The organism is Nocardioides sp. LS1, assembly GCF_003865225.1.
Taxonomy (GTDB): domain Bacteria; phylum Actinomycetota; class Actinomycetes; order Propionibacteriales; family Nocardioidaceae; genus Nocardioides; species Nocardioides ginsengisegetis.
The window spans coordinates 1-112,794 of the sequence record NZ_BIFF01000001.1 but is presented as its reverse complement, the minus strand read 5'-3'; the positions used below and the strand labels follow the sequence as shown (position 1 = coordinate 112,794).

General features: G+C 67.7%; 106 protein-coding genes, 6 pseudogenes and 4 riboswitches (1 of these 116 only partly in view). Of the genes and pseudogenes, 50 read left to right on the top strand and 62 right to left on the bottom strand.

All coding sequences use genetic code 11. The features are described from left to right. Both EJF31_RS00540 and EJF31_RS00535 read left to right on the top strand, forming a co-directional pair. A protein-coding gene (locus tag EJF31_RS00540; protein ID WP_185736090.1) for a sugar ABC transporter ATP-binding protein crosses the window boundary here: on the top strand, positions 1 to 973 show its 3' portion. It extends 563 nt beyond the left edge of the window; only the last 973 of its 1,536 coding nucleotides appear in the window; the start codon falls outside the window, past its left edge; the stop codon is at positions 971 to 973. Further along, a complete protein-coding gene (locus EJF31_RS00535; protein ID WP_221767406.1) occupies positions 970 to 2,007 on the top strand; it encodes an ABC transporter permease in 1,038 nt (345 codons plus the stop codon). The genes EJF31_RS00540 and EJF31_RS00535 overlap by 4 nt, the downstream gene beginning before the upstream one ends. Positions 2,008 to 2,073: 66 nt before the next feature. Here the strand turns inward: EJF31_RS00535 and EJF31_RS22070 are convergent, their stop codons facing one another. From EJF31_RS22070 to kynU (EJF31_RS00495), 9 genes and pseudogenes are all read right to left on the bottom strand, one after another. Then, on the bottom strand, positions 2,074 to 3,195 hold the full coding sequence (locus EJF31_RS22070; RefSeq protein WP_221767405.1) for a site-specific integrase: 1,122 nt from the start codon (positions 3,193 to 3,195) through the stop codon (positions 2,074 to 2,076). A gap of 611 nt (positions 3,196 to 3,806) precedes the next feature. After that, complete coding sequence (locus EJF31_RS00525; RefSeq protein ID WP_125035161.1) at positions 3,807 to 6,116, bottom strand: FdhF/YdeP family oxidoreductase; 2,310 nt, start codon at positions 6,114 to 6,116, stop codon at positions 3,807 to 3,809. Between the two features lie 345 nt (positions 6,117 to 6,461). Next, a complete protein-coding gene (locus tag EJF31_RS00520; RefSeq protein WP_125035160.1) occupies positions 6,462 to 7,025 on the bottom strand; it encodes an NADPH-dependent FMN reductase in 564 nt (187 codons plus the stop codon). Between the two features lie 43 nt (positions 7,026 to 7,068). Next, entirely contained in the window at positions 7,069 to 7,830 is a 762-nt protein-coding gene (locus EJF31_RS22065) for an ABC transporter ATP-binding protein (protein ID WP_221767460.1), read from the bottom strand. Between the two features lie 48 nt (positions 7,831 to 7,878). Further along, positions 7,879 to 8,718 (bottom strand): annotated as a pseudogene (locus EJF31_RS22060) (ABC transporter ATP-binding protein); the annotation flags it as partial. Continuing rightward, a complete protein-coding gene (locus tag EJF31_RS22055) occupies positions 8,718 to 10,910 on the bottom strand; it encodes a branched-chain amino acid ABC transporter permease (RefSeq protein WP_221767404.1) in 2,193 nt (730 codons plus the stop codon). The pseudogene EJF31_RS22060 and the gene EJF31_RS22055, both read right to left, overlap by 1 nt. Next, positions 10,907 to 11,842 (bottom strand): branched-chain amino acid ABC transporter permease, encoded by a 936-nt coding sequence (locus EJF31_RS00505; protein ID WP_125035158.1) that lies wholly within the window; start codon positions 11,840 to 11,842, stop codon positions 10,907 to 10,909. The genes EJF31_RS22055 and EJF31_RS00505 overlap by 4 nt, the downstream gene beginning before the upstream one ends. 172 nt (positions 11,843 to 12,014) lie before the next feature. After that, positions 12,015 to 13,205 carry a branched-chain amino acid ABC transporter substrate-binding protein gene (locus tag EJF31_RS00500; RefSeq protein ID WP_125035157.1) on the bottom strand — a complete coding sequence of 397 codons (1,191 nt, stop codon included), beginning with the start codon at positions 13,203 to 13,205 and terminating at the stop codon, positions 12,015 to 12,017. Between the two features lie 77 nt (positions 13,206 to 13,282). Beyond that, positions 13,283 to 14,566: a kynureninase gene (gene kynU, locus EJF31_RS00495; RefSeq protein ID WP_260430562.1), complete on the bottom strand. Its 1,284-nt coding sequence runs from the start codon at positions 14,564 to 14,566 to the stop codon at positions 13,283 to 13,285. A gap of 65 nt (positions 14,567 to 14,631) precedes the next feature. Here kynU (EJF31_RS00495) and EJF31_RS00490 point away from each other — a divergent pair, with 65 nt between their 5' ends. The 10 genes from EJF31_RS00490 (at position 14,632) to EJF31_RS22235 (ending at position 22,901) form a co-directional block, all read left to right on the top strand. Beyond that, positions 14,632 to 15,699 carry a VOC family protein gene (locus EJF31_RS00490; protein WP_125035156.1) on the top strand — a complete coding sequence of 356 codons (1,068 nt, stop codon included), beginning with the start codon at positions 14,632 to 14,634 and terminating at the stop codon, positions 15,697 to 15,699. Positions 15,700 to 15,839: 140 nt separating this feature from the next. Then, complete coding sequence (locus EJF31_RS22050; protein WP_221767475.1) at positions 15,840 to 16,022, top strand: hypothetical protein; 183 nt, start codon at positions 15,840 to 15,842, stop codon at positions 16,020 to 16,022. After that, positions 15,953 to 16,759, top strand: coding sequence for an amidohydrolase family protein (locus EJF31_RS00485; RefSeq protein WP_221767403.1), 807 nt, complete (start codon positions 15,953 to 15,955; stop codon positions 16,757 to 16,759). The genes EJF31_RS22050 and EJF31_RS00485 overlap by 70 nt, the downstream gene beginning before the upstream one ends. After that, on the top strand, positions 16,756 to 17,901 hold the full coding sequence (locus EJF31_RS00480) for an iron-containing alcohol dehydrogenase (protein WP_125035155.1): 1,146 nt from the start codon (positions 16,756 to 16,758) through the stop codon (positions 17,899 to 17,901). The genes EJF31_RS00485 and EJF31_RS00480 overlap by 4 nt, the downstream gene beginning before the upstream one ends. Positions 17,902 to 18,089: 188 nt before the next feature. Continuing rightward, positions 18,090 to 18,527, top strand: a complete 438-nt coding sequence (locus EJF31_RS00475) for a MarR family winged helix-turn-helix transcriptional regulator (protein ID WP_125035154.1) — start codon at positions 18,090 to 18,092, stop codon at positions 18,525 to 18,527. Between the two features lie 442 nt (positions 18,528 to 18,969). Next, entirely contained in the window at positions 18,970 to 19,707 is a 738-nt protein-coding gene (locus EJF31_RS00470) for an SDR family oxidoreductase (RefSeq protein WP_125035153.1), read from the top strand. Between the two features lie 37 nt (positions 19,708 to 19,744). Beyond that, complete coding sequence (locus tag EJF31_RS00465; RefSeq protein WP_125035152.1) at positions 19,745 to 20,644, top strand: SDR family NAD(P)-dependent oxidoreductase; 900 nt, start codon at positions 19,745 to 19,747, stop codon at positions 20,642 to 20,644. A 92-nt stretch (positions 20,645 to 20,736) separates the two neighbouring features. Beyond that, a complete protein-coding gene (locus EJF31_RS00460; RefSeq protein WP_125035151.1) occupies positions 20,737 to 21,453 on the top strand; it encodes a TetR/AcrR family transcriptional regulator in 717 nt (238 codons plus the stop codon). Next, complete coding sequence (locus EJF31_RS00455) at positions 21,450 to 21,785, top strand: nuclear transport factor 2 family protein (RefSeq protein ID WP_125035150.1); 336 nt, start codon at positions 21,450 to 21,452, stop codon at positions 21,783 to 21,785. Before EJF31_RS00460 ends, EJF31_RS00455 begins: the two co-directional genes overlap by 4 nt. Before the next feature lie 294 nt (positions 21,786 to 22,079). Further along, positions 22,080 to 22,901 (top strand): SDR family NAD(P)-dependent oxidoreductase, encoded by an 822-nt coding sequence (locus EJF31_RS22235; protein ID WP_125035149.1) that lies wholly within the window; start codon positions 22,080 to 22,082, stop codon positions 22,899 to 22,901. A 112-nt stretch (positions 22,902 to 23,013) separates the two neighbouring features. Here EJF31_RS22235 and EJF31_RS22500 read toward each other — a convergent pair. From EJF31_RS22500 to EJF31_RS00405, 9 genes and pseudogenes are all read right to left on the bottom strand, one after another. Then, positions 23,014 to 23,721 (bottom strand): annotated as a pseudogene (locus EJF31_RS22500) (SDR family NAD(P)-dependent oxidoreductase); the annotation flags it as partial. 107 nt (positions 23,722 to 23,828) lie between these two features. Then, positions 23,829 to 24,815 carry an amidohydrolase family protein gene (locus EJF31_RS00440; RefSeq protein ID WP_125035147.1) on the bottom strand — a complete coding sequence of 329 codons (987 nt, stop codon included), beginning with the start codon at positions 24,813 to 24,815 and terminating at the stop codon, positions 23,829 to 23,831. Between the two features lie 11 nt (positions 24,816 to 24,826). Then, positions 24,827 to 25,351, bottom strand: coding sequence for a 3-hydroxyanthranilate 3,4-dioxygenase (locus EJF31_RS00435; RefSeq protein WP_125035146.1), 525 nt, complete (start codon positions 25,349 to 25,351; stop codon positions 24,827 to 24,829). Next, positions 25,348 to 25,782, bottom strand: a complete 435-nt coding sequence (locus EJF31_RS00430; RefSeq protein ID WP_125035145.1) for a RidA family protein — start codon at positions 25,780 to 25,782, stop codon at positions 25,348 to 25,350. Before EJF31_RS00430 ends, EJF31_RS00435 begins: the two co-directional genes overlap by 4 nt. Beyond that, positions 25,775 to 26,572, bottom strand: coding sequence for a 2-keto-4-pentenoate hydratase (locus tag EJF31_RS00425; protein ID WP_125035144.1), 798 nt, complete (start codon positions 26,570 to 26,572; stop codon positions 25,775 to 25,777). Before EJF31_RS00425 ends, EJF31_RS00430 begins: the two co-directional genes overlap by 8 nt. Then, complete coding sequence (gene dmpG, locus EJF31_RS00420; protein ID WP_125035143.1) at positions 26,569 to 27,579, bottom strand: 4-hydroxy-2-oxovalerate aldolase; 1,011 nt, start codon at positions 27,577 to 27,579, stop codon at positions 26,569 to 26,571. Before dmpG (EJF31_RS00420) ends, EJF31_RS00425 begins: the two co-directional genes overlap by 4 nt. Further along, entirely contained in the window at positions 27,576 to 28,496 is a 921-nt protein-coding gene (locus EJF31_RS00415; RefSeq protein WP_125035142.1) for an acetaldehyde dehydrogenase (acetylating), read from the bottom strand. Before EJF31_RS00415 ends, dmpG (EJF31_RS00420) begins: the two co-directional genes overlap by 4 nt. Continuing rightward, complete coding sequence (locus EJF31_RS00410; RefSeq protein ID WP_125035141.1) at positions 28,493 to 29,284, bottom strand: 2-keto-4-pentenoate hydratase; 792 nt, start codon at positions 29,282 to 29,284, stop codon at positions 28,493 to 28,495. The genes EJF31_RS00415 and EJF31_RS00410 overlap by 4 nt, the downstream gene beginning before the upstream one ends. Then, a complete protein-coding gene (locus tag EJF31_RS00405) occupies positions 29,281 to 30,747 on the bottom strand; it encodes a 2-hydroxymuconic semialdehyde dehydrogenase (protein ID WP_125035140.1) in 1,467 nt (488 codons plus the stop codon). The genes EJF31_RS00410 and EJF31_RS00405 overlap by 4 nt, the downstream gene beginning before the upstream one ends. 83 nt (positions 30,748 to 30,830) lie before the next feature. Between EJF31_RS00405 and EJF31_RS00400 the strand changes: the two genes are divergently transcribed. From EJF31_RS00400 to EJF31_RS00390, 3 genes are all read left to right on the top strand, one after another. Continuing rightward, positions 30,831 to 31,754 carry a LysR substrate-binding domain-containing protein gene (locus tag EJF31_RS00400; RefSeq protein ID WP_125035139.1) on the top strand — a complete coding sequence of 308 codons (924 nt, stop codon included), beginning with the start codon at positions 30,831 to 30,833 and terminating at the stop codon, positions 31,752 to 31,754. A gap of 294 nt (positions 31,755 to 32,048) precedes the next feature. Beyond that, a complete protein-coding gene (locus tag EJF31_RS00395) occupies positions 32,049 to 33,059 on the top strand; it encodes a carbamoyl-phosphate-synthetase (protein ID WP_260430560.1) in 1,011 nt (336 codons plus the stop codon). Continuing rightward, the gene (locus tag EJF31_RS00390) at positions 33,056 to 33,634 is read left to right on the top strand and encodes a hypothetical protein (RefSeq protein ID WP_125035138.1); all 579 of its coding nucleotides are present in this window, start codon (positions 33,056 to 33,058) and stop codon (positions 33,632 to 33,634) included. The genes EJF31_RS00395 and EJF31_RS00390 overlap by 4 nt, the downstream gene beginning before the upstream one ends. 11 nt (positions 33,635 to 33,645) lie before the next feature. Here EJF31_RS00390 and EJF31_RS22450 read toward each other — a convergent pair whose 3' ends face one another. From EJF31_RS22450 to ald (EJF31_RS00370), 4 genes are read right to left on the bottom strand one after another with little or no spacing between them, the layout of a single operon-like run. Beyond that, positions 33,646 to 34,014 carry a WhiB family transcriptional regulator gene (locus tag EJF31_RS22450; protein WP_307718959.1) on the bottom strand — a complete coding sequence of 123 codons (369 nt, stop codon included), beginning with the start codon at positions 34,012 to 34,014 and terminating at the stop codon, positions 33,646 to 33,648. After that, entirely contained in the window at positions 34,007 to 37,399 is a 3,393-nt protein-coding gene (locus EJF31_RS00380; protein ID WP_125035137.1) for a pyruvate carboxylase, read from the bottom strand. The genes EJF31_RS22450 and EJF31_RS00380 overlap by 8 nt, the downstream gene beginning before the upstream one ends. A 58-nt stretch (positions 37,400 to 37,457) precedes the next feature. Beyond that, entirely contained in the window at positions 37,458 to 38,357 is a 900-nt protein-coding gene (gene pdxS, locus EJF31_RS00375; RefSeq protein WP_260430612.1) for a pyridoxal 5'-phosphate synthase lyase subunit PdxS, read from the bottom strand. A gap of 26 nt (positions 38,358 to 38,383) precedes the next feature. After that, on the bottom strand, positions 38,384 to 39,502 hold the full coding sequence (ald, locus tag EJF31_RS00370) for an alanine dehydrogenase (RefSeq protein WP_125035135.1): 1,119 nt from the start codon (positions 39,500 to 39,502) through the stop codon (positions 38,384 to 38,386). A 130-nt stretch (positions 39,503 to 39,632) separates the two neighbouring features. Between ald (EJF31_RS00370) and EJF31_RS00365 the strand changes: the two genes are divergently transcribed. Further along, positions 39,633 to 40,088: an Lrp/AsnC family transcriptional regulator gene (locus EJF31_RS00365; protein ID WP_260430559.1), complete on the top strand. Its 456-nt coding sequence runs from the start codon at positions 39,633 to 39,635 to the stop codon at positions 40,086 to 40,088. Between the two features lie 123 nt (positions 40,089 to 40,211). Next, positions 40,212 to 40,631, top strand: coding sequence for a nitroreductase/quinone reductase family protein (locus EJF31_RS00360; protein ID WP_125035904.1), 420 nt, complete (start codon positions 40,212 to 40,214; stop codon positions 40,629 to 40,631). Positions 40,632 to 40,745: 114 nt separating this feature from the next. Here EJF31_RS00360 and EJF31_RS00355 read toward each other — a convergent pair whose 3' ends face one another. Both EJF31_RS00355 and EJF31_RS00350 read right to left on the bottom strand, forming a co-directional pair. Beyond that, on the bottom strand, positions 40,746 to 41,639 hold the full coding sequence (locus EJF31_RS00355; RefSeq protein ID WP_125035133.1) for a tryptophan 2,3-dioxygenase: 894 nt from the start codon (positions 41,637 to 41,639) through the stop codon (positions 40,746 to 40,748). After that, positions 41,623 to 42,492 (bottom strand): alpha/beta hydrolase, encoded by an 870-nt coding sequence (locus EJF31_RS00350; RefSeq protein ID WP_125035132.1) that lies wholly within the window; start codon positions 42,490 to 42,492, stop codon positions 41,623 to 41,625. Before EJF31_RS00350 ends, EJF31_RS00355 begins: the two co-directional genes overlap by 17 nt. 114 nt (positions 42,493 to 42,606) lie before the next feature. Here EJF31_RS00350 and EJF31_RS00345 point away from each other — a divergent pair, with 114 nt between their 5' ends. The 4 genes from EJF31_RS00345 (at position 42,607) to EJF31_RS00330 (ending at position 46,534) form a co-directional block, all read left to right on the top strand. Beyond that, positions 42,607 to 43,068, top strand: coding sequence for an Lrp/AsnC family transcriptional regulator (locus EJF31_RS00345; protein ID WP_125035131.1), 462 nt, complete (start codon positions 42,607 to 42,609; stop codon positions 43,066 to 43,068). Positions 43,069 to 43,222: 154 nt separating this feature from the next. Next, entirely contained in the window at positions 43,223 to 43,891 is a 669-nt protein-coding gene (locus EJF31_RS00340; protein WP_125035130.1) for a TetR/AcrR family transcriptional regulator, read from the top strand. Continuing rightward, on the top strand, positions 43,872 to 45,242 hold the full coding sequence (locus tag EJF31_RS00335; RefSeq protein WP_125035129.1) for an amidase: 1,371 nt from the start codon (positions 43,872 to 43,874) through the stop codon (positions 45,240 to 45,242). Before EJF31_RS00340 ends, EJF31_RS00335 begins: the two co-directional genes overlap by 20 nt. A 23-nt stretch (positions 45,243 to 45,265) precedes the next feature. After that, the gene (locus tag EJF31_RS00330; protein WP_221767399.1) at positions 45,266 to 46,534 is read left to right on the top strand and encodes a multidrug effflux MFS transporter; all 1,269 of its coding nucleotides are present in this window, start codon (positions 45,266 to 45,268) and stop codon (positions 46,532 to 46,534) included. 63 nt (positions 46,535 to 46,597) lie between these two features. Here EJF31_RS00330 and EJF31_RS00325 read toward each other — a convergent pair whose 3' ends face one another. The 10 genes and pseudogenes from EJF31_RS00325 to kynU (EJF31_RS00290) form a co-directional block, all read right to left on the bottom strand. Beyond that, positions 46,598 to 47,227 (bottom strand): 3-oxoacid CoA-transferase subunit B, encoded by a 630-nt coding sequence (locus tag EJF31_RS00325; RefSeq protein ID WP_125035128.1) that lies wholly within the window; start codon positions 47,225 to 47,227, stop codon positions 46,598 to 46,600. Position 47,228: 1 nt separating this feature from the next. Beyond that, on the bottom strand, positions 47,229 to 47,786 hold the full coding sequence (locus EJF31_RS00320) for a CoA transferase subunit A (protein WP_260430611.1): 558 nt from the start codon (positions 47,784 to 47,786) through the stop codon (positions 47,229 to 47,231). Next, the gene (locus EJF31_RS22230; RefSeq protein ID WP_260430624.1) at positions 47,735 to 48,274 is read right to left on the bottom strand and encodes a hypothetical protein; all 540 of its coding nucleotides are present in this window, start codon (positions 48,272 to 48,274) and stop codon (positions 47,735 to 47,737) included. The genes EJF31_RS00320 and EJF31_RS22230 overlap by 52 nt, the downstream gene beginning before the upstream one ends. 391 nt (positions 48,275 to 48,665) lie before the next feature. Continuing rightward, positions 48,666 to 49,202 (bottom strand): NADPH-dependent FMN reductase, encoded by a 537-nt coding sequence (locus EJF31_RS00315; protein ID WP_260430558.1) that lies wholly within the window; start codon positions 49,200 to 49,202, stop codon positions 48,666 to 48,668. A gap of 66 nt (positions 49,203 to 49,268) precedes the next feature. Next, positions 49,269 to 50,015: an ABC transporter ATP-binding protein gene (locus EJF31_RS22040; RefSeq protein WP_221767459.1), complete on the bottom strand. Its 747-nt coding sequence runs from the start codon at positions 50,013 to 50,015 to the stop codon at positions 49,269 to 49,271. A 60-nt stretch (positions 50,016 to 50,075) separates the two neighbouring features. Further along, positions 50,076 to 50,936 (bottom strand): annotated as a pseudogene (locus tag EJF31_RS22035) (ABC transporter ATP-binding protein); the annotation flags it as partial. Beyond that, positions 50,936 to 53,128 (bottom strand): branched-chain amino acid ABC transporter permease, encoded by a 2,193-nt coding sequence (locus EJF31_RS22030; protein ID WP_221767398.1) that lies wholly within the window; start codon positions 53,126 to 53,128, stop codon positions 50,936 to 50,938. The pseudogene EJF31_RS22035 and the gene EJF31_RS22030, both read right to left, overlap by 1 nt. Next, positions 53,125 to 54,060 (bottom strand): branched-chain amino acid ABC transporter permease, encoded by a 936-nt coding sequence (locus EJF31_RS00300; protein ID WP_125035125.1) that lies wholly within the window; start codon positions 54,058 to 54,060, stop codon positions 53,125 to 53,127. Before EJF31_RS00300 ends, EJF31_RS22030 begins: the two co-directional genes overlap by 4 nt. 98 nt (positions 54,061 to 54,158) lie before the next feature. Next, positions 54,159 to 55,352: a branched-chain amino acid ABC transporter substrate-binding protein gene (locus tag EJF31_RS00295; RefSeq protein ID WP_185736089.1), complete on the bottom strand. Its 1,194-nt coding sequence runs from the start codon at positions 55,350 to 55,352 to the stop codon at positions 54,159 to 54,161. Between the two features lie 61 nt (positions 55,353 to 55,413). Further along, a complete protein-coding gene (kynU, locus tag EJF31_RS00290; RefSeq protein WP_260430557.1) occupies positions 55,414 to 56,697 on the bottom strand; it encodes a kynureninase in 1,284 nt (427 codons plus the stop codon). 185 nt (positions 56,698 to 56,882) lie between these two features. Between kynU (EJF31_RS00290) and EJF31_RS00285 the strand changes: the two genes are divergently transcribed. The 4 genes from EJF31_RS00285 to EJF31_RS00270 are packed head-to-tail and all read left to right on the top strand — an operon-like array spanning position 56,883 to position 60,867. Beyond that, positions 56,883 to 57,833 (top strand): VOC family protein, encoded by a 951-nt coding sequence (locus tag EJF31_RS00285; protein ID WP_185736088.1) that lies wholly within the window; start codon positions 56,883 to 56,885, stop codon positions 57,831 to 57,833. A gap of 57 nt (positions 57,834 to 57,890) precedes the next feature. Further along, positions 57,891 to 58,889, top strand: coding sequence for an amidohydrolase family protein (locus EJF31_RS00280; protein ID WP_125035121.1), 999 nt, complete (start codon positions 57,891 to 57,893; stop codon positions 58,887 to 58,889). Between the two features lie 44 nt (positions 58,890 to 58,933). Continuing rightward, complete coding sequence (locus EJF31_RS00275; RefSeq protein WP_185736087.1) at positions 58,934 to 60,031, top strand: iron-containing alcohol dehydrogenase; 1,098 nt, start codon at positions 58,934 to 58,936, stop codon at positions 60,029 to 60,031. Beyond that, a complete protein-coding gene (locus EJF31_RS00270) occupies positions 60,028 to 60,867 on the top strand; it encodes an SDR family NAD(P)-dependent oxidoreductase (RefSeq protein ID WP_221767397.1) in 840 nt (279 codons plus the stop codon). The genes EJF31_RS00275 and EJF31_RS00270 overlap by 4 nt, the downstream gene beginning before the upstream one ends. On the opposite strand, the gene EJF31_RS00265 is transcribed toward EJF31_RS00270, so the two are convergent. From EJF31_RS00265 to EJF31_RS00230, 8 genes are read right to left on the bottom strand one after another with little or no spacing between them, the layout of a single operon-like run. Further along, on the bottom strand, positions 60,823 to 61,881 hold the full coding sequence (locus EJF31_RS00265; protein ID WP_125035119.1) for an amidohydrolase family protein: 1,059 nt from the start codon (positions 61,879 to 61,881) through the stop codon (positions 60,823 to 60,825). The two genes, EJF31_RS00270 and EJF31_RS00265, sit on opposite strands and share 45 nt — an antisense overlap. 14 nt (positions 61,882 to 61,895) lie before the next feature. After that, positions 61,896 to 62,420, bottom strand: coding sequence for a 3-hydroxyanthranilate 3,4-dioxygenase (locus EJF31_RS00260; protein ID WP_125035118.1), 525 nt, complete (start codon positions 62,418 to 62,420; stop codon positions 61,896 to 61,898). Beyond that, the gene (locus EJF31_RS00255; RefSeq protein WP_125035117.1) at positions 62,417 to 62,851 is read right to left on the bottom strand and encodes a RidA family protein; all 435 of its coding nucleotides are present in this window, start codon (positions 62,849 to 62,851) and stop codon (positions 62,417 to 62,419) included. Before EJF31_RS00255 ends, EJF31_RS00260 begins: the two co-directional genes overlap by 4 nt. Further along, entirely contained in the window at positions 62,844 to 63,635 is a 792-nt protein-coding gene (locus tag EJF31_RS00250; RefSeq protein ID WP_125035116.1) for a 2-keto-4-pentenoate hydratase, read from the bottom strand. Before EJF31_RS00250 ends, EJF31_RS00255 begins: the two co-directional genes overlap by 8 nt. Then, positions 63,632 to 64,642, bottom strand: coding sequence for a 4-hydroxy-2-oxovalerate aldolase (gene dmpG, locus EJF31_RS00245; RefSeq protein WP_125035115.1), 1,011 nt, complete (start codon positions 64,640 to 64,642; stop codon positions 63,632 to 63,634). Before dmpG (EJF31_RS00245) ends, EJF31_RS00250 begins: the two co-directional genes overlap by 4 nt. Beyond that, complete coding sequence (locus EJF31_RS00240; protein ID WP_125035114.1) at positions 64,639 to 65,559, bottom strand: acetaldehyde dehydrogenase (acetylating); 921 nt, start codon at positions 65,557 to 65,559, stop codon at positions 64,639 to 64,641. Before EJF31_RS00240 ends, dmpG (EJF31_RS00245) begins: the two co-directional genes overlap by 4 nt. Then, positions 65,556 to 66,314, bottom strand: coding sequence for a 2-keto-4-pentenoate hydratase (locus tag EJF31_RS00235; protein WP_260430556.1), 759 nt, complete (start codon positions 66,312 to 66,314; stop codon positions 65,556 to 65,558). The genes EJF31_RS00240 and EJF31_RS00235 overlap by 4 nt, the downstream gene beginning before the upstream one ends. A 29-nt stretch (positions 66,315 to 66,343) precedes the next feature. After that, on the bottom strand, positions 66,344 to 67,810 hold the full coding sequence (locus EJF31_RS00230) for a 2-hydroxymuconic semialdehyde dehydrogenase (protein ID WP_125035112.1): 1,467 nt from the start codon (positions 67,808 to 67,810) through the stop codon (positions 66,344 to 66,346). Positions 67,811 to 67,892: 82 nt separating this feature from the next. On the opposite strand from EJF31_RS00230, the gene EJF31_RS00225 reads away from it, so the two are divergent. Next, positions 67,893 to 68,816: a LysR substrate-binding domain-containing protein gene (locus EJF31_RS00225; RefSeq protein WP_125035111.1), complete on the top strand. Its 924-nt coding sequence runs from the start codon at positions 67,893 to 67,895 to the stop codon at positions 68,814 to 68,816. A 66-nt stretch (positions 68,817 to 68,882) separates the two neighbouring features. Here EJF31_RS00225 and ald (EJF31_RS00220) read toward each other — a convergent pair whose 3' ends face one another. Further along, complete coding sequence (gene ald, locus EJF31_RS00220) at positions 68,883 to 70,001, bottom strand: alanine dehydrogenase (protein ID WP_125035110.1); 1,119 nt, start codon at positions 69,999 to 70,001, stop codon at positions 68,883 to 68,885. A gap of 133 nt (positions 70,002 to 70,134) precedes the next feature. On the opposite strand from ald (EJF31_RS00220), the gene EJF31_RS00215 reads away from it, so the two are divergent. From EJF31_RS00215 to EJF31_RS00205, 3 genes are all read left to right on the top strand, one after another. Next, a complete protein-coding gene (locus EJF31_RS00215; protein ID WP_125035109.1) occupies positions 70,135 to 70,587 on the top strand; it encodes an Lrp/AsnC family transcriptional regulator in 453 nt (150 codons plus the stop codon). A 65-nt stretch (positions 70,588 to 70,652) separates the two neighbouring features. Next, positions 70,653 to 71,093: a nitroreductase/quinone reductase family protein gene (locus tag EJF31_RS00210; RefSeq protein ID WP_221767396.1), complete on the top strand. Its 441-nt coding sequence runs from the start codon at positions 70,653 to 70,655 to the stop codon at positions 71,091 to 71,093. Then, positions 71,090 to 71,506: a nitroreductase family deazaflavin-dependent oxidoreductase gene (locus tag EJF31_RS00205; protein ID WP_125035108.1), complete on the top strand. Its 417-nt coding sequence runs from the start codon at positions 71,090 to 71,092 to the stop codon at positions 71,504 to 71,506. Before EJF31_RS00210 ends, EJF31_RS00205 begins: the two co-directional genes overlap by 4 nt. 99 nt (positions 71,507 to 71,605) lie before the next feature. On the opposite strand, the gene EJF31_RS00200 is transcribed toward EJF31_RS00205, so the two are convergent. Together EJF31_RS00200 and EJF31_RS00195 are read right to left on the bottom strand one after the other, a co-directional pair. Continuing rightward, positions 71,606 to 72,499, bottom strand: coding sequence for a tryptophan 2,3-dioxygenase (locus EJF31_RS00200; protein ID WP_125035107.1), 894 nt, complete (start codon positions 72,497 to 72,499; stop codon positions 71,606 to 71,608). Further along, positions 72,483 to 73,352: an alpha/beta hydrolase gene (locus EJF31_RS00195; protein ID WP_221767395.1), complete on the bottom strand. Its 870-nt coding sequence runs from the start codon at positions 73,350 to 73,352 to the stop codon at positions 72,483 to 72,485. The genes EJF31_RS00200 and EJF31_RS00195 overlap by 17 nt, the downstream gene beginning before the upstream one ends. A 113-nt stretch (positions 73,353 to 73,465) precedes the next feature. On the opposite strand from EJF31_RS00195, the gene EJF31_RS00190 reads away from it, so the two are divergent. The 3 genes from EJF31_RS00190 to EJF31_RS00180 all read left to right on the top strand — a co-directional run bounded on the left by EJF31_RS00190 (position 73,466) and on the right by EJF31_RS00180 (position 76,071). Then, entirely contained in the window at positions 73,466 to 73,921 is a 456-nt protein-coding gene (locus EJF31_RS00190) for an Lrp/AsnC family transcriptional regulator (protein ID WP_125035106.1), read from the top strand. A gap of 127 nt (positions 73,922 to 74,048) precedes the next feature. Further along, the gene (locus tag EJF31_RS00185) at positions 74,049 to 74,714 is read left to right on the top strand and encodes a TetR/AcrR family transcriptional regulator (protein ID WP_125035105.1); all 666 of its coding nucleotides are present in this window, start codon (positions 74,049 to 74,051) and stop codon (positions 74,712 to 74,714) included. Beyond that, entirely contained in the window at positions 74,695 to 76,071 is a 1,377-nt protein-coding gene (locus EJF31_RS00180; protein ID WP_125035104.1) for an amidase, read from the top strand. The genes EJF31_RS00185 and EJF31_RS00180 overlap by 20 nt, the downstream gene beginning before the upstream one ends. A gap of 5 nt (positions 76,072 to 76,076) precedes the next feature. On the opposite strand, the gene EJF31_RS00175 is transcribed toward EJF31_RS00180, so the two are convergent. The 3 genes from EJF31_RS00175 to EJF31_RS00165 are packed head-to-tail and all read right to left on the bottom strand — an operon-like array spanning position 76,077 to position 78,722. After that, the gene (locus EJF31_RS00175) at positions 76,077 to 76,706 is read right to left on the bottom strand and encodes a 3-oxoacid CoA-transferase subunit B (protein WP_125035103.1); all 630 of its coding nucleotides are present in this window, start codon (positions 76,704 to 76,706) and stop codon (positions 76,077 to 76,079) included. Position 76,707: 1 nt separating this feature from the next. After that, a complete protein-coding gene (locus EJF31_RS00170; protein WP_125035102.1) occupies positions 76,708 to 77,523 on the bottom strand; it encodes a CoA transferase subunit A in 816 nt (271 codons plus the stop codon). Next, complete coding sequence (locus EJF31_RS00165; protein WP_125035101.1) at positions 77,520 to 78,722, bottom strand: acetyl-CoA C-acetyltransferase; 1,203 nt, start codon at positions 78,720 to 78,722, stop codon at positions 77,520 to 77,522. Before EJF31_RS00165 ends, EJF31_RS00170 begins: the two co-directional genes overlap by 4 nt. Here EJF31_RS00165 and EJF31_RS00160 point away from each other — a divergent pair. Both EJF31_RS00160 and EJF31_RS22225 read left to right on the top strand, forming a co-directional pair. Further along, positions 78,606 to 79,793, top strand: coding sequence for a LysR substrate-binding domain-containing protein (locus EJF31_RS00160; RefSeq protein ID WP_260430555.1), 1,188 nt, complete (start codon positions 78,606 to 78,608; stop codon positions 79,791 to 79,793). The two genes, EJF31_RS00165 and EJF31_RS00160, sit on opposite strands and share 117 nt — an antisense overlap. A gap of 15 nt (positions 79,794 to 79,808) precedes the next feature. After that, entirely contained in the window at positions 79,809 to 82,127 is a 2,319-nt protein-coding gene (locus EJF31_RS22225; RefSeq protein WP_125035100.1) for a LuxR C-terminal-related transcriptional regulator, read from the top strand. 176 nt (positions 82,128 to 82,303) lie between these two features. Here EJF31_RS22225 and EJF31_RS00150 read toward each other — a convergent pair whose 3' ends face one another. Together EJF31_RS00150 and EJF31_RS00145 are read right to left on the bottom strand one after the other, a co-directional pair. Further along, a complete protein-coding gene (locus EJF31_RS00150; protein WP_125035099.1) occupies positions 82,304 to 83,254 on the bottom strand; it encodes an IS3 family transposase in 951 nt (316 codons plus the stop codon). Continuing rightward, positions 83,251 to 83,541 (bottom strand): transposase, encoded by a 291-nt coding sequence (locus tag EJF31_RS00145; protein ID WP_125035098.1) that lies wholly within the window; start codon positions 83,539 to 83,541, stop codon positions 83,251 to 83,253. The genes EJF31_RS00150 and EJF31_RS00145 overlap by 4 nt, the downstream gene beginning before the upstream one ends. Between EJF31_RS00145 and EJF31_RS22220 the strand changes: the two are divergent. The 4 genes and pseudogenes from EJF31_RS22220 to EJF31_RS00125 all read left to right on the top strand — a co-directional run. After that, positions 83,423 to 84,061 (top strand): annotated as a pseudogene (locus EJF31_RS22220) (IS3 family transposase); the annotation flags it as partial. The gene EJF31_RS00145 and the pseudogene EJF31_RS22220 sit on opposite strands and share 119 nt — an antisense overlap. A 17-nt stretch (positions 84,062 to 84,078) precedes the next feature. Next, a pseudogene (locus tag EJF31_RS00135) lies at positions 84,079 to 85,165 on the top strand (IS30 family transposase). Next, a complete protein-coding gene (locus EJF31_RS00130; RefSeq protein WP_185736085.1) occupies positions 85,146 to 85,472 on the top strand; it encodes an integrase core domain-containing protein in 327 nt (108 codons plus the stop codon). The pseudogene EJF31_RS00135 and the gene EJF31_RS00130 overlap by 20 nt, the downstream one beginning before the upstream one ends. A gap of 40 nt (positions 85,473 to 85,512) precedes the next feature. Further along, entirely contained in the window at positions 85,513 to 86,106 is a 594-nt protein-coding gene (locus EJF31_RS00125) for an integrase core domain-containing protein (protein WP_260430609.1), read from the top strand. Between the two features lie 395 nt (positions 86,107 to 86,501). On the opposite strand, the gene EJF31_RS22020 is transcribed toward EJF31_RS00125, so the two are convergent. The 4 genes from EJF31_RS22020 to EJF31_RS00105 all read right to left on the bottom strand — a co-directional run bounded on the left by EJF31_RS22020 (position 86,502) and on the right by EJF31_RS00105 (position 89,454). Continuing rightward, positions 86,502 to 87,365 (bottom strand): DUF2510 domain-containing protein, encoded by an 864-nt coding sequence (locus tag EJF31_RS22020; protein ID WP_221767393.1) that lies wholly within the window; start codon positions 87,363 to 87,365, stop codon positions 86,502 to 86,504. 411 nt (positions 87,366 to 87,776) lie between these two features. Next, positions 87,777 to 88,328: a PIN domain-containing protein gene (locus EJF31_RS00115; protein WP_125035095.1), complete on the bottom strand. Its 552-nt coding sequence runs from the start codon at positions 88,326 to 88,328 to the stop codon at positions 87,777 to 87,779. Between the two features lies 1 nt (position 88,329). Then, positions 88,330 to 88,785 (bottom strand): helix-turn-helix domain-containing protein, encoded by a 456-nt coding sequence (locus EJF31_RS00110; protein ID WP_125035094.1) that lies wholly within the window; start codon positions 88,783 to 88,785, stop codon positions 88,330 to 88,332. A 111-nt stretch (positions 88,786 to 88,896) separates the two neighbouring features. Next, positions 88,897 to 89,454: a site-specific integrase gene (locus EJF31_RS00105; RefSeq protein WP_260430554.1), complete on the bottom strand. Its 558-nt coding sequence runs from the start codon at positions 89,452 to 89,454 to the stop codon at positions 88,897 to 88,899. Positions 89,455 to 89,670: 216 nt separating this feature from the next. Beyond that, positions 89,671 to 89,806: riboswitch (cobalamin riboswitch) on the top strand. 75 nt (positions 89,807 to 89,881) lie between these two features. Between EJF31_RS00105 and EJF31_RS00100 the strand changes: the two genes are divergently transcribed. Genes EJF31_RS00100 through EJF31_RS00090 form a run of 3 tightly spaced genes read left to right on the top strand, consistent with a single transcriptional unit; the run spans position 89,882 to position 92,963 of the window. Beyond that, entirely contained in the window at positions 89,882 to 90,763 is an 882-nt protein-coding gene (locus EJF31_RS00100; RefSeq protein ID WP_125035093.1) for a nitrite reductase, read from the top strand. Then, positions 90,760 to 91,425: a precorrin-8X methylmutase gene (locus EJF31_RS00095; RefSeq protein ID WP_125035092.1), complete on the top strand. Its 666-nt coding sequence runs from the start codon at positions 90,760 to 90,762 to the stop codon at positions 91,423 to 91,425. Before EJF31_RS00100 ends, EJF31_RS00095 begins: the two co-directional genes overlap by 4 nt. Continuing rightward, positions 91,422 to 92,963, top strand: coding sequence for a precorrin-2 C(20)-methyltransferase (locus EJF31_RS00090; protein ID WP_125035091.1), 1,542 nt, complete (start codon positions 91,422 to 91,424; stop codon positions 92,961 to 92,963). The genes EJF31_RS00095 and EJF31_RS00090 overlap by 4 nt, the downstream gene beginning before the upstream one ends. Here the strand turns inward: EJF31_RS00090 and cobM are convergent. After that, positions 92,960 to 93,703, bottom strand: coding sequence for a precorrin-4 C(11)-methyltransferase (cobM, locus tag EJF31_RS00085; RefSeq protein ID WP_125035090.1), 744 nt, complete (start codon positions 93,701 to 93,703; stop codon positions 92,960 to 92,962). The genes EJF31_RS00090 and cobM overlap by 4 nt on opposite strands. Then, complete coding sequence (cbiE, locus tag EJF31_RS00080) at positions 93,700 to 94,929, bottom strand: precorrin-6y C5,15-methyltransferase (decarboxylating) subunit CbiE (protein ID WP_185736084.1); 1,230 nt, start codon at positions 94,927 to 94,929, stop codon at positions 93,700 to 93,702. The genes cobM and cbiE overlap by 4 nt, the downstream gene beginning before the upstream one ends. 16 nt (positions 94,930 to 94,945) lie before the next feature. Next, a riboswitch (cobalamin riboswitch) is annotated at positions 94,946 to 95,092 on the top strand. A 22-nt stretch (positions 95,093 to 95,114) separates the two neighbouring features. On the opposite strand from cbiE, the gene EJF31_RS00075 reads away from it, so the two are divergent. From EJF31_RS00075 to EJF31_RS00040, 8 genes and pseudogenes are all read left to right on the top strand, one after another. Then, the gene (locus EJF31_RS00075) at positions 95,115 to 97,097 is read left to right on the top strand and encodes a VWA domain-containing protein (protein WP_125035088.1); all 1,983 of its coding nucleotides are present in this window, start codon (positions 95,115 to 95,117) and stop codon (positions 97,095 to 97,097) included. Next, positions 97,094 to 97,720, top strand: coding sequence for a 5,6-dimethylbenzimidazole synthase (gene bluB / locus EJF31_RS00070; protein WP_125035087.1), 627 nt, complete (start codon positions 97,094 to 97,096; stop codon positions 97,718 to 97,720). The genes EJF31_RS00075 and bluB overlap by 4 nt, the downstream gene beginning before the upstream one ends. 2 nt (positions 97,721 to 97,722) lie before the next feature. Further along, positions 97,723 to 98,337, top strand: coding sequence for a cob(I)yrinic acid a,c-diamide adenosyltransferase (gene cobO, locus EJF31_RS00065; RefSeq protein WP_125035086.1), 615 nt, complete (start codon positions 97,723 to 97,725; stop codon positions 98,335 to 98,337). 18 nt (positions 98,338 to 98,355) lie between these two features. Then, a pseudogene (locus EJF31_RS22495) lies at positions 98,356 to 100,693 on the top strand (cobyrinate a,c-diamide synthase). Positions 100,694 to 100,707: 14 nt separating this feature from the next. Then, positions 100,708 to 100,784: riboswitch (cobalamin riboswitch) on the top strand. Between the two features lie 57 nt (positions 100,785 to 100,841). Next, positions 100,842 to 101,057 carry a CbtB-domain containing protein gene (locus tag EJF31_RS00055; protein ID WP_125035085.1) on the top strand — a complete coding sequence of 72 codons (216 nt, stop codon included), beginning with the start codon at positions 100,842 to 100,844 and terminating at the stop codon, positions 101,055 to 101,057. An 8-nt stretch (positions 101,058 to 101,065) separates the two neighbouring features. Continuing rightward, positions 101,066 to 101,818 carry a CbtA family protein gene (locus tag EJF31_RS00050; RefSeq protein WP_125035084.1) on the top strand — a complete coding sequence of 251 codons (753 nt, stop codon included), beginning with the start codon at positions 101,066 to 101,068 and terminating at the stop codon, positions 101,816 to 101,818. Then, the gene (gene cobT, locus EJF31_RS00045; RefSeq protein WP_260430551.1) at positions 101,815 to 102,855 is read left to right on the top strand and encodes a nicotinate-nucleotide--dimethylbenzimidazole phosphoribosyltransferase; all 1,041 of its coding nucleotides are present in this window, start codon (positions 101,815 to 101,817) and stop codon (positions 102,853 to 102,855) included. Before EJF31_RS00050 ends, cobT begins: the two co-directional genes overlap by 4 nt. Positions 102,856 to 102,859: 4 nt before the next feature. Then, the gene (locus EJF31_RS00040; RefSeq protein WP_125035083.1) at positions 102,860 to 103,603 is read left to right on the top strand and encodes an adenosylcobinamide-GDP ribazoletransferase; all 744 of its coding nucleotides are present in this window, start codon (positions 102,860 to 102,862) and stop codon (positions 103,601 to 103,603) included. A gap of 5 nt (positions 103,604 to 103,608) precedes the next feature. On the opposite strand, the gene cobU is transcribed toward EJF31_RS00040, so the two are convergent. Further along, complete coding sequence (gene cobU, locus EJF31_RS00035) at positions 103,609 to 104,133, bottom strand: bifunctional adenosylcobinamide kinase/adenosylcobinamide-phosphate guanylyltransferase (protein ID WP_125035082.1); 525 nt, start codon at positions 104,131 to 104,133, stop codon at positions 103,609 to 103,611. Between the two features lie 11 nt (positions 104,134 to 104,144). On the opposite strand from cobU, the gene EJF31_RS00030 reads away from it, so the two are divergent. After that, positions 104,145 to 105,077, top strand: coding sequence for a cobalamin biosynthesis protein (locus EJF31_RS00030; protein ID WP_125035081.1), 933 nt, complete (start codon positions 104,145 to 104,147; stop codon positions 105,075 to 105,077). On the opposite strand, the gene EJF31_RS00025 is transcribed toward EJF31_RS00030, so the two are convergent. From EJF31_RS00025 to EJF31_RS00005, 5 genes are all read right to left on the bottom strand, one after another. Then, positions 105,034 to 105,771: a cobalt-precorrin-6A reductase gene (locus EJF31_RS00025; protein ID WP_125035080.1), complete on the bottom strand. Its 738-nt coding sequence runs from the start codon at positions 105,769 to 105,771 to the stop codon at positions 105,034 to 105,036. The genes EJF31_RS00030 and EJF31_RS00025 overlap by 44 nt on opposite strands. Further along, positions 105,768 to 107,198, bottom strand: coding sequence for a cobyric acid synthase (locus EJF31_RS00020; protein ID WP_125035079.1), 1,431 nt, complete (start codon positions 107,196 to 107,198; stop codon positions 105,768 to 105,770). Before EJF31_RS00020 ends, EJF31_RS00025 begins: the two co-directional genes overlap by 4 nt. Then, positions 107,195 to 107,914: a precorrin-6A synthase (deacetylating) gene (gene cobF / locus EJF31_RS00015; protein ID WP_125035078.1), complete on the bottom strand. Its 720-nt coding sequence runs from the start codon at positions 107,912 to 107,914 to the stop codon at positions 107,195 to 107,197. Before cobF ends, EJF31_RS00020 begins: the two co-directional genes overlap by 4 nt. Continuing rightward, entirely contained in the window at positions 107,911 to 111,513 is a 3,603-nt protein-coding gene (cobN, locus tag EJF31_RS00010; RefSeq protein WP_125035077.1) for a cobaltochelatase subunit CobN, read from the bottom strand. Before cobN ends, cobF begins: the two co-directional genes overlap by 4 nt. A 33-nt stretch (positions 111,514 to 111,546) precedes the next feature. After that, positions 111,547 to 111,686: riboswitch (cobalamin riboswitch) on the bottom strand. Next, positions 111,663 to 112,370, bottom strand: coding sequence for a ferredoxin (locus EJF31_RS00005; RefSeq protein ID WP_260430550.1), 708 nt, complete (start codon positions 112,368 to 112,370; stop codon positions 111,663 to 111,665). Its footprint overlaps the riboswitch before it by 24 nt. Positions 112,371 to 112,794: the final 424 nt, after the last annotated feature.

Below are 112,794 nucleotides of genomic sequence, written 5' to 3'. Positions count from 1 at the left end.
GGTGCGCCTGCTCCTCGACGCCGTACGCCGGCACGCCGACCAAGGGCAGACGGTCCTGCTGGTCACGCACCGGCTCGAGGAGGTCTTCTCGGTCGCCGACAACGCGATCCTGCTGCGCAACGGCCAGCTCGTCGCCGAGGTCGCTCCTCGCTCCATCACCCGCGCCGACCTTGTCGAGCTGATCGTGGGACGGGCCGTCGACGAGATCGCCCCCGACACCTCGGCCGAGCGCGGCCCGATCGTGCTCGAAGCCCAGAGCCTGTGTGCCGGTCCCGTGGGCCCGGTCGACCTGACGTTGCACGCCGGCGAGGTGGTCGGCGTCGCCGGGCTGGTGGGTTCGGGGCGGTCGAGCCTGCTGAAGTCACTGTTCGGCGTGCTCCCGATCGAATCCGGATCGGTGCGGCTCCACGGCACGGCCCTGCGGCTGGGCACTCCGCGCGACGCCATGCGTGCAGGCATCGCCTTCGTCCCGGAAAACCGTGCCGAGGACGCTGCCTTCCAAGAGCTGAGCGTCAACGACAACATGTCCGTCGCGGTCCTGCTCGACTACTGGCGCGGCGGCCGGCTGCGCGCGGGCGTGCAACGCCGCGACGCGCGGGACCTGCTCTCGCGGTTCCTGATCAAGGCACAGTCCGTCGACGAATCGCTCTCCGCACTGTCCGGAGGCAACCAGCAGAAGGTGATCGTCTCGCGATGGCTCCGGCGCGCACCCCAGGTGGTGCTGCTCGATGAGCCGACCCAAGGTGTCGACGTCGGCGCCCGTCACGAGATCTACCTGCTGATCCGTGAGGCCGTCGAGGCGGGAGCAGTGGCGCTCGTGGCCTCGTCCGACAGCGAGGAGCTCGCGGCGATCTGCGATCGGGTCCTCGTCCTGCGGGGCGGACGGATCGTCGGAGAGCTGTCCCGCGATGAGCTCACCAGCAGCCGCGTCGAGCGCCTCGCCCATGGTCAAGAAAAGGAAGTGACGCTATGAGTTCCGTGTCCGGAAGCAACATGACGATCGACGAGCCGGTCCGACCGGAAGCGGCCGCGGTGGACCAGGCCCGACGGCCCCGTCGCAGCATCCGCTCGTTCCTGGAGGCCTACGCCTTCGTCGTGCTGCTGGTCGGGGCGTTCGTGTTCTTCAGCCTCTGGTCGCGAACTTCTGCGACGTTCCCGACGAGCGCGAACCTGCAGGTGCTGTTGGGCTCCAACACCGTCGTCGCCATCACCGCACTGGGGGCGCTGATTCCCTTGGTCTGCAACGAGTGGGACCTGTCCATCGGCGGGTCCGCGGCGTTGAGCTCGGTCTTCTGTGCCCAGTTCATGACCAACGGGATGAATCCCCTGCTGGCGCTCGCGATCGGCATCGCCATCGGCATCTGTGTCGGCCTCGTGAACGCCGTGCTCGTCACCCGCATGGGAGTCAACGCGGTCATCACGACTTTGGGCATCTCGATCATCATCACCGGCCTGATCAGCCTGAAGACCGGTGGCGTGACCCTCGGCGGCAACGTCCCGCAGAGTGTGACGAACTTCGGCACCGAGACCTGGCTCGGCATCCCCCGGACGGTCTACGCCCTGGCGGTGGTGGCGCTCGTCGTCTACTACCTCGTCGATCACACCCCGTACGGCCGCTACCTGTACGCACTCGGCTCCAACCGCTCCGCCGCCCGCCTCGCCGGCATCCGGATCAAGCTGGTCGTCGGCGCAACGTTCGTCATCGCCGGCGCCCTCTGCGGGGGCGCGGGCGTCCTCCAGGTCGCCCGCTCGGGAGGCGCCAACCCGCATCTGGCAGACGCTCTTCTCCTGCCGGCGCTTGCAGCGGCGTTCCTGAGCGCGGCTGCCATCCGGCCGGGCAAGTACAACGTGTGGGGCGTCCTGGTCGCGGTCTACTTCCTGGCCGTCCTCAACAGCGGGCTGAACCTCGCCGGCGTCCAGGACTACGTCTCCAACTTCGTCAACGGTGGCGCCCTCATCATCGGCGTCGGGCTCGCAGCCCGGCTGGGTGACCGGCGGGAGCCCTGACCTTCCGGCTATCCGAGCAGGCGGGCAACCAGGTCCTTCGCATCGATGTGGTCCCCACGTCACCCTTCAGACCGCCGAGATGGCGCGGCGGAGGAGCCTCGACGGGGCGCCGCTCGAAGGTGTCGATCTTCCCTCTCTCCCTCCCCCACCTTCGGGCCGTGGCCAGGGTTTCCCGGGTCGAGGCGTCGCGCCCCGGTGGCGGCGCGTTCGGAGGCGCCGGCCGCAGGTGTAGCGGATGAGCATCTCGACCCGGGTCCAGCCGGACACAGCCATCAGGCCGGACTCGGAGCCGCCGGCGGCGAGCCACCGGTGGGCGGCGGTGTGGCGGAGCCGGTGCGGCCGGAACCCGTCGATTCCGGCCCGGTCGGCGCTTCGGCGCAGCGATCGGTAGAGGGCGTCGGTCCCGAGCTCGCAGCCGCGTTCCCCGAGCCAGAGGTCGTCCCGGTCGGCGTGCGGCTGGGTGTGGCGGACGGCGAGGTAGGTTCGGATCGCGGCGGTGGTGGCGGGGCCGATCGGGATGATGCGCCCGCGGCCGCCCTTGCCACGCCGGATGGTGACCAGGCCGGCGGCGAGGTCGAGGTCGGGGGCGGTCAGGGCAATGACCTCGCCGAGCCGGACCCCGGTTTCGACCATCAGCCGGATGATCGCCTCGTCCCGGACGTGCCGCAGTGGCCTCGGGGTGTCGGGAGTGTCGGGCCCACCTGGACCGTCGGGCCCACCTGGACCGTCGGGTCCGTCGGGTCCGTCGGGTCCGTCGGGTCCGTCGGGTCCGTCGGGTCCGTCGGGTCCGTCGGGTCCGTCGGGCCGGCAGGTCTGGAGCAGGGCCCGGATCTGGGCGAGGGTGAGGGGGTCGACGACCGGCTGGTCCAGCTTGGGTGCGGTCATGCCCCGGAACGGGGTGTCGTCGAGGTGCCCGACGGCGGTGAGCCAGGCGGCGTAGCGGCGCAGGGCCTGTTGGCGGATCCGTGCGGTGCTGGGTGACCGACCGGCCTCGAGCATGTCGGTGATCCAGGTTTGCAGGGTGGTGCGCCGCAGCGGAGGAAGGTCGTGGGTCTCGGCCAAGGTGAGGTAGCGGCCGACGGCGTCGAGGTAGAGGGCGATCGTGGCGGGGCTCTTGCGCTCGGCGGCCAGCGCGAGGTGCCACTCCGCTATCAGGGAGCGGGCAGCCGGTGTGGTGAGGTCAGTCATGGCGCCGACCGACCAGCGCGCGGTCAGTGGCACGCGCTCAGCAGCAGGCACTCAGCAAGCGGGGGCGGGCGCTCCGCCTGGTCCGGATAGCTCGGCGGTTTTTGGACACGGGATCAAGTCTCAAATGCTTTCAGGCCCGGAATCCGTGGATTCCGGGCCTGAACTTTGTAGCGGGGGCAGGATTTGAACCTGCGACCTCTGGACAAACTCAGGGCCTTGCCCTTGCTACCGAACGTTGCGGGAAACAGCCGAATCGCTTGTGTTATATCGGCGTTCGCTGTCTCGAACACCTCCGACTTTAACCGATCGCTTCCTGCCCATGCCGGTTGAACCCGGAGGGTTCGTGGAGGGTTGCTGAATCCGAAGCCGGGTCGCCATCCGCGCCTGGATCCGCCCCGCGTTGCATGAACGCGACGATCCGCCCGGCCCGAGCTGGCCATCGCAGCCACCAAGACCTCGCCAGAGCCAGGGCCTGTCGCCTGTCTTGTGACGCTCACAATCCTTGGGCCAGAAATCGGACGCGGCCAGCTACCTGGGCAGCTACGGCGTCTTCCGGGATAGGAACCGGATCCTTCGTTCCAAACAGATAACAAGTTTAGCAAGGTTCATAGTCATACAGCCTCGGTTGCCGCCGTTCTTGGTCGCGCAAGAACAGGTCGAGACTCGAGCCTGACAACGACCGATTTGGAGGTCGGGGTGTTGCTCTCCTCTGCGGTCGAGTCGAGCGGGACGAGAACGTTCGCCTCCGGGAAGTACGTAGCCGCACAACCGCGGGGGGTTGGGTACTCGACGATCCGGAATGCCTCCGCTCGACGTTCGCCGTCGACCCACACGCTGACGATGTCGATCACGTCGCCGTCACGTAGGCCAGAGTCGCGCAGGTCATCAACGTTCACGAACACGACTCGGCGCCCACCCTTGATGCCTCGGTATCGGTCGCTCAGCCCGTACACGGTGGTGTTGAACTGATCGTGTGAGCGGACGGTTTGTAGCAGCAGGTGCCCTGGCGGGGCGCTGACGGCCGAGGGCGGGTTCACTGTGAATCTCGCCTTGCCGGTCGCGGTCGCGAACTGGCGTGCGTCGCGCGGTCCGTTTGGAAGCGCGAAACCCCCAGCCTGCTTGATGCGGGTTTCGAACTTCGCAAATCCTGGAATGACGCGCTCGATGCTGCTGCGAATGAGGGTGTAGTCCGCACCCATTTGTGCCCAGCCGATGTCGGTGCCGAACAACGCATCCGCGAGCCCGGCCACGATGGAGGTTTCGCTTCGGAGCGCTGGGGAGCCGGGCAACAGGCGACCGCGCGAAGCGTGCACCATCCCCATCGAGTCCTCAACCGTGATGACCTGTTCGCCCGCTGTGGTGATGTCGCGTTCGGTTCGGCCCAGGCACGGCAGAATGAGCGCCTCGCGACCATGGTGCAGGTGAGACCGGTTGAGTTTGGTGGCGACGTGCACCGTCAGTGCGCAGTTCTCCATGGCGGCAGCCGTCACGTCAGTATCTGGTGAGGCGGACACGAAGTTCCCGCCCAGCGCCATGAAGACGTCGATGCGGCCATCACGCATCGCCCGAATGGTGTCGACGGTGTCGAGTCCGTGGTCGCGCGGAGGGTCGAAGCGGAACTCGCTTTGTAGCGCGTCGAGGAACTCATCGGGCATTTTTTCCCAGACACCCATGGTCCTGTCGCCCTGCACGTTGCTGTGTCCCCGCACTGGGCAGGCACCTGCTCCGGGCCGGCCGACGTTGCCGCGCAGCAGGAGAAAGTTGACGACCTCGCGGATCGTGGTTACTGCGTTCCGATGCTGGGTCAGGCCCATTGCCCAGCAGACGATGACGCTGTCGGCGCCGATGACGTCGTCAGCGAGTTGCTCGATGTCGCCCTTGGCGATGCCACTCAGTTCCTCTACGACGTCCCACTCAAGCGATCTAGTCGCGTCGACGAAGTCGCTGAATCCGTCGGTGTGTTCATTGATGAAGGCCGTGTCGAGGATGCCGGGGTGTTCGGCGTCGCGTTCGAGGAGCGCCTTGTTGATGCCCGCGAACAGGGCCAGGTCGCCGTTGACGCGGACAAGGATGAGCCGATCGGCAAGTTGCGTGCCCCTGCCGACGATGCCGCGCGGTCTCTGAGGGTTCTTGAACCGGATGAGGCCGGCTTCGGGCAACGGATTGATTCCGATGATTCGGGCGCCGCGCCGTTTCGCCTGCTCAAGTGCGCTGAGCATTCGGGGATGGTTCGTGCCTGGGTTCTGGCCGACGACGATGATGAGATCGGAGTGGTCGGAGAGGTCCTCGAGAGTGACGGTGCCCTTGCCGATTCCGAGGGTTTCGTTGAGGGCCGCGCCACTGGATTCGTGACACATGTTCGAGCAGTCGGGCAGGTTATTCGTTCCGAGCCGGCGGGCGAGCAACTGGTAGAGGAACGCGGCCTCGTTCGACGCACGGCCGCTGGTGTAGAAGGCAGCTCGATTGGGGTCCGGCATCGCCTTCAGCTGTTCAGCGGTCAGCGCGAAGGCTGCCTCCCAACTGACCGGGACGTAGTGTTCGGCGCCTGGTGCCAGATACATGGGCTCAGTGAGTCGGCCCTGCTTCTCAAGCCAGTGGTCGGTCTGCGTTCGCAGCTGAGCGATGGAGTAGGTAGCGAAGAAGTGTCTTCCGACCCGCTTGCGGGTCGCTTCCCACGCCGCGGCCTTCGCGCCGTTCTCGCAGAACTCGGCTCGATGTCCGTGCTTTGGGTCGGGCCAGGCGCAGCTCGGGCAGTCGAATCCGCCGGGCTGGTTGATGGACAGAAGTACCTTCGCGGTCCGGACGCCGCCCATTTGCCCGAGCGCGTGTTCCATGGAGTGCTGGATGCCGGGCAGACCGACCGCGAAGGTCTTCGGTGCACCGACCTTGATGTCGGGTTCAGGCAGCTCGTGGTCGCTCATCTATTTCCCATCCGACGTAGGCGTTGGACACCGTACGAATTGGGTGAGGCCCCGCGTCGTCGTCAGACGCGGGGCCTGTGTGTCGCAGCCGTTTAGCCACTGAACCCGTGACGATTTGTGGCCACCTCGGCTCGGACACACCCACTTGCGCGCCGCGGATATGGACGTAGTCCGGACGCGCGTTTGCATTACTTGCCCCTCACGGCCGTCCGGCGAACTTTCCGCGGAGGGCGTGCACGGTCATGTAGTGACGCACAACGTCGCCAGAGCGAACGTCGCAAACGGGGCAGGGAGAGCCGAGGACCTGGCGCACTATCCATCGCAACACCAGACTCCTCAGCTTCCTCATCGACCTTCGTCGACCTTCGCGGCCAGCGACTGCAGGAGGCGACGCACCAGGTCCTGGGTTCCCTCGTCAACCAACTTGTCGCCGTCGAAACGCTCGTGCGCGTTGAACACGATGACCTCGGGCTTCACGACCGGCTTGGAGTCGGTCCATACGAAGACCTGGCGAAGCGCGAGCTGTGCTCGAACCGACCCGAATGCGGTCGGCGCGGCACCCATCACCGCGATCGGCTTGCCAGCGAGAAGCTGGCCGCCGTCGCCAGTGCTGAGCCAATCGATCGCGTTCTTCAAGACACCGGGAATGGAGTAGTTGTACTCGGGCGTCGCGATCAGCAGCGCGTCAGCGTCTCGCACCTGGGCGCGGAAGTTCTCCACGGCCTGCGGGGCGTTCTCGCCGTCGTTGTCGCTGTTGTACGGCGGAATGTGGGCGAGGTCCTCGTAGACGTCGATGTTCATGCCAAGCGGCGCCAGGGCGCCGGAGGCGTGCAGCAGGCGCGTATTGAACGACTCCTGCCGAAGGCTGCCCGAGATGCCGAGCACGTTCGTGCTTGCCTGCTCACTCATTGTGGTCATCCATTCTTTGAACTGAACTGTACGGCTCAGTACATTACCTGATAGATTCGCCGAGGTAAACCTCCCGGATCCGGGAATCCTCAAGCAGTTCCCGGCCGGTGCCTTCCAAGGCGATGCACCCGGTCTCCAGGACGTAAGCGCGGTCGGCGATGGACAGGGCTTGGGCGGCGTTCTGCTCGACCAGAAGCACCGTCACGCCATCGGCATTGATCTGCTCAATGATCGAGAAGATGTCCTGGACGACCAGCGGAGCCAGGCCCATCGACGGCTCGTCGAGGAGGAGCAGTTCAGGTCGTCCCATGAGCGCCCGGCCCATCGCGAGCATCTGTTGCTCGCCGCCAGACAGAGTGCCGGCGAGCTGGTGCTGGCGTTCGGCCAGCCGCGGGAAGCGGTCGAAGACGTGGTCCATGTCGGCTGAACTGACATGGCTGAACCGGTAGGCACCCATCTGCAGGTTTTCCAGGACACTCATGCGTGGGAACACGTGCCGGCCCTCGGGGACGTGGCAGATGCCCTCCCCGATGAGTTCGTGTGCCGGACGCCCCGAGATCTGCTTTCCGCGGTAGGTGATGGTTCCTGCGGTCGGGCGCAGTAGGCCAGAGATGGTCTGCTGGGTAGTGGTCTTCCCGGCTCCGTTCGCGCCGAGGAACGCAACGATTTCGCCTTCGTTGACGTGGAAGGAGATGGACTTCAGAGCCGGGATGGCGCCGTACCGAACGTCAAGATCGACCACTTCAAGGGCTCTGACACTCGTCGGGGTGTCGGTGTCGGTCGCGTGCTCGACGTGAGCTGCGATCTTGCCGGTCACCTCCTCGAGCGCATCGTCGTCGCTTGATGCGGCTCCCAGGTAGGCGGCGATGACCTCGGGGTTGTTCTGGATCTCGGTCGGCTTGCCTTCGGCAATCTTCTTGCCGAAGTTGAGGACAACGATGCGGTCTGCAATGGACATGACCATCTGCATGTCGTGCTCGATAAGCAGAACGCTGACGTTTCGTTCCCGATTGATTCGCCGAATCAGGTCGGCAAGCTCGGCTTTCTCGTTCGGATTGGTGCCCGCTGCCGGCTCATCGAGGAGCAGGACCCCGGGGTTGGTGGCGAGGGCGCGTGCAATTTCGAGTCGCCGTTGTGCGCCGTATGACAGCGAGGTGGCGATGTCGTTCTCTCGTCCGGTGAGCCCGACTTCAGCCAGGAGAGAGCGAGCGACTGAGTCAGCTTCGAGCGCTTCGCGCTTCTGACGCGGTAGACGCAACATCGCGCCGATCGCACCGGACTTCTGGGTCGATTCGACGGCGACTTGCACGTTCTCCAGAACCGTGAGCGCTGGGAACAGGCGGATGTTCTGGAAAGTGCGGGCGATGCCTGCCCGGTTGAGCTTGTGAACCGGGTGCCCGATGACCGAAATCTCCTTGGCACCGGCCCGCGGGACTGCGGTGACCTTGCCCTCCTGGGGGCAGTAGACGCCGGTGAGCGAGTTGAACAGGCTGGTCTTGCCGGCGCCGTTCGGCCCGATGATGGAGAGGATTTCGCCACGGCGCATCTCGATGTTGACGTCGTCTAGGGAGACGAGTCCACCGAAGCGGAGGGTCAGTCCCTCGACGGAGAAGACCGGCCGGGCGTCGGCCTCAGGCGTGGTGTCCACAGACCGCGTGGCCCTTTCGTTCGTGTTCGTAGTCTGGGCAGGCATCACAGACCCTCGCTCTCTGCGACTGCTGCCGGCTCCAGGGTGGGACGGTCGTCCAGTCCCTTGAGCTCTGCTTTACGTCGGCGTTCGGGAATCAGACCCGAGGGACGGAAAATCATCATGAAGAGGAGGACTGCGCCGATCCACATCTGACGGTCGTCTGCCGGGACCTGGTCCTTGAGGAACTCTGGAAGCCAGGTGAGGAACGCGGCTCCGACCACGACGCCAGTCATCGATCCCATACCGCCGAAGACCACGTAGGCCAGGACCAGGATGGAGTTCAGGAGCAGGAAGTTGTCCGGGTTGAAGTACCCCACCTGGCTGGCGAAGAAGACGCCAGCGAGTCCCGAGGTGGAGGCTCCGATGGCGAACGCGAGCAGTTTGGCGCGGGTCGTGTCGACGCCGCAGGCCTTCGCCGCGACCTCGTCCTCACGAACAGCTGCCCAAGCACGGCCCAGGGAGGACCGCTCGAGGCGGACGAACAGGATGATGACGATGGCGAGGATGGCCAGGAGCAGGTACCAATACTCAAGGGGGTCGGTGCCCCACTTGAGGTCCACGATGCCGAGGTTGATCTCCGGGTGCGGGACCGGCTTTTCTGGGCCTCGAGTGCTGTTCGTGATGTTGCCGGGGTTGTTGATGGCGACGATCCGGATGATTTCACCGAAGCCAAGGGTGACGATGGCGAGGTAGTCGCCGCGGAGCCGAAGTGTCGGAGCGCCGAGGGCGACGCCGGCGATGATGCAGGCACCAATGGCTACAGGAATTGCCGCGAGGGGCGTCAGGTGGATTCCGAACGGCGGCTGGATTGGGAGGGAGCCCACCAGGAACGCAGTGGTGTAGCTGCCGATGGCGTAGAACGCGATGAATCCAAGGTCAAGCAATCCGGTCCATCCGACAACGACGTTCAAGCCGACGGCGAGGAGAACATAGACCCCAATCTGAGTCACCAGGACCTGCTGCCAGTACTCGGTGAACACTCGCGGTAGGACGATTGCGATGACCACACCGGTGAGGAGTGCCGGGGTCACCGAGATGCGGCCAAGAACAGTGGCCGATGCTGCTCGGCTGCCGGTCCCCCGGTTCGCGGATCGTGTGCCAACCCACGGGCTGGCTGTGGCCACTGCCATCAGCAGGAAGCCGAGAAGTGCGAACCAGGGCCCGGTGCCGAGGTTGTCCCACGCCGACTTGGCACCGTCGACCCCTCCGTTGGCGCCGACCTGGCCCATGGCGTGTGCAGTGATGAGCACAAAGACCCCACCAAGGACGTTCAGACCCGTGCCGGCGATACGCAGTACTGGGTTGGAACGGTAGATGCCCAGCGCGCCGACCAGAGCGGCGACGGCCAGGATGACGGCGAGGCCTCCGCGCTGCATGCTTGTTGCGACGACGTTGATCCCGGTGCCGTCGAACAGGTCGGCGCTGGCCCACAGGCCGACATTGAGCCGTCCAGGCGAGAACCAGGTTGCGAAACCGACAGCAGTCACGGCGAAGAACAGGCCACCAAAGGCGATAAACAGTCCGGGGTATTGACCCTGAAGGCTCTTGGCCCGGTCACGGATGGAGTCTCCAGCTTCGGTCCAGCCGGCGTAAGCGACGGAGATGGCGACGAAGACGTAGGCAAGTGCTGTCGCGTCCGCGCCGTAGGAGTGGTCGATTCGTGTGCCAGCTGAAACAAGGTCGGAGTGGGCGACGACAGCGAGCGCTGCGGCACCCACCGAGGCGAGGATTCCGATAGTCGCGACCACGCGCGACCGGGTAAGGACCGCGGCAAGGCCAACAGCCACGACCAAGAGCCACGCGACGATGTACATCCAGCTGAAGTAGGCATCAGCGAGCCCGGTCGTCGCAGCCTGAGATGCGGCTGCGAACTTGCCTTCACCGACAGGGTCGTACCAGTGCAGAAGGGTACGAGCGACCATGACGCCGGCCGCTGCTGCTGCGAAGAGGCCAGCGCCAGGCTTGGAGAGCCGCTCCTTGAGCTGGTCGGCGCGGGGCGCGAGAAAGAAGACCAGGACACCGAGGCCCAGGAAGATGAAGATGCGGGGCTCAAGTACTGCCTGCTTGAGTCCGTACCCGTAATCGTCAGGGGTTCCTTGCTGAGGCCCCCACATCATCGCGACGATGACCGAGCCGACCAGGCACATGAGGAGCCGGCGAGCGGACTCGCCTGTGAGACGGGCCTTGAGGTTCATGCGACCCTCCCAAGGCGCTCGCCGAGAATTCCGGTGGGTCGGAAGATGAGGACCGCGACGAGAACGCCGAAGGCGACGACGTCAGTCCACTGGATTCCGACACCGGGGAGCGGTGGGATGAGTGCCTCGACGAGGCCGAGAGTGATGCCACCAATCATCGCGCCGCGGATGTTGCCGATACCTCCGAGGACTGCCGCGGCGAACGCCTTGATACCGGGCTGGAAACCCATCATGTTCGAGAACGCGAAGGCCGTGCCGAAAAGGAACCCGGCAGCGCCGGCGAGGGCTCCGCCGATGATGAAGGTGCGCGAGATGGTGCGGTCGATATTGATGCCCAGCAGAGCAGCCATGGGGGCGTCCTCGGCCACTGCCCGGACGCTGCGGCCCAGCTTGGTTCGGCTCACCAGGGCGTCGAGTCCGACCATGAGGGTCAGGGCCGAACCGACGATGATGAGCTGGATGACACGCACGTCGGCGCCGGCAACTGTGAACACGACGTGGTTGATGTTGAAGTACTCGGGGAAGCTGTTGTTGGTGAGCCGGTTGAACAGCTTGCCTGCGAGTTGGGACAGGAAGAACGAGGCCCCGATTGCAGAGATGAGGAACGCGATTTTCGGTGCGCCTCGTCGTCGTAGTGGTCGGTACGCGACGCGTTCGAGCATGAAAGCGATACATGCACCCGTTAGAGCTCCGGCGAGGATTCCGACAAGGAACACCATCGTCGCGCCCGCGGTTGAACCAGCGTGCGGTGCGAGCGCGTTGACCGCAAGGAAGCTGCCGAACGCACCGGACATGAAAACTTCGCTGTGCGCGAAGTTGATGAGCTGAAGGACGCCGTAGACGAGCGTGTAGCCAATCGCGATGAGCGCATACATTGATCCGCGGGTGAGACCGAGGACCAAGTAGTCAGGAATTTGGTGGACGTAGTCCATGACGAGCCTTTCTGGGTGCGCCACCGCGAACTAGCCGTGAGGTGGGGCATCGGCCGAACGATGTGTCGGCGAGGTCAACTGGTTGCGCAGGGCACAGGACAGGGTGTGTTCGCCGCTCACCCGAAGGCGGCTGTGAGCCTGGGCGACGAACACACCCCATGTGTCTGACCTGTTAGTTCTGCTTCGTTACGTCGCCGAGGAACTTGAACGTCTTGTTCTCAGCTTCGTAGAGATTGACGACCGCGACGCTGGAGTCGATGTCGCCCTTGCTGTCGAACTTGATGTGCGAGGCGAGACCCTGGAAGTCGATGGCACTCAGGGCCTTGGCAACGCTCTCCCGAGTCAGCGGGCCGGCGGCGGCCGCGTTCTTGATGGCGGTCAGCAGCGCGCGGGTCGCGTCGTAGGACTCCGGCGTGAAGGTCGACGGGTCCTGGTTGTAGTCGGCGCGGTAGGCGTCGGTGAACTTCTGGGCGTTCGGGTCGCTCGCCGCGTCCGCACAACCACACAGGAAGTACCAGCCGTTGCCGGCGTCGCCAGCCTGGTCGAAGAAGATCGTCGACTTGCTGCCGTTTCCGGTGACCTTCAGACCGTCGTACCCGACTGCCTTGATGGCCTTGGCCAGGAGCGCGGTCTGGGCGTCGTAGCCGCCGTAGAACAGCGCCTGAGCACCGGAGGCCTTCACCTTCTGCGCGACAACACTGTAGTCGGTCGTCTTGGCGTCCACACCCTCACGGATTACCTTCACACCCTTGGACTCCAGCTCCTTCTGCACAGCGTCAGCGACGCCCTTGCCGTAGTCACCGAGGTCGTCGATGACAAACACGGTCTTGGCCTTCTTCGCCAGCCACTGGGCGCCGATGGTGCCCTCGACGTTGTCCGAGGGAACGCTGCGGTGGAAGGAGGAGAAGCCCTGGTCCTGAAGCTGCGCGTTCGTTGCCGACGGCGTGATGAAAGACAGTCCCGCGGACGAGTACTGTGCGCCGGCGGCCTTGACCGAACCGGAGAACGCCGGGCCGACGACACCGAGGACGTCCTGGTTCTGAATGAGAGTCGTCGCGGCAGCAGGTGCCTTGCTGGGGTCGCCCTGGTCGTCGCCCTTGACGATCTCAACCGAGAAGCCGAACTCCTTGGAAGCGTTGGCTTCCTTGACTGCCAGCTCGACGCCGTTGAACTCGTTCAGGCCGAGCTGCTGGTAGTCACCCGACAGCGGGCCCTGGAAGCCGATCTTGACGGAGGTAACCTTGGTCGGCGCTCCACCCCCGTTGAGCTTGTCAGTTCCGCCGCCGGAACTTCCACAGCCGGCGAGAGCCAGCGCGAGGAGCGCTGACCCGACGACTGCTTGGGTCTTGAACAGACGCGGCATGGTTACCTCCGAACAGTTGGTGTTTCTGTTGTTGTGTGGGTACTGCTTTCCGAGACGTCTAGTGGGTGGCCGACTGGTCAGCCTTCGCTGTTCAACACCTCATGGAGTGCGTGCGCGGCGCGCCAGCAGTCGTGGAAGGTGCAGTACAGAGGCGCGGGGGCGAACCGGATGACGTCGGGCTGACGTGCATCGGTGAAGACGCCGTACTCGTCGCGCATGCGCGTGGACACGTGCTCGGCGTCGGCCCCGATGATCTGCACCGACAGCTGCGCGCCGCGCTGCTCCGGGTCAGACGGCGTGATGACGCGCGCGGGTACGTCCGCAAGTGCGACCGCGAGGGCCTTCTCGAGGTATCCGGTCAGTCGGAGGCTCCGCTGCCGCAGGGCGGGCATGCCGACCTCGTCGAAAATCTTCAGGGACGTTTCGACCGGTGCCATCGCCATGATGGGCGGGTTCGACAGCTGCCAGGCGTCAGCGGTGTGCACGAGGTCTAGGACCGGCTTCATCTCGAATCGGGTGGCAGCGTTGGTGCTCCACCATCCCGAGAACTTCACGATGTTCTCGTCGGCAAGGTGCCGCTGGTGAACGAAGGCCCCTGCGATCGCGCCCGGTCCGGAGTTCAGGTACTTGTAGGAGCACCAAGCGGCCCAGTCGACGTCCCAGTCGTGCATCTTCAGTTCGACGTTGCCGACGGCGTGTGCGAGGTCCCAGCCGACGACGATTCCGGCGGCGCGACCGGCTGCGGTGATGGCGGGGATGTCCATCAGCTCGCCGGTGTAGTAGTTCACCGCGCCGAGCATGATGAGCGCGATGGTGTCGCCTTCGCGCTCGATGAGGTCAAGGACGTCCTGGGTTCGGACCACCGCTTCGCCCTCGCGCGGCTTTACTCGAAGGACGGCATCGTCGGGGTCGTAGCCGTGGAATTCTGCCTGGCTCCGGACGGCGTAGGAGTCCGACGGGAACGTGCCGTCCTCGATAAGGATGCGGAACCGGTCAGCGGTGGGCTTGTAAAAGCTGACCATCATCAGGTGAAGGTTGACCGTCAGCGTGTTCATGACGACGGTCTCTTCGGGCAGAGCGCCGACCAGGCGTGCGGCGGGGTCGCGCAGGCCCTCGTGGTAGCTGACCCACGGCTTGCGCGGCTTGGTGTGTCCGCCAACCCCGTAGGTGGCCCAGTCGTCGAGCTCGGCCTGCAGGTCGACGCGGGTCTGACGGGGCTGGAGTCCGAGCGAGTTGCCGGCGAGGTACGCGGCTTCGCCATCGCCACGCGGGGTCGGCGGGATCAGGAACTTCGACCGGTTGGACCCAAGGGGGTCGGTCTCGTCGAGGTTCAGCGCCTCTGCTTCGTTCAGGTCAAACAACTGCGGGCTCCTAGTTAGGCATTGCGTCTGTGGCCAATCACTGATGTGATGTGGGTCTCGCAAGAATGTACTATGCGGTACAGTTCAGTCAACACCAACCGCGCCATTCGAATCGAAAAGTTCGAAACAGGCTTCTGCCCCTAGGGACACCGGCCTCAGGCGCCCGCCAGGAAGGGGTGACGATGGCCTTTCACGGCTACCACCACATCACTACGACAGTCACGAACGGTCGCTCCGACGTGCAGTTCCACGTCGACCTGCTGGGCCTGCGCAACGTCAAGCGCACGGTCTTGCTCGACGGGAATCGGCCGTTCTATCACCTGTACTACGGCAACGAGTACGGCGAGCCTGGGACGCTTCTGACGTCCTTCGTGTTCGGCCCGGAGAAGCCCGAGGGCAAGAAGGGATCGGGCCAGATCAGCTCGATCTCGCTCTCGGTCCCGAAGGACAGCATCAACTTCTGGGTCGACCGGTTCGGCTCGCGCGGCGTCGCGTACGAGGAGTTCGACCGCCTCGGCGACCGGCGCGTTTGGTTCCAGCACCCGGACGGAATCGACTTCCAGCTCGTGGGCGTCGAGACCGACGATCGGCTCCCGTGGCACGGCTCCGATGTGCCGCCTGCTGCAGCAATCCGGGGCGTCCACAGCGTGACGGTCTGCACGCGCGAAACCGACGAGCTTCACTACTTCCTCGACGAGGGGATGGGCCTGGAGTCGCGCGACACCGACGGCTCGGTCAGCTCGTATGCGATGTCTGCTGGCCGTGCCGGGCAGCTGGTCGAGATCGACCACCAGCCCGACATCGAGCAGGGTTCGTGGGGCTACATGCGCAACACCGTCGACCACGTCGCGTTCGACATCAAGGAGTCGACCGCGCAGCTGGACTTCAAGGACCACTTGGAGGCCATGGGCTACATCGACGTCACCGAGCCGCGAGACCGGAACTACTTCTACTCGGTGTACTTCCGCACCCCCGCCGGCGCGATGTTCGAGGCGACTCGTAGCCACCCTGACGGGTTCGAGAAGGACGAGGGACTCGACAGTCTCGGCAGCTGCCTGCAGCTGCCGAAGTGGCTCGAAGAGCGTCAGCCCGAGCTCATCGCGGCGCTCGAAACTCTCGAGCCGCTCGACTAGTCAGACCACGCAACTCCCCCCGCCCAGCACAGATACACCTCACCAAGAAAGTCGAGCAGTTCATGGAGTCGTCAAACCGAATCGATGTCCATCACCACATCATCCCGGAGCCCTACCTGAAGGCTCTCAAGGATGCGGGCGTGGACGACCCCATCAAGGGCGTCGCATACCCGCAGTGGGACCTCGACACCGACTTGGAGGTGATGGACAGGAACGGAATCCAGGCATCGATCGTGTCCATCACCGCGCCGGGGTGGGTTTCACGAGCGGCCCGGACGCAGTCCGGGCCGCTCGGGCCACCAACGAGTACATGGCTGAGTTGATCGAGCGTCACCCTGGCCGGTACGGCGGCTTCGCCGTTCTTCCCCTGCCGGACGTCACAGCGGCGGTAGCAGAGATTCAGTACGCGGTCGGCACCCTGGGCCTGGACGGCATCGGCCTGTTCACTCACTACAACGGCACCTACCTCGGCGAGCCCGAGTTCGACGAGGTCATCGACTGCATCGCTGAGCTCGACACGGTGGCGTTCGTCCACCCGACCATTCCGCCGGCCTCGGACCAGCCGCTGTTCGGGCTTCCGCCGTCGTTGTACGAGTTCCCGTTCGAGACCACCCGGATGTTGGCGAGCTTGCTCTACCACGGCACGCTGGACCGTCGGCCGGAACTCAAGCTCATTGCGCCGCACGCGGGGGGCGCGGCGCCCTACCTGGCCAAGCGCCTCACCTACGCCGTCACCATCAACCCGACGCTTGCCGACCGCGAACCGGCCGACCTGCTCGGGTCGCTGCGGTCGATCTACTTCGACACGGCGATGTCAGCGAACCCGCACACACTCGCCGGTCTCGACTCCTTCGCCGACACTTCGCACATCCTGTTCGGCACGGACTACCCGTTCATGCCTGAGTCCACAACCGTTGAGACGGTCGACGGAGTCAACGAGTTCTTCACTGACGACAGCATTCGACGCCAGGTCGAGAGGGACAACGCCCTTGCCTTGTTCCCAGCCCTCGCCGAGCGGGTAGGCGCCGGGACCGAAGCTGCTGCGGCGGTGGACCGGTGAGCACGGCAGCAGACATCAGGGCCGACTTTCCTCCGGGCAAGCTTGTGAACCTTCCCATCGGCTCAGTGTCGTGGGGCAACGGCAGCCTCTCCACGGTCGGGGAACTCTTGGGCAGTTTCGGTGCCCGAAAGACCGCGTTGTTCACCACTCCGTTCCAAGCTGCAGACCCCGACTTGATGGCGTCGGTGATGACGGCCGTACCGACCATCGTCCTGACGCACAGCAATTTCAACCCGCACGCCCCCGAAGCTGACATCGCGGCAGCTGCGGCCGTCCTGATGGAAAACGACATCGACTCGGTCGTCTCCGTCGGCGGCGGCTCAGTCATCGACGCCGCAAAGGCTGCCCTCGGACGCGTCATTGACGCCGGTCACACCCGACCCCGGCACGTAGTTGTCCCCACAACGCTGTCGGGTTCTGAGCTGTCGCACACGTTCGGCGTCACCGAGACCCAAGGGACCTCGACGTTCAAGCGCAGCCACGCGCGCATCGACGTGAGCGCCGACGCCGTGGTCTACGACGAACGTGTTGTCGAGTCCACTCCAGGCGACCTGTGGCTCGCGTCCGGCGTCAAGGCGGTCGACCACGCAATCGAGGGGCTGCTCGGGACCGCCGCACTGCCGGTCGTCGACAGCCTCGCCTACTCCGGCATTCGGCGCATGGTCGAGTCGCTGTCCCAGAACGCCAAGGGCCGCGGCGCAGCACAGATCGCAGCCTGGGAGTGCTACTCCCACCCCCAAGCGATGTCCTATGGCCTCAGCCACCGCCTCGGACACATGCTCGGCGGCACCTTCGGAGTACCCCACAGCGTCACCTCAGCAATCACCCTCCCCGCAGTCCTCGGACGCATGACCGCCATGCAGCCACGTGAACTGGCATCCATCGCACAAGCGCTGGATCTCAACCAAGCAACCCCCACCCGCCGCACCGGCTCAATTTGCGACCCCGGAACAGCGTCGCTACTGCTCCGGGACTGGTGCGAAAGCCTCGGACTACCAACCCGCCTTCGCGACGTCGACTTCGCACAAAGCAACCTGGACGCACTGGCCGACATGACCGCCGCCGCCTACCCGTCCGAAACCGCAGTACTCGGAGTAGAAGCTGGCCGCCGGCTCAAGGAGCTGGTGCGCTCGATGTGGTGACCGCAAGCCCCTGAGGCGCACCCGGCGAAACTCCCCGCCAACTCCCACCGCACCTCAGTCGCAGCGCTCCGTCCACCAAGTCGACGCCACCCTCCACTCCAGGCGCGACCGACGGACACCACAGATGCCGCCATCCCCCACGGGGATGGCGGCATCATTATTACCCCATCATTCGCTATCGTCAGACGATGCCGACCACGCGCGCAAAGTCCACCGCGCTCGCCGACCTCGCCGACCTCCTCCTCAACGTCGCTCGGCTAGTCCGCACCCAAACTCCGACACCACCTGGCGTCGTCCCGCTGACCGAAACCGAACGCCAAGTCATGCGCGTCGTCGACCTCCACCCCAACAGCTCGCCCAGCGAAATAGCCGCCCGAGCCCACATGCAACGCACCAATGTCAGCGCCGCCCTCCGAGACCTAGAAAGCAAGGGGATGATCCGGCGTCACTCGACCTCCGGCCGTGGCGTTGCAGTCGAGTCGACCCAGCAAGCCATCGACGGCCTAGAGGCCCTTCGGCACGCGTGGGCGGAACTGCTCACCGATGCCGTCGACACCGACATCGAGACCGTGCGCGCCTTCAACGACCTCCTGCGCAGCATCGAGGACCACTTCCTAACCGCCTGACCCAGCAGACCGCGTTGCTCGCCGACGCCCGTCCGAACGCCGCCAAGCGGCCGAGACCGCAATGTCATCGGTCCTGAACCGGCGCATGTGCGGACCTCGTTGACCTGCGTTACAACGCTTGACCCGGGCGACTAGACCTCTTGCCAAGGCTGAATCCGACGTAGCCGTCATTCGACGCGCAACTCACCCGCGACCGACTAACGGACAACGTCGCCCGCGGCGAGCGCGCGCGACGAGGCCCAAAGCGGGCTCACGGGATAGGCCGGCCCACAGGCCGCACGGGCCGGTTGAGACAGCTGCCGACCCGATGCCACGGGTGTCACACAGGCCATCCCGCCTGGGTGCTATCGTCGATAACGCACTTTAGTTATCGCTACTTGCAGTATCGCACTGTTGGCTCTAATGTTATCAGCGTTAGTACCACTGATACCAAGGAGCAGTCATGAACAGCAGCATCAATCGAGTCGCCGTAGTCACTGGCGGCTCGCGGGGAATTGGACGCGCCGTCGCTGAGCGCCTCGCAGCAGACGGCCAGGCCGTCGCCATCCAGTACTCGACCAACGTTCGCGAAGCCGACGCCGCCGTCGAAGGCATCCAAGCTGCGGGCGGGCGGGCCATCGCGATCCAGGCCGACGTCGCCGACGAAGCAGCGGTAAAGACCGTGTTTGAAACCGTGGCAGCAGAATTCGGCGGAATCGATGTGGTCGTCAACGCGGCCGGCATCCTCATCCTCGACACCATCGAGAACTTCGACCTCAACGAACTTGACCGGATGCACCGCACCAACATCCGCGGCACGTTCGTCATCAACCAGGCAGCCGCCCGTAACGTCCGCGCTGGTGGCGCCATCATCAACCTCTCGACATCGGTCAAGAAGCTCGGCCTTCCCACCTACGCCGGCTATGCCGCGACCAAGGGAGCCGTGGACGCCATCAGCCCTGTGCTCGCGAAGGAGCTCCGCGGACGGGACATCACCGTCAACGCGGTCGCACCCGGACCGACCGCGACCGACCTGTTCCTGCAGGGCAAGGACGAAGCCACCATCGCGCAGATGGCGAAGATGAACCCTCTCGGACGCCTCGGCACCCCCTCCGACATCGCCGAAGTCATCTCCCTTCTCGCCGGAGCCGGCCGCTGGATCAACGGACAGACCATCTACGTCAACGGCGGCATGGTCTAAAAGACCTCCGCCCCCGAAACTAGAAACGGAGCAAACAATGGCAACCATCCTCGTTACCGGCGCGGGCACCGGCATGGGGCGACTCAGCGCCCGAAGCCTGGCCCTGGCCGGCCACACCGTGTACGGATCCATGCGAAACCCCGAAGGCCGCAACGCACCCAAGGCGAACGAGGCAGCGGCCTTTGCCGACGAACACAAGGTCGACCTGCGCGTCGTTGAACTCGACGTCCTCTCCGAACACTCCGCCCAGGCGGCGATCGAGGCCATCGTCAAGGACTGCGGTGGCATCGACGTCATCGTGCACAACGCCGCCCACCTCTACTACGGCGTTACCGAGGCGTTCACACCTGAGCAGGTCATCTCGGCGTTCAACACCAACACGGTCGGAGCGCTGCGAGTCAATCGGGCAGCCCTCCCCGTGATGCGCGCCGCCGGACAGGGCCTTCTCCTTTGGGTTGGGTCAGGCACCAGCCGCGTCGTGCCCCCGTTCCTCGCGCCGTACACCGCCGCCAAGGCAGCAATGGACTCGTTCGCCGAATCAATCTCTGTCGAGGTCGCCAGGTACGGCATCGAGACCAGCATCCTCATGCCGGGACCGTTCACCCAGGGCACCGACCACTTCCCGAACGCCGCGTTCGCCGAAGACGCCGGCGTCGGCGCTGCGTACGAGCTCATCGCTGAAGACCTTGCGAACACAGGCGCAGTCACTGAAGCGCTTTTCGCCCCCGGCGTCGTTCAGGACGTCCAAGCAGTCGCTGATGAAATCGTCCGAATCGTCGGACTGCCGCATGGCACTCGCCCGTACCGCAGTTCTGTCGACTTCTCCGATTTCGGTGACCTGCCCGTCACTGCGGTCGCCTCGGCGCAGCGCGAACGGCTCCTTACCCGCATGGGCCTGGGCGACGTCATCCACCCAGCGCCGTCACCCACGACATGAGCACGTCAACGCGTCCCCCGGCCCCCACGGCCGGGGGGCCGTCGGCTTCCGCCGCCTCAGGCACGAATAACCCGGGCGGCTATCGTCGGGGAGTGTCCACTCGAGATCTCATCCTCGCCAAAGCCGCTGAGCTCCTGGCAGCCTCCCCCAGTGGGGACATCTCGACGCGAGCAGTCTGCGAAGCCGTCGGCATCACCCAGCCCGCCCTGTACCGGCACTTCGCCGACAAGGACACTCTCCTCGCTGGCGTGGTCGACCACGTCTGGGACCAGTACCTGTCGATGAAACGGGCGGCACCTCAGTCAGACGACCCCCTCACCGACCTCTACATAGGGTGGGAGAGCCACACCGCGTTCGCACTGAACAACCCGCACGCGTACCGACTTCTGTTCGGAACCAGCCTCAGCACCACTCCCGAAGCAGGTGCTGAAGCTCTCCGCATCCTCGAGGAACATCTCGAGCGCCTCGCAGAGCAAGGACGCCTCCGGATTTCGGCAGCCGCTGCAGCGCGCCTAGTCATGGCCGCCAACACGGGAGTGGCACTCGCCCTCATCCTCCGGCCCGGAGACTTCCCCGACGTCGAAATCTCGAACTCGATGCGCGACGAGCTTTACCGCTCGCTTCTCGTGGATGCGCTGACCACCGGTTCGCCGCAAGCTGTCGCAGCAACAACGCTACGAGCCGGCCTGAGCAAGGAGTCGGACTTTTCTGTCGGTGAACGAGCGCTTCTCGATGAATGGCTCGGCCGCGTTGAACAACGTCACGCGACCGACGCCAGCACACCGACCGCCGAACAGGACACCCCATGACAGGTCCGACCGCCCCGGCCGCTATCCAAAGGTTCATCGACACGACGAACGACTCGGACACGGATGGCTTTCTCGATGTCTTCACCGACAACGCCGTCCTCATCGACTGGGGTCGCGTGTTCCAGGGTCGAGCAGCCATCGCTCAGTGGAACGAGACGGACAACATTGGAGTCCACACACACTTCGAGCTCAAAGCGCTTCTGGTCGAAGACGAACACGCCACCTACACCGCGACGCTCAAGGTAAGTGGAGACGGCTTCAACGGAACTGGACCGATGACGTTCAAACTCCGAGGCGACCAAATCGAGGCGCTCACCATCACCTCCGCCTAGAAACCGAAGCTTCTTCAACTCAAGCATCGTCGTCGGTCAAACTGTGGCCTACCTCGTGTCCTGCGACATCTCGGCATCGGTAGCACTTCGACACGGTCCGCCCACTCGGCACCGACCCATAGTCAGTCACCGTTACAAGGATGACCGCGCCACCACAGGTTCGGCAACGCAACGAGGTCGGGTCATGTGTCTCTGTCGTCGCCACTAGGCTCCCTTTCCGCACATCTGAACTCCTGAGTACAGTTCAGCGTAGGATCTCCCGCCGCCTTCGCCAAGCTCTCAGGAGTCAGAATCATGGTGTCACCAAGAACCGACCGCCAGGCCCTACTTGACCTGACTGCTCGACCGGTCGAGGACCTCATCTCGCTTGTAGGCCAAGTTGCGGTGGTCACAGGAGGGGCAGCAGGGATCGGCTCGGCGATCTGCAGACGCCTCCAGGAGGCAGGAGCGTCTGTTGTTGTCGCCGACCACGACGTCCCGTCGGCCGAGCGTGCAGCGGACAAGCTGGGGACAACTGGCGTTGCAGCACACGTGGACGTCCGAGACGGTGCGTCAATCGCGGACCTCGCCAAGAGCACCTTCGACAGCTTCGGGCGGCTGGACATCTGGGTGAACAACGCTGGCGCGTACCCAAGGCAGGCCCTCCTCGACATCACCGACGACGACTGGGACGCCGTCCACACCCTCAACCTCCGCAGCGCGTTCATCGGTTCTCGCGAAGCAGCGCGGCAGATGATTGTGGGCGAGCGTGGTGGCGTGATTGTCAACATGACGTCGACCGCGGCGTACAACACTGCCTCGGGCGGAAACTCTGCGCACTACGTGAGCTCGAAGCACGCCCTTGCCGGCCTAACCAAGAGCTTGGCCGTTGAACTCGGTGAACACGGCATCCGTACGGTTGCCGTTGCCCCGACCCTTACTTGGACGCCCGGTGTCGAAGCTGACTACGCTCGCGGCCTCGGAGCGGGTTTGGACCACTACGCGAGCCGCCTCCCCGCGGGGCGCCTCGCTCAACCTGACGACATCGCCCGCGTCGTTCTGTTCGCCACGTCAGGGCTTGCTGGGTTTGTCTCTGGAAGCACCATCGACGTCGATGGCGGCGATCTGGCGTTGTAACGCTCAGCGCCCCTCCGCGAGCTTCTGCATTGACGCGACCAGGTAAACATCTGCCAAGAGGCCCGCGTCGACGACAAAGTCCTGGCCGGTAACGCCGCTCGCTCGCTGCGTCCGACGCCAGGAAGCACGCCACTTCTGCAATCTCTTCGGGTCTCAACCCACGCCGAAGAGGCAACCTGTCGAAGGTGCCCAGGTTGAGCGCCTCGAGCACCGCTGGTGAACTAGCCGCGCCAGCCATGGTCATCGGTGTCAGTGTCCAGCCGGGGCTGACGCTGTTTACCCGAATGCCGTGCGCGCCGAGCTCCACCGCGGCGGTCTTCGTCAGCGAGATGACTCCTGCTTTCGAGACGTTGTAGGCGCCCTCAGCCCGTTCAGCCGCATGCGCGTCAACCGAAGCGATGTTGACCACCGAACCACGGGTGCCACGCTCGAGCATGAGACGGGTCACCTCACGATTGACCAGAAACGTGCCGGTCAGGTTCACGGCAAGGACTCGATCCCAGAGCCCGAGCTCGAGTTCGTGCATGAGCCCACCCCCGACGATTCCCGCCGCGTTCACGACGACGTCAATGGTCGGCCAGGCCTCCGCGAGTGACTCGACCGTCGCCACGACTGCAGTCTCGTCTGCGACGTCGCAAACAAAGGCCAAGGTTTCAGCTTTCGAGGCCGCGGCCACCCGACGGTGCGCCTCATCGAGGCCTTCTCCACGGCTCAGGAGCGCCACCGAAGCGCCCTGTCGACCGAGTTGGCACGCGATCTCCAAGCCAATGCCGGAGGCGGCTCCGGTGACGACTGCGTGCTTGCCTTCGAACGAATACATGCAGAGCTCCTCACGTTGACCGGGTCGTGGGACAGGAGCGGCCCGACCGCTCGCGAGCATCAACCGGGCGGCGCATATTGTCCAACAGCTTCGGCATCCTCTTTCGGCTACAGCGAAGAGCTCATACCTAGGAACCGGGTCGCGTTGGTCGTCAGAATCGCTTCGCGTTCTGCGGCAGTTAGAAAGTTGGAGCGAGCGACAACGTCACCGACGGGTCGCTCCCCAAGGGGGTACGGGTAGTCGCTGCCGACCATGACGCTGCTTGCTCCAAGGGTCTCGACGAGAGTGCGCAGCGCGGCTGGCTCAAATACGACGCTATCCACGCTGAACCGGCCGACATAGGTCGACGGAGGTTGAGCCGAGGTACCGATGATGTCGTTGCGACCGCGCCAGGCGTTCTCCAGTCGTCCCAGCCAGAAGGCGAAGGAGCCGCCGCCATGGGCGAAGCAGATCCTCAACGATTCGGGTAGGCGGTCGAAAGCCCCACCGAGAATCATGGCGATGATGGACAGGTGGGTCTCAGCCGGCATCCCAGTAAGCCACCGCGCCATCCACCGATCCAGACGGGGACCAGCCGGCATGTCCCAGGGATGGACGAATACGGGCATGTTCAGAGTGGCCGCGTGTTGCAGGAACGTGACGATGCCATCGTCGTCCAGGTCGCGGTCGCCGACATGGTTGCCGATCTCGACACCCTTGTGTCCGCTCGCGGCGGCCCGTTCGAGCTCACGGCAGGCCGCGTCAGTGTCTTGCAGGGGAACCTGACAGAACGGAATCAGGCGCTCGGACGCGTCGCACAGTTCCAAAGCGAGGTCGTTGAACACCTTGGCGACGCGCGACGCCTGGTCACCGTCGGCGTCGTAGGCGAAGAACACCGGGGTCGGAGATACGACCTGTGCCGCGACTCCGTCGGCGTCCATGTCAGCGAGACGCACGTCCGCGTCCCAGCACTCTGCGGAGACTCGCCTGAACTCCTGCCCGCGGAGGAGAATCATCGCCTCACGTTCGGAGTCGACCCGCAGCGTCGGCTGGCCCTCTCCGAGGTCGGGCCAGCCGCGCGGTACCGAATGTGAGTGGATGTCGATGGTCGACAACGAGGTTGCCCCTAACCCTTGCCGGGGTGCAGCGCACCGCAGTTCTTGCAGGTGCGCGCCTCAGTCGACTCATAGAACTGTTCGAACACCGGCGGCAGGTCCTGGACGATGTCGCGCACCTGAAGCTCTACCTCGTGCACCTGGGTGTTGCACTCGAGGCAGAACCAGACGAACTTCTCGAGGACACCCTCATCGCGGATGCGTTCGATAACGATTCCAATCGCGCCGGGCTCAGGGCGCTGGGGCGAGTGGTACACGTTGCGCGGCAGCATCCACATCTCACCCTCACGTACGTCGACGCGCTGCGGACCGTCGTCGGTCATCACGTTGACGTGCATGTTGCCCTTGATTTGGTAGAACCACTCTTCGTACGGGTCGAGGTGGTAGTCGGTGCGCTGGTTCGGAGAGCCCAGGACCTGGACGATGAAGTCACCCATCGGCTCCCAAACCTGCTTGTTGTTCACCGGCGGCTTGAGCAGGTGCTCGTTCTCGGCCACCCACTTCTTGAAGTCGATAACGGGGGGAATGAACGTCATGAGTAGGTCTCCTTCTTCTTGGCACCACGAAAGGCGATGGCCTGGATCTCGATGAGCAAATGCGGATGCGGAAGTTGATGCACTGCAACCGTGGTGCGGGTGGGGCCGGTCTCGTCAAAGAACTCGCCGTAGACCTCGTTGTAGCCGCCGAAGTCGTTCATGTTGACCAGGTAGGTGGTCAGCTGCACGAGGTCCTCAAGTGAGCTCCCCACCGCCTGCAAGATGTCACCGATGTTCTCCAGGACGGCGCGCGTCTGAGTACGGATGTCGAGGCCAGTGACACCTAGAGCATCGACAGTTGCGCCGTCGATCGAGTTGTCCGGCCGCCGGCTACTCGTTCCGGAGACGAAGACGAGGTCACCCGCGACCTTCACGTGCGGGAATCTGCCTCGTGGCGCGGCTTTGCCGCCAACCACGACGCCGTCAGCCATTGGGACTCCCGACCGTGCAGGTCGCTACGCCGAGGCCGTGGACAGTTCCCCGCACTGAGGTGCCAGGGTCCGTCGGTACAGGTACCGCGGCGGTGGCTGCTCCCGCGAGGATGACCGAACCTGCCGGGAGCTCGAACCCGTAGGTGCGGGCCATCCGCTTGACAGCCTCCAGTGCCCGTCGCGGATCTCCCAGGATCGCGGCGGTTGATCCGGTCTCGACGACCTGTCCGTTGACCTCAAGGACGACTCCGAGGTTTGAGAGGTCGCCAGACCTCTCCATCTCGTCGAACTTGTGCCAGGTTCCGACGACGTAGCCGGCTGCGGATGTGTTGTCTGCGACGACGTCCTCGAGTGTGAAGGAGAAGTCCCTGTATCGACTGTCGATGAACTCGAGAGCTGCGGCGACCTCGGTGACGGCATCCAGCGGGTCCGCGGTCTGGTCTGTGGGGTCGATTGCCTCACCGAGTCGGAAAGCGACCTCGGGTTCAACCCGGGGGTGAATGAACTGGGCGAGGTCGACGCTCCCTCCGTCTGCGATGCGCATTCTGGCGGTGATGGAGCCGATGATGACGTCTGAGACGCCCATCTGCTCGGCCTTCGCCTTGCTGGTGAAGCCGAGTTTGACGCCGGCGATCTGGTCGCCTCTGGTGGTCCTCCGCGCAACGACGGCGTGCTGGACTGTGTAGGCGTCTTCAAGAGTCAGGGCAGTCTTGGACGTCAGTTGGGCTATTGGAGTCACTGCCTGGGCGGCCTCATCCAGGTCGTTGGCGAGTTGCTGAAGGTTGGTCATGCCGGGTCCTTTGCCATGTCGAGCGCGACGTCGAGAATCATGTCTTCTTGCCCGCCGACCATTTGCCGGCGTCCGAGCTCCATGAGAATGGTCCGGGCGTCGAGTCCGAACCTGTCAGCTGCTCGTTCTGCGTGGAGCAGGAAGCTGGAGTAGACGCCCGCGTAGCCAAGCGTGAGGGTTTCTCTGTCGACGCGCACGGCACGTTTCTGAAGTGGCCGCACGAGGTCCTCGGCGGCGTCTTGGAGCGCGAACAGGTCGCAACGGTGCTCCCACCCGAGGAGGTTGGCGACGGCGACGAACGCTTCGATAGGACAGTTGCCGGCGCCGGCACCCTGCCCGGCGAGCGAGGCGTCCACGCGGGTGACGCCCTGTTCCACGGCGGTCACACTGTTGGCGACACTGAGGGACAGATTTTCGTGGGCATGGATACCGATCTGAGTGCTCTCATCGAGCGCGTCGCGGTAAGCGGCGACACGCGCCGCAACGTCGCCCATCGTCAGCCGCCCGCCGGAGTCGGTGACGTACACGCAGTGTGCGCCGTAGGACTCCATGAGCTTCGCCTGGCCGGCGAGCCCCTCGGGAGAGTTGAGGTGACTCATCATGAGAAAGCCTGAGACGTCCATGCCGTTGTTTCGCGCCCAGTCGATGTGCTGAGCCGCAACATCTGCTTCGGTGCAGTGCGTCGCAACCCTCACGCTCACTACGCCGAGGTCGCGCGCTCGTTTCAGGTTCTCGATTGTTCCGATTCCCGGAAGCAGCAACGTGGTCAGCTTCGCATGCTTGACGACATCGCCTGCCGCCGCGATCCATGCCTCGTCCGAGTTCGCACCGTGACCGTAATTGGACGACGAACCGCCGAGACCGTCGCCGTGAGCGACCTCGATCGCGTCGACACCAGCAGCATCAAGCGCCGCAGCAATGGCTCTGACCTGTTCGACCGTGTAGGAGTGGCCGACGGCGTGCATGCCGTCGCGAAGGGTGACGTCCTGAACGTAGACCTTGGTCATGCGAAACTCCGGTGACGCGCAATGCGCTCGGCGGTTCGGACTGCCGCCGAGGTCATGATGTCGAGATTGCCGGCATAGTCAGGCAGATAGTGCCCCGCCCCAGTCACCTCCAGGAACACAGAAACCTCTGTGCCGTGAAACGGTCGCCCGAGGGTCGGCACGAACCCGTACTCAACGTCGTTGAACTGAACCGCTTGCTTGAGCCTGTAACCGGGGACGTACTGCCGCACCTCCTCGACCATTCGCTCGACCGACTCTGCGATGGCCTCCCGATCTGCGTTCTCGACCAGGCAGAACACCGTGTCGCGCATTACCAGCGGAGGCTCGGCCGGGTTCAAGACAATGATGGCCTTGCCATACTCCGCGCCACCGACACTCTCGATCGCGGCGGCTGTCGTTTCAGTGAACTCGTCGATGTTCGCTCGCGTCCCTGGCCCGGCTGAACGAGATGCGATGGAGGCAACGATCTCGGCATAGCAGACCTTGGTGACGGCCGAGACCGCGGCCACGATGGGAACGGTAGCTTGTCCACCACAAGTGACCATGTTGACGTTGTCGGTCTCGAGATGGTTCTCCAGGTTCACGGTCGGAACGACGTAGGGGCCGATCGCTGCAGGCGTCAGGTCGATCATGAGTTTGCCGTGCTTGCGCACGTTGTCGTAGTTACTTCGGTGCGCTCCGGCTGATGTCGCGTCGAAGACGATGCCCACATCGTTGAACTCCGGCATGCTCAGTAGGCCCTCTACGCCCGCAGCAGTGGTCGCAACCCCGAGCCGTTGGGCCCGACTCAGGCCGTCGGAAGCCGCGTCGATTCCAACCATGGCTGCGACGTGCAAGTCCTCGGTCGTCCTCATGACCTTGAACATGAGGTCGGTGCCGATGTTGCCCGACCCGATGATGGCGACACCTGTGCTCATTGAGAGGCTCCTGATTCGAAGGTGGCGACGACTTCTCCAAGGCCGCTGATGCGAGCCGTGAACGTTCCTGGGGATACGGGGACGACCGGGCCGAGTGCTCCGGAGAGGACGATGTCGCCAGCGAGAAGGGGCTGACCCACGGAGGCGAGCATCTTCGCCAGCCACACCACGGCCGCAACGGGGTCGCCGAGGCAAGCAGCCCCGGCGCCAGTGGATAGGACCTGTCCGTCGCGCTCCAGCGACATCCCGACGCTGGCGAGATCAAGGTTCTCGAGGCGACGCGGCGTAGTGCCCAGGACAAATGCTCCGCTTGAAGCGTTATCGGCGATCGTGTCAGCCAGGGTGATGTCCCAGTTGGCAACACGGGAGTCAACGATTTCGACGGCGGGGAGGACGTACTCGGTTGCGGAGATGACCGAGGCCGCGCTGATCGCGCCGTCGATTAGGTTCTGTCCCATGACGAAGGCGACTTCGGCCTCGACTCTGGGCTGAAGGAAGCGGTCACATGAAATCGGTTCCCTGGTGACGTAAGCCATGTCGTCGAGGAGCACCCCGAAGTCGGGCGCGTCGACGCCCAGTTGTGCCTGGACCACCTTCGACGTCAGGCCGACCTTGCGCCCTACGACTTTCCGACCCGCAGCGGTGTGATGAGCGACAACCCGCTGCTGAACTTCGTACGCAGCGTGAACGTTTCCGGCGCCGATGAGTTCGCGTACCGGGGGGCACGGCTCGCGGGTTGCCGCGGCATAGATCAGCCTCTCGGCAGCAGCGTCGATCTGAACGCTCACAGCTGCACGCACACATTCGTCGGCTCGGTGTAGAACGCGAGCGAGTGACGACCACCCTCGCGTCCGATACCAGAAAGCCCGACTCCGCCGAATGGTGAGCGCAAGTCACGCAGGTACCAGGTGTTCACCCAGGACATTCCAACGCGCATCTGCTGAGCTACACGGTGACCGCGTTGCAAGTTCGTTGTCCAGACAGCCGAGGCAAGCCCGTAGTCGGTGTCATTCGCGAGCCGGACTGCCTCCTCCTCGCTGTCGAACGGAACGATTGCCGCTACCGGACCGAAAACTTCCTCACGAACGACCCGTGCCGTGTTGTCGAGACCCGCCCAGAGGGTTGGTTCAATCCAGGCACCGCCGTTCAGGTTGGCGCCGAGGTCCGGGATGCCGCCGCCTACCAGGACCTCGGCACCAGCCTCCACCGCAAGGTCCAGATAGGAGGAGACCTTCGCGCGGTGGGCCTGAGAGATGAGGGGTCCGGTCGTCGTCGACTCCTGATGCGGGTCGCCCAAGACCAAGTTCTTCGCAAAACCTGCGAGCCCCTCGGCTATGGAATCGAATACCGGCCGCTGAACGTAGATGCGTTCGGTGCAAAGGCAGACCTGGCCGGTGTTGGTGAACACCGAGCGGCCCAGACCCTCGATGGTCGCGTCGAGGTCGGCGTCTGCGAACACCACGGCAGCGTTCTTTCCGCCGAGCTCGAACGAGACCGGTCGAACTCGCGGCGCGACTGCACGCATGATGGTCGAGCCTGTCGATGACTCTCCCGTGAACGTCACACCGTCGATGTCGGGGTGAGTAGTCAGGAACTCACCGGCCGAGCTCGCTCCGAAGCCGTGAACGACGTTGTAGACGCCGGCGGGCGCGCCGGCGTCCGCCATCACCTTCGCGAGCAAGGTCGCTGTCGACGGAGTCTCCTCTGAGGGCTTGACGATGACAGCGTTGCCGCAGGCCAACGCTGGGGCGACCTTCCAGGTAAGAAGGAGAAGAGGCAGGTTCCACGGGACCACGATCGCCAGGACCCCCAGTGGCTTGGCGACTGCATAGTTCAACGCCTTGCGGCCGTCGGGGAGTTCGGTCAAGAACGAGTCGAGGCCCTCGGAGCTGACGGTGTCGGCGAACTGGCGGAAGTTGACGACGGCGCGACCGACGTCCAGTTGTCGAGCGAGCGTCGCGGGCTTGCCCGTGTCACGCACCTCTGCTTCGACGAAGTCTTCGAACCGCGCCTCGATCCCGTCAGTGACCCGGCGGAGGAGCGCAACGCGTTCTGGCACCGTCGTGGCGCCCCAACCACTGTTCAGTGCTCGGCGTGCTGCCTGGACCGCACGGTCAACAATGAACGAGTCCGCCAGGTGCACGTCAGCCGCGACGCTGCCGTCGACGGGACTCACCTTCTCGAAGGTGGTGGGACCATCGACGAACGCACCGTCTACGAAGTTCCGGATCTGGTGGAGGTCGGTTCCCATAGGTTTGAGCCTAGGAACCGAAGGTATGTCCGTCTAATGCCTATTTGGCTCTTATCCATGTTCAAACGGCTATGCTCTGTGAGATGGCAGTAGATCGTCTTCTCGATGGCCGGCTCAAGCTGCGTCATCTCACCCTGGCCACACGCATTGACGAGGCGGGAACCATCGTCGCCGCCGCGGAGGCTCTGAACGTCACCCAACCGGTCGTAACACGGGGACTGCGCGAACTTGAAACCATCCTCGGCGTCGACCTCTTTGATCGAGGCCCCCGGGGAGTCACCCCGACACCGTTCGGACTCGCGTTTCTCGAACATGCCCGCGCAGTAATCGCACAACTACGCCAAGCAGAGCGCCAACTCGAACTACTCACATCCGCCGACATCGGGACAGTCACCGTGGGTATCCACCTCGCTGGAGCGAACGTCGTACTTCCCAGAGCGATCGCGGCGGTCAAGGTCAGCCATCCGAGCTTGACGGTCGTGGTCCGCGAGTCCACACCCGACGTGCTTACCCGCGCGCTCGTCGCTGGCGAATGCGACTTAGTCATCGGGCGCGTCACCGTCGCATCCTCGAGCGAAACACTTCAAAGCGTCCTCTACCGGGAGCCCATCCATCTGGTCACGAGGTCGGATCATCCGGCACAAGACATGAAAACTCCCAAGCTCGCCGACCTGGTCGACTACCCCTGGATCCTGCCGTTGGAGCAAACCTCGCTTCGGGCCGAGTTGGAAACCCTATTCGTCCATGAAGGGCTAGACCTCCCAACCAACCGAGTCGAGTGCACCTCGATACTTACCCTGCGCGAGTTGCTCCTGCACACCGATTCAGTGGCTGCCCTCCCCAGCCTCATCGCGACTGAGCAAGGGCTCCGACCGCTTCGAACCAAGTTGCAGTCGATTCGACGAGCGGTCGGCGTTACCACGTCGGCCAACCGGCCGTTGTCGCCGGCTACCAACGCGCTGCTCGCGGAACTGCGCAATCAAGCGAACCTTCTGAACCCGGGCTGAACCGAGCCGAAGGAGTTACGCATCTAGACGCCGCGATGAAACCATCAGGCTCATCGGCAGACAAACGACAAGCGAGAGAAGACGTGAACGCACCTCGGGTACTCCTTTCCGAAGGCTCCAGTCTCACGGCCCGAGAGTTCGTTACGGTCCTAGGCGAAAGGGGCGTTCACGTTGAGGTCCTGACTTCAACGGCCCTTCCCATCGCGCGGTTCAGCCGCTGGTGCGCCAAGGTACATAGGGGGCCCTTCTCCGTCCGCTGACCCGATCGGATACCCCAAGCACGTCAATCGCGTCATGCACAGCGGCAGATTCGACGCGTTGATACCAACCCACGAACAAGCTTGGCTGTTCGCCGCGGGCCGCCACCTCATGCCAGAACGTAATCTGCCCGTGGCGCCGCTCGCCGCTTACGACTCCGTCGCCTCGAAGATTGCATTCGCTTCCACGCTCGACGACCTGGGCCTACCCCAACCTGCTTGGCGGCCAGTGCACGCCGAGAGCGAACTCGCAGTCTTGGGATATCCAGTCTGGGTGAAGGCCGCGCACTCAACCGCCGGCCGCGGCGTAGCCCTCGCCCACAACCAATCGGAGGCAATAGAGGCCTGGCGTGACCTCAGCCAACATGGTCAAGTGATGATTCAGATGCCCGCAGCCGGCTCCTACGCACAGGTGCAGGGCGTGTTCGAACACGGGCGGCTGGTCGGCGCGGCCGCAAGTGCCCTCATCGCAACAGGCGCGGGCGGTAGCGCCGCCGCCCGCATCAGCGTCGACCACCCCAAAGCAATCGAAGCGCTACGGGTCCTCGGCTCTCATCTGAGCTGGCACGGCGGAATCGCACTCGACTACTTTCACGTCAACGGAGAACCAGCATTCATTGAATGCAACCCGCGAACCGTAGAACCGGGTAACGCCGCAAAGGCCGGAGTCAACCTGCCGGAACTCCTGATTCGGCTTGTCACAGGACCACCGCTGACCACAAACGTCGAACTCACGAGTCCGGGAGTACGCACCCGTTCCACGATGGCGATAGCCCTGGGTAGCGCCGAGAGGATAGGAACGCGCCGTGCCGTCCTCGCCGCCCTCGCCTCAGCAGTCGGAGGCCGAGGAGAGATGCGGGGTTCCGAGGAGGTCCTCACCCCGATTGTTCGAGACCCTTTCAGCATCGCCCCAGCCGTGTTTGCGGTCAGCTCGGTCCTGGCGAACCCCGTAAGCGTGCGCCGGCTGGCTCAGTCTGCAGTCGACGCCTACGGCGTCACGACCGAAGCCGTCGAAACCGCCCGGCTCGCTTCGCGTGATCCCGAATGACGGTCTGGGACGAGTGGGGGGCATTGACACGATTCCTCGAGAGCGCCCGCATCGCCTTCGCACGCGAACGCAATCTGTGGCACGCGCTGGAACTTGCAGACCGCGAAGCGGTCACTATCAATGCGCCAGCTTCAGAACACGGCCGATACGCCGTCAGTCTCGGTCAACACATCGCGGCTGTTGATGATGAGGTCACCCTGCACGCGTCGGTCCTCATTCACAGTTACGCCCTTACGGAGTCGACCATCTGTGGGCTCCTGGGCGTATCTCCCCGCCGAACCAACGGCATCGAGGATTGGGCAACCCGGGCACTGGAAGCTAACGGACGCAGCTGGGACTCAGTACAAGCAGGGCTGCCCGGAGCTGTGGAGGTCGCCGTCGTCCGCAACGCGTTCGCCCACGGGACACGAACTGTTGATGCGCAGGGGGCCAAGCGCTTGCAAGCCGTCGGTACGCAGGTCAGTGCCGGGCAGGCAGTCACGCTCACCTATGAGGAACTGCGCGAGTATCGAATACGGCTTCGCGGCATCTTGAGGTACGGCGGAGCTGATCCGAAGGTTTCGAGCAGCAAGTAAGCGCATGCCGTTCAGCAGCAGGAGGCGGCTAGATAGTCGTCCTCATCCGATTCGAACGGTTCCCAGTCGTCGGCGTCGTTGCAGCGGCCATAATGGCGGCGACGTCGTGGCTTCAGAAGGCTAAGGCGTTCGTCGGGAGTGGTGGCGCCCCACATTCCATGGCGCTCGTTCGTGCGAAGCGCCAGAGCTAGGCACTCGGCGGTGACCGGGCATCTTCGGCAGACTCGCCGCGCTTCCTCGAGCTGGCGCATCGCGGCTATGCGAGTCCCCCGGGGGAAGAAGAGGTCAGGGTCCTCGTCCAAGCAGGCTGCCTGCAACGAGAAGTCATGCGCCTCCAAGATGGGTCCGGAGAAGGACGGGACTGCGCGTTCCTCAGACACGGATCACCACAATCAGGTCACCACCGTCGACTTGCTGCACGCCAGCGAGTGCGATGCGCTCGACCACGCCCGACACGGGGGTCGTGATTGCGGCCTCCATTTTCATCGCCTCAATGACAGCGACCTTGTCTCCCGCCTCAACTCGGTCACCGACTGCTACTGCCAAAGCGACGACGCCACCGAACGGTGCCGCCACATGACCGGGCGTGTTCGGGTCAGCCTTCTCTTGCTGGGGTGCATCTGCCTCAACCGACCGGTCCCGGACACTCACCGGGCGAAGTTGGCCGTTGATGGTGCACATCACGGTGCGAAGTCCGCGTTCGTCGGGTTCGCTGATGGACTGCAGTCCAAGGATGAGGGTCTTCCCCTCCTCGATCTGCACCTCGCGTTCTTCACCCGGCACCAGTCCGTAGAGGTAGTCACTGGTGTTGAGCACTGCGAGGTTGCCGAAGCGTTCCCGTGACTCGCGGAAATCGCGCGTCGGCCCCGGGAAGAGCAGCTCGCTGAGAGTCTCGCGCGGCTCGGTCCGCAGGCTGCTCATCTGAGACGGAGTCAGGTCGCCGACGGGTGCCTTGTGTTCGCGGCCGGCCAGAGCCTTCGTCCGAAACGGCTCAGGCCACCCGCCGGGAGGATCGCCAAGGTCTCCGTTGAGGAACCCAATGACCGAGTCGGGGATGTCGAACCGTTCGGGGAACGCCGCGAACTCCTCCGGGTCCGCTCCGACCGCGACGAGGTGGAGTGCCAGGTCACCGACGACCTTGGACGAGGGAGTCACCTTGACGATGTTTCCGAGGATTCGGTTCGCAGCGGCGTACATGTCCTCGACTTGTTCGAACTTCTCTCCGAGGCCCAAGGCGATCGCCTGCTGGCGCAGGTTGGAGAGCTGACCGCCAGGGATTTCATGGTCATATACACGGCCCGTCGGTGCAGGCAGGCCGGACTCGAAGGGTGCGTATAGCTGACGGGTCGCCTCCCAATACGGTTCGACGTCCGAGACCGCGCGAAGCGAGAGTCCTGATGCTCGAGCGGTTCCGTCGGTCGCGGCAACCAAGGCGGACAAGGCGGGCTGACTCGTGGTTCCCGCCATCGCGGCACAGGCGGCGTCAACTGCGTCGACGCCCGCGTCCACGGCAGCCAGCAGTGTTCCTAGCTGGCCGCCGGGGGTGTCGTGTGTATGCAGGTGGACCGGAAGGTCGAACCTCTCCCTCAATGCCGTCACAAGCGCCCGCGCAGCGGGAGCTCGCAGCAGGCCGGCCATGTCCTTGATGGCGAGCACGTGGGCACCTGCATCAACGATTTGCTCGGCCAGGTTGAGGTAGTAGTCGAGGGTGTACAGGGTCTCGCCGGGGTCGAGCAGGTTCCCCGTGTAGCAAAGCGCGACCTCCGCCAGCGACGTTCCCGTTTCTCTGACTGCGTCAATGGCGGGCCGCATCTGCGAGACGTCATTCAATGCGTCGAAGATGCGGAAGATGTCTACTCCGGTCGCAGCGGCTTCTCGAACAAACGCGTCGGTCACGGCAGTCGGGTAGGGCGTGTATCCGACAGTGTTTCGGCCACGGAGCAGCATCTGTAGACAAATGTTCGGTGCTGCTTCGCGCAGGTCTGCCAACCGTTCCCAAGGGTCCTCGCCCAAGAAGCGGAGCGCGACGTCGTAGGTTGCTCCGCCCCATGCCTCGAGCGAGAGGAGCTCGGGGGTCGTGCGGGCCATGTGGCCGGCGACCTGCAGAAGGTCCTTGGTTCGGACTCGGGTCGCCAGGAGCGATTGATGCGCGTCGCGGAACGTGGTGTCCGTTACGGCAACCGCGGTCTGCTGTCGTAGTGCTGTTGCAAACCCCTGGGGTCCCAGCAACCGGAGCTTGTCGCGGGACCCGTGCGGCATGGGCAAGTCCCTCACGTCCGCGAGCTTCGAAGCAGGGTCCAGTGCGAGCGGGAGGTCCCCGAACGGCTTGTTGACTGTGATGTCTGCAAGGTAGGTCAGGAGCTTGGTGCCACGGTCCGCCGACGATCGCGCGGTGATCAGCAGGGGGTGCTCCTCAATGAATCCTGTGTTGATGTTCCCGGCTCGGAAGTCGGCGTCGTCGAGCACTGCTTGAAGGAACGGGATGTTCGTGGCAACTCCACGGATGCGGAACTCGGCTACAGCCCGCCGGGCACGGTCCAGGGCCGTGTCGAAGTCGCGTCCACGGCAGGTCAACTTAGTCAGCAGGGAGTCAAAGTGACCGGACACCTCAGCGCCGGTGTAGGTGGTCCCGCCGTCTAGCCTCACCCCCGCTCCCCCGGGTGAACGGTAGGTCGTGATGGTGCCCGTGTCGGGCCTGAACCCGTTCGCGGGGTCCTCGGTCGTGATGCGGCACTGAAGCGCGGCACCCTCGACACGGATGCCTTCCTGTGAGATTCCCAGGTCGGCGAGAGTTGCCCCTGAAGCGATGCGCAACTGTGATCGGACGAGGTCAATCCCGGTGACCTCCTCGGTCACGGTGTGCTCGACCTGGATTCGCGGGTTCATCTCGATGAACACGTAGCTGCCGGCCGAGTCGAGAAGGAACTCGACAGTCCCTGCGTTGACGTACCCGATGTGTCTGGCAAAGCGGACAGCGTCCGCGCACATTCGTTCGCGCAGCTCCGGGTTCAAGTTCGGCGCTGGCGCGATCTCGACGACCTTCTGGTGCCGCCTCTGCACCGAGCAGTCACGCTCAAACAGGTGGACTACGTTCCCGGCGCTGTCAGCAAGGATCTGGACCTCGATGTGCCTCGGACTCTCGACCGCCTGCTCTACGAAAACAGTCGGGTCACCGAACGCGCCTTCGGCCTCGCGCATGCAGGTCTCGATGGCGTCTCGCAGGTCGTCTCGGTGGCTGACCCGGCGCATGCCTCGCCCGCCACCTCCCGCGACTGCCTTCACAAACAATGGAAACGACAGGTCATCGCATGTCGTCATTAGTTGGTCGACGTCGTTGCTCGGAGGAACGCTCGAAAGCGTCGGGACGCCGGCTTCCTTGGCCGCAGCGATGGCCCGTGCCTTGTTTCCTGTCAGTTCAAGAACAGCCGCGCTCGGGCCGACAAACGTTAGGCCTGCCCTGTCGCAGGCTTCGGCAAGGTCAGGGTTTTCAGACATGAAGCCGTAGCCCGGGTAGACGGCGTCGGCTCCGGCGTCGACGGCGACCTGGACGACCGCATCTGGGTCCAGATAGGCGCGAACGGGATGGCCGCGTTCGCCAATCTCGTAGGACTCGTCCGCTTTCAGTCGATGCTCAGAGCCACGGTCTTCCCATGGAAAGACCGCGACGGTTTGTGCTCCCAACTCGTAGGCGGCACGGAATGCGCGGATGGCGATCTCGCCCCGATTTGCGACGAGGATCTTGGAGAATGCCTGAGCACGGTTCACGGTTTCGTCCCTTCTGGTGCTCGTTCGCAGGTACCCGATATCTGAGGGTGTCGAGCGCTTACCAGCCGCGTTCGGCCAGGCGGTGCGGGGCGGGGATGTCCTCGACGTTGATGCCGACCATGGCCTCGCCCAGACCGCGGGAGACCTTGGCGACCACGTCGGGGTCGTCGTGGAAGGTCGTCGCCTTGACGATCGCCTCGGCACGCTGGGCCGGGTTGCCGGACTTGAAGATGCCCGAGCCCACGAACACGCCCTCGGCACCGAGCTGCATCATCATCGCCGCGTCGGCCGGGGTGGCGATGCCGCCGGCGGTGAACAGGACCACCGGGAGCTTGCCCTTCTCGGCGACCTCCTTGACCAGCTCGTACGGCGCCTGCAGCTCCTTCGCCGCGACGTAGAGCTCGTCCTCGTGCAGGGCTCCGAGCCGGCGGATCTCGCCGCGGATCGTGCGCATGTGGGTGACCGCGTTGGAGACGTCGCCGGTGCCGGCCTCGCCCTTGGAGCGGATCATCGCCGCACCCTCGGTGATCCGGCGCAGCGCCTCACCCAGGTTGGTCGCACCACACACGAACGGGACCGTGAACGCCCACTTGTCGATGTGGTTGGCGTAGTCGGCCGGGGTCAGCACCTCGGACTCGTCGATGTAGTCGACCCCGAGGGACTGCAGCACCTGCGCCTCGGCGAAGTGACCGATCCGGGCCTTGGCCATCACCGGGATCGAGACCGCCTCGATGATCCCGTCGATCATGTCCGGGTCGCTCATCCGGGACACGCCGCCCTGCGCGCGGATGTCCGCCGGGACCCGCTCCAGCGCCATCACCGCGACCGCGCCGGCGTCCTCGGCGATCTTGGCCTGCTCGGCGTTGACCACGTCCATGATCACGCCCCCCTTCAGCATCTCGGCCATCCCACGCTTCACACGTGACGAGCCGGTGCCGGCGGCTGTAGCCGCCGGCACCGTCTCTTCCGAGGGCTCGCGGGTCGTCACGAGCCGACGAGCGCGGACGGCGATTCCGCGCTGATACCGAGCGCTTCACCGACCTGCGCGTTGGCGAGAACACCTGCATGAGCATTCAGGCCAAGCGCAAGGGCCGGGTCACGTCGGAGAGCGTGCTGCCAGCCGAGGTCAGCCAGCTTGAGGACGTACGGGAGCGTGACGTTAGTGAGCGCGAACGTGGAAGTGCGCGCGACGGCACCCGGCATGTTGGCGACGCAGTAGAAGATGCTGTTGTGCACCTCGAACGTGGGGTCCTGGTGGGTCGTGGCACGCGAGTCTTCAAAGCAGCCGCCCTGGTCGATGGCGATGTCGACGAGGACGGAGCCTGCTTTCATCGTGGCGACGTCTGCGTTACTGACGAGCTTCGGCGCCTTGGCGCCAGGGACCAACACGGCACCGATGACGAGGTCGGCGTCGAGCAGCCGCTGCTGGATCTCGTGTCCGGTGGACACAACGGTCTTGACTCGACCGTTGAAGTGCGCATCGAGCTGACGCAGGCGGTTGGCGCTGAGGTCGAGGATGGTGACGTCGGCACCAAGCCCGACCGCCATCGAGGCTGCGTGGAAGCCAGACACCCCGCCGCCGATGACCAGTACGTTCGCGCCAGCAACCCCCGGCACTCCACCGAGCAGGACTCCTCGGCCGCCGTTCGGCTTCATGAGGTGGTACGCGCCGACTTGGGTTGCCAGACGACCGGCGACCTCCGACATCGGCGCCAAGAGAGGCAGAGAGCCGTCCGCTTCCTGGACGGTCTCGTATGCGATCGCCGTGGTGCGAGAGTCCAGGATGGCCTGGGTGCCGTCAGCATCGGCAGCGAGGTGGAGGTAGGTGAACAGCACCTGGTCGGCGCGCAGCTGGTCGTACTCGGCTGCGATGGGCTCCTTGACCTTCAGCAGGAGCTCGGAGTCTGCCCAAACGTCGGAGGCGCGTTGGACGATGATTGCGCCGGCGTCGGAGTACTCGCCGTCGGCGAACTGAGCGCCCTGGCCAGCGCCCGCCTGGACGAGCACGTCGTGGCCCCGGCGGACCAGTTCGGCTGCCCCACCGGGGGTAAGTGCGACCCGATATTCGTGGTTCTTGATCTCGGAAACAACGCCGACCTGCATCTGTACTCCCTAGTGTGGTTGGTGGCATGATCTTGATCATTAGGGAGATAGGTGCGCAACTGATCGGCAGATGATTTCTGTTTGTCCCCGTTCTTTTGCATCTTCTTCATCTGGACGAAGGGACGCACTGGTGGCTCCGAACAATATTCAGCAGCTGGATGAGGTCGACCGCGCCCTTGTGCAGCTGCTTCGACTCGACGGCCGGATGCCAAACAACGAGCTTGCCAGCCGGGTGGGCATCGCCCCGTCGACCTGTCTGACCCGACTGCGCAAACTGCGCGACGCAGGCGTCATCCGTGGCTTTCACGCCGACGTCGACCCGGCCGCGCTCGGACGCCCAATCCAGGCCATGATCGCTGTACAAGTCAGGTCGACCGCGCGCGGAGCCGTCGACGAGTTCGTCGAAGGAGTCCAGCGATTGCCAGCCGTGCAGAACGTCTACTTCGTTTCCGGAAGCGACGACTTCCTTGTCCACGTCGCAGTGAGCGACACCAACGAACTACGGGCACTGGTGTCCGAGGACCTCGGGAGCAATCAGGTTCTTCGCACCGAAACCAAGCTGATCTTCGATCACTTCGCCCGATAACACTCCTCTCCTGCATTTGCGATCCGCCAGCAGGGGCAGCCACCAGTTGCGAACTAGTCGAACATCAACTGTACTTATCCGTACAGTTGATGTTCGATCTCCGAGGAGGCAGTCCAAGTGACCATGACGCCAGCAGAGTGGGATGCGAAAGCCGCTGCTCTTTTTGCTGAGTTCCGCGAGAACAACGGTGTGCTCGGCGGCGAGTTCTCCGGTATCCCGCTCCTCATCCTGCACACCGCCGACGCCGACGACGGCCACGATCGCGCAAACATGATGATGTACCTCGAGGACGGGGGCCGACGCATCGTGATCGCGTCACACTCCGGGCTCCCGGAAAACCCTGTTTGGTACGGGAACCTACTTCGCGACGGCTCGGCAACGATCGAGGTCAACGGTGTTGAAGAGACCGTGGTCGCGGCCGAGGTCCTCGGTGAGGAACGCGACCGTCTCTACGCTCTGCAGGCCGAAACGTGGCCAGACTTTCGTGAGTACGAGACCAGAACGTCTCGTCGAATTCCAGTCATTGCGCTGACCACGACCTAGAGGCGTTCGAGACCGTAGGCCCCGACGCGGGCTGCGTTCGAACACCGAAGATTGCGTAACGGCTGACCGTCCCAAGGGACGGTCAGCCGTTACGTTTGGGTCGGACTACCTTGGTCAGGGGAGCTGAGTACGGACTTCCCACAGCTCCGGGAAGAACCGGTGGTTGACGATTGTCCGCAACCACTCGACGCCGGATGTGCCGCCGGTGCCGATCTTGAAACCGATGATTCGCTCAACGGTGAGCAGGTGCTTCATTCGCCAGTGGCTAAACGCATCGGCAAGCTCCATCAGGGCCTCGCCGAGCTGGAAGAAGACGTCCTCGGGGTCGTTCTTCCGATAGATAGCCAGCCACGCGGCGGTGACAGACGCATCGACCTCGTAGTTCGCGGTCACGTCGCGGTCCAGGTAGGCCTGGTCGATGTTGTGACCGTTCCGCTTCAGAGCCGCGTTCGCGGTGTCCCACAAGCTCGGCGCCTCGAACACCTCAACGAGCGCCGGGTAGATGACCGGAACACCCTGGTGCGGCTTGAGCATGTGCTCGTTCTTGTTACCGAGGCTGAACTCCAGAGCGCGGTACATGTACGACTGGAAACCGGAGGAGGTGCCGAGGTAGTCGCGGAACGAGTTGAAGTCATTCGGCGTCAGGGTGTCGAGCATCGGCCAGAGGCCGCGCAGGAGCCCAAGGATCTCCTTGACGCGACGGATGTACTTCATCGAAGCGCCGAAGTTGTCCTCGTTCAGCTGGCGCTGTGCTTCCTGGACCTCGTTGACGGTGAGCTTGAAGAGCAGTTCCATCACCTGGCCGGCGACGTAGAACGTCATTTCCTCGTGAGAGGGGCTCCTCGGGTGCTGGAGCGAGAGCAGTACGTCGATCGACTGGTAGTCGATGTACGGGGTGCTCTCTCCCTCGAAGTCGAGCATCGGCTTTCCGCCGGTCGATGCGGACTGCGCTGCGCGAACCGCCTCGCTAGCTACGTCCAGGTTGCGCGGCTCAATCGGTGCTGCCATTTGTCCATTTCCTTTCCTTCTCAAGAACTTCACGTCCGAGGTCGGTGCTCGGGTCTGACAAGTCGTGTACGAGGTTGAAGTGGTTGCGGCCGGAGATCTCGAACTCAGAGACCTCAGCACCGCTTCGGATGAGGGCGTCTGCCATGGCCTGGCTCTCGCGCTTGAAGGTGCCGGTTTCGTGCTCACCCCAGGTGACGATGAAGGGCGTCGTGGTGCGTCGGCCGGCGAGGAGCAGCAGTGGGCTCAGTTCGAGTGCGCTCTCAAGGGTGAGCTTCACAGCGTCGTTGATGTAGGTGCTGATGAGCGGACTGAGTTCGTAGACACCAGAGAGCAGGACGACGCCCTTCACTGGGTTGGCTTCGATGCCGCGTGAGGCCCAGTCGGTGAGTGACACCATGGCGGCTAGGTGAGCACCTGCCGAGGAGCCGGAGACGATGATGCGATCGGCGCTGAATCCAAGTTCCGCCGCGTTGGCGTGGAGCCATCCGACGGCCTTGCGGCACTGCTCAACGATGACGTCGAGACTGGCATTGGGCGCCAGGGTGTAGTTCACCGCGGCATAGGAATTGCCGCGGGCGTTGAACCACTTGGCCGGAAAGCTCGCGTCGTCCTTGCTTAGGGCCTGCCAGTACCCGCCATGGAGAAAAACGTGAAGAATGCCGGTGTTCCCGCTGGCTGGGACGAAGAGGTCGAGTACCTCGTCCTCGCGGTCGCCAAACCGATGGGTGGTGGGCGGGGTTTGCGCACGGACGCTGGCACTCATAGATGCGTACTCGGCCTCAAGAGCATCCAGATCTTCGACCATGCTGCTGGGCGAGTACTCACGCTCTAGTGCGGTCCATGCGTTCGACATGCCGTCAACGCTAATGCGGACATCGCGGCTCAAACATGAGCATATGGTGGGTGTGTGCCGCCATCTGCCTTACGTTTTGCTGGTGTTTTCATCGGGCGGCTTAGCATTGGTTTCATGGATGACATCGACTGGAGCATTGTGGAGCTCCTTCAGCGGGACGGCCGGATCTCGATTCGGGAGTTGGCGCGTCAGATCTCGCTGTCAGCGCCAGCGACGGCTGAGAGGGTCAAGCGCTTGGAGCAGTCGGGGGTCATCCTTGGATACTCGGCCGTCGTTAGCCCTCAGGCCGTGGGTCTTGGAATCCGGGCCATCATCCGGATGGGATGCGAGAACACGATCAGGTGTGTGCGACGCGAACTGGACCCCGATCTGTTCCCCGAGGTGGTCGAGATGCACCGGGTGAGCGGCGATGACTGCTCGGTCCTGATTGCCTACGCTCGCGACGTCGAGCACTTGGAGAACCTCATCGACAGGCTTGCCCGATGGAGCCGCGCCTCAACGACGCTGATCCTGTCGACCCCGCTGCCGAAGACGGTGCTCCGACGAGAGGTGGTCGCTCCCCTCACTTCGCGCTGAGGCGCTCGACGGCACTTCGCCAGCAGGTGGGGCGTTGCTCTCTGGCAGCCGATTCGGCACGAGGTGCGTTTCACGCTCGCACTTGGACTGTACGAACGGGTACAGTTGCGGCTTCAGTGGGACAGTTGCGTTCTAGAAGAGGCGATGGAATCCAATGGCGGAGACCAAGAAGACGAGCGGCGCGAAGGCCGCGGAGGTTCGGCGACCGGAAGGGCGCAGGGCTGAAGCGAAGCGTGCGGCTATCGTGGCCGCGGCTCGCGAAACCTTCTTGGCGAACGGCTATGGGGTGTCAATGGACACCGTGGCAGCCGAGGCGAACGTCTCCAAGGTCACCGTGTACAACCACTTCGGCAGCAAAGAGGCCCTCTTCATCGCGATCATCAACCACGAGCTCGACGAAGCGCTCAAGGAGGGTGTGCAGATAGTCGAGCGCCGGCTGGCGGACTCCGAGGACCTCCGGGGGGACCTCATCCACGCATGCAGGGCTTGGGTAGCCGGCATCGCAGCCCCCGTTGTCATGGACCTGCGAGCAGTGGTCGTGGGCGAACTCCGCCGCTTCCCCGAGCTCGGACACGCCTGGCAAACCCGCGGCCCACTTCGATTTCACCCCGTCATCGCTGAGGCTTTGGCGCGACTGGTCAAGCGCGGAGACCTCAATATCGACGACATCGACCTTGCGGTCTTGCAGCTTTCGGGCCTGGTGGTCTCGCCCAACCTCGTGTACGGCGGTTACGGCAGCCCCCTCAGTGAAGACTTGAAGGACAAACTCATCGTCGCGGGAGTCGACGTGTTCTTGAGCCGATATGCAGCACAGGCAGCTTGAAGTTCATTGGCTGTCAGCCACGGATCTTCTTGAGTTCTACAAGTCGGGAGAACTGACTCCGACCAGCGTCGTGGAATCACTGTTGCGCCGCATCGAAAACCTCAACCCGCTCATCAATGCGTTCACCACGATCAACAAATTCGCCAGGCTTCACGCCGAGTACTCCACCTATCGAGTCAATGTCGGCATCGCCCGACCACTTGAAGGCGTGCCAGTAGCGGTCAAGGACCTCTTGGACACAGACTTCCTCCCTACCACTTACGGCTCCGCGATCTATCGAGCGCATACGCCGACTCGGAACTCGAAGGTCGTCCAACAACTCCTGGACGCCGGCGCCATCATTATTGGAAAGGCCGCCACCCACGAGTTCGCGTGGGGCGTGACAACTGACAACCCACACTTCGGGCCGACCCGGAACCCCTGGGACATCAGGATGGTCCCCGGCGGCTCCAGTGGCGGATCTGCCGCCGCCCTTGCTGCGGGGCTTGCGCCGCTAGCCATCGGAACCGATACAGCTGGCTCGATTCGTATCCCCTCTTCACTGTGCGGCGTGACGGGCCTGCGTCCGACCCACGACACGGTCAGCACCGAAGGCGTACACGCGCTGGCCCCAAGTCTCGATGCCGTGGGCCCGATGGCCAGAACTGTGGCCGACCTACGGCTCCTACATTGCGTTCTCGCCCCCGCGACGATGCAAACGGACAGGAGCGAGCGAAAGCTTCGTGTCGCCGCGATGCCGTCCTTCAAGCGCGGGGCTCGCACCGAACGAGGGGGCGATGCCGTTGGACGCGCCCTCGACTCACTTGCGAAGAACCCTCAAATCGAAATCGTCGCCTCCCCATTCGACGCCCCGGATCTCGACCCGTACGAGCTCCTCTCGACCATCGTGCTCAGCGAGGGCCTTCGCACACACACCGAAGCAGGCACCTGGCCGATGAAGGCGAGCGACTACGGAGACGACGTCCGACAGCGCCTGGAGTTCGCAGAATCCCTGGCCCCGGGGGCCTACACGCAAGCATTGGCGAGCCGAGAGAGGTTCGCCGAGACGCTCAAACGGTCGTTCAATACCGTCGACGCTCTGGTCGGCCCTATCGTGAACGTTTCGGCGCGGAAGATCGAGGACCGGTCCGCGGAGACGGAAACGGAATTTCGGTCCGGCGTCATGCGCGAAGCATCGCCGCAAAGCCTGACTGGATTGCCGTCCTGTGCTGTGCCCGTGGGATTTTCGGGCGGCATGCCGCTGGGCGTTCAAGTGACCGCAGGCCACGGACGCGACGTCGATGCACTCCAGGTCGCCGCAGCGATCGAGGCCGAACTTTGCGAGCCGCAGCACCCCGCGTTGCCGCTGTAGGCTGATTATGCAATCATAATGATGTGAACATAATCCCGGTACTGAGTTCGAAGGCAAAGCATCCCCGCCGCGGCGGCCTGATTGTGCTGCTTGGAGCGTTGAGCACGTTCGGCCCGCTGACCACCGACATGTATCTGCCGGCAATGCCGAAGATGGCTGACGAGCTGCACACGGGGACGCTGGGCATCCAGCTCACGCTCATCGCATTCGTTGCCTTCTACGCCTTGAGCCAGCTCGTTTTTGGTTCTGTCTCGGACAGTTTTGGGCGGCGAGGTCCGCTACTGGTTGGTCTTTCGATCTTTACCGTGGGTTCGGTCCTGTGTGCGGTAGCGCCTACCGTTGGGCTGCTTGTGGCGGCGCGCGTGATCCAGGCATTCGGTGCGGGCGCGTCTGCTGTCATATCTCGTGCGATCGTGCGAGACAGGTTCGAGGGAACCGAGATGACTCGATTCTTCTCCACGCTCATGCTTTTTACGGGCGCTGGGCCTGTTCTTGCTCCGCTGCTTGGGGCGCAGCTGTTGAGGTTCTCGTCGTGGCGATCGGTGTTCGCGTTGCTAGCGGTCGTTGGGGCGGTGCTGACGATCGCTGTAGCGACTGGGCTTCGGGAGTCCCTGCCGTCTGAACGGCGCCGTCCGCCCGGTTTCAGAGCTCAGTTTCAGACTTATGGCTTGCTGATTTGCGACCTCGAGTACGTGCGGTACGTGCTCGCTACGTCGTTGATGTTCTCTGCGATGTTCGCCTACATCACTGGTTCTTCGTTTGTACTTCAGGAGGCATTCGGATTGTCTCCACAGCAGTTCAGCTTGGTATTCGGGCTGAACGGCTTTGGCTTGCTTCTCATGGGCCAGATCAACGGCAGGGTGGTTGGCCGGTTCGCGGATGAGCGTACGCTGATGCGGTTGAGTCTTTCGATCGGGGCTGCGGGCGGGCTTGGTGTTCTCGTGGCGGCCATCTTCAACCTCGGCTTGGTAGTGCTCTTGGTGAGTCTGTTCGCGACAGTTGCGGTTGTTGGTCCAGTCCTCGCGATTGGAACCTCGCTCGCAATGGCAGACCACGGTTCCAATGCCGGTGCCGCCGCATCGCTGCAGGGGCTTGTGCAGTTCGCCATCGGCGGCTCAGCTGCAGCCGCGATGGGGGCGTTCGGCCCGGGTTTCCTGGCGATGGCAATCGCCGTCTGCAGTTGTGCTCTCGCTTCGCTCGTCGTACTGCTACTACGACCGGCTAGATCCAGTCGCGAGGACGGCAGAAGGTCGGCCGACGTGCAGCGAACTGAGGAGTGCGCAGCACTTTGATGCCCACCTCAGGCGGATCCCGAGGTCGTTGCCGGTGGACCTCTGAAATCTCGATGAGTTGATCTAGATCAGGATGGGCGCACCACTGGTGGACACGATGGTTTCCGCTGTGACGCCGGGCGCTAGTTCGACGAGTTTGAACCCGCTGCCGGCGACGTCGAGCACGCCTAGGTCAGTGATGACCCGGGAGACGACGCCGCGTCCTGTCAGCGGGAGGTTGCACCGCTCGACCAATTTGGGGTTGCCATCTTTCGTCATGTGCTCCATGAGAATGATGATGCGGCGAGCGCCGTTGACGAGGTCCATGGCGCCACCCATGCCCTTGACCATCGCTCCGGGCACCATCCAGTTGGCCAGGTCACCTGTCATCGACACCTGCATGCCACCGAGGACCGCGACGTCGATGTGTCCGCCGCGGATCATGGCGAAACTCTCGGAGGAGTCGAAGTAGGACGCTCCCGGACTGACCGTGATGGTTTGCTTGCCAGCGTTGATGAGGTCCGGGTCGACTTCGTCCTCGTACGGGAACGGTCCGACCCCGAGGACCCCGTTCTCGGAGTGAAGCGTGACCCCGGAACCAATAGGCAGGTACTCGGGGATGAGGGTTGGAAGGCCGATACCGAGGTTGACGTATTGGCCGTGGGAGAGTTCCTTGGCTGCCCGTTCGGCCATCTCGTCTCGCGTCCAAGCCATGTCAGGTTGCCGCCGTTTCGTTCGTGTCCGGATTGGTCGGCCGGTGTCCGCGTGTTGTGCGCTTCTCGATTCCCTTTGCGTCAGCTTGCTCGGGGGTGAGTCGCACGATCCGGTCGACGTAGACGGCTTGAAGGTCGATGTTGTCGGGCTCGAGTTCTCCGACTTCGACGACCCGTTCGGCTTCGACGATCGTGATGCGTCCGGCCATAGCCGCGGATCGGTTGAAGTTTTGGGCTGCGGCGTGGAAGGCGCAGTTCCCGGCCTTGTCGGCGACTGCGACGTGCACGAGCGCGAAGTCTGTGGTGATGGCCTCTTCGAGGACCATCTCCTTGCCTCCGAAGGTCCGGACCTCCTTCGGCGGGGAGGCAAGCGCGACAGACCCGTCGCTGTTGTAGCGCCAGGGCAGGCCGCCTTCGGCGACGAGTGTCCCAGCTCCGGTCGGGGTGAAGAAGGCCCCTAGGCCGGCGCCGCCTGCGCGGAGGCGTTCGGCGAGCGTGCCTTGCGGTGTTAGAGGGTGAGGACGAGACTCACAGCGACGGACCCATGGCGCGCGCCCGATCCGAAGATCGCGAGCGCGGCAAGCAACGTCGTCGGCACAAGGATCAACCCGCGCTGGAGGCGTCCCTTGCGGACGTCCCGGTCGACAGCGACTCCAGCCGGCCCTCCCTGGCCGGCAAAGTAGCGGTTGACCACCTGCAGCCGCAGCAACGCCATGGCAATCGCCACCGCCACTGAGACACCGGCGAGCGCGGCGACACCTACTGATGCGGCGTTCACAGTCCCGCTCTGCAGGAACGAGTACGCGCCGGCGCCGACCAGCAGGAACGGCGCAGCCGCTCCGAAGTACCAGATGGCGATGCCGCGCACGAACGCCTTCCTTGCGACGTCCGCAGGTGCCTGGTCGTCGGGGTAGCGCGGGTCGTTGCGGCCCTGGTACATCAGCCTTCCGGCGAAGGCGTTGTCGATCTGCCACCGCTCGACACGCGTCATCGAGCGGTAGAGATCGGGTGCCGCGACCTTGGGGTCCCCGTCAGTCGGCATCGTCATGTCCCAGGTGGTCGTCCGAAGTTCCCACGTCCGGTGAAAAAGTTCGTGGCGAGTCCTGGGAAGCACGACCAGGCGGAGGTCACGAACGTCGGAAGGTCGACCCCGAGAGCCGCATTTCCGAAGTTGAAGCGTACTCCGTCAAAGATGCCTTTCGCGATGCCGCCGCATCAAACCGGATTCCACGCCGACGACGGCGAGCCAGCGAGGAACGGTCCCGGAGGCACCGTTGCACCATTTCCGCCTCATGGACGCCCTGTCGTCCTTCTCAAAGCTGCGTGGACGGTCATGTAGTGACGTACGACGTCGCTGGACCGGGCGTTGCAGACAGGGCACGGCGCGCCAAGGATCTGACGCACCATCCATCGGATCATGAGGCGCCTCAGTTTGGTCATCAGCCTTCGGTGACCTTGGCGGCCAGCGCGTGGAGCAGGCGGCGGACCAGGTCTTGGGTGCCCTCGTCCACCAGCTTGTCGTCGTCGAATCGCTCATGCGCGTTGAAGACGATGACCTCAGGCTTCACGACCGGCTTCGAGTCGGTCCAGACGAACACCTGACGAAGCGCGAGCTGGGCGCGCACCGAGCCGAAGTTGGTGGGCGCCGCGCCCATGATGGCGACCGGCTTGCCGGCCAGCAGCTGGCCCCCGTCGCCCGTGCTGAGCCAGTCGATGGCGTTCTTCAGCACGCCCGGGATCGAGTAGTTGTACTCCGGCGTGGCAATCAGGAGCCCGTCGGCCGCACGGACCTGGTCGCGAAAGGCCTCGACGACGGGCGGGACGTTCTCGCCGTCGATGTCGCCGTTGTACGGCGGGATGTCAGCCAAGTGCTCGTAGACATCGATGTCCATGCCGATCGGCGCGAGACCTTCGGACGCGTGCAGCAGGCGCGTGTTGAACGACTCCTGCCGAAGGCTGCCCGAGATGCCCAGCACCTTCGCGTTCCCCTGCTCACTCATAGCGGTCACCTCTTCGTTGAATGAACTGTACGGCACAGTACACTACCGCACGGATTCGCCGAGGTAAACCTCCCGGATGCGAGAGTCTTCGAGGAGCTCGCGGCCGGTGCCTTCCAGGGCGATGCAGCCGGTCTCGAGGACGTACGCACGGTCGGCGATCGAGAGAGCCTGGGCCGCGTTCTGCTCGACGAGGAGGACGGTCACGCCTTCGGCGTTGATCTGCTCGATGATGGCGAAGATGTCCTGCACCACGAGCGGCGCGAGACCCATCGACGGCTCGTCGAGGAGCAGCAGCTCGGGCTTTCCCATCAAGGCGCGGCCCATCGCGAGCATCTGCTGCTCGCCTCCCGAGAGAGTCCCGGCCAGCTGGTGACGACGCTCGGCCAGGCGCGGGAACAGGTCGAATACGTGGTCCAGGTCGGCGGGATCCACGTGGCTGAACCGATACGCGCCCATGTGGAGGTTCTCCAGGACGCTCATCCGGGGAAACACGTGGCGTCCCTCCGGCACGTGACAGATCCCTTCCTCGATGAGCTCGTGGGCAGGCCTGCCGTTGATCTGCCTCCCGCGGTAGGTGATCGTGCCGGCGGTAGGGCGCAAGAGACCCGAGATAGTCTGCTGCGTGGTGGTCTTACCAGCGCCGTTCGCGCCCAGGAAGGCGACGATCTCGGCCTCGTTCACGTGGAACGAGATCGACTTCAGGGCCGGGATGGCCCCGTAGCGGACGTCGAGGTCGACCACGTCGAGCGCGCGGACGGCGGACCGCCCAGCGGCATCGGCGGCGGGCACGTGAGCTGCAACCTTCCCCGTCACCTGCTCGAGCGCTTCGTCGTCGCTGGAGGCGGCACCGAGGTAAGCAGCGATGACGTCCGGATCGTTCTGGATCTCGCTGGGCTTGCCCTCGGCGATCTTCTTGCCGAAGTTGAGGACGACGATGCGATCGGCGATCGACATCACCATCTGCATGTCGTGCTCGATGAGCAGCACGCTGATGCCGCGGTGGCGGTTGATGCGCCGGATGAGCGCGGCGAGGTCCGCCTTCTCGTTGGGGTTGGTTCCGGCCGCCGGCTCGTCCAGGAGCAGCACGCCCGGGTCGGTGGCAAGCGCCCGCGCGATCTCCAGGCGTCGCTGACCACCGTAGGAGAGCGACGTGGCGATGTCGTTCTCCCTGCCGCTCAGCCCGACCTCGGCCAGGAGGGCCCGCGCGATCGAATCCGCTTCGACGGCCTCACGCTTCTGCCGGGGAAGTCGCAACATCGCGCCGACAGGGCCGGACTTCTGCGTTGCCTCGACCGCGACCAGGACGTTCTCCAGCACGGTCAGGGCTGGGAACAGGCGGATGTTCTGGAAGGTGCGTGCGATACCAGCGCGGTTGAGCTTGTGCACCGGATGGCCGATGACGGAGATCTCGTTGCCCCCCGGTCGGGGTACGGCGGTGACGCTGCCTCCCTGCGGGCAGTAGACGCCGGTCAGGGAGTTGAAAAGGCTCGTCTTGCCTGCCCCGTTGGGCCCGATGACGGCCAGGATCTCCGAGCGGTGCATGGTGAGGCTGACGTTGTCGAGCGAGACCAGTCCCCCGAAGCGCAGGGTCAGACCCTCGACGGAGAAGACCGGTCGGACGTCGCCCGCCGGGACGGTGTCAATCACGGACTCGATGGCCCCTTCTTCTGTGGCGGTGGTGCCGGCTTCCTGGGCTCTGATCGACGACATCACAGGCCCTCGCTTGCTGCGACAGCGGTCGGTTCGAGCGCCGGCCGGTCGTCCAGACCTTGAAGCTCGGCCTTCCTGCGACGTTCGGGTATCAGTCCCGAGGGTCGGAAGATCATCATGAAGAGGAGGACCGCACCGATCCACATCTGCCGGTCGTCGGCAGGAACCTGGTCCTTGAGGAACTCGGGAAGCCAGGTCAGGAACGCGGCGCCGACGATGACGCCGGTCATCGAGCCCATGCCGCCGAAGACCACGTAGGCGAGAACCAGGATGGAGTTCAGGAGCAGGAAGTTGTCCGGGTTGAAGTACCCGACCTGGCTGGCGAAGAAGACCCCTGCGAGGCCCGACGTCGAGGCACCGATCGCGAAGGCGAGGAGCTTGACCCGCGTGGTGTCGACGCCGCTCGCGCGCGCCGCGACCTCGTCCTCGCGCACCGCCGCCCAGGCGCGTCCCACCGACGACCCCTCGAGACGGATGAAAAGGACGACGACCACGGCGAGGATGACCAGCAGCAGGTACCAGTACTGCAGCGGGTCGCTCCCCCACTTCAGGTCCACGATGCCGAGATTGATCTCCGGGTGCGGCACCGGCTTCTCGGGACCGCGGGTGCTGTTGGTGATGTTCCCGGGGTTGTTGATCGCGACGATCCGGATGATCTCGCCGAAACCGAGGGTGACGATGGCCAGGTAGTCCCCGCGCAGCCGGAGGGTGGGCGCTCCGAGCGCAACACCGGCGACGATGCACGCCCCGATCGCCACCGGGATCGCAGCCAACGGCGTCAGGTGCACGCCGAAGGGGGGCTGTATAGGCAGCGAACCGACGAGGAACGCGGTGGTGTAGCTGCCGATGGCGTAGAAGGCGATGAAGCCCAGGTCGAGAAGCCCGGTCCATCCGACGACCACGTTCAGCCCGACCGCCAGCAGGACATACACGCCAATCTGGGTTACGAGGACCTGCTGCCAGTACTCGGTGAAGACGCGCGGAAGGACGATGGCGACGACCAGGCCCGCGACCAGTCCCGGAGTGATCGAGATCTTGCCGAGGACCGCGGTCGAAGCGGCCCGCGCCCCGCTGCTACGCCTTGGGGTCACCTTCCCGATCCAGGGACTCGCAGCGCCCACGGCCACGAGCAGGAACCCGAGCAGAGCGAACCACGGGCCGTTCCCCAGGTTGTCCCAGGCACTCGTGGCGTTGTCGACCCCGGCGGCAGCTCCGACGGCACCCATGGCGTGCGCGGTGACAAGGGTCAGGACAGCGCCCGACAGGCTGACCGCGCACGCAACCCAGCGCAGCATTGCTGTCGACCGCACGATGCCGAGCACAGATGCGACGCCTGCGGCAACGAGCACGGCGATGAGTCCCCCGCGCTGTATCGTGGCCGCCAGCGGGTCGATGCCGCTGCCGTCGAACAGGTCCGCCGTTCCCCACAGGCCGGCGTTCAAGCGCCCCGGCGAGAACCAGGTCGTCGCCGCCACAGCCGCGGTGCCGAAGAACAGGCCGGCCGCTGCCAGGAAGGCACCCGGCATGGCCGCCCGGATGGCGACGGCACGGTCACGCAAGGAATCGCCGGTGGAGGTCCATCCCGCGTAGCCGAGGGAGCAGGCGACGAGCATGTAGGCAAGAGCCGTCCCCGCTGCCCCGTACGAGTGGTCGATGCCGGAGCCTCGCGACACGAGATCAGCGTGCGCGACGAGTGCCACGACCGCGGCCGCGATGGCAAGCGCCGCCCCGGCAACGGCGAGGCGCCGCGACCTCGTCAGGACGACCGCCAGCCCGAGGCCGAGGACGGCAGCCCAGGCGACGAGGTACAGCCAGCTGAAGTACGTGTGCGCCAGGCCGGCGGTCGCGGCGCGGGACGCGTCGGCGAACTTGCCGTGCCCCGACGGGTCGTACCAGTGCAGCAGGACGCGCGCCACCACGACTCCGGCGAGCGAGCCGAGGAAGAGGCCGCCCCCGGGCTGAGCGAGACGTGCCTTGATCGCCGCGAAGCGAGGCGCCAGGAGGAAGACCACCACCCCGGCAGCGAGGAACAGCCCGATCCGCGGCTCGAGGACGGCGTGCTTGAAGCCGTACCCGTAGTCCTCGGGACTGCCTTGCTGGGGTCCCCACATCATCGCGAGTATCACCGCGCCGACGAGGCACATTGCGAGCCGGCGGGTGTGCTCGCCGGTGAGGAGCTCCCTGAGCTTCATGCGACCCTCCCGAGGCGCTCGCCGAGGATGCCGGTGGGCCGGAGCACCAGGACCGCGACCAGGACCCCGAACGCCACGACATCGGTCCACTGGATGCCGACGCCGGGGAGCGGTGGGATCAGCGCCTCGACGACACCGAGGGTGATGCCACCGATCATGGCGCCGCGAATGTTGCCGATGCCTCCGAGAACAGCGGCGGCGAACGCCTTGATGCCGGGTTGGAAGCCCATCATGTTGGAGAAGGCGAACGCCGTGCCGAACAGGAAGCCGGCGGCCCCCGCGAGCGCGCCCCCGATGATGAAGGTCCGCGAGATCGTGCGGTCGATGTCGATGCCCAGGAGCGCCGCCATGGGCGCGTCCTCGGCGACGGCCCGGACACTGCGGCCGAGCTTGGTCCGGCTCACGAGCGCGTCGAGGCCGACCATGAGGGTCACGGCGGAACCGACGATGATGATCTGGATGACGCGTACGTCGGCGCCAGCGACCGTGAAGACGACGTGGTTGATGTCGAAGTACGCGGGGAAGCTGTTGTTCGTCAGGCGGTTGAAGAGCTTGCCGGCGAACTGGGACAGGAAGAACGACGCTCCGATGGCGGAGATGAGGAAGGCGATCTTGGGTGCGCCTCGTCGTCGTAGCGGGCGGTACGCGATGCGTTCGAGCATGAACGCGATGCAAGCCCCGGTGAGCGCGCCCGCGAGGAGGCCGACCAGGAACACGACTGCTGCGCCCCCGGTCGACCCGGCGTGCGGGGCGAGGGCGTTGACCGCGAGGAAGCTGCCGAACGCCCCGGACATGAAGACCTCGCTGTGCGCGAAGTTGATGAGCTGAAGGACGCCGTAGACGAGCGTGTAGCCGATCGCGATCAGCGCGTACATCGACCCTCGAGTCAGGCCGAGGACCAAGTAGTCAGGGATCTGGTGGACGTAGTCCATGACGAACCTTTCTGAGCCGGGGTGTGTTCGCCGCTCACCCGATCGCGGCCGGCGGCCTGGGCGACGAACACACCCGACGTGGAGGTTGCTGCGCGCTACTAGCGCTGCTTGGTGACGTCCCCGAGGAACTTGAACGCCTTGTTCTCCGCGACGTAGAGGTTCACGACCGCGACGCTGGAGTCGATGTCGCCGTTGGCGTCGAACTTGATGTGCGACGCCAGGCCCTGGAAGTCGATCTCGCTGAGCGCCTTCGCCACCGAAGCCCGGTTGAGGGTCCCCGCGGCCGCCGCGTTCTTGATCGCGGTCAGCAGAGCCCGGGTGGCGTCGTACGACTCAGGGGTGAAGGTCGAGGGGTCCTGGTTGTAGTCGGCACGATAGGCGTCGGTGAACGACTTGGCCTTCGGGTCGCTCGCCGCGTCGGCACAGCCGCAGAGGAAGTACCAGCCGTTGCCCGCGTCACCGGCCTGGTCGAAGAAGATGGTGGACTTGCTGCCGTTGCCCGTCACCTTCAGGCCGTCGTACCCCACCGCCTTGATGGCCTTGGCCAGCAGAGCGGTCTGTGCGTCGTAGCCGCCGTAGAACAGCGCCTGCGCACCCGAGGCCTTCACCTTCTGGGCCACGACGCTGTAGTCGGTGGTCTTGGCGTCGACGCCCTCGCGGATGACCTTGACGCCCTTGGACTCGAGCTCCGCCTGGACCGCGTCGGCGACACCCTTGCCGTAGTCACCGAGGTCGTCGATGACGAAGACCGTCTTGGCCTTCTTGGCCAGCCACTCCGCGCCGATGGTTCCCTCGACGTTGTCGGAGGGAACGCTGCGGTGGAAGGCCGCGAAGCCCTGGTCCTGCAGCTGGGCGTTGGTGGCCGACGGCGTGATGAACGCCAGGCCCGCGGAGGAGTACTGCGCTCCCGCGGCCTTGACCGAGCCGGAGAACGCGGGGCCGACCACGCCGAGGACGTCCTGGTTCTGGATGAGGGAGGTGGCGGCCGCGGGCGCCTTGCTCGGGTCGCCTTGGTCGTCGCCCTTGACGATCTCGACCGAGAAGCCGAACTCCTTGGACGCGTTCGCGTCCTTGACGGCGAGCTCGACACCGTTGAACTCGTTCAGCCCGAGCTGCTGGTAGTCACCGGACAGAGGTCCCTGGAAGCCGATCTTGACGGAGGTCACCTTGGTCGGCTCGCCACCCCCGCTGAGCTTGTCGGTCCCGCCCCTGCCGGAGCTTCCACAGCCTGCGAGCGCCAGCGCCAGGAGCGCAGCCCCGACGACGGCCTGGGTCTTGAGTGGACGCGGCATGAATACCTCCGAAGAGTGTTGGTTTCGGTTGATGTGGGTTGTTGCGGTCCGAGATTCGTGGTCAGCCGTCGGTGCGGAGCACTTCGTGAAGTGCGTGCGCTGCGCGCCAGCAGTCGTGGAACGTGCAGTACAGGGGCGCGGGCGCGAACCGGATGACGTCCGGCTGGCGCGCATCGGTGAAGACACCGAACTCGTCCCGCATGCGGGTGGAGACGTGCTCGGCGTCGGCGCCGATGATCTGCACCGACAGCTGCGCACCGCGGTGCTCGGGGTCGACCGGAGTGATGACCCGCGCCGGCACGTCCGCGAGGGCGGTGGCGAGAGCCTTCTCCAGGTAGCCGGTGAGGCGTAGGCTTCGCTGCCGCAGTGCGGGCATGCCCACTTCGTCGAAGATCTTCAGGGACGTCTCGACCGGGGCCATCGCGAGGATGGGTGGGTTCGACAGCTGCCACGCGTCGGCGGTGTGGACGACGTCGAGGACCGGCTTCATCTCGAAGCGGGTCTCCGCATTGGTACTCCACCAGCCGGAGAACTTCACGAGGGAGTCGTCGGCGAGGTGGCGCTGGTGGACGAACGCACCTGCGACGGCGCCGGGACCGGAGTTGAGGTACTTGTAGGAGCACCAGGCCGCCCAGTCGACGTCCCAGTCGTGCATCCGGAGCTCCACGTTGCCGACCGCGTGGGCGAGGTCCCAGCCGACGACGATCCCGGCGGCACGGCCGGCGGCGGTGATGGCGGGGATGTCCATCAGCTCGCCGGTGTAGTAGTTCACGGCGCCGAGCATGACGAGCGCGATGCTGTCGCCTTCGTGTTCGATGAGATCCAGGACGTCCTGGGTGCGGACCACTGACTCGCCGTCGCGGGGCTTGACCCGGACCACGGCGTCGTCGGCGTCATACCCGTGGAACTCTGCCTGACTGCGGACCGCGTACGAGTCGGAGGGGAAGGTGCCGTCCTCGATGAGAATGCGGTACCGGTCGGCGGTCGGTCGGTAGAAGCTGACCATCATCAGGTGCAGGTTCACCGTCAGCGTGTTCATGATGACGGTCTCCTCGGGAAGCGCGCCGACGAGACGGGCCGCGGGATCGCGCAGGCCCTCGTGGTAGCTGACCCAGGGCTTGCGCGGCTTGGTGTGTCCGCCCACGCCGTAGGTGGCCCAGTCGTCGAGCTCTGCCTGCAGGTCGACGCGGGTCTGTCGCGGCTGGAGGCCGAGCGAGTTGCCCGCGAGGTAGGCCGCCTCGCCGTCGCCGGAGGGGTTCGGCGGGATGAGGAACCTCGAGCGGTGGGAGCCGAGCTCGTCGGTCTCGTCGAGGCTCAGCGCATCGGCTTCGTTCAGGTCAAACACTGCGGACTCCTCGTCAGGCATTGCGCGGCGGGCCAATCACTGGTGTGATGTGGGTCTCGCAAGAATGTACTATGCGGTACAGTTCAGTCAATGCCCACCGCGCCGTTCGGACCGAAAAGTTCGAAAGACAGGGCTCGTGCCCGCAGGAGCACCGGCCTTTAGGCGCCCGCCAGGAAGGGGTGAAGATGGCTTTTCACGGCTACCACCACATCACCACCACAGTCACGAACGGCCGAGCCGACGTGCAGTTCCACGTCGACCTGCTGGGTCTGCGCAACGTCAAGCGCACCGTGCTCCTCGACGGGAGCCGGCCGTTCTACCACCTGTACTACGGCAACGAGTACGGCGAGCCCGGGACGCTGCTGACGTCCTTCGTGTTCGGCCCGGACAGGCCGGAGGGCAGGAAGGGCTCGGGCCAGATCAGCTCGATCTCCCTGTCGGTTCCGAAGGACAGCATCAGCTTCTGGGTCGACCGGTTCGGTGAACGTGGCGTCGCTCATCAGGAGTTCGAGCGCCTCGGCGACCGGCGCGTCTGGTTCCAGCACCCGGACGGGATCGACTTCCAGCTCGTGGGCGTCGAGACCGACGAGCGGCTCCCCTGGCACGGGTCCGACGTCCCGCCGGCCGCTGCCGTCCGCGGCGTGCACAGCGTGACCGTGTGCACGCGTGAGACCGACGAGCTGCACTACTTCCTCGACGAAGGCATGGGCCTGGAGTCGCGCGAGGTCGACGGCTCGGTCAGCTCCTACGCCATGTCGGCCGGCAAGGCCGGCCAGCTGGTCGAGATCGACCACCAGCCCGATGTCGAGCAGGGCTCGTGGGGCTACATGCGCAACACGGTCGACCACGTCGCGTTCGACATCAAGGAGTCGACGGCACAGCTCGACTTCAAGGATCACCTCGAGGCCATGGGCTACATCGACGTCACCGAACCGCGGGACCGGAACTACTTCTACTCGGTGTACTTCCGTACGCCCGCCGGCGCGATGTTCGAGGCGACGCGCAGCCACCCCGACGGCTTCGAGAAGGACGAGGGCCTCGACAGCCTCGGCAGCTGCCTCCAGCTGCCGCAGTGGCTCGAGGAGCGTCAGCCCGAGCTCATCGCGGCGCTCGAGACTCTCGAGCCGCTCGACTAGTCACTCTCCACTCACCGCCCAGATCTCAACGTCCGAACCAAGAAAGTCGAGAACTCCATGGAGTCGTCACACCGCATCGATGTCCATCACCACATCATCCCGGAGCCCTACCTTCAGGCTCTCGCGGACGCGGGGGTGGATGACCCCATCAAGGGCGTCGCGTACCCGCAGTGGGACCTCGACACCGACTTGGAGGTGATGGACCGCAACGGGATCCAGGCGTCCCTCGTGTCCATCACCGCTCCGGGCGTGGGGTTCACGAGCGGCCCGGGCGCGGTCCGGGCCGCTCGTGCCACCAACGAGTACATGGCCGAGCTGATCGAGCGCCACCCCGGGCGCTACGGCGGGTTCGCCGTGCTTCCCCTCCCGGACGTCACCGCTGCCCTGGCCGAGATCCAGTACGCCGTCGGCACCCTCGGCCTGGACGGCATCGGGCTGTTCACCCACTACGACGGCACCTACCTCGGCGAACCGGAGTTCGACGAGGTCATCGACTGCATCGCCGAGCTCGACACCGTGGCCTTCGTGCACCCGACCATCCCGCCGGCCGCCGACCAGCCGCTGTTCGGGCTGCCCCCCTCGCTGTACGAGTTCCCGTTCGAGACGACCCGGATGCTCACGAGCTTGCTGTACCACGGCACGCTGGACCGACGCCCGGACCTGAAGCTCATCGCGCCGCACGCAGGCGGCGCCGCGCCGTACCTGGCGAAGCGACTGACCTACGCCGTCACCATCAACCCGGCCCTAGCCGACCGTGAGCCGGCCGATCTGCTCGGCTCGCTGCGTTCGGTCTACTTCGACACGGCGATGTCCGCGAACCCGCACACCCTCGCGGGCCTGGACTCGTTCGCGGACCCCTCGCGCATCCTCTTCGGCACCGACTATCCCTTCATGCCGGAGTCCACCACCGTCGAGACCGTCGACGGCGTCGACGCGTTCTTCACCGACGACGACACCCGGCGCCAGGTCGAGCGCGACAACGCTCTCGCGCTGTTCCCGAGGCTGGCCGAGCGCCTCGCCGCGGTCGTCCCGATCCCCGCGGTGGTGGACCGATGAGCACCAGGACGTCGCTCGCGGCGGACTTCCCCCCAGGCACACTCGTGAACCTTCCCATCGGCTCGGTGTCCTGGGGGAACGGAAGCCTGTCGGCGGTCGGCGAGCTCCTGCGCGGCTGGGGCGCGTCGAGGACCGCGTTGTTCACGACGCCCTTCCACCATGCCGATGCCGCGCTGACGGCTTCGGTGACGGCCGCCGTCCCCACCCTCCGGGTGACGCACAGCAGCTTCGCTGCTCATGCACCCGAAGCGGACATCGCGGCGGCCGCAGCGATCCTGACGGAGAACGACATCGACTCCGTCGTCTCCCTCGGGGGCGGCTCGGTCATCGACGCCGCGAAGGCGGCGTTGGGACGGGTCATCGACGCCGGGCGCCCGCGCCCGCGACATGTCGTCGTGCCGACCACACTGTCCGGCTCGGAGCTCTCCCACACCTTCGGCATCACGGAGTCGCACGGGTCCTCGACGTTCAAGCGCAGCCACGCCCGAGCGGACGTGGCCGCCGACGCGGTGGTGTACGACGAACGCGTCGTCGAGTCCACTCCCAGCGACCTGTGGCTGTCCTCCGGCGTGAAGGCCGTCGACCACGCGATCGAGGGCCTCCTGGGAACGGGGGCTCTTCCGCTGGTCGACAGCCTTGCCTTCTCCGGCATCCGCCGCATGGTCGAGTCGCTCTCTGCGGAGCCGGACCGACGCGGGCCCGCACAGATCGCCGCATGGGAGTGCTACTCGCACCCGCAGGCGATGCGCTACGGACTCAGCCACCGCCTCGGGCACGTGCTGGGTGGCACCTTCGGCGTGCCGCACAGCGTGACCTCCGCGATCACGCTCCCGGCGGTGCTGACGAGGATGACCCCGACGCACCCCCACGTCCTGGCCAGCATCGCTCAGGCACTCGACGTCAGTGAGGCCACTCCCACACGCCGGTTCGGTTCCACCTGTGACCCCGCACAAGCACCCGTCCTGCTCCGGACCTGGTGCGAGAGCCTGGGCCTGCCGACCCGGCTTCGTGAGGTCGGCTTCACCCAGCGCGACCTGGATCCGCTTGCCGACCTGACCGCGGACGCCTACCCCTCGGAGACGGCGGTGCTCGGGACGGACCCGGGGCGCCGACTCCGGGAGCTGGTGCGCTCGATGTGGTGACGCCACCGCGACCGATGGACACGGCCCGCATCCAACGCCGGTCGTTCCCGGACCTGACCCTGTCACCGCTCGCGAGCACCGTCGATCTCACCGGACGGACCGCGGTCGTGACCGGTGGCGCGCACGGAATCGGCCTGGCCGTCTGTCGGCGGCTGCGGGAGGCGGGCGCCGACGTCGTCCTCGCCGACAAGAGCGCGGACGCGGCGCAGAGAGCTGCGAGCGAGCTCGGCGCACGCTGCTTCCCGGCGCATGTCGACGTGCGCGACGGTGCGTCGATCGACGCCCTCGCCGATCTCGCCCTCGCCCGGTTCGGCACCCTAGACGTCTGGGTCAACAACGCCGGCACCTACCCGCGGCAGGCGCTGCTCGACATCACCGACGACGACTGGGACGAGGTCCACCGGCTCAACCTCAGAGGAGCCTTCATCGGCTCCCGGGAGGCAGCCCGGCGCATGATCGCGAGCGAGCGCGGCGGCACGATCGTCAACCTGACCTCCACCGCCGCCTACAACACCGCGGCCGGTGGAAACCCGGCGCACTACGTCAGCTCCAAGCACGCGCTCGCCGGGCTGACCAAGAGCCTGGCCGTCGAGCTCGGACCGTACGGCATCCGCGCGGTCGCGGTCGCTCCCACCCTCACCCGGACCCCCGGCGTCCAAGCCGCTCACGCCGCAGGGCGCGGCGCCAGCCTCGACCGGTACACAGACCGCCTGCCCGCCGGTCGTCCGGCCGAGCCGGACGACGTCGCCCGGGTAGTCCTCTTCGCCGCCTCCGGCCTCGCGGGCTTCGTCTCAGGGAGCACGATCGACGTCGACGGTGGAGACCTCGCGCTCTGACCCGGTCGTGGCGAGCACGGGCTCCCCCTTCTCCGCGAGATCCAGGCCCAGATAGCGCCGCGCGTTGCCGGACAGAATGGCCGCCTGCTCATGGGGCGTCAGGAACGCGGATCTCCTCACGACCTTCCCGACCGGTCGTTCGCCGAGCGGATAGGGATAGTCGCTCCCAGCCATGACGTTCTGCGCGCCGAGAGTGTCGACGAGGGTCCGCAGGGCCGCAGGCTCGAACACGACGCTGTCGACGCTGAAGCGCCCGATGTACGCCGACGGAGGCTCCGCCGACGTGCCGACAACGTCGTTGCGTCCGTGCCAAGCGTTCTCGAGTCGGCCTAACCAGAACGCGAACGAGCCACCGCCGTGCGCGAAGCAGGTGCGCAGGTTCGCGGGGAGCCGGTCGAACGCGCCACCGAGGATCATCGCGATGATGGACAGGTGCGTCTCTGCCGGCATGCCGGTCAGCCAGCGCGCCATCCACCGGTCCAGCCGCGGGGTCGACGGCATGTCCCACGGGTGGACGAACACCGGCAGGTCCAGCGACGCCGCGTGCTGGAGGAACCTGACGATGCCGGCGTCGTCGAGGTCCCGGTCACCGACGTGGTTTCCGATCTCGACACCCCGGAGGCCGTTCGACGCCGCCCGTTCGAGCTCTCGGCACGCGGCATCGGTGTCCTGGAGCGGCACCTGGCAGAACGGTACGAGACGGTCGGACTGGTCGCACAGCTCCAGGGCCAGGTCGTTGAATATCTTCGCCACCCGAGCCGCCTGGTCACCCTCGGCGTCGTAGGCGAAGAAGACCGGTGTCGGTGAAACGACCTGCAGAGCAACGCCGTCGGCGTCCATATCCGCCAGACGGACCTCCGCGTCCCAGCACTGGGCCGTGATGCGACGGAACTCCTGGCCCTTGAGCAGGATCATCGCCTCGCTCTCGGAGTCGACGCGCAGGCTCGGCTGATCCGCACCGAGGTCCGGCCAGCCCTGCGGCACCGAGTGGGAGTGAACATCGATCGTGGACAACCGGGGACCTCTCCTCAGCCCTTGCCCGGGTGCAAGGCACCGCAGTTGCTGCAGGTTCGAGCCTCTTCGGAGCTGTAGAACTGCTCGAAGACGGGCGGAAGGTCCTGGACGATGTCGCGCACCTGGAGCTCGACCTCGTGGACCTGACGGTGGCATTCGAGGCAGAACCAGACGAAATTCTCCAGGACACCTTCCTCGCGGATGCGTTCGATGACGATGCCGATGGCACCGGACTCGGGCCGCTGCGGCGAGTGGTAGACGTTGCGCGGAAGCATCCACATCTCGCCCTCGCGGACGTCGACGCGAACCGGCCCCTCCTCGGTCATGACATTGACGTGCATGTCGCCCTTGACCTGGTAGAACCACTCCTCGTAGGGGTCGAGGTGGTAGTCGGTTCGCTGGTTGGGTGAACCCAAGACCTGGACGATGAAGTCACCCATCGGTTCCCAGACCTGTTTGTTGTTCACGGGGGGTCTCAGCAAGTGCTCGTTCTCGGCGATCCACTTCGTGAAGTCGATAACCGGAGGAATGGTCGTCATGCGCTGTTCTCCTTCAGGTGTGCTGCGCGGTGAGCGATGGCCTGGATCTCGATGAGCAGGTGCGGGTGCGGAAGCTGGTGCACGGCGACGGTGGTGCGCGTGGGGCCTGTTTCGTCGAAGTAGGTGGCGTACGTCTCGTTGTAGCCTCCGAAGTCGTTCATGTTTACGAGGAAGGTGGTGACCTGCACGACGTCGTCGAGCGAGCTGCCGACGTCCGCGAGGATGTCCGCGATGTTGTCCAGGACGGCCTTGGTCTGAGCCCGGATGTCGAGGTCGGTGACCCCGAGCTCGTCCACGGTCGCGCCCGCGATCGTGTTGTCCGCGCGCCGGCTGCTCGTGCCCGACACGAAGATCAGGTCGCCGGCCTGCTTGACGTGCGGGAACCGCCCACGAGGCGTTGCCTTTCCTTCGACGACGACTCCGTCAGCCATGATCGCCGCCGATGGAGACACTCACGCGACCGAAGCCCTCGACCGTCGCTTCGACGTACGAGCCGGGGGTGACCGGGAGCGGAGCGGCGGCGGTAGCGGCACCGGCGAGGATCACGATTCCGGCGGGCAGGGCGAACCCGTGGGCGCGCGCCATCCGCTTGACCGCGGCAACGGCGCGCAGCGGGTCCCCCAGGATCGCCGCGGTGGAGCCGGTCTCGGCGATCTCGCCGTCGATCTCGAGCACGACCCCGAGGTTGGCGAGGTCGCGGCGTGCCCGGACCTCTTCGAGGCTGATCCACGGCCCGAGAACGTAGCCGGCAGCCGAGGTGTTGTCGGCGACGACGTCCTCGAGGGTGAAGGAGAAGTTGCGGTACCGGCTGTCGATGACCTCGAGAGCGGGCGCGACCTGAGTCACCACCGGTACGGCGTTCGGGTCACCGGGATCGACATCGACGTCGAGCCGGAACGCGACCTCGGGTTCGACGCGTGGGTGGATGAACCGGGCCGGATCCACGGAGCTGCCGTTCGCGAAGCACATGCCCTCGGTGACCGAGCCGATGATGACGTCGGAGACACCCATCTGCTCCGCCTTGGCCCGGCTCGTGAAGCCGAGCTTGACCCCGGACACGGTGTCACCGCGCTGGACGCGACAGGCGACGAGCCGGTGCTGCACCGCGTAGGCCTGCTCGAGGGTCAGCGGCATGCGCGAGGTCACCTGGTCGACCGGTGACGCATCTGTCGCCGCGCTGTCGAGCATCTCCACGATGCGGTGGATGTCGTTCATGCCGTCTCCTTGGCCAGGTCGAGAGCGACGTCAAGGATCATGTCTTCCTGACCGCCGACCATCTGTCGCCTGCCCAGCTCGACGAGGATGTCTCGGACATCGAGACCGAATCGGTCGGCAGCGCGCTCCGCGTGCAGCAAGAAGCTCGAGTACACGCCCGCATAGCCGAGCATCAGCGTCTCCCGGTCGACTCGGACGGGCCGCCTCTGCAGCGGACGCACCAGGTCCTCTGCCGCATCCTGCAGCGCGAACAGATCGCAGCCGTGGTCCCAGCCGAGAAGGTTCGCGACCCCGATGAACGCCTCCAGAGGGCAGTTCCCGGCTCCGGCACCCTGGCCGGCCAGAGACGCGTCCACGCGGGTGACACCGTTCTCGACGGCAACGACGCTGTTGGCCACGCTGAGCGACAGGTTCTCGTGTGCGTGGATGCCGATCTGGGTCCGCGGATCCAAAACGTCGCGATAGGCCGCGACGCGAGCTGCCACGTCAGCCATCGTGAGCCGCCCACCCGAGTCGGTCACGTAGACGCACTGCGCGCCGTAGCACTCCATCAGCTTCGCCTGGACCGCCAGGCCCTCAGGCGAGTTGAGATGGCTCATCATCAGGAACCCGGAGACGTCCATGTCGTGCCTGCGAGCCCAGTCGATGTGCTGCGCCGACACATCGGCTTCGGTGCAGTGGGTCGCGACCCGCACGCTGACCACACCGAGGTCGCGGGCTCGCCCCAGGTCCTCGATGGTCCCGATCCCGGGGAGAAGCAGCGTCGTGAGCTTCGCGTTCTCGACGACCTCGGCCGCGGCCGCGATCCAGTCCTCGTCCGAGCGGGCGCCGTGGCCGTAGATCGACGAGGACCCTCCCAGCCCGTCTCCGTGCGCCACCTCGATGGCGTCCACGCCCGCGGCGTCGAGCGCCCCGGCGATGGCGCGCACGTTCTCGAGCGAGTACGAGTGCCCGACGGCATGCATGCCGTCCCGGAGAGTGACGTCTTGGATGTAGAGGTTCGTCATGACGGGTTCCGGTGACGGGCGATGCGCACGGCAGTGCGAACGGCTGCCGAGGTCATCACATCGAGGTTGCCGGCGTAGTCGGGCAGGTAGTGCCCGGCCCCGGTGACCTCGAGGAAGACGGCAACCTCGGTGCCGTGGAACGGGCGACCGAGCGAGGGCACGAACGCGTACGCGACATCGTTGAACTGAACCGCCTGCTTGAGGACGTAGCCCGGCACGTACTGCTGGACCTGCCCGACCATCTGTTCGACGGACGCGGCGATGGCAGCGCGATCGGCTTCCTCGACGAGGCAGAACACGGTGTCTCTCATGACGAGCGGCGGTTCGGCGGGGTTGAGCACGATGACGGCCTTTCCGCGCCGAGCGCCACCGACTCTCTCGATCGCGGCTGCGGTCGTCTGGGTGAACTCGTCGATGTTCGCTCGTGTGCCCGGTCCGGCCGAACGCGAGGCGATGGAGGCCACGATCTCCGCGTACGCCACCTCGGTGACCGCCGCGACGGCAGCGACGACGGGAACGGTCGCCTGTCCCCCGCAGGTGACCATGTTGACGTTGTCGGCACCGAGGTGGTCCTCGAGATTGACGGGTGGAACGACGTACGGGCCCAAGGCAGCAGGGGTCAGGTCGATCATCTGCTTGCCCCGCGCCCTGACAGCTTCGTAGTTGCCCCGGTGCGCACCGGCGGAGGTGGCGTCGAAGACGATGCCGACGTCGTCGAGCTCCGCCATCTCCAGGAGCCCGGCGACACCGCCGGCCGTGGTCGCGATGCCCAGTCGGCGGGCGCGCGACAGGCCGTCGGAGGTCTCGTCGATGCCGACGAGGGCGGCGACGTGCAGCTCGTCGGTCGTGCGCATCACCTTGAACATGAGGTCGGTGCCGATGTTGCCAGAGCCGATGATCGCGACGCCTGTGCTCATTCCTCTTCTCCCGCGTAGAAGGTGGCCGTGACGTCGCCGACACCGGAGATCGTCGCTCGGTAGCTGCCGGCCGCGACCGGCACCACCGGCCCGAGGGCCCCGGAAAGGACCACATCGCCGGCGCGAAGTGGCTGCCCGAGACCCGCGAGGGTCCGCGCAAGCCACACGACCGCAACCACCGGATCGCCCAGGCAGGCCGCCCCGGCCCCTGTGGAGAGAACCTGATCCTTGTGGTCCAGGCGCATCCCGGCGGCCGCGAGGTCGACATCGATGAGGCGGGTCGGCCTGGTCCCCAGCACGAACGCACCGCTGGACGCGTTGTCGGCAATGGTGTCCGCGAGGCCGATGTCCCAGTTCACGATGCGCGAGTCGACGATCTCGATGGCCGGCAGCACGTACTCCGTTGCCGAGATGACCGACGCCGCTGTGATCGGGCCGTACACCAGGTCACGGTTCAGGACGAACGCGATCTCGGCCTCCGCACGCGGCTGGACGAACCGGCTCAGCGGGATCGGCTGCCGGGTGACGTACGCCATGTCGTCGAAGAGGACACCGAAGTCCGGCGACCCGACGCCGAGCTGGGCTTGCACGGCCTTCGAGGTCAGTCCGACCTTCCGGCCGACGACCTTCGCACCGGCCGCTTCGCGAGCCGAAGCCACGATGCGCTGGACCTCGTACGCGGCACGCTGACCACCGTCCTCGATCAGGTCACGCACCGGTGCGCACGGCGTCAGCGTCCGGTGGGCGGCGATCAAGCGATCCGCTGCCTCTTGGATCCGGGCTCTCACAGCTGGACGCTCACGTTCGTCGGTTCGGTGTAGAAGGCCATCGAGTGACGCCCTCCCTCACGGCCGATGCCGGACAACCCGACTCCGCCGAAGGGCGACCGAAGGTCACGCAGGTACCAGGTGTTCACCCAGGACATGCCGACCCGCATCTGCTGTGCGACCCGGTGACCCCGCTGCAGGTTGGTGGTCCACACAGCCGACGCCAGGCCGTACGGACTGTCGTTCGCCAGTCGCACCGCCTCGTCCTCGCTCTCGAAGGGGACGAGGGCAGCGACCGGTCCGAACACCTCCTCACGCACGACACGTGCGGTGTTGTCGAGACCGGTCCACAAGGTCGGCTCGATCCAGGCGCCGCGGTTCAGGTCGGCGCCGAGGTCTGGGATGCCGCCGCCCGCCAGGACCTCGGCGCCCGCCTCGACCGCGAGATCCAGGTAGGAGGAGACCTTGGCTCGGTGCGCCTGGGAGATCAGGGGTCCCGTCGTTGTCGAAGCCTCGTAGGGATCACCGAGGACCAGGCCGCGGGCGAACGCCGTCAGTCCGTCGGCGACGGCTTCGAAGACCGGACGTTCGACGTACACCCGCTCGGTGCACAGGCAGACCTGACCGGTGTTCGTGAAGACGGAACGCCCAAGCCCTTGGATGGTCGCGTCGAGGTCGGCGTCGGCGAAGACGACCGCGGCGTTCTTGCCACCGAGCTCGAAGGACACGGGGCGCACGCGTGGTGCGACCGCCCGCATGATCGCCGACCCCGTCGAGGACTCCCCCGTGAACGTGACCCCGTCGATGTCAGGATGAGTTGTCAGGTACTCCCCTGCAGAACTCGCCCCGTAGCCGTGGACGACGTTGTAGACGCCCGCAGGGACTCCGGCGGCGGCCATCACCTCGGCAAGCAGCGTCGCGGTCGACGGGGTCTCCTCGGACGGCTTGACGACGACCGCGTTCCCGCACGCCAGAGCCGGCGCCACCTTCCACGTCAGAAGGAGGAGGGGCAGGTTCCACGGCACGACCACCGCAAGCACCCCGAGCGGTTTGCGGACCGCGTAGTTCAGGGCCCGGCGGCCGTCCGGAAGCTCGGTGAGGAACGAGTCGAGCCCTTCGGAGCTGACCGTGTCGGCGAACTGGCGGAAGTTGACGACCGCACGGCCGACGTCCAGCTGCCGCGCGAGCGATGCCGGCTTGCCCGTGTCGCGGACCTCGGCCTCGACGAAGTCGTCGAAGCGTTCCTCGATGCCGTCCGCAACCCGCCGCAGCAGCGCAACACGCTCCGGCACACCGGTGGCACCCCAGGGCCCGTTCAACGCGCGCCTTGCGGCCTGAACCGCACGATCGACGAGCACCGAGTCCGCCAGGTGCACGTCAGCGACCACGACTCCGTCCACCGGGCTGACCTTGTCGAAGCTGCTGGGTCCGTCGACGAAGAGTCCGTCCACGAAGTTCCGCACCGGTACCCGGTTGACTGGCATGACCCGACGGTAGGCATTCCGCGATATGCCTGTCCAATGCTTGTTCTGCATCTTCCCATACCTAAATCGCTATGATTGCTCGATGGCGCACGACAAGTTGCTCGATGGACGGCTCAAGCTTCGGCACCTGACGCTCGCGGTCACCATCGATGAGCACGGCACCATCGTCGGCGCCGCACAGGCTCTCCACGTGACTCAACCCGTCGTCACCCGAGGTCTGCGCGAGCTGGAGAGCATCCTCGGGGTCGACCTGTTCGACCGCGGACCACGCGGCGTGAATGCCACACCGTTCGGGATCGCGTTCCTCGACCATGCGCGCGCGGTCATCGCACAGCTTCGCCAGGCCGAGCGCCAGCTGGAGCTGCTCACGTCCGCGGACATCGGCACCGTCACCGTGGGCATCCACCTGGCCGGCGCGAACGTGATCCTCCCGAGGGCGATCGCGGCGGTCAAGGCACGCCACCCGAGCCTGACGGTCGTCGTCCGCGAATCGACGCCCGACGTCCTGACCAACGCCCTGATGGCGGGTGAGTGCGATCTGGTCGTCGGCAGGCTCTCCGTCGATCCGTCCGCGGAGACCGTCCAGCGGCTGCTCTACCGCGAGCCCATCCGCCTGGTCACCCGGGCCGATCATCCCGCACAGAGGCTGCGAGCCCCGAGGCTCGACGACCTGGTCCAGCACCCGTGGATCCTGCCCCTCGAGCAGACGGCACTCCGCGCCGAGCTCGAGGCGCTGTTCGCCCAGGAGGGCGTCGACCTGCCCGCGAACCGTGTCGAGTGCACCTCGATCCTCACGCTTCGCGAGCTACTGCTCCGGACGGACTCGGTGGCCGCCCTCCCCCGGTCGATCGCGACCGAGCAGGGCTTGAGGCCCTTGGCCACGAAGCTGCGGTCGATAGGTCGCGCTGTGGGGGTGACGACGCCGGCCAACCGCCCGACGTCGCCGGCCACGAAGGCGCTCCTCGACGAGCTGTCCAGGCAGGGAGAACTTCTCGAGCAAGGCTGAGCAAGTCGAGCCGGTGCCGGCGGTTGTTGCCGCCGGCACCGGCTCTCCCGCCGGCTCGCGGGGTCGTTACGAGCCGACCAGCGCGGACGGGGATTCCGCGCTGATGCCGAGCGCCTCGCCGACCTGCGCGTTGGCGAGAACGCCGGCGTGGGCATTCAGGCCGAGCGCAAGGGCAGGGTCACGTCGGAGTGCGTGCTGCCAGCCGAGGTCCGCCAGCTCGAGGACGTACGGGAGGGTCACGTTGGTGAGAGCGAACGTGGAGGTGCGGGCGACCGCGCCCGGCATGTTCGCGACGCAGTAGAAGATGCTGTTGTGCACCTGGAACGTCGGCTCCTGGTGCGTGGTCGGGCGCGAGTCCTCGAAGCACCCGCCCTGGTCGATCGCGATGTCGACGAGCACGGACCCCTCCTTCATCGTCGCGACGTCGGCGTTCGAGACGAGCTTCGGCGCCTTCGCGCCGGGGACGAGCACCGCGCCGATCACGAGGTCCGCGTCGGTCAGGCGCTGCCGGATCTCGTGGCCGGTCGAGACCACGGTCTTGACCCGCCCGTTGAAGTGGGCGTCGAGCTGACGGAGGCGGTTGGCCGACAGGTCCAGGATGGTGACGTCAGCACCCAGACCGACCGCCATCGATGCCGCATGGAAACCGGAGACGCCGCCACCGATGACCAGGACGTTGGCGCCGGCGACGCCGGGCACTCCGCCCAGGAGCACGCCGCGGCCGCCGTGCGGCTTCATGAGGTGGTAGGCGCCCACCTGGGTGGCGAGGCGGCCGGCGACCTCGGACATCGGCGCGAGGAGCGGCAGCGAGCCGTCTGCCTCCTGCACGGTCTCGTAGGCGATGGCGGTGGTGCGCGAACCCAGGATCGCCTGGGTACCGGTCGCGTCGGCAGCCAGGTGCAGGTAGGTGAAGAGGACCTGGTCCTCGCGCAGCTGGTCGTACTCGGCAGCGATCGGCTCCTTGACCTTGAGCAGGAGGTCTGCGTCGGACCAGACGTCGGAGGCCCGCTGGACGATGATCGCGCCCGCGTCGGAGTACTCGCTGTCGGTGAACTGCGCGCCCTTGCCCGCGCCGGCCTGGACGAGCACGTGGTGGCCCCGCCGTACGAGCTCGGCCGCGCCACCCGGGGTCAGCGCGACCCGGTACTCGTGGTTCTTGATCTCCGAAACGACGCCGACCTGCATCTGTACTCCCTAGTGTGGTTGGAGCCATGATTCTGTTCATCCTGCTGATTCAGATGCAAGAGATTGGCGCTATATTCTGTTGACGCTGGATTGATTGCCTGTTTCTTCTGTCACTACGGCCGCGGAGGCCCGGATGCCGAACAATGTTCACGAGCTCGACGACGTCGACCGCACCCTCGTCCGGCTTCTCCGCAGCGACGGCCGGATGCCGAACAACGAGCTCGCGGGCCGGGCCGGCATCGCGCCGTCGACGTGCCTGACCCGGCTGCGCCGGCTCCGCGACGCGGGCGTGATCCGCGGCATCCACGCCGATATCGACCCAGCGGCTCTGGGGCGACCGATCCAGGCGATGATCGCGGTCCAGGTCACCTCGACCGCGCGGGGCGCCGTCGACGAGTTCGTCCAGGATGTCCGCAGGCTCCCCGGCGTGCTCAACGTCTACTTCGTCTCCGGCCGCGACGACTTCCTGGTTCACGTCGCAGTCAGCGACACCAACGAGCTGCGCGCGCTGGTCGCCGAGGACCTCGGCAGCGCAAAGGTGGCCAGGACCGAGACCAAGCTGATCTTCGAGCACTTCGCCAGGTGACTCCTCGCCCCTCAATCTGTACTATCAAGTACAGATCGATTCGCCGCCGCACGCGAGGAGCAGCCATGACCATGTCCCCGGCCGAGTGGGACGCGAAGGCCGCCGCACTCATCGACGAGTTCCGCCGGAACGACGGCCTGGTCGGCGGCGAGTTCACCGGGATCCCTCTCCTCGTCCTGCACACCAACGACGCGGAGGACGGGCACGACCGGGTCAACATGGTCATGTACCGCGAGGACCGAGGGCGACGGATCATCATCGCCTCGCACTCCGGCCTGCCCGAGAACCCGGTCTGGTTCGGCAACCTGATGGCGGCCGGCGTGGCGACCATCGAGGTCGCCGGTGCGATCGAGATCGTGAGGGCAGTCGAGGTCGAGGGCGAGGAACGCGATCGGCTCTACGCCCTCCAGGCGGCGGACTGGCCCGACTTCAAGGACTACGAAGCTCGCACCGACCGGCGGATCCCCGTCGTCGCACTGACCACGCTCCAGGGGAGGCAGTCGTGAACGACTACAACAACCGCGTCATCGCAGAGTTCCGCGCCAACCAGGGGCGGGTCTCGGGCCCGTTCGAAGGGACTCCGATGGTGCTCGTCCACCACGTCGGCCGCCGCTCCGGCACTCCGCACGTGAGCCCGATGATGTACCTGCCCGGCGCGGATGGCACCTTGTACGTCTTTGCCACCAACTCGGGGTTCGCAGAGAACCCAGCCTGGTACTACAACCTGGTCGCCGCCGGCTCCGCCACGGTCGAGGTCGGTACCGAGACCTTCGCGGTTTCAGTCACTGAACTGTCCGGCGCCGAGCGGGACCGCGTCTACGCCGAGCAGGCTGCCCTCTATCCCGGGTTCGCGGACTACGCGGAGAAGACCGAGGGAATCCGTACGATCCCGGTCCTCCTTCTGACCCGCACCGCGTAGGAGCTTCAGCCCAAGACGACCCGCACGACGTTGGCCATGAACGAGCGAGTGCCGGCCGAGTCTCTTGACTCGGCCGGCACCCCTGGGTTCGTCGTCGTTCTACGGAAGCTCCGTGCGGACTTCCCAGAGCTCGGGGAAGAACCGGTGGTTCACGATGGCGCGGAGCCACTCGACGCCGGACGTTCCACCGGTCCCGATCTTGAAGCCGATGATGCGCTCGACGGTGAGGAGGTGCTTCATCCGCCAGTGGCTGAAGGCGTCTGCGACCTCCATCAGGGCTTCACCGAGCTGGAAGAAGACGTCCTCCGGGTCGTTCTTCCGGTAGATGGAGAGCCAGGCCGCGGTGACGGACGCATCGGGCTGGTAGCCGGCGGTGACGTCCCGGTCCAGGTAGGCCTGCTCGATGTCGAAGCCGTTGCGCTTGAGGGCAGCGTTCGCGGTGTCCCACAGGCTGGGAGCCTCGAACACCTCGACGAGGGCCGGGTAGATGACCGGCACGCCCTGGTGCGGCTTGAGCATGTGCTCGTTCTTGTTCCCGAGGCTGAACTCGAGGGCGCGGTACATGTAGGACTGGAAGCCCGAGGAGGTGCCGAGGTAGTCGCGGAACGAGTTGAAGTCGTTCGGCGTGAGCGTGTCGAGCATCGGCCAGAGGCCACGCAGCAGGGTCAGGATCTCCTTGACGCGGCGGATGTACTTCATCGCGGCGCCGAAGTTGTCCTTGTCCAGCTGGCGCTGAGCCTCCTGGACCTCGTTGACGGTCAGCTTGAAGAGCAGCTCCATGACCTGGCCGGCGACGTAGAACGTCATCTCCTCGTGGGAGGGGCTCCTCGGGTGCTGGAGCGAGAGCAGCACGTCGATCGACTGGTAGTCGATGTACGGAGTGCTCTCCCCTTCGAAGTCGAGCATCGGCTTCCCGCCGGTCGACGCGGACTGCGCTGCTCGGACCGCCTCGGTTGCGACGTCCAGGTTGCGCGGCTCAATCGGTGCTGCCATCTGTCCATTTCCTTTCCTTCTCAAGAACTTCACGGCCGAGGCCGGTGCTCGGGTCTGCCAGGTCGTGCACGAGGTCGAAGTGGTTGCGGCCCGCGATCTCGAGCTCGGTCACCTCGGCGCCGGAGCGAGCGAGCGCCGCGGCCATCGCCCGGCTCTCGCGCTTGAAGGTGTCGGTCTCGTGCTCGCCCCACGCGAGGATCGCCGGCGTGCTGATCTGCCGGTCCTGGACCAGGAGCAGGGGGCTGAGCTCGAGCGCGCTCTCGAGCGTCAGCCGCACGGCGTCGTTGATGTAGGTGCTGAGGAGTGGGCTGAGCTCGTAGACCCCGGAGAGCAGGACGACACCCTTGACCGGATTGCCGGCGACCCCTCGGGACTCCCAATCGGTGATGGCGACCATGGCCGCGAGGTGGGCACCGGCCGAGGAGCCGGAGAGGATGATGCGGCCAGGGGCGAAGCCGAGCTGATCCGCGTTCAGGAAGAGCCACGCGACGGCGTCGCGGCACTGCTCGACGATCGCCTCGAGGCTCGCGTGCGGAGCCAGGGTGTAGTTCACCGCGGCGTAGGAGTCGCCGCGGGCGTTGAACCACTGGGCCGGGAAGCTCGCGTCGTCCTTGCTGAGCGCCTGCCAGTACCCGCCGTGGAGGAACACGTGGAGGATGCCGGTGTTCGCGCGCGGCGGGACGAACAGGTCGAGCACCTCGTCGGCGGAGGAGCCGAATTGGAGGGTGGTGGGCGAGATCTTGCCGCGGACCGCTTCGCTCATCGTGCGGTATTCGGCCTCGAGAACCTCGAGGCTGTCGACCATGCTGCTGGGCGAGTACTCGCGCTCGAGCGCGGACCAGGTGTCGGACACGCCATCAACGCTAGTCGGGTGTTTGGCGGGTAGACATACGCAACTGTCGGGCGCGAGCGGGCTCTGGCCTTACGAATGGTTCGTCTTCAACACAGTTCGCCTAACATCGGGTTGTGGACGACATTGACTGGAGCATCGTCGAGCTCCTCCAGCGAGATGGCCGGATCTCCATTCGAGAGCTCGCTCGCCAGATCTCCCTGTCGGCGCCGGCGACCGCGGAGCGGGTCAAGCGCCTGGAGCAGTCCGGGGTGATCGTCGGGTACACCGCCGTGGTGGACCCCCAGGCTGTCGGGCTGGGGATCCGGGCGATCATCCGGATGGGGTGCGAGAACACGATCAAGTGCGTCAGGCGGGAGCTGGACCCGGACCTGTTCCCGGAGATCGTCGAGATGCACCGGGTGAGCGGCGACGACTGCTCGGTGCTCATCGCGTACGCCCGCGACGTCGAGCATCTCGAGAACCTCATCGACCGGCTCGCACGATGGAGCCGAGCGTCGACCACCCTCATCCTCTCGACGCCGCTTCCGCGGACCGTGCTACGCCGAGAGGTGCTGGCACCCCTGAGCTAGCCCGAGCTAGCCCAAAGCTAGCCCCGCCACGGCCCTCTCGGGCGTTTCGGCTCGCCCAAGACTGTACGACCGGGTACAGTTGCGTGTTCAGCGGGGGTCCGCGAGTCAGGAAGGGCGATGGAGTCGAATGCCGGCCAAGAGTGGAAGCACGAGCGAGGTTGCTGAGGTTCGGCGTCCTGGTGGGCGACGGGCGGAGGAGAAGCGTGCAGCGATCGTCGCCGCGGCACGCGAGACGTTCCTCGCGAACGGCTACGGCGTCAGCATGGACACGGTGGCGGCGGAAGCCGGCGTCTCGAAGGTGACGGTCTACAACCACTTCGGCAGCAAAGAGGCGCTCTTCATCGCCATCATCAATCACGAGCTCGACGAGGCCCTCAAGAATGGTGTGCAGATCGTCGAGCGGCGCCTCGCCGACACCGAAGACCTGCGCGGCGACCTGATCAACGCCTGCCGCGCCTGGGTGGCCGGCATCGCCGCGCCCGTGGTGATGGACCTCCGCGCCGTCGTCGTGGGCGAGCTCCGGCGCTTTCCGGAGCTCGGTCATGCGTGGCAGACGCGCGGCCCGCTGCGGTTTCACCCGGTCATCGCCGAAGCCCTGAGCCGGTTGGTCGAACGAGGGGACCTGGTCATCGAGGACATCGACCTCGCGGTCCTCCAGCTCTCCGGCCTGGTGGTCTCTCCGAACCTCGTCTACGGCGGTTACGGAAGCCCGCTGAGCGACGAGCTGAAGGACCGCCTGATCGTCGCCGGTGTTGACGTCTTCCTGAGCCGTTATGCCCGACAGGCCGCCTGACCTTCACCGGCTGTCGGCTTCCTCTCTGATTGCCGGCTTCACCTCGGGTGCGTTCAGCCCACCGGAGGTCGCCGACGCGCTGCTCGAGCGGATCAACGGCCTCGACGACCAGCTGAACTCGTTCACCTCCGTGAACGTCTTCGCTCGGCTGCACGCCGAGTACTCCGCGCACCGCATCGCGTCAGGCCGAGCGCGGCCACTCGAAGGCGTCCCGGTGGCCGTCAAGGACCTCATCGACACCGACTTCCTGCCGACGACGTACGGGGCCGCCATCTACCGAGGGCACCAGCCGGGAGCCAACGCGGAGGTCGTCCAACGCCTCCTCGACGCAGGTGCCGTCATCATCGGCAAGACCGCCACCCACGAGTTCGCGTGGGGTGTCACCACGGACAACCCGCACTTCGGGCCGACGCGCAACCCGTGGGACCCCACCCGTGTCCCCGGCGGCTCCAGCGGGGGTTCGGCCGCCGCCCTGGCGGCCGGCTTCTGCCCCGTCGCCATCGGCACCGACACCGCCGGCTCCATCCGCATCCCGGCGGCCCTGTGCGGGGTCGCGGGCCTTCGGCCGACCTACGAGTCGGTCAGTGCGATCGGCGTGCACGCGTTGGCCCCGACCTTGGACACGGTCGGTCCGATGGCTCGCACGGTCGCGGACCTCCGCTTGGTGGCGCAGGTGCTCAACCCCGGCCTCTCGTACGACGACGCGGGGCAGAAGCGGCTTCGGGTGGCGGCCGTCCAGGGCACGGGAGGGCAGGAGACGGGCAGGGCCGCCGTGCAGCTGGCAGTGGACCTGCTGAGGACCGACCCACGGTTCGAGGTCGTCGAGCTGGACGCCGCCCTCCCGGCGTTCGACCCGTATGCGCTCATGTCGACGATCGTCCTCGCCGAGGGACTGCGCACTCACCGGTCACGGGGAACGTGGCCGAGCCAGGCAGGGCGATACGGGGCTGACGTCCGCCAGCGGTTGGAGTATGCAGGTCGGTTGAGCGACGCTGATTACGAGCGTGCCATGGAGCAGCGGAGCGAGTTGACGGCGAAGGTTCGGCGACTCATGCAGAACGTCGACGTCCTGGTCGGTCCGATCGTCCACGTGCCGCCTCGTAAGGTCGAGGACCGTTCGCCTGAGGTCGAGACCGCGTTCCGTACTGGCGTCATGACCGATGCGGCACTACAGAGTCTTACGGGGCTGCCCTCGTGCGTGGTGCCTGTGGGCGTGGCCGAGGGCCTTCCGGTCGCTGTGCAGTGCACCGCGGACCTCGGACGCGACGCCTGGGCGATGTCGGTCGCCGAGGCCATCGATTCGGCGGTGGGCGATGACGTCACGCCCCCGATGCTCCGACCTGACGGGCCGTGCTGAGCTGACTACCCCCGCACGGGCGCGTCGGTCGCCGCGGCGACGTGAGCCACGGTCACCCCCGGGGCCAGGTCCACGAGCTCGAACCCGTCACCGGCGACGTCGAGGACCGCGAGGTCGGTGACGACCCGGGAGACCACGCCTCTGCCGGTGAGCGGCAGGTCGCACGCCTTCACGAGCTTGGCGCTTCCGTCACGCGTGGTGTGCTCCATCAGGACGACGACGCGCCGAGCCCCAGACACGAGGTCCATGGCGCCGCCCATCCCCTTGACCATCGAGCCGGGGACCATCCAGTTGGCGAGATCGCCGTCCATCGACACCTGCATGCCGCCGAGGACGGCGACGTCGATGTGACCGCCGCGGATCATGGCGAAGCTTTCTGCGGAGTCGAAGAAGGAGGCGCCGGGGTTGACGGTGATGGTCTGCTTCCCGGCGTTGATGAGGTCGGGGTCGACCTCGTCGTCGTACGGGAACGGCCCCACGCCGAGCACTCCGTTCTCGGAGTGGAGCGTGACTCCGGAGTCCGGGTCGAGGTGCTCCGGGATGAGCGTGGGAAGCCCGATCCCGAGGTTCACGTACTGCCCGTGCGCGAGCTCGCGCGCCGCCCGCGCGGCCATCTGGTCCCTGGTCCACGGCATGTCAGGCACTCTCGCTCTCGGTCAGGCGTTCAGGTGCCGCGCTCGTGCCGGGACGGTGGCCGCGCGTGGTGCGCTTCTCGATCCCCTTCGCCGCGGCCTGGGCGGGTGTCAGCGCCACGACCCGGTTGACGTAGATGCCCGGGAGGTCGATCTCGGCGGGGTCCAGGGCACCCACCTCTACCACGGACTCGGCCTCGACGATGGTGACGCGTCCCGCCGTGGCGGCGGCCCGGTTGAAGTTCTGGGCGGCTCCGCGGAAGACGCAGTTGCCGGCCCTGTCGGCGACGGCGACCCGGACGAGGGCGTAGTCGGTGGTGATGGCCTCCTCGAGGACCATGGTCGTTCCGTGGAAGTCGCGGACCTCTTTGGGCGGGGACGCGAGGGCGACGGATCCGTCGACGTGGTAGCGCCACGGGAGACCGCCCTCGGCGACGAGGGTTCCGGCTCCGGTGGGGGTGAAGAAGGCCCCGATGCCGGCGCCGCCGGCGCGCAGGCGCTCGGCGAGCGTGCCTTGCGGGGTGAGCTCCACGGTGAGCTCTCCGGCGAGGTACCGGCGGGCGAACTCCTTGTTCTCACCGACGTACGACGCGATGACGCGGCTGATCCTGCCGTTCTCGAGGAGGAGCCCGAGGCCTCCCTGGTCGACCCCGCAGTTGTTCGACACGATGCGCAGGTCGTCAGCTCCTCCGGCCAGCAGAGCGTCGATGAGCGTCGTGGGTACGCCGGAGAGCCCGAAGCCGCCGACGGCGAGGCTCGATCCGGACTCGACGTCGGCGACCGCTGCTGCCGCGCTGGCGACGACCTTGTCGACGCTCATCGGGCCACCCGCTCGAAGACGGCGGCGATGCCCTGGCCGCCGCCGATGCAGAGCGTCTCGAGCCCGTACCGCGCCTCGCGCCGCTCCATCTCGTGCGCGAGCGACGCCAGGATGCGCGCCCCGGTGGCTCCGACCGGGTGCCCGAGCGAGATGCCGGACCCGTTGGGGTTCAGTCGCGGGTCGCCCGGGTCGACGTCCCACTCGCGGAGGCAGGCGAGGACCTGGGCCGCGAACGCCTCGTTCAGCTCGATGACGTCGAGGTCGTCCAAGGTGAGGCCGGCCCGCCCGAGCGCGACCTGGGTCGCGCTCACCGGGCCGATGCCCATCGTCTCCGGCCGCACCCCGGTCACCGCCGCCGCCCTGAGCGCGAGCAGGGGGCGGAGTCCATGGCGCCGGGCGTTGTCCAGCGTCGTCACGATGCAACCCGCTGCCCCGTCGTTCTGCCCGCTGGCATTGCCCGCGGTCACGGTTGCGGCCGGGTCCGCTCGTCGGCGCACCGGTCGAAGCTTCGCCAGGTCCTCGAGGGTGAGGTTCGGCCTCGGGTGCTCGTCGTCACGGACGAGGCCTGCCTCCCCGCGAAGTGCCACCGGGACGAGCTCGTCATCGAATCGCCCAGCGGCCATGGCCGCGGTCGCTCGCTGGTGCGACTGGAGCGCGAACGCGTCCTGGTCGTCTCGGGAGATGACGTACGCGCGCCGCAGGTTCTCCGCTGTCTCCAGCATTCCGCCCGGGATGGGGTGGTTCCGCCCGCCCGCGGTCTCCCGCGCCCGGTCGAGCCGGTCGACGAGCTCGATCCCTCCCTGCCTCTTCCCCGTGCGCAGTCCGGTCGCGTAGTGCTCGACCTGCGACATCGACTCGGCGCCACCGGCGATGACGAGGTCGGCGCTGTTGGTCGCGATCTGGCCGGCGGCGTAGAGGACGGCCTGAAGACCCGATCCGCAGCGGCGGTCGACCTGGACACCCGGCACCCGGTCGAGCCCCGCGTCGAGGGCGACGATCCGACCGAGCGCCGGAGTCTCCCCGTTCGCGTAGGCCTGCCCCAGGACGATGTCGTCGATGTGCTGCGCGTGGAGGCCGGTGCGGTGGAGAAGCTCGCCGACGACCGTGCCGGCGAGCTCGGCGGCCGAGAGGGCGGCGAGCGCTCCGCCGAAACCCCCGACGGGCGTCCTGAGTGGTTCGCAGATGACGATGTCGGGCATGACCCTGAACCTAGGACCAGCCGCTCATATTCTGAAGTACTGCTTTCGTTCGGATTAATACTGTGCAAATCTGAATCTGTGGAACTGCGGCATCTTCGTTACTTCGTGGCGGTAGCCGAGGAGCGGCACTTCGGACGGGCGGCCGAGCGTCTGCACATGGCCCAGCCGCCGCTCTCGACGCAGATCAGGCAGCTCGAGGCGGAGCTCGGCTTCCCGCTGTTCGCGCGGACCACGCGCCGCGTGGAGCTGACCGACGGCGGCCGGGCCTACCTCGAGCACGCCCACGCGATCCTGAACGCGGTGGAGGTGGCCGGCCGTCAGTCACGTCGGGTTGCCGAAGGGCTTGAGGGGCGGCTAACCGTCGGATGCGTGGGTTCGGCGACGTACGACTTGATGCCGCGTTTCACTCGGGCGTTGCGCACGGCTCAGCCGGACGTCGAGGTCACCATCCAGGGGGAGATGCTGGTCGTGGACCAGGTCGACGCCCTGAGGTCAGGCGACCTCGACATCGCGCTGCTCCGTCCCCCGGTCCACGAGCCCGCACTGACGATGCGGCCGCTGCGGTCCGACCGGCTCGTCGCCGCCGTGCCCGACAGCCATCCACTCGCAGCTCGACCGAGCATCGATGTGCGCGCGCTCGAACGAGAACCGCTGGTCGTGCACAGCTCACGCGGGTCCGTCATGCACCGGCTCGTGCTCGACCTGTGCGAGTCGGCCGGGTTCACTCCCCTGGTGAGTCACGAGGTCGTGGAGACGTCGACGCTGGTCTCGTTCGTCGCTGCGGGACTCGGCATCGCCGTCGTGCCCGAGGGCGTCTCGAAGCTGGGGGTGCCCGGCGTGCGGTACTGCGCACTCAAGGGCGCCACCGTCGAGCTGTGTGCCGCAACACGGACCCATGAGACTCGACCGTTGGTCGCCCGAGCGCTCGAGATCCTCGTCGAGGTCCTGCCGGAGCCGGCTGTCGAGACGCCGTCCAGTGAGCGACCGGAGGACACCGACAGGGACGGCACCGGCCGCCTATTCTGGGGTGGTGAACGCGGGCACATCGACGCACGATCCGCATCTTGCTGAAGCGTGACACCTGGCATGCCATCGACCCACGTGCGCATCCATGGCGACAATCTTCCGGCGGAGGTGAGCAGCTTCGTCGGCCGTCGGCGAGAGGTTGCTCGTCTCAGGCAGATGCTGGAGTCGGCGCGGCTCGTGACGGTCACGGGCATGGCGGGGGTCGGGAAGTCGCGTCTCGCCCTCAGGGCCGCGCACGAGGTTCGGCGGGCGTTCGCCGACGGTGTGTGGCTCGTCGACCTGAGCGCTCTGCAAGGCGGGGACTTGGTCACGGGCCAGGTCGGTGTCGCACTCGGCTTGAGTGACCACTCCGGCCGATGGTCGGCAGCAGAGCTCGGTGACCATGTCGCTGATCGACAGCTACTGCTGGTGCTGGACAACTGCGACCATCTTCTCGACGCGATCGCCGGCCTGCTGGCGAGATTGTTACGCACCGCTCCCCGCTTGCGGGTGATCGTCACTTCCGCTCAACCGCTGGGCATTGCGGGAGAGCATGTGCTCGCCATCGGCCCGTTGTCGCTCCCCGAGCCGGATGTGGAGCCGGGTCCCCCGTCAGAGGGCTTGGCCCATTACGAGGCCATCAACCTGTTCCTCGAGCGGGGCCGAGCGGCCTCGCAGGACTTCGAGGTGACCTCGGCCAACTATGCCGCCGTCGTTCGGATATGCAGGTCGTTGGACGGTCTGCCCTTGGCCCTCGAGCTCGCTGCGACGCGGTTGAGGATGCTTTCACCCGAACAGATCGCCTCTCGCATCGACGACCGGTTCCAGCTGCTGACAGGCCAGGACCACTCCGCGCCGGTGCGGCAAAGAAGCCTGGAGGCTCTCCTTGCCTGGAGCTACGACCTGTGCTCACCCACCGAGCGAGCTCTTTGGTCGCGACTCGCGGTGTTCTCCGGTGATTTCGACCTCGATGCTGCCGCCGCCACCGTGATCGACGACCAACTCCCGGAAGAGGCCTTTTTGCGCGGCATGGGTGGCTTGGTTGATCGATCCGTGGTGTCTTCACAACCCACTGAGCCACGCCGGCGGTATCGCATGCTCGAGAGCATTCGCCAGTACGGGTTGTCCCGATTGCAAGGCGACGAGCAGGCGGCATTCAGATTGAGGCACCGCGACTACTTCCAGCGCGTTGCCGAAGACACCGAGGCGGGCTGGTCCGGTCCTCTCCAGAGCGACCTGCTCCGACGGTCGACCGAGGAGCATCACAACCTGCGTGCGGCCCTGACCTACTCACTCGGTCAGCCACACCAGATGGCTGCTGGCTTGCGCCTCGCTGCGACGATGTGGCCTCACTGGCTGAACGGCTACGTCGGTGAAGGTCGCGCATTCTTGACCAGGGCGCTGGAGGCGGTCACCGAGCCCTCCCCCGCGCGGGCGAAGGCGTTGTGGGTCGATGCCTATTTGCGTCTCTTCCAGGGTGACATTTCGGGGGCGGTCTCCGAGCTCAGCCTCAGTGAGGAGATCTCGAACAATTTCGATGATGACGATGGACGGGCCCACGCCGTCGAGTACCAAGGTTTCGCGGCACTGCTGGGTCGCGACTGGGCCACTGCGTCAGCGTTGTGCGAGAAGGCCGCGGCGATGCATCGCTCGCTGGGCAATGGATTCGACGTCACCATGTCGTTGGCTCGGTGGGGGCTCGCTGAGCACTTGGCGGGACACACAGCCCAGGCTCACACGTGCCTCCAGGAGGCCCAAGCAGCAAGTGAGGCCTGCTCCGAGAGCTACGGGCGGTCGGTCGTGCACTGGATGCGTGGCGTGGTGCGGTTCGACGAGGGGGACCTTCAGGGCGCTGAAACGGAGCTGCGCGAGAGTCTGCGACTCAGGCAGGTCCTGCGCGACCACTTGGGGATGGCGCACTGTGTGGAAGTGCTCACCTGGGTCGCGACCAGCGGCGCAGCTCACACGCGGGCGGCTCGCCTTCTCGGTTTCGCCGAGGCGTTGTGGCGCCTCACCGGCGCCACCTTCTTTCCGCACCTTCAGGATCGCGACGAGGAGTGCCATCGAGCGCTCGAGGGTGCGCTGGGTCGCGAAGCGCTGTCCTCGTCGATCGCTGAGGGTGCGCGTATGGGGATCGATGACGGCGTGGCGTATGCCTTGGGAGTCTCATCGGAGTCGATTCCGCGCACGACGCAGGCACATGGCTCTCCGGTGCTGACGCGCCGCCAACGCGAGATTGCCGCACTGGTGGCCGAAGGGCTGAGCAACCGCGAGATCGCTGCCCGATTGGTCATCTCGCAACGTACGGCTGAAGCCCACGTCGAAAACATTCTGACGAAGCTGGGATTCACCTCCCGCGCACAAATCGCATCATGGGTCGCTCAACGCCTGCACGATTGATGATCATCAGGTCTACAGACCGATAGGGATGGTCCGAGCCCAGCCGATCCAACCGAGCACGCTGGCCGAGCTCCAAACACTCATCGACGCCTTGGGCTTCCCCTCGTAGCGTGGAGACATCGCCTTTGAGGAGATGAGCGGGCGATGTGGTTCCCCCCGAAGCGTGGAGGGCTTCCCTATGCGGCTTCCCGGTTTGGGGCCACGGTGTTCTCGTAGCTGATCGGGCTCATCATGGCGGCAGCGCTGTGCCGACGCTGGTGGTTGTAGAACCCGTAGCACCAGTCCAAGACGACGGCCTGGGCCTGGCGGGTGTTCTCGAACTCGTGGCGTGAGAGAACCTCCCACTCCAGGCTGCTGAAGAACGCCTCGGCGGCGGCATTGTCGAAGCACGACCCGACCCGCCCCATCGACTGGCGGACCCCGAGCTGGCGACACAGCTTGGTGAACGCGTTCGCCGTGTAGGTCGAGCCCCTGTCGGTGTGGAAGATGACCCGCTTGGACTGATCCTCGCGCCAGCCCGGCTCGTTGACCGCGTCGACACCACCGCGTGCCGCGACGGCCATCTTGATCGCCGCACAGGCCAGATCGGCGTCGGGATGCAGCCCGGTCGCGGCGCCGAGCAGACGACGCGAGTAGAGATCGATCACCGTCGCCAGGTAGAGCTTCCCGCCGGCCGTGGGGATCTCGGTCATATCGCCCACCCACCGGGCGTTCGGCCGGTCGGCAGTGAAGTCCCGCTTGAGCAGGTCGGGGAACTTCGGTGCCGTCTTGTCCTGCTTGGTGAGCCCGTTCCTGCGCTTGATCCGCCGCGCGACCAGGCCCTGGCGGCGCATCGAGTCAGCGACGGTCTTCTCCGACACCGTCCACCCGCCATCGCGCAGGTCGTGGACCAGACGTCGTGAACCGTGCAGGCCGCGGGCCTTCTTGAACGCCACCGCGACGGCGCGGTCGACGGTGTCGCGGCGGCGATCCCGCTTGGTGTGCAGGCCACGCGCCGCACCAGGCGACTCAGCGCGGCCGAGCCATTTGTAGAACCACGCCAGGCTGACCCCGAGCAGCAGGCAGGTCACCGTGTGCGGCACCCGGTACTTCGTCCTCTGGTCGGCGATGAAGCGTGCCACGCTCACTTCGTCGCCTCCTTCACCCACAGGACCACGGATCGCTTGAGGACATCACGCTCCATCCGGAGCTCAGCGACCTCCGCGCGCAGCCGCTTGAGCTCCTCGTGGTCGTCCTTCGACAACCCGCGGGTGCCCTCGGCCGCCTCGCGGGCCCGGTTCACCCAGTTGCCCAGCGTGCCCTCGTTCACGCCGAGGTCGCGCGCAACCTGCGCGATCGGCTTCCCGGTCTCTTCGACGATCCGGACAGCTCCCTCACGGAACTCCCGGTCGTACTTCTTCCGCTTCTCTGGCATCTCGATCCTCATTGTCGATGCCTCTACGGTCCGGGGGGAACCTCAGTTGTTCGCCAAGCATCGCGGCCGGTACGGGTCGCCACGGATCACCGCCGACCTGCGCGAGGAGGGGTGGACGGTCAGCGAGAACACCGTCGCGGCCCTGATGCGCGAGCTCGGGCTGGCGGCTCGGCGCAAGCGGCGCCGCAAGCAGACCACCCGGCAGGGCCGGGGCAAGTGGCGGGCACCGGACCTGATCGGCCGGAACTTCGGCACCGATCGGCTCAACCACAAGTGGTACGGGGACGGCACCGAGGTTCCCACCGACGAGGGCAAGCTCTACCTGGACTCCGTGCTGGACATGGGGTCACGCCGGATCGTCGGGTTCGGTATCGGGGAACACCACGACGCCGACCTCGCCGAGGCCGCACTGCAGATGGCGGTCGCGGTCCGCGGCGGCAAGGACAACCTGGGCGAGGTGATCATGCACACCGACCAGGGCAGCGAGGGCGGATTCAACCGGTCGTCGCAACACCTCGATCACGGAGGTGTTCAGGGATGGCGACGAAGGACTGGAGTAAGAAGACCAGCGATGTGCCCGAGGGGCTTCGGCGGCAATGGCGTGCTGATCGAGCACTGCGGCCGGCGATGCGCTCGCCCGGTCGGCCAGATCCCTCGCGAGTGGTGCAGCGACAGTTCTGGCGGCAGATCGCGACCGGGGTCACGACAGTGGAGGCATCGCTCGCGGTGGGTGTGTCGTGGCCGGTCGGTGCCCGCTGGTTTCGCCACGCTGGCGGCATGGCGCCGATCTCGCTGGCCGAGCCCACCGGCCGCTACCTGACCTTCGAGGAACGCGAGGAGATCGCGATCCTGCGCGCGAAGAACAGGGGCGTGCGCGAGATCGCCCGCGCGATCGGGCGTGACCCCGGGACCATCTCACGCGAGCTGCGCCGCAACGCCGCGACTCGTAGCGGGAAACAGGAGTACCGCGCCGTGGTCGCGCAGTGGAAGGCGCAGCAGGCGGCCAAGCGGCCCAAGACCGCGAAGCTGGTCGAGAACCCGCGGCTGCGGGAGTACGTCCAAGACCGGCTCGCCGGAAACGTGCGTCGGGCCACTGGGAAGGCGACCTGATCATCGGGACCGGCCGGTCGGCGATCGGGACGCTCGTGGAGCGCAGTAGCCGTTCCACGCTCCTGGTCCACCTGCCGCGCATGGAGGGTTGGGGCGAGACGCCGTATGTGAAGAACGGGCCATCGCTCGGCGGCTACGGGGCCGTCGCGATGAACGACGCGCTGACGGCATCGATGACCAAGCTGCCCGAGCAGTTGCGCAAGACACTGACGTGGGACCGTGGCAAGGAGCTCTCCGGGCATGCGCTGTTCGCGTTGGAGACCGGGACGAAGGTCTTCTTCGCCGATCCCCACTCACCGTGGCAGCGGCCGAGCAACGAGAACACCAACGGGCTGCTGCGGCAGTACTTCCCCAAGGGGACCGACCTGTCGCGCTGGTCTGCTGAGGATCTCGGGCCGTTGCCCACGCGCTCAACAACCGGCCCCGCAAGGTACTCGGCTGGAAGACGCCCGCAGAGGTGTTCGAGGAGCAGCTACGCTCGCTCCAACAGGCCGGTGTTGCAACGACTGGTTGAACTCGCCGAGTACACCGCGCAGGCCTTCCGGGCCGCCTGCGGTCGGGTCGGGGTCACCCAGTCGATGGGCCGGGTCTGGTCGGCGCTGGACAACGCGGTCATCGAGAGCTGGCACTCCACCGTGGAGTTCGAGCTGCGCCAGCTCGAGCACTTCACCACCAAGATCCAGGCCCGTCGCCGGCTGGCGGTCTGGATCGAGGAGTACAACCACGACCGGCGCCACTCCTCACTCGGGATGCGCTCTCCGGTCGCCTACGAGCTCGCCCTCAGCACCGAGCCCGTCGCCAGCGCGGAGGCAGCAGCATGAGCCGCCAGCTCCCCCGTGCCACGAGCATGACCTCGTCCTCATCGGCGTCAAGGCCGAGCCCTCCGGGTGGCCTCCGGCCAGCCATGACTCCGCCTCCGGGCGAGGCCCCACGGCACCGGCCGGGAGCTGGCCGGCTGCCCCGAGCCACAAATCCCAAGCCTCTACGGTTTCAGGGGTTTGCCGGTTCCAGCAGACGATGAAGAAGTGGCTCCGCGCACAGCCCGACCAGCCGACCAGCCGACCAGCCGACCAGCCGACCAGCATCGACGACCTCCAGGCCCTCCTCGACGCCTTCGTCGAGGAGTACAACGACCACCGGCCACACCGGTCCCTGGAGCATCGAGCCACCCCCGCCACCGTCTACACCACCCGGCCCAAAGCGACCCCGAGCAACGGCGACCGCGACGACGACACCCACGACCGCGTCCGCCGCGACCGCGTCGACAAGTCCGGCAAGGTCACCCTGCGCTACCGCGGCCGGCTCTACTCCATCGGCATCGGCCGAACCCACGCCCGAACCCGCGTGATCATCCTCGTCCAGGACCTCCAGATCCGCATCGTCGACGCCGCCACCGGCGAGCTCCTCCGCGAACTCACCCTGGACCCGAACAAGCGCTACCAGCCGATCAACTGACCGATCCGAACCAGAAAACGCCGGAGGGCCGAACCCACAGGATTTGGGTTCGGCCCTCCGTGATGTCTTGAGACATCACATCGTAGCGGGGGCAGGATTTGAACCTGCGACCTCTGGGCGGAATCAGCGCCCTTCGGAGTGCTACTGGGTAGGTCTGAAAATCACGGTATTCCCCTTGTTTCGTGGGGGAAACTCCACTCTGACGATCCTCACGATACCCGACGACTGCCGAGATGCACCGGGGGTTTCTGGACACTAAATGGACCCGATCTGAATCCGTCGGAACCGTCATCGAGAGGTGCGGAACCAGTCTTTGTCTCCATCCGCAGGCGCGTCCTCCCGCCGCTTGCGGACGCAGTCCACCGATCTACGACGTTTCGTCGCGACGCCCCGGGTCAGCAGAATCCGAGATTCTTCGCGTCCTCGATTGGCATCATGTTGAGACTCGTCACGTTATTGGGGTCGAGTTGATCGGTATCTGCCGTCACCGTAGAGAAAACGACTCCGGGAACCCAGTCCTCCCAGCCGTGGCTTCGCATCACCTGCTCGACAGGCGGCGACCTGATCGTTGCGATCGAGCAGGCCGCCTCGCCTTTGTCCCAGTGGCCGAACGTGGCGCCTGGTGGAAACTCCGCCAAGGCAGTTGCCTCTGCTTCTGCGAGGGAGGTGCCGCTCGGCAGGTTCACGATGTAGCTGACCACGGGCGTGACTAGGTCGACACCCGCATACTCCGGCTGCGAATCGCTCTCCTCTGTCGTTACATATGGCAAGAAGGCCGAACCGTCGTCGAAGCCAGGTGCTTGCGCGTGAGTCGCGAGCCAGTCGTCCTTGGTGGCTCCGTAGCCAGTGATCAGAGCCGCTGAGGGTATAGGGGTAGTCGACGGAGTTGGAGACGTGGACTTCGAAGGACTCGGAGACGGCTTGGACGTGCTCGGGACCAGCGTCGGGGAGGCGCCGTCCGCCAGCCTCTTGCTGGGTTCGGCGCTTGGCGTCTTCGTAGATGTCGACTCAGAGTCGGCTGGGTCGATCGTGTTGCCAATCGCGCCAATCACGACGAACAGGAGGAATATCGCAGCTGCGATTACCCAGCCGCTTCGCCACCTCGGGCGCTGGCCAGAGCGTGCCCGGACGACGGTAGCGGTCGGAGCGGGCACCGCGTCCGGTCCGGGGGCGCGGTGATCTGTCCACTGAACACCATCCCAGTACCGCAACCCGTCTCCGTCGGGGTCGGTGTACCAGTTCGCAGGCGGGAGCGTCACGTTCTGCACGGTAAGCGATCGATCGCGCGGTGGTCCGAGGAATCTGTGGATCCCACGGCTGTTCCCGCTCGCGATCTATTGCGTCGCCGTGCTGCCGCGAAGCGCGCACGCGTTGGGTGCCTCATTCCGTCGCCTACGACTGTCACCGCATGCGTCCTTTGCCGCCGGTGGTGCGCGATCGCACCGATGTCCGCCTTTTGGTGGCCCCAGCCATGCTGGTCGAGCCATCGACGGTGCGGCCGAGGACAGCGCCACAGCCACTCCTCCCTTCTGGGCGAATGCCCGTCCGCAGCTCCTGAGCCAGAGTCAGCCAACGTGCCCGCGAGGTCCGGATCTCCATCCCCAGATGCAGGGTCAGGGCAGAGGAGTGCCTGACCCGCTCAGGAGCCCCAGGGCGGACCGCCCCGAGCTTCAGGGGCGTAGGGCGGCAGCCGACTCAACCAGACCGTCGCGCTCGAGCATGGCGAGGACGGCGGAGAACGTCGCCGGTGGGTTCTCACGAGAGTCGGCAATCCGTTGGACAGCGCTGTAGACCGCCTCCCGGCTGAGGTCGATCTGATCGAGGATGAAGTCGTCGGGCGACTTCGCCTCCATGTCCCACGGCTCGAGCGTGGAGGCCGGGAAGTCCTTGAGGTTGTTGGTCACGACCACCTGGGCGCGGGCCTTGATCGCGGCTGCGAGCACGTGCCGGTCGTCGGGATCTGGCAGGTCGATCGCGTCGATGAGAGGTTCGTAGCCGGTAACCAGGCAGTCGCGCACGGCCCGGTTCATGAGGTCGCGGGTGCGGGCCAGCTTCGCCGGGTCGAGGTCGGGTCGGTCCGCGGTGAGGTTGTCGAAGACCTCGTCGAGGATCTGGTCGGTCCACTTGGCCTGGACGAGCCCGGCTTGCGCGACGCGGATCAGGAGGTCTCGGAGCGTGCTCGGGTAGAGCACGTTGGCGTCGTAGAGGACGACGAAGGGCACCTCAGAGCAGGCCCATCTCGTGGTTCAGCCGGGTCAACTCGTCGGCGGCCTCGCGGCGCTCCTGGTCGTCACGTGCCAGATAGGCCATCAGCGACTGGGCCTTGATCCGGCGGTGCTTGCCGACCTTGCGGTACTCGATCTGGCCGGCGTCCAGCAGGCCGATGAGGAACGGCCGGCTGACGTTGAGGAGCTCGGCTGCTTGTTGGGTGGTGAGCTCGGCGTGGGCGGGCACGACCGAGACGCCTTGGCCGGCGGCCATGTGCGCGAGAACGCGGGCGAGGAGCTCGACGGCGCCGCGCGGGACGACGAGGGTCTCCTCGGGGTCGTCGGAGACGACGAGGCGGATCACGCTGTCGTGGTGGGTGGCGAGGTAGTCCTTGATGTGCGGCAGCGCCTCGACGGCGGTGTTGATGTCGGACTCGTCGGGCTGGACGGGGGCGAGTGCCAACGCGGTCATGGTGTCTCCTCTCTCGCGGCTCCAGTATTCGCAATATTCGAAACAAACGCAATAGTTCAATTCGGGTGTTGACCTTCCTCCCCACTCCCCTCCCCCACCCTCGGGCCGCAGTCAGTGGTTGCCCAGGTCGAGGCGTCGCGCCTCGGCGGCGGCGCGCTCGGAGGCCCCGGCGCGGGTGTACCGGATCAGCATCTCGACCCGGGCCCAACCGGCCTTGGCCATCGGGTCGAATTCGGAGCCGCCGGCGGCGAGCCGCCGGTGGGCGGCGGTGTGGCGGAGCCGGTGCGGCCGAAACCCGTCGATGCCGGCCCGGTCGGCGCTTCGGCGCAGCGATCGGTAGAGGGCGTCGGTCCCGAGCTCGCAGCCGCGTTCCCCGAGCCAGAGGTCGTCCCGGTCGGCGTGCGGCTGGGTGTGGCGGACGGCGAGGTAGGTTCGGATCGCGGCGGTGGTGGCGGGGCCGATCGGGATGATGCGCCCGCGGCCGCCCTTGCCACGCCGGATGGTGACCAGGCCGGCGGCGAGGTCGAGGTCGGGGGCGGTCAGGGCAATGACCTCGCCGAGCCGGACCCCGGTTTCGACCATCAGCCGGATGATCGCCTCGTCCCGGACGTGCCGCAGCGACCTCGGGTGTCGGATCCGCCGTGGCTGTCGGGCGGGCAGTATGAGCACAGGTCAGCCCGGCCTTGAGCAGGCAGCCGCGGATGAGCGGCGAGGACGTTGGCCGTTACAAGGCCATTGGGACCGGCGCCGGCCACGACCGCGTCGCACGCGTCTGTGTCCGCCGTTCCCCTCATCTGTCCGTGCTGGTGGCCATCCTCGCGAGTCGCCGGTGCGCGTTGGTAGCCTCGCCGGTGCCAGTCAACCCCGCGGTGAGAGCCACGGGTCAGGGAACCCGGTGAGAGTCCGGGACTGACGCGCAGCGGTATGGGTGACGGGCGGGGTTTCCGTCTCACGACGGGCCACTGGACCTCCCGGGTCCGGGAAGGTGCCCCGGCCCGGTCGATCCCGAGTCCGAAGACCTGCTGGCCCTGACGGCGCCTGCCGTCCGGTCACCCGCGGGCTTCGCGCACGAGCCCCTGACCTGCGAGGAACGCCCATGACACCCGGGCCATGCCCATCCCCCACTCCCACCCGCACCCGCCCAGACCTCTGCCCGGGCGTCACCCGCCCGTGGCCCGCCGACGACGGTGCGCTGGTCCGCGTGCGGCTCGTCGGCGGCCGGGTCTCGTCGTCCGCGCTCGTGGCGCTGTCCGAGGTCGCGCAGGCGTACGGCGACGGCGACCTGCACGTGACCGGCCGAGCCAACCTCCAGCTCCGGGCGCTGCCCTGGTCCGGCGGGGAGCTGGCCCCCGAGGCGGCGGCCGCGATCGAGGCTACCGGGCTGCTGCCCTCGCGCTCGCACGAGCTGGTCCGCAACGTGCTGGTCTCCCCCGGGACCGGCCTCGCGGGTGGGCGGGCGGACCTGCGACCCGTCGCGGCGGCCCTGGACTCGCTGCTGTGCTCGGACCCCGCTCTTGCTGACCTGCCGGGCCGGTTCCTGTTCGTGCTCGACGACGGCCGCGGCGACCTGGTCGGGCGGTCCTGCGACCTCGGGCTCGTGGCCCTGTCCGCGTCGACCGGACAGGTCCGGATCGGGTCGCACGGCTGGGGTGCGCTGCTACCGCTCGCCGACGCTCCGCTCGCCCTGGTCGCGCTCGCCGACCGGTTCCTGCGCTGCCGGGGCACCGGGCCGACCGCGCCCTGGCACGTGGACGAGCTGCCGACCGACGCGCTGACCCGGCTCCCCCGTGACCCGCGGGTGCCGGTCGCGACCGGCGCTGCGGCGTACGGCGTGGTGGCGGGGGGCGAGCACGTCCCGGCCCCCGACGGCGTCCTGTCGCCCGCGCTGGTCACGCGCCTCGCCGGCCGCGCGCCCGAGCTGGTGGTCACGCCGTGGCGTGGCGTCCTGGTGCCGCGGGTGACGCGGGTGGCGCGGTGAGCGCGCCGGTGCGGCCGCCGCGGACCTACGCGTACGTCGACGACGGGCCGGCGATCTACGTCGACTCGTTCGCGACGATCCGTCGGGAGGCGTCGTTCGACCACCTGCCCGCGGACGCCGAGAAGCTGGCCGTGCGGATGGTGCACGGGACCGGTCAGGTGGACCTGGTCGAGGCCCTCGTCGTGCATCCCCGGCTCGTGGCCGCGGCCCGGGCGGCGCTGCTCGCGGGCGCCCCGATCCTGACCGACGCGCACATGGTGGCCTCGGGCGTGACCCGGGCCAGGCTGCCGCGCGACAACGAGGTGCTCTGCCTGCTGCGCGACGAACGGGTGCCTTCCCTGGCCCGCTCGTGGGGAACGACGCGCTCGGCGGCGGCGGTGTCGCTGTGGGAGCCGTGGCTGGCGGGCTCGGTCGTCGCGATCGGCAACGCCCCTACCGCGTTGTTCCACCTGCTCGAGATGCTCGTCGCGGGGGCGCCGCGGCCGGCCGCGATCGTCGGCTGCCCGGTGGGCTTCATCGGCGCGGCCGAGTCCAAGGAGGCGCTGGCCGCGCTCGCGGACGACTACGGCATCGACATCCCGTACGTCACCGTGCGCGGCCGCCGCGGCGGCTCCGCGATGACCGCCTCCGCCCTCAACGCCCTCGCCCAGGAGCAGGAATGACCGGCCACTTCTACGGCGTCGGGCTCGGCCCCGGCGACCCCGAGCTGATCACCCTCAAGGCCGCCCGGCTGATCGGGTCCGCCGACGTCGTGGCCTACCACGCCGGCGTCGGCAAGCAGTCGAACGCGCGGCGGATCGCGGCGTCGCTCATCCCACCGGGGGCCGTCGAGGAGGAGCTCCGGTATCCCGTCACGACCGGGACGACGGCACACCCGGGTGGGTACGCCGGAGCGATGGCTGAGTTCTACGAGTCCTCGGCGACGCGGTTGGCCGCGCACCTGGCGGCCGGCCGGACCGTGGTGCTGCTGGCCGAGGGCGACCCGCTCTTCTACGGCTCCTACATGTACATGCACGACCGGCTGTCCGAGCGGTTCCCCACCGAGGTGGTGCCCGGCGTCCCGGCGTTCGCGGCCGCGACGGCCGCCGTGGCCTCGCCGCTCGTGCGGCAGACCGACGTGCTCACGATCCTGCCCGGCACGCTTCCCGAGCCCGAGCTGGCCCGGCGACTCGCCGACACCGACGGCGCGATCATCATGAAGCTCGGCCGGACGTTCCCCGCCGTACGCCGTGCGCTCACCGCCGCCGGCCGGCTCGAGGGTGCATTCTACGTCGAGCGGGCCTCGATGGAGGCGGAACGGTGGCTGCCCGTCGCCGACGTCGACCCCGACTCGGTGCCGTACTTCTCGCTGATCGTGGTCCCCGGCGACTCGCTCCGGGGGCCCGGCCGGCGTGCCGTTGGGTCCCCAACGGCAGGTTCCGGCGCCGAAAACATGCCGTTGGGGACCAAACGGCACGTGGATCGGCCGCCGACGGAGCTGGTCGTGGTCGGGCTGGGGCCGGGGCCGGATGAGTGGGTGACACCCGAGGTGACGGCCGCGCTGGCGGAGGTCGACCACGTGGTGGGGTATGCGCCGTACGTCAACCGGGTGCCGCAGCGTGAGGGCCTGACCCGGCACGCGTCGGGCAACAGCGTGGAGGTCGACCGGGCGCGGTTCGCCCTGGACCTGGCCCGGGCCGGCGAGCGGGTCGCGGTCGTCTCCGGTGGCGACGCGGGCGTGTTCGGGATGGCGTCGGCGGTGTTCGAGGCCGCGGAGGACCCGGCGTACGACGGCGTCGCCGTGCGGGTGCTGCCCGGCGTCAGCGCCGTGCAGGCGGTCGCGGCCCGGGCCGGAGCGCCGATCGGCGGCGACTTCGCCGTCCTCAGCCTCTCGGACCGCCTCAAGCCCTGGTCGCTGGTCGAGAAGCGACTGCGCGCGATCGCCGAGGCCGACCTGGTGCTCGCGATCTACAACCCGGCCTCGCGGTCGCGGACCGAGCAGGTGGTGCGGGCGCAGAAGATCCTGCTCGAGCACCTGCCGGCCGACACAGTCGTGGTCGTCGGCCGCGACATCGGCCGGGCCGAGGAGTCGCTGCACGTCACCACGCTCGCGGCCCTGGACGCGACCACGATCGACATGAAGTGCCTGCTCCTCGTGGGGTCGCGCGGCACCCGCGTCTCGGCGAGCGGGCGGGTGTGGACGGCGCGGTTCGCCGACTAGCGACGGGTCCGGTCGGCGGAGTAGAGGAACGACTCGCCGCCACCGGACGGGTCCAGAGCCCGGCCGACCAGGATCACGGCGGCCTGGCGCAGGCCGGCCGCCTCGACCTGGTCGGCGATGTCGGCGACGGTGCCGCGCAGGACCAGCTCCCCGGGCTGGGTCGCGCGCGAGACGACCACGACCGGACAGTCCGCGCCGTACACCCCCGCCAGCTCCGCCATCACCTCCCGCGTCCGTGTGATCGCGAGGTGCAGGCAGAGCGTGGCGCGCGTGGCCGCGAACGCCGCCAGCGACTCGCTCTCCGGCATCGCGGTCGAGCGGGCCTGGGCACGGGTGAGCACCACCGACTGGCTGACCAACGGGACCGTGAGCTCGCGGCCCACGGCGGCGGCCGCAGCGGCGTACGCCGGCACCCCGGGCGTCACGTCCCACGGCACCCCCGCGGCGTCCAGCCGCCGCGTCTGCTCGGAGACGGCGGAGTAGAGCGAGGGGTCACCAGACGTGAGGCGTACGACGTCGTGCCCGGCGTCGTGCGCGTGCACCAGGTCCGCGGTGATCCGGTCCAGGTCGAGGTGCTGGGTGTCGACCAGCCGGGCGTCCTCGCGGCAGTGCCCGAGGACCTCGGCGTCGAGGTAGGTGCCGGGGTAGAGCACCACGTCGGCCCGCGCGAGCATCGTGGCGGCCCGCAGCGTGATCAGGTCGGCCGCGCCCGGTCCGGCGCCGACGAAGTGGACGGTCATACGGGCTCCTTCGTCCAGGCCCACTGGGTGACGGTGCGGGCCGGCGTCCAGCCTGTGAAGGAGCCGATCGGCGCGGCCGTCTCGACGGCGTGCCGGGTCAACTCACCGCCGTGGCTGGCATGCATCCGGGCGAGCAGTCCCTCGGTCTCCACCGTCACGCCGTGGACGACGAGCCGACCGCCGGCTCTCAGCGAGCTCACGCAGTAGCCGACGAGGCCGGGCGCCGTCGCGCCACCACCGACGAAGACCGCGTCCGGTTTGGTGCGGCCCACCAGCGAATCGGGCGCACGGCCAGCGACGACGTCGAGGGCAGGGACGCCCAGCCGCTCGGCGTTGCGGCCGATCCGCTCGGCCCGCTGGGGGTCCGCCTCGATCGCGAGCGCCCGGCACGTCGGGTGCGCCCGCATCCACTCGATGCCCACCGAGCCGGCACCGGCGCCGACGTCCCAGAGCAGCTGCCCGGGACACGGCGCCAGCCGCGCCAGGGCGCTCGCCCGCAGGTCGCGCTTGGTCAGCTGGCCGTCGTGCTCGAACGCCTCGTCGGGCAGCCCGGGCACCCAGGAGACGTGTCCGGAACCCGCCATCTCCAGGGCGAGCACGTGCAGCGCCGGGACGTCCGCGGACCACCGCGAGGCGATGTCCGAAAAGCGCGACTCATGGGCGCTCCCGAGATCGCCCAGGACGGTCATCCGGGTCTCCCCGAAACCGGCGACGTCGAGGAGCTTCGCCAACCCCGCTGGGGAATCCGCGTCCGAGGAGAGCACCAGGACGCGCCGTCCGGGAGCCAGCTCGCGCAGCACCGCGTGCGGGTCCCGACCGACGATCGTGACGACCGTCGAGGACTCCGCGGACCAGCCCATCCGCGCCCGGGCGAGCGCCACCGACGAGAGCGCCGGCTCGACCACGATCCGGTCGGACCCGAGCAGCTCGACCAACGTCGTACCGATGCCCGAGACCAGGGGATCACCCGAGGCCAGGACCACGACGCGACGGTCGGCGTGCTCCTCGAGGAGATCGGGCAGCGCGTCCAGCAGCGGGCTCGGCCAGGGCTCCCGGAGCTGGCCGAGGACGGGCGGGACCAGGCCGAGGTGGCGGCGGCCGCCGAGCAGCACGTCGGCGCCCGCGACGAGTTCACGGAGGCGCTCGGAGAGGTCCGACCAGCCGCCGGCACCGAGGCCGACGACGGTGACGGCGCGGGCAGTCGTGGACGGGGCTGAGGGCTGCACGGGGGGTGACGCTATCGTGGCCGCACAGCCACGAGGTGCCCCCGTCCGGGGGAGAATCTGGGAAGCCGGTGAGAGTCCGGCACAGGCCCGCTGCGGTGACCCGGAGGACGCGAACGCGTCGATCCGGGAAGTCCGAAGACCGGCCTCGCGGCGTCCATTCCATGGCGGACGAGCGGGAGCCTCACATGCCACAGCAGTACCCCTTCAGCGCCGTCGTCGGATCTGACGAGATGGCCCTGGCCCTCCTCCTCACCACGATCTCCCCCGAGGTCGGCGGCGTCCTCGTGCGCGGCGAGAAGGGCACCGCCAAGTCCACGATCGTGCGGGCCCTCGCCGGCGTGCTGCCGCCGATCGACGTCATCGCGGGCGACCGCTTCTCCAGCGACCCGCGGGAGCGCCAACCGCTCTCCCCCGACGGCCCGTTCACCCCCGACGCCGACACCGAGACCCGCCCGGTCCGCCTGGTCGAGCTGCCCGTCGGCGCCACCGAGGACCGGGTCCTGGGCTCGCTGCACCTCGAGCGCGCCCTGTCGGAGGGCCACGCGGAGTACGAGCCCGGCCTCCTGGCCAAGGCACACCGCGGCATCCTCTACGTCGACGAGGTCAACCTGCTGCACGACCACCTCGTCGACCTGCTGCTCGACGCCGCGGCCATGGGCCGCTCGACCGTGGAGCGCGACGGCGTCTCGGTCTCGCACGCGGCCCGCTTCGTGCTCGTCGGCACCATGAACCCCGAGGAGGGCGAGCTCCGGCCGCAGCTCCTGGACCGCTTCGGCCTCACCGTCGAGGTGGCCGCGCCCCGCGACCCCGTCCAGCGGGTCGAGGTGGTGCGCCGCCGGATGGCCTACGACGCGGACCCCGATGCGTTCTGCGCCCGCTACGCCGAGTCCGAGCGCGCCCTGACCGACCGGGTGCTCGCCGCGCAGAAGCTCGTCGGGCAGGTCGAGCTGTCCGACGGGATGCTGGTGAAGATCGCCGAGCTGTGCGCCGCGCTCGAGGTCGACGGGATGCGCGCCGATCTCGTCACGGCCCGCACCGCGGTCGCGCACGCCGCCTGGCACGAGCGGTCCGAGGTCACCCTGGCCGACGTACGCGCCGCCGCCCGCCTCTCGCTCCCCCACCGCCGTCGGCGCAACCCCTTCGACTCCCCCGGCCTGGACGAGGACCTGCTCGATGAGATCCTCGGCGACGACGAACCCGATCCCGATTCCCCGCAGCCCGATCCCGATGGCGGCCCGGACGATCCCGGGACGTCATCCGAACCGGCTGCCGGAGAGACCACCCCGCATGACGTCCCCGGCGACCCCGGCGCTACGTCATCCGATCCGGCTGCCGAAGCAGCCACGTCGCATGACGTCCGGGCGGACGCGGGGGCGACGTACCGGCCGAGGCTGTTCACCGTCCACGGCACCGGTGCCGGCGAGGCGGGCCGGCGCAGCCGCGCGCGGACCGACAACGGCCGCCGGGTCGGGTCGGAGCGGGGCGGACGCGGCCCGGTCCACCTCCTCGAGACCGTCCGGGCGGCCGCGCCGCACCAGGCGGCCCGCGGCCGGACCGACGGCCCCCTGCGCTTCCGCGCCGACGACCTGCGCGTCGCGACCCGGGAGGGCCGCGAGGCCAACCTCGTCCTGTTCTGCGTCGACGCATCCGGCTCGATGGCCGCGCGCAAGCGGATGGAGCAGGTCAAGACCGCGATCCTCTCGCTGCTGCTCGACGCCTACCAGCGCCGCGACAAGGTCGGCCTCGTGACGTTCCGCAGCGACCGCGCCGAGCTCGTGCTGCCGCCGACGCACTCCGTCGACGTCGCGGCGAAGCGGTTGGCCGACCTCCCCGCCGGAGGGCGTACGCCGCTGGCCGAAGGCCTCCTCGAGGCCGCCCGCGTCCTGGGCGTCGAGCGGGTCCGCGACGCCCGTCGTCGGCCACTCCTCGTGGTGGTCACCGACGGACGCGCCACGTCAGGCCGCGACGCTGTCGAACGTTCCCGAGAGGCAGCCCGACACCTCGCCGCGGACGGGGTCGACGCGGTCGTCATCGACTGCGAGATCGGGCCGCTGCGGATGGGGCTGGCGGGTGTGCTCGCCGAGCACCTCCGCGCGGGGCACGTCCCCGTCGCCGAGGTCAGCGCCGCGGAGCTGACCCGGATCGCGCGCGACGGGCGCGCGGCGTGAGCGCCGGCCTGTACGACGTGATCGCCCGTCGTCGCGACGTGCGCGCGGAGTTCACCGGCGAGCCGCTGGACCCGGCCGTGCTCGACCGGCTCCTGGTCGCGGCCCATGCCGCCCCGAGCGTGGGGCACAGCCAGCCGTGGGACTTCGTCCTGGTCCGCGACCCGCGGACACGCGACGAGTTCGCTCGCCACGTCGCCGGCGAGCGGGAGGTGTACGCCGACTCGCTGCCCGCCGACCGGCGCGAGACCCTCCGCCCGATCAAGGTCGAGGGCATCCGCGAGTCGGGGCTGGGCGTGGTCGTGACCTACGACCCGGACCGCGGCGGGCCGCACGTCCTGGGCAGGCACGCCATCGCCGACGCCGGGCTCTACTCCACCTGCCTCGCGATCCAGAACCTGTGGCTGGCCGCGACCGCCGAGGGCGTGGGCGTGGGCTGGGTGTCGTTCTACCGCGAGGAGTTCCTGCGCGACCTGCTCGGCATCCCCGAGCGGGTGCGACCGGTGGCCTGGCTCTGCCTGGGGCCGGTCAGCCACCTGCAGGAGGTCCCGGACCTCGAGCGGCACGGCTGGCGCGAACGCCGCCCGCTCGCCGAGGCCGTGCACCACGAGAGCTACCGGAGGTAGTCGTGCCCCAGGGACAACCACTCGCCGTGCCCGACGACGGGCTCACCACGCGGCAGCGGCGCAACCGGCCGCTGCTGATGGTCCACACCGGCGACGGCAAGGGGAAGTCGACGGCCGCCTTCGGCCTCGCGATCCGCAGCTGGAACCAGGGCTGGAACGTCGGCGTCTTCCAGTTCGTGAAGTCCGCCAAGTGGCGGATCGGCGAGCAGACCGTGCTCGAGCGGCTCGGCGAGCTGCACCGGGAGACCGGCGAGGGCGGCTCGGTCGAGTGGCACAAGATGGGCGCCGGCTGGTCGTGGTCGCGCAAGACCGGCGAGGCCGAGGACCACGCCGCCGAGGCCGCCGAGGGCTGGGCCGAGGTCAAGCGCCGGATCGCCGCGGAGAGCCACGACCTGCTCGTCCTCGACGAGTTCACCTATCCGATGGAGTGGGGCTGGGTCGACGTCGACGACGTCGTCGAGACCCTCGCGAACCGGCCCGGGCGCCAGTTCGTCGTCGTCACCGGCCGTCGCGCCCACCCGCGGCTCGTCGAGGTCGCCGACCTCGTCACCGACATGACCAAGGTCAAGCACCCCATGGACGCCGGCCAGAAGGGCCAGCGGGGCATTGAATGGTGAGGGAGTGGTGACGCAGTGGTGAGCCTGCCGCGGCTGGTCGTCGCCGCCCCCGCCACCGGCCAGGGCAAGACCACCGTCGCGTCAGGACTGATGCGCGCACTGACCCGCCGGGGGCACGTCGTCAGTGGGCACAAGGTCGGACCCGACTACATCGACCCCGGCTACCACGCCCTCGCCTGCGGTCGTCCCGGTCGCAACCTCGACCCGCACCTCGTGGGTGAGGAGCGCGTCGTCCCCCTGCTGCTGCACGGCGCCCGGGGCGCCGAGGTCGCGGTCATCGAGGGCGTGATGGGCCTGTACGACGGCCGCATCGGCACCCGCGGCTTCGCCTCCACCGCCCACGTGGCCGCGCTGACCCGCACGCCCGTCGTGCTGGTCGTCGACATCTCCAGGTCGTCACGTTCGGTCGGCGCAGTCGTGCACGGCATGGCCACCTGGGACCCGACCGTCGACGTCGTCGGGGTGATCCTCAACAAGGCCGGCTCGGACCGGCACGCCGCCGAGGTCGCGGACTCGATCGCCCTGCCCGTGCTGGGGATCCTCGGTCGCAACGACGCCCTGGTGACCCCGTCACGGCACCTCGGGCTGGTCCCGACCGGCGAGCGCGACGAAGCCGACCGGACCCTCGACCGGGTAGCCGACCGGATCGCCGACGGCGTCGACCTCGACCGGGTCCTCGAGCTCGCCCGCACCGCCCCGCCGCTCGACGAGGAGCCGTGGCGCCCTGGGGTCTCGGCAGGCTCGACCACCGAGGGGCGACGGCGGGTGGTGGCGATGGCCGCCGGGCCGGTGTTCACGTTCCGCTACGCCGAGACCGCTGAGCTCCTCGCGGCCGCCGGCTGCGACGTGGTGGCCTTCGACCCGCTCACCGCCGCGGCCCTCCCCTCCGGCACCGCCGGGATCCTCCTCGGCGGCGGCTTCCCCGAGGTGCACGCCGACGCGCTGGCCGCCAACCAGCGGCTCCGGCACGAGGTCCGGGACGCGGTTCGGTCGGGCGTGCCGACGGTCGCCGAGTGCGCCGGGCTCCTCTACCTCTGCGACACCCTCGACGGCCGGCCCATGGTCGGTGCGCTGGACGCGACGGCGCGGATGACCGAGCGACTGACGATGCGCTACCCCACCGCCACGGCCGCCACCGACTCACTCCTGACCAGGGCCGGCGAGCAGGTCACCGGCCACGAGTTCCACCACACGTCGGTCACGCCGCCCGGCGACACCGGCTGGACCGTCGACGGGGCCACAACGGGGTGGGCGACCCCGACCCTGCACGCGTCGTACCTCCACACCCACTGGGCCGGCCACCCCCAGCTGGCACAGCGCTTCGCGGACGCGGTCCACGCCCATGCCTGACGCGCTGGACGACCCGCTCCGCCACCACGGCGACGTCGAGGCGCGCGGCCTGCTCGACCTCGCCGTCAACGTGTACGCAGGTCCCCGCCCGGCTTGGCTCGACGCGGCACTGCACGCCAGCCTCGACGACGTCGGCCGCTACCCGACCGCGACGGGGGCCGAGCGTGCCCTCGCCGTCCGCCATGGCGTCCACCCCGACCGGGTGCTCGCGACCGCCGGTGCCGCGGAGGCGTTCTCACTCGTCGCGCGGTGGCGGGACTGGCGGCACCCGGTCGTCGTGCACCCGCAGTTCACCGAGCCGCACGCGGCGCTCGAGCAGGCGGGCCACCGGGTGACCGGGGTCGTCCTCCGCGGCGACTTCACCCTCGACCCGACGGTCGTCCCCGAGGACGCCGACCTCGTGGTGATCGGCAACCCGACCAACCCCACCGGCGTGCTGCACCCGGCCGCCATCATCCGCGCCCTGCTGCGGCCCGGCCGGACGGTGCTGGTCGACGAGGCGTTCATGGACACCGTCCCCGGCGAGAGCGAGTCGGTGTCCGCCGATGCCTGCCCCGGCCTGGTGGTCACGCGGAGCCTCACCAAGCACTGGGGCATCCCCGGGGTGCGGGCCGGCTACGTCCTCGCCGAGCCCGGTGTCGTGGCCGCGCTGCGACGCGGCCAGGTCCCGTGGTCGGTGTCCACGACGGCCGCCGCCGCGATGGTCGCGTGCTCGTCCGAGGCGGCCGCCGGCGAGGCCGCGCGGCGCACCGGGCAGATCGCAGAGTGGCGCTCACACCTCGAGGAATCCCTTGCCCGCTTGGGGATTCCTCACATCCAATCCTCCAGCTCGTTCGTCCTCGCACGCGTGGGTGAGGGCGTGCACGCCCGCCTCCGCGCCGCGGGGATCGCCGTACGACGGGCCGACACCTTCCCCGGCCTGGGCCCCGACTGGGTGCGCATCGCGGTCCGTCCACCGGCCGTGACGGACACGCTGACGACGGCCCTGGTCCATGCCCTAGGCTGACCGCGCGGGCACGAGGAAGCCGGTGGGAATCCGGCACAGTCGCGCTACTGTGACAGCTCTCCTGAAGCACCTGGGACAGCTGGAGTCAGACCCGAGTGTCCGCCACTTCCATTCACCTTGGGACGCACTCATCCCTTCAGGAGGACACATGTCGCAGACGTCTGCCACCCCGCTCGCACCGGTCGAGATCCCCTCGATCCCGCTCGCCCAGATCGCCCCGTGGGCGCTCTTCTTCGGCCTCCTCGGCCTGCTCGCGATCTTCTTCGTGAGCGCCGACCAGGGCGCGGTCTCCATCCCGTCCGGGATGCTGCTGCACGAGTTCGTGCACGACGGCCGCCACCTGCTCGGCTACCCCTGCCACTGAGCGCACGCATGACTCCGCGCGCGTTCCTGCTGCGCGGCCTGCTCGCCGGACTCCTGGCCGGGATCGCGACGTTCGTCGTCGCGTTCACGGTCGGGGAGCCGCACGTCCAGGCTGCCATCGACGTCGAGGAGGCCCACGCGGCCGCCGCGACGCACCACCACGACGAGCCCGAGCTCGTCTCCCGCAACACCCAGCGCACCTGGGGACTGCTCACCGCCAGCGTCGCGATCGGCACGGCGCTGGGCGGCCTGGTCGGTCTCGTCTCGGCGGGGGTTGTCGGCCGGCTCGGGCGGCTCAGCCCCGGCCAGTCCACGGCGCTCGTCGCCGCGGCAGGCTGGGTCGCGGTCACCCTGGTGCCGTTCCTGAAGTACCCCGCCTCCCCGCCTGCCGTCGGCGACCCGGACACGATCGGGCAGCGCACCACGTTGTTCTTCGTGTTCCTGCTGGTCTCCGTCGTCGCGGCGGCGGCCTCGGTCGCCCTGGGCAACCGGCTGCACGCCGCACGCGGCGCGTACGTCGCGGTGCTCGCCGGCACGGTCACCTACCTCGCGCTGATGGTGGCGACCGGCTTGGTGATGCCCTCGGTCAACGAGGTGGGCGACTTCCCGGCGGACACGCTCTGGTACTTCCGCCGCGCCTCCCTGATCACCGACGCCGCCCTCTGGGCGGTGCTCGGCGTGGCCCTGACCGGCCTGGTCGGCGGGCTGCACCGGCGCGAGTCGGCGACCGTCGCCCGCCGCGAGCTGGCGGCGAGCCTGTGAGCGCCGCTGCGACACGCGTGGGGCCGCCCGACCCGCGGGTCCGGGCCACGGCTGCGGAGCGCCTCGCCGGGCTCGCCACACCCCCCGGTGCGCTGGGCCGGCTCGGCGAGCTGGGGGTCTGGGTCGCCGCCACCCAGGGCGTCGTCCCACCGCGTGAGCTGACCGACGTGCGGCTGGTGATCTTCGCCGGCGACCACGGGGTCGCGGCGCACGGCGTCTCGGCCTACCCACCGGCGATCACCGGCGCCATGGTCCGCACGTTCGTCGCCGGCCGGGCCGGGGTCTCCGCGCTGGCGGCCGCGCACGACGTGGCCGTCCGGGTGCTCGACCTCGGCGTCGACGACGACCTGGCTGACGTGCCGGACGACCTTCGCCGCCACAAGGTCCGGCGGGGCTCCGGCCCGATCCACCTCGAGGACGCCCTGACACCCGAGGAGACTCGCGCGGCCCTGGCGGCCGGCGAGCGGGTGGCGCACGAGGAGATAGCAGCCGGGGCCCAGCTCCTGCTGACCGGCGACATGGGCATCGGCAACACCACCCCGGCGGCGGCACTGATCGCGGCCGGGCTGGGGCTGCCGGCCAGCGAGGTCACCGGCCGCGGGACCGGCGTCGACGACGCGGGCCTCCGGCGCAAGCAGGAGGTCGTCGACCAGGCGCTGCGGAGGGCGGGCGACCGCGTCGACGACCCGGTCGAGACGCTGACGGCGCTCGGCAGCGCCGACCTCGCGGCCACCGTCGGCTTCCTGGTCGCGGCTGCCCGCGCGGGTGTGCCGGTCCTGCTCGACGGCGTCATCTCGGTGGCGTGCGCGCTGACGGCGGACCGGCTGGCGCCGGGTGCGGTGGCGTGGTTCGCGGCCGGGCACCGGTCGACCGAGCCGGCCCAGTCCCTCGCGCTGGACAAGATGGGGCTCGTGCCGCTGCTGGACCTCGGCATGCGGCTCGGCGAGGGCAGCGGTGCGGTGGCGGCGGTGCCCGTGGTGCGGAGTGCGGTGGCGCTGATGCGCGACGTCGCGTTGCTCGCCGAGATCGCGCCCTGACCCCGTGCGTGACGCCTGGCGGCTGGCGACCGGCACCCTGACCGCGGTGCCGGTCGCCGCCCCGCGCGCGGTGACCCCGGCCGTCGCGCGGTCGGCGATGCTGCTCGCCCCGCTGGCCGCGGTCCCGCTCGGGCTCCTCGTCGCGGGCGTCGGGCTGGCCGGCCGGGAGCTCGGGATTCCCCTGTCCCCACTGGGGTTCGTCGCCGTCGGTGCACTCGCGGCGGGCAGCCGCGCCCTGCACCTCGACGGCCTCTCGGACACCGCCGACGGGCTCACCGCGTCCTACGACGCGGAGCGCTCGCTGGCGGTCATGAAGTCCGGCACCGCCGGGCCGGCCGGTGTCGTCGCGGTGGTCGTGACCCTCGGCGCGCAGGCGCTGGCCCTCGCGGCGCTCTTCGGTTCCCTGCGCGGGATCGTCCTCGCGGGCGTGCTTGTCTGCCTGTCCCGCTGCGCACTGGCGATCACGTGCTCCCGGGGCGTCCCGGGCGCGCGGACCGACGGGCTCGGGTCGTCGTACACCAGCACGGTGCCGCGGGCCGCGACCGTCGCGGTCTGGGTGGGTGCGGCCGCCCTCGCCGGCCTCCTGGCACCGGATCCGGCGCGCGTGGTGCTGGCCGTCGCCCTCGCCGCCGTGGTGGTCGTGGTGATCGTCCGGCGCACGGTCCGGCGCTTCGGCGGCGTCACCGGCGACGTGTTCGGCGCCGCGATCGAGCTCGCGCTGGCGACGATGCTGGTGGTCGCCGCGTGAGCGCGTCAGAGCCGCAGCACGCGCCCGGACACCACGAGCAGCACGTCGTCGCAGGCCGCGGCCACGCGCTGGTTGGCCGTCCCGAGCAGGTCGCGGAACAGCCGCCCGGACCGGTGCGCGGGCACCACGCCCATGCCGACCTCGTTGGTCACCAGCACGACGGTGCGGTCGGTCGCGGCGAGGGCGGCGGCGAGGTCGTCGGTCCGTCGCTCGAGCAGGGCACGCGCTTCCTCCGAGGTCGCCTCCCAGGCCCCCTCCTCGTCCAGCACGCCGGTCACCCAGGTGCCGAGGCAGTCGACGAGCACCGATCCGGTCGCCTGTCGCACGGCACTCGCGAGGTCGCGGGTCTCCACCGTCGTCCAGGTCGCGGGGCGGCGGGCGCGGTGGGCCGCGACCCGCGCGGCCCAGTCCGGGTCGTCCTCGCCGATGGGACCCGGCGCGACGTACGTGACGTCCGGGTGGCCGGCGAGCAGCCCCTCGGCGTGGGCCGACTTCCCCGACCGCACTCCCCCGGTCACCAGCGCCTTCACCGGGACCTCCCGTGAGCGGCCGCGCGCTCGGTCTGCTGCTGGGCTTCGCCGCGGACCGCGCGCTGGGCGACCCCGCACGCTGGCACCCGGTCGCCGGCTTCGGACGCGTCGCCACCATCCTCGAGCGTCGGACGTACGTCGACCGCCGGGCGGCAGGAGTCGTCCACGTGGCCGTGCTGGTGGGCGGGGCCGTTGCGCTGGGTGCCTTCGCCGAGCGGGGACCGCGCGTCCTCGGCACCGCGCTGGCCACCTGGACGGTCCTCGGCGGGACGTCGCTGGACCGCGAGGCGGCCGCCGTCGACCGGCTGCTCGCCCAGGAGCGCCTGGCCGACGCGCGGGTGCAGGTGGCCCGGCTGGTCGGCCGGGACACGAGCGCCCTCGACGAGGCGGAGGTGGCCCGCGCCGCGATCGAGTCGCTCGCGGAGAACACCTCCGACGCGGTCGTCGCGCCGCTCGTGCTCGGCGCGGTCGCCGGCGTCCCGGGGCTGCTGGCCTACCGCGCGGCCAACACGCTGGACGCGATGGTGGGGCACCGCAACGAGCGCTACGTGCGGTTCGGCTGGGCGGCCGCCCGGCTCGACGACGCGCTGAACCTCGCCGGCGCGCGACTGACGGCGCTGCTGGCCGCTGCCCTCGCCCCGACCGTGGGCGGGTCGCCGACCGAGGCCATCCGGACCTGGCGCCGAGACGCCGGCGGCCACCCGAGCCCCAACGCCGGGCCGGTGGAGGCGTCCTTCGCTGGCGCGCTCGGCATCCGGCTCGGTGGCGTCAACGTCTACGGCACCCGGGTCGAGGACCGCCACGTCCTCGGCAGCGGCCGTCCCGCCGCAGGTCACGACATCACCCGCGCCCGGACGCTGGCCCGCCGCGTCGGCGTCGCGGCGGTGGCCGTCTTGGCGCTCATCGCGACGCGAGCCACGCGGCCGCCTCGGCGACGTCGCTGACCGTCCCGACCCCAGCGGGTGCCGCCGGCCGGCGGACCACCACGACCGGGACGTCCAGCTCGGCCGCCGCCGCGAGCTTGGGCCACGTGTGGTCGCCCCCGGAGTCCTTGGTGACGAGCACGTCGGTGCCGTGCTCACGCATCGTGGCGAGCTCGGCGCCCAGCGCGTAGGGGCCGCGGTCGAGCAGCACCCGCCAGGCCAGCGGCACCACGACGTCGGGCTCGTCGACGACGCGCACCAGCGCCGGGTGCTCGCCCAGCGGGCCGACGAAGGACGCGAGCCGCTGGCGGCCGACAGTCAGGAACGGCCGCTCCCCCAGGCCCGCCGCGGCCTCGGCCGCCTCGTCGTGGGAGTCGACCCAGCACCAGCCGGCCGCCTCGGGCGTCCGCGACCAGCCCGGCCGCTGCAGCCGCAACAGCGGGACGTCAGCCTCCGCGCACGCCGACGCCGCGTGCACCGAGATCCTTGCGGCGAAGGGGTGCGTGGCGTCGACGACCGCGTCGTACCCCTCGGCGAGCAGGTGCTCGCGCAGGCCGTCGGCCCCACCGAAGCCGCCGATGCGCACCTCGCCGAGCGGCAGCCGCGGCCGGGCGACCCGACCGGCGAGGGACGAGACGACGTCGACACCGTCGGTCACGAGCCGGGCCGCGAGCTCGCGCGCCTCGGCGGTCCCGCCGAGCAGCAGCACCCTCATCGCGACGCCCCGGGCGGCAGCAAGGGCAGCCCGGCCGGGGCACCGGACCGGGCCAGGGAGAGGAGTGCGTCGACGTCGAGGTGCTCCTCGACGAGGTCGCCCAGGAGGTCGAGACGGCGCTCGCGTGCGGCCGGGAACGACGCGGCCGAGGCCACGCCGAGCGCGTCGGCGAGGAAGGCCGCGCGGGTGGCGTCGTCCTCGAGGCTGCCGTGCACCATCGTGCCGAGGACCGCGCCGGACCTCTGGTCTCCGCTGACCCGGCCGTGGTGGATCTCGTAGCCCGCGGGTGCGTGCACCCGCAGCACCTTCTCGGGCGTGAACTCCGTGTGGAGCTCCAGCAGCCCCAGCCCCTCGACTCCGGCGCCCGCCTCGCCCTCGACCCCGGCCGGGTCCGCGATCGTCCGGCCGAGCATCTGGCAGCCGCCGCAGATCCCGAGCACCGGGCGCCCGGCCGCGGCGTGCTCCGTGATCGCCCGGTCGAGGCCGCGCGAGCGCAGCCAGGCCAGGTCGGCGATCGTCGCGCGCGTCCCGGGCAGCACCACGAGGTCGGCGTCGGAGAGCCCGCGCGGGTCGGACACGAAGACCACGTCGAGGCCCGGCTCGAGCCCGAGCGCGTCGACGTCGGTGAAGTTGCTGATCCGGGGCAGCCGCACCACCGCGACGCGGCGGACGGCAGGGTCCGGCGAGGACCGGCGGCCGTCGAGGTCGAGCGCGTCCTCGCTGTCCAGCCACAGGCCGGGGTGCCACGGCAGCACGCCGTGTACGCGCCGTCCCGTGAGCCGTTCCAGCTCGTCGAGCCCGGGCGTCAGCAGGGAGACGTCGCCGCGGAACTTGTTGACCACGAAGCCCGCGACCAGCGCCTGGTCGGCCGGCTCGAGCAGCGCGACCGTGCCGAACATCGCCGCGAACACCCCGCCCCGGTCGATGTCGCCGACCACGACGGTCGCCAGCCCGGCATGGCGGGCCAGCCCCATGTTGACGTAGTCGCTGGAGCGCAGGTTGATCTCGGCCGGGCTCCCCGCGCCCTCGGCCACGACGACGTCGTAGCGGGAGGAGAGGTCGTCGAAGGCGTCGTACGCCGCGCGCGCCAGGTGCCGCCGCCCGTCGACGAAGTCGCGGGCGGACACCTCGCCGGCGGGCCGGCCCATCACGACGACGTGCGAGCGCCGGTCGCTGCCGGGTTTGAGCAGGACCGGGTTCATCGCGGCCTCGGGCTCGGCCCGGGCGGCGAGCGCCTGCACCCACTGGGCGCGGCCGATCTCGGCACCCCCCGCATGACCCGCGGTGACCATCGAGTTGTTGGACATGTTCTGTGCCTTGAACGGCGCGACCCGCACGCCGCGGCGCGCGAACGCCCGACACAGCCCCGTCGTGACGATGCTCTTGCCGGCGTCGGAGGTGGTGCCGGCGACGAGGATCCCGCTCACCCGCTGGCCTGCCGCCGCAGGAGGTGGATGTCCATGACCCAGCCGGCGGCGTCCTTGACGCGAGTCCGGGCCTCCTCGATCGCGGGGAGCACGTCGCCGACACGTCCCGCCACCAGCGCCTCGTGCGGCGTGCCGAGGTTGGCGCCCCACCAGATCGACCAGTCCTCGAGGCCGTCGAGCTCGAGGGCCCGGTTGAGCATGACGACGATGTTGTCCTGGCCCTGCTCGACCGCCTCGCGGAGCCGGCGGCCGGTGGTCACGTGCAGCGGGCCGCCGACCTCGTGCAGGACGATGCCGTGCCGGGCCGCGAGCAGCTGCGGCGCGCTGATGCCGGGGACCACGGCGACCTCCACGGGCAGCTCAGCGGCCAGCCGCAAGGTGGAGTCGTAGAGCGCGGGGTCTCCCCACACGAGCATCCCGACGTCGCCGGGGTGCTCCGCGAGCGCCGCGCGGCAGGCAGCGACCCGAGCCGCGTGCCAGTCGCGCACGGCGGCCGGGTAGTCCTCCGGGTCCGCGCGGTCACGAGGCGGGTCCGCGACCACGACGACCGGCGGATCGCCGTACTCCTGGCAGATCGCCGCGCGCGCCTCGAGCAGGGGATCGTCCTCGGACTTCCGGAACGCCAGGACGACGTCCACCGAACGCAGGGCCTCGGCTCCCTCGCGCGTGAGGTGCTGCGGGCCCATGCCGACCCCGATGACGAACAGCCGCGTCATCGGTCCTCCAGCTCGCCCTCGAGGTCGAGGTAGACGCGCTGCATGTCGGCGAGCACGTCCGGGTCCGGCGACTCCCACAGCCCGCGGTCGACCGCCTCGTGCAGCTTCTCGACGATGCCGCGCAGCGCCCACGGGTTCGACTGGCGCATGAAGGCCTGGTTGGTCTCGTCGAGGACGTACTCCTTCGCGAGGGTGTCGTACATCCAGTCGTGCACCACGCCGGTGGTGGCGTCGAAGCCGAAGAGGTAGTCGACGGTCGCGGCGAGCTCGAAGGCGCCCTTGTAGCCGTGCCGCTGCATCGCCCCGATCCAGCGCGGGTTGACCACGCGGGCGCGGAAGACGCGGTTCGTCTCCTCCTGCAGGGTGCGGGTCCGGACGGCGTCGGGCGTGGTCGAGTCCCCGACGTAGGCCTGCGGGTCGGAACCGGTCAGCGCGCGGACGGTGGCGACCATGCCGCCGTGGTACTGGAAGTAGTCGTCGCTGTCGGCGATGTCGTGCTCGCGGGTGTCGACGTTCTTGGCCGCCACCTTGATCCGCCGGTAGTTCGCGCGCATGTCGTCCGCCGCCGGTGCCCCGTCGAGGTCGCGCCCGTAGGCGAAGCCGCCCCACGCCGTGTAGACCTCGGCGAGGTCCTGGTCGTCGCGCCAGGAGCCGGACTCGACGAGCTGCAGGATGCCCGCGCCGTAGGACCCCGGCTTGGAGCCGAAGATCCGGGTCGTCGCGCGGCGCTCGTCGCCGTGCTCGGCGAGGTCGCGGCGCGTGTGCGCGCGGACGAAGTTGAGGTCGTCCGGCTCGTCGAGCCCGGCCACCAGCCGGACGGCGTCGTCGAGCATCGCCACGACGTGCGGGAAGGCGTCGCGGAAGAAGCCCGAGATCCGTACGGTCACGTCGATGCGCGGGCGACCGAGCTCCTCGAGCGGTACGACGTGCAGGTCGCGGACGCGCCGCGACGCCTCGTCCCACTCGGGGCGGACCCCCAGGAGCGCCAGCACCTCGGCCACGTCGTCGCCGGAGGTGCGCATCGCGCTGGTGCCCCACACCGACAGCCCGACCGACTCGGGGTAGCCCCCGGTGTCGTCGAGGTAGCGCTGGACGAGCGAGTCGGCCATCGCGACGCCGGTGTCCCACGCCAGCCGGGACGGCACGGCACGCGGGTCGACGGTGTAGAAGTTGCGGCCGGTCGGCAGCACGTTGACCAGCCCGCGCAGCGGCGAGCCCGACGGCCCGGCCGGCACGAAGCCGCCGTCGAGTGCGTGCAGGACCGCGTCCAGCTCGTCGGTCGTCCGGCCCAGCCGCGGCACGACCTGGGTGGCGGCGAACCGCAGGACGCGGCGTACCTCCTCGTCGTCGTGCAGGTCGTCGGCTGCCTCGGGCACCCACCCGGCGGCTTCCATCCGCTCGACGAGGTCGCGGCCCTGCCGCTCGATCTCGTCGACCGCGACCCTCTCGGTGGTCGAGCCTGTCGAGACCTCCTTGAGGCCGAGCGCGGCCCGCAGCCCCGGCACCGACGCGGTCTCGCCACCCCAGACCTGGGCGGCGCGCAGGATCGCGAGCACGAGGTTGACCCGCGCCTCGCCGTCCGGCGCCTGGCCCAGGACATGGAGCCCGTCGCGGATCTGGGCGTCCTTGATCTCGCAGAGCCAGCCGTCGACGTGCAGCAGGAAGTCGTCGAACTCCTCGTCCTCCGGCCGCTCGTCGAGACCGAGGTCCCTGTGCATCTCGGCGGCGTGCATGAGCGTCCAGATCTCGCCGCGGATCGCCGGCAGCTTGGCCGGGTCCATCGCGGCGATGTTGGCGTGCTCGTCGAGCAGCTGCTCGAGACGCGCGATGTCGCCGTAGGACTCCGCCCGCGCCATCGGCGGGATCAGGTGGTCGACGATCGTGGCGTGCGCACGGCGCTTGGCCTGCGCCCCCTCGCCGGGGTCGTTGACGAGGAAGGGGTAGATCAGCGGCATGTTCCCGATCGCCGCATCCGTGGCGCAGGCCGCGGACAGGGCCGCGTTCTTGCCGGGGAGCCACTCCATCGAGCCGTGCTTGCCGAGGTGGACGACGGCGTCGGCCCCGAAGCCGCGCTCCAGCCAGCGGTACGCCGCGAGGTATTGGTGCGAGGGCGCGAGATCGGGGTCGTGGTAGATCGCGACCGGGTTCTCGCCGAAGCCGCGCGGCGGCTGGATGAGCAGCACGACGTTGCCCGCGGTGATCGTGGCGAGCACGATCTCGTTGCTGTCGTTGACGTAGAGCGCTCCGGGCGCCTCGCCCCAGGTCTCGGTCACGTCGTCCATCAGGGCGGCCGGCAGGTCGGCGGTCCACCGACGGTAGTCATCAGCCGCGATCCGGACGTGGCTGTCGGTGAGCTGGGCGGCGGTCAGCCACTCCTCGTCCTGGCCCCCCGCGGCGATCAGGGCGTGGATCAGGGTGTCGCCGGCGACGGTGTCGTCGGCCTCGTCGAGGCCGGGGATGTCGCCGGGGCCGCCCAGGTCGTAGCCCGCGTCCCGCATCCGGCGGAGCAGCCGGATTGTGGAGACGGGGGTGTCCAGGCCGACGGCGTTGCCCACCCGCGAGTGCTTGGTCGGGTAGGCGCTCAGCACCAGCGCCACCTTGCGGTCGGCCGGCGGGACGTGCCGGAGCCGGGCGTGGTTGACCGCGATGCCGGCCACGCGCGCGCAGCGCTCCGGGTCGGCCACGTAGCGCGGCAGGCCGTCGCGGTCGATCTCCTTGAAGGAGAACGGCGCGGTGATGATCCGGCCGTCGAACTCCGGGATCGCGATCTGGCTGGCCGAGTCCAGCGGGGTCACGCCGTCGTCGGAGGCCTCCCACTCCGCGCGGCTGCCGGTCAGGCAGAGCCCCTGCAGGACGGGGATGTCGAGGGCGGCCATCCGCTCCACGTCCCACGCCTCGTCGTCCCCGCCTGCGCTCGCGGTCGCCGGCTGGCTGCCGCCCGCGGCGAGCACGGTCACCACGAGCGCGTCGAGGGTGCCGAGGGCGTCGTACAGCTCGTCGGGGGCGGCGCGCAGCGAGGTGGAGAAGATCGGTACGCCGACCGCACGGCCGGTCGCGTCGATCGCGTCGGCCAGCGCATGCGCGAAGGCGGTGTTCCCGCTGGCCTGATGGGCCCGGTAGAACAGCACGCCCACTCGGGGGAGCCCCTCGTTCGTCGAGCTCGTCGAGCCCCGCTCGCAGAACCCCCACGCCGGGATCACCGCGGGCGGCTCGAACCCCTTGCCGGTGAGCAGCACGGTGTCGGAGAGGAAGGCGTGCAGCTGGGCGAGGTTGGCTGGGCCGCCCTCGGCGAGGTAGCGGTGCGCCTCGGCGGCCACGCCGATCGGGACGCTGGAGAGCTCCGTCAGCTCGGCGCTGGGCTGCTGCTCGCCGCCGAGCACGACCGTCGGGATGCCGGTGTCGCGGATCCGGCGGAAGCCGTCGCAGAGGTCCTGCGGCGAGCCGAGGATCCGGGCGACGACGAGGTCCGCGCCCTCGATCGTCTCTGCCATCGACTGGTGGCCGGATCGGGACGGGTTGCCCCAGACGTAGTCAGCGCCGGAGGCCCGGGCCGAGAGCAGGTCGGTGTCGGACGTCGACAGCAGGGCGATGCGGGTCATCGGCAGGAGCCTCCTCGGGGTTCTCGCCCCGCTGGTGGTCGGAAGTCCCGTGGCCAGTGTCTGGCTGGGCCGTCCCTCGCGGGCCGGCCTCACAGTGGCGGAACCGCCCCGGACTCTCACCGGGTTCCTGTTCCACGAGACGTGTGCGGTCAGCCTAGAGGAGGACGGGTGCGCGGGAGTCGCCGCGTCTCGACCGGGCGGCCGGCGACGAGGTGGCCCGCGACGATCTCGCGGGCCGCGCCGGGGTCGACCCCGCCGTACCAGACGTCGTCGGGCTGGACGCTGACCACCGGCGCCCGGTTGCAGGGGAACTGGCAGCCCGTGTGCGTGACCAGGACGTCGTCATCGCCCAGGCCGTGCTCCATGAGGGCGAGGACGAGCGCCTCCGCCGATGCGTCCGAGCCCAGCGCGGTGCAGCGCGGCCCGCGACAGACCAGCACCTGGTGGCGGTGTCCGGGCACGTCCTCCCACGCAGCACTCGTCAGGCCGGGCTCGGTGCCGGTGAGCGGGCGGGTGTCGGTGAGCAGCACGCCCAGGTCGCCCTCGTCCCGGAGCAGGCCGGTGGCCACGTCGACCTCGGGCTGGTGGCCGGCACGCTCGCGGCACCAGTGCGCCGCGACCCGGCGCAGCCACGACACCGCCGGCGCCAGCGTGCCCAGGCTGACGCCGACCAGCACGATGCTCCGCTCCCCCGCGTCGGCCAGCCGGGCCAGCTCGCGGGACAGCGAGGGGTCGCCGAACTGGAGAAAGGCCACCGACGCGCTGTGCTCCCGCGCCAGCTCGTGCAGCCGCTCGCGGGCGTCGACCTCGCGCACGGACATGCCGACGAGGACGACGTGCTCGGTCGCGGTGGTCACGGGCGCATCATGGCCGATCCATGTCGTCGAGCGCACACGGACGAAAACGTCCGGGATGTCGACACACTGGGCTCAAGGCTCGGGCGTGGCCGACCGCGCCGGATTGCCGCGTTGGTGAGCGAGGCCCCTGGCGTGCGTGAACGAGCCGGGTCAACAACTCCGGCGGCGCCTCGTTGGTCGAACCGGACTGCGCCGACGAGCTTGAGCACACGCCGTGCGGGAATCCTGCCCGGCGTCGCGCAGGTGGCAACCGCACGTGCGCCGCCACCTGCGCGCCGAGGCCGACTTCCTCCCCGCGGGCTAGGTGTACCCGGCCGGGACGTTGGTGACGGTGCAGGTGTCTTGACGTGAGGAGAGCCCCCGGTTGGGGTGTGGCTTGTCTAGGTCCCACTCCAAACCGGAGGCTCTCGTGTCCCACGCTAAT

Bases quoted from the DNA above. Each gene is read 5' to 3' on its own strand.
- EJF31_RS00535 (WP_221767406.1), top strand. From the start codon at position 970: ATGAGTTCCGTGTCCGGAAGCAACATGACGATCGACGAGCCGGTCCGA.
- EJF31_RS22070 (WP_221767405.1), bottom strand. From the start codon at position 3,195: ATGACTGACCTCACCACACCGGCTGCCCGCTCCCTGATAGCGGAGTGG.
- EJF31_RS00525 (WP_125035161.1), bottom strand. From the start codon at position 6,116: ATGAGCGACCACGAGCTGCCTGAACCCGACATCAAGGTCGGTGCACCG.
- EJF31_RS00520 (WP_125035160.1), bottom strand. From the start codon at position 7,025: ATGAGTGAGCAGGCAAGCACGAACGTGCTCGGCATCTCGGGCAGCCTT.
- EJF31_RS22055 (WP_221767404.1), bottom strand. From the start codon at position 10,910: ATGAACCTCAAGGCCCGTCTCACAGGCGAGTCCGCTCGCCGGCTCCTC.
- EJF31_RS00505 (WP_125035158.1), bottom strand. From the start codon at position 11,842: ATGGACTACGTCCACCAAATTCCTGACTACTTGGTCCTCGGTCTCACC.
- EJF31_RS00500 (WP_125035157.1), bottom strand. From the start codon at position 13,205: ATGCCGCGTCTGTTCAAGACCCAAGCAGTCGTCGGGTCAGCGCTCCTC.
- EJF31_RS00490 (WP_125035156.1), top strand. From the start codon at position 14,632: ATGTACTATGCGGTACAGTTCAGTCAACACCAACCGCGCCATTCGAAT.
- EJF31_RS00475 (WP_125035154.1), top strand. From the start codon at position 18,090: ATGCCGACCACGCGCGCAAAGTCCACCGCGCTCGCCGACCTCGCCGAC.
- EJF31_RS00470 (WP_125035153.1), top strand. From the start codon at position 18,970: ATGAACAGCAGCATCAATCGAGTCGCCGTAGTCACTGGCGGCTCGCGG.
- EJF31_RS00465 (WP_125035152.1), top strand. From the start codon at position 19,745: ATGGCAACCATCCTCGTTACCGGCGCGGGCACCGGCATGGGGCGACTC.
- EJF31_RS00455 (WP_125035150.1), top strand. From the start codon at position 21,450: ATGACAGGTCCGACCGCCCCGGCCGCTATCCAAAGGTTCATCGACACG.
- EJF31_RS22235 (WP_125035149.1), top strand. From the start codon at position 22,080: ATGGTGTCACCAAGAACCGACCGCCAGGCCCTACTTGACCTGACTGCT.
- EJF31_RS00435 (WP_125035146.1), bottom strand. From the start codon at position 25,351: ATGACGTTCATTCCCCCCGTTATCGACTTCAAGAAGTGGGTGGCCGAG.
- EJF31_RS00430 (WP_125035145.1), bottom strand. From the start codon at position 25,782: ATGGCTGACGGCGTCGTGGTTGGCGGCAAAGCCGCGCCACGAGGCAGA.
- EJF31_RS00425 (WP_125035144.1), bottom strand. From the start codon at position 26,572: ATGACCAACCTTCAGCAACTCGCCAACGACCTGGATGAGGCCGCCCAG.
- dmpG (WP_125035143.1), bottom strand. From the start codon at position 27,579: ATGACCAAGGTCTACGTTCAGGACGTCACCCTTCGCGACGGCATGCAC.
- EJF31_RS00415 (WP_125035142.1), bottom strand. From the start codon at position 28,496: ATGAGCACAGGTGTCGCCATCATCGGGTCGGGCAACATCGGCACCGAC.
- EJF31_RS00405 (WP_125035140.1), bottom strand. From the start codon at position 30,747: ATGGGAACCGACCTCCACCAGATCCGGAACTTCGTAGACGGTGCGTTC.
- EJF31_RS00400 (WP_125035139.1), top strand. From the start codon at position 30,831: ATGGCAGTAGATCGTCTTCTCGATGGCCGGCTCAAGCTGCGTCATCTC.
- EJF31_RS00395 (WP_260430560.1), top strand. From the start codon at position 32,049: ATGCACAGCGGCAGATTCGACGCGTTGATACCAACCCACGAACAAGCT.
- EJF31_RS00390 (WP_125035138.1), top strand. From the start codon at position 33,056: ATGACGGTCTGGGACGAGTGGGGGGCATTGACACGATTCCTCGAGAGC.
- ald (WP_125035135.1), bottom strand. From the start codon at position 39,502: ATGCAGGTCGGCGTTGTTTCCGAGATCAAGAACCACGAATATCGGGTC.
- EJF31_RS00360 (WP_125035904.1), top strand. From the start codon at position 40,212: ATGACGCCAGCAGAGTGGGATGCGAAAGCCGCTGCTCTTTTTGCTGAG.
- EJF31_RS00355 (WP_125035133.1), bottom strand. From the start codon at position 41,639: ATGGCAGCACCGATTGAGCCGCGCAACCTGGACGTAGCTAGCGAGGCG.
- EJF31_RS00350 (WP_125035132.1), bottom strand. From the start codon at position 42,492: ATGTCGAACGCATGGACCGCACTAGAGCGTGAGTACTCGCCCAGCAGC.
- EJF31_RS00345 (WP_125035131.1), top strand. From the start codon at position 42,607: ATGGATGACATCGACTGGAGCATTGTGGAGCTCCTTCAGCGGGACGGC.
- EJF31_RS00340 (WP_125035130.1), top strand. From the start codon at position 43,223: ATGGCGGAGACCAAGAAGACGAGCGGCGCGAAGGCCGCGGAGGTTCGG.
- EJF31_RS00335 (WP_125035129.1), top strand. From the start codon at position 43,872: ATGCAGCACAGGCAGCTTGAAGTTCATTGGCTGTCAGCCACGGATCTT.
- EJF31_RS00325 (WP_125035128.1), bottom strand. From the start codon at position 47,227: ATGGCTTGGACGCGAGACGAGATGGCCGAACGGGCAGCCAAGGAACTC.
- EJF31_RS22230 (WP_260430624.1), bottom strand. From the start codon at position 48,274: ATGACGATGCCGACTGACGGGGACCCCAAGGTCGCGGCACCCGATCTC.
- EJF31_RS22030 (WP_221767398.1), bottom strand. From the start codon at position 53,128: ATGAAGCTCAGGGAGCTCCTCACCGGCGAGCACACCCGCCGGCTCGCA.
- EJF31_RS00300 (WP_125035125.1), bottom strand. From the start codon at position 54,060: ATGGACTACGTCCACCAGATCCCTGACTACTTGGTCCTCGGCCTGACT.
- EJF31_RS00295 (WP_185736089.1), bottom strand. From the start codon at position 55,352: ATGCCGCGTCCACTCAAGACCCAGGCCGTCGTCGGGGCTGCGCTCCTG.
- EJF31_RS00285 (WP_185736088.1), top strand. From the start codon at position 56,883: ATGGCTTTTCACGGCTACCACCACATCACCACCACAGTCACGAACGGC.
- EJF31_RS00280 (WP_125035121.1), top strand. From the start codon at position 57,891: ATGGAGTCGTCACACCGCATCGATGTCCATCACCACATCATCCCGGAG.
- EJF31_RS00260 (WP_125035118.1), bottom strand. From the start codon at position 62,420: ATGACGACCATTCCTCCGGTTATCGACTTCACGAAGTGGATCGCCGAG.
- EJF31_RS00255 (WP_125035117.1), bottom strand. From the start codon at position 62,851: ATGGCTGACGGAGTCGTCGTCGAAGGAAAGGCAACGCCTCGTGGGCGG.
- EJF31_RS00250 (WP_125035116.1), bottom strand. From the start codon at position 63,635: ATGAACGACATCCACCGCATCGTGGAGATGCTCGACAGCGCGGCGACA.
- dmpG (WP_125035115.1), bottom strand. From the start codon at position 64,642: ATGACGAACCTCTACATCCAAGACGTCACTCTCCGGGACGGCATGCAT.
- EJF31_RS00240 (WP_125035114.1), bottom strand. From the start codon at position 65,559: ATGAGCACAGGCGTCGCGATCATCGGCTCTGGCAACATCGGCACCGAC.
- EJF31_RS00230 (WP_125035112.1), bottom strand. From the start codon at position 67,810: ATGCCAGTCAACCGGGTACCGGTGCGGAACTTCGTGGACGGACTCTTC.
- EJF31_RS00225 (WP_125035111.1), top strand. From the start codon at position 67,893: ATGGCGCACGACAAGTTGCTCGATGGACGGCTCAAGCTTCGGCACCTG.
- ald (WP_125035110.1), bottom strand. From the start codon at position 70,001: ATGCAGGTCGGCGTCGTTTCGGAGATCAAGAACCACGAGTACCGGGTC.
- EJF31_RS00215 (WP_125035109.1), top strand. From the start codon at position 70,135: ATGCCGAACAATGTTCACGAGCTCGACGACGTCGACCGCACCCTCGTC.
- EJF31_RS00210 (WP_221767396.1), top strand. From the start codon at position 70,653: ATGACCATGTCCCCGGCCGAGTGGGACGCGAAGGCCGCCGCACTCATC.
- EJF31_RS00200 (WP_125035107.1), bottom strand. From the start codon at position 72,499: ATGGCAGCACCGATTGAGCCGCGCAACCTGGACGTCGCAACCGAGGCG.
- EJF31_RS00185 (WP_125035105.1), top strand. From the start codon at position 74,049: ATGCCGGCCAAGAGTGGAAGCACGAGCGAGGTTGCTGAGGTTCGGCGT.
- EJF31_RS00180 (WP_125035104.1), top strand. From the start codon at position 74,695: ATGCCCGACAGGCCGCCTGACCTTCACCGGCTGTCGGCTTCCTCTCTG.
- EJF31_RS00175 (WP_125035103.1), bottom strand. From the start codon at position 76,706: ATGCCGTGGACCAGGGACCAGATGGCCGCGCGGGCGGCGCGCGAGCTC.
- EJF31_RS00170 (WP_125035102.1), bottom strand. From the start codon at position 77,523: ATGAGCGTCGACAAGGTCGTCGCCAGCGCGGCAGCAGCGGTCGCCGAC.
- EJF31_RS00165 (WP_125035101.1), bottom strand. From the start codon at position 78,722: ATGCCCGACATCGTCATCTGCGAACCACTCAGGACGCCCGTCGGGGGT.
- EJF31_RS22225 (WP_125035100.1), top strand. From the start codon at position 79,809: ATGCCATCGACCCACGTGCGCATCCATGGCGACAATCTTCCGGCGGAG.
- EJF31_RS00145 (WP_125035098.1), bottom strand. From the start codon at position 83,541: ATGCCAGAGAAGCGGAAGAAGTACGACCGGGAGTTCCGTGAGGGAGCT.
- EJF31_RS00110 (WP_125035094.1), bottom strand. From the start codon at position 88,785: ATGACCGCGTTGGCACTCGCCCCCGTCCAGCCCGACGAGTCCGACATC.
- EJF31_RS00100 (WP_125035093.1), top strand. From the start codon at position 89,882: ATGACACCCGGGCCATGCCCATCCCCCACTCCCACCCGCACCCGCCCA.
- EJF31_RS00090 (WP_125035091.1), top strand. From the start codon at position 91,422: ATGACCGGCCACTTCTACGGCGTCGGGCTCGGCCCCGGCGACCCCGAG.
- cobM (WP_125035090.1), bottom strand. From the start codon at position 93,703: ATGACCGTCCACTTCGTCGGCGCCGGACCGGGCGCGGCCGACCTGATC.
- EJF31_RS00075 (WP_125035088.1), top strand. From the start codon at position 95,115: ATGCCACAGCAGTACCCCTTCAGCGCCGTCGTCGGATCTGACGAGATG.
- EJF31_RS00055 (WP_125035085.1), top strand. From the start codon at position 100,842: ATGTCGCAGACGTCTGCCACCCCGCTCGCACCGGTCGAGATCCCCTCG.
- EJF31_RS00050 (WP_125035084.1), top strand. From the start codon at position 101,066: ATGACTCCGCGCGCGTTCCTGCTGCGCGGCCTGCTCGCCGGACTCCTG.
- EJF31_RS00025 (WP_125035080.1), bottom strand. From the start codon at position 105,771: ATGAGGGTGCTGCTGCTCGGCGGGACCGCCGAGGCGCGCGAGCTCGCG.
- cobF (WP_125035078.1), bottom strand. From the start codon at position 107,914: ATGACGCGGCTGTTCGTCATCGGGGTCGGCATGGGCCCGCAGCACCTC.
- cobN (WP_125035077.1), bottom strand. From the start codon at position 111,513: ATGACCCGCATCGCCCTGCTGTCGACGTCCGACACCGACCTGCTCTCG.